Origin of the sequence: Parasphingorhabdus sp., from assembly GCF_039968395.1 — a bacterium.
GTDB lineage: Bacteria > Pseudomonadota > Alphaproteobacteria > Sphingomonadales > Sphingomonadaceae > Parasphingorhabdus.
Genome location: NZ_JBDVPV010000002.1, coordinates 397785 through 513127, shown reverse-complemented (window position 1 = coordinate 513127; position 115343 = coordinate 397785). Strand labels below are relative to the sequence as shown.

Genomic DNA, 115343 nt, shown 5'->3' with positions numbered 1-115343 from the left:
CACCCTCGCCTGTTCCATAGCCCAATGCTCCGGAAATTGTCCGCAGCGGAGCGGGCGTCAAGCCAACGGCAATATCTACTTTCTCCGGGTCTTGGGATATTACGGGCTCTAGTGAAATGGTAGATACCAGCCCGGTCGAAATCAGCGCGCGACGCAGATCTTCGAGGTCCGATTGTCGGTAAAGCTCGCCTTCATTGAATCGCGCGATCAATTGTACATGTTCCGGTCCGAAAAGCTTTTCATCCTCCATGACGACCGATCCAAACTTGTAGCGATTGCCCGGTGAAACATTGACGACGAGATCGCCGTCACGTTCTGCATGATCGATCACCAGCTCTGGCTGACCCGTTTCGGCAAACGGGTATCCGTTCTCCTCCAGAGCAATATCAAGTTCTTTTCGCTGAGCTACCATTTCGTCGCTGTTGATGACATCACCTGCGCGGATATCAAATGCGTCACGCAGCAAAGCAGAATCACCTTCATGCGCCGCGGACAAGCCCGGCAGTGCGATGGTCGCGAATTTATATTGCGGTCCGGGAACCGTGTTTATGGTGATGATGACATCATTTGGATCGACGGTTGCTTCAACCGCCGCAAAGCGGGTGACGACGACTGCGTCATAATAGCCCTCAAACCGAAGAAGCCGGCCAAAGGTTTCCGCATCCGCTTCTGCTCGACGCTTGATCTGCGCAAAATTGGCTTCCTGACCGCGATATTGTTCCAGCGCGGAGACGGTTTCAAAACGGTCGATAAACGCATTGCCCAATTGCGGAGGCAAGCCCGCAAAAACAACAGTATAGCTGCTGTCAGCCAACACATTCTCGGGTTGGAAATTTTCGCTCAGTGCCGGGATCAGATCGTCACCGACAAGGATTGGTTCGCCTTCGATGGCGGAGTTGCCTTCGGCTTGCCCTTCTGAATCTTCAGATTCGACCGCACCCTCGTCGTCGGCGGGATCCACATCTTCCGGTTCCGCGATTTGATCTACGTCTGGCCATTCCACCCCAAAATCCGGAAAATCGGTCAGCGGCTGATCGGGGTCGAGGGGCTGTTCGTCCGGCAATTGTGCAGGAATAGCAGTTTTTGAATCATCTGGTGAGTTATCAAGTGTCTGTGCGAATGAGGCTGTCGAACCGACGACTGGCATCGCCGCGAAACCGGCCACGGCCAGCAACAGAAAAAGGCGGCAACGATACGCAGTCTGGCCCATAGCCCCGTCCTTAGCCGGTCGATCCTTCGGAAGCCAACAAAATTGCAACCGCTTGTTGTCAGGCTCGTTCTCGCTCGCGACAAACCGTGAATATGCAGGAATATGGCAGGTCCATTTGCAGATTTTAACCGCTCGTTAACCAAGTTCATCCATATTTCAAAATCACGTATGAACCGTATTTGATACGGGCAGGATTGAATGGGACACAAGTCATGTCGAACAAGCGTACAGTATTTACCGAAGCCGCACTGGTCGCCGCGGTTTTGACTGTCGGCATATCGGCTGCGGAAGCGGCTCGGGCAGCACCGATCGCCGCCAGCATGCAATCTGCCCCCGATCCGCGGGCAAATATCAAGATTGAAAGCCGAATGCAGGTCGAGCGAACCGAGACCGATGCATCCGGAACAACGATGACAAAACTCTATGCTCCGGCAGATGTAAAAGTCGTTCCCGGCGACAAGTTGATCATCATCAACGCCTATCGCAACACCGGCGCCACTCCTGTGACAGGATTTGTCATCAACAATCCAGTCCATTCAGCCGTGTCATTTACTGAGGTCAGTCAGAAATGGGCGGTCGTTTCCGTCGATAACGGCGTGACGTTCGGACAGTTGGGCAACCTTACGGTTTCAACGCCGGCAGCGGCTGGAACACCGATTTCCCGTCCGGCACTGCCTTCCGATGTTACGCATATCCGCTGGGTATTCACGGATGCGATCGCATCTGGTCAATCCGGTGAACTGAGTTTCCGCGGCACGGTCAAATAGACAGCCAGACTTCGCTGCAACCAGCGCGTTCTAAACTGCCGTCGTTTCGACATGAGCGACCGGCTTGTCCCGTCGGCTGGCCAATATACATCCGGCAACAATCAAAATGGTTCCGGAAATCGTCGCCAGTGTCACGGGCTCGTTAAAGAATATCCAGCCGAATATCGCTGCCCAGATAAACGCGCTATATTCGAGATTGATCAGGTTCTGTGCTTCCGCTCGGGCATATCCCCAGGCGATAAAGACGGCGGACAAAATTGACAAAATCGCAGATCCGCCGATCAATGGTGCAAATTCAGCATCGGGTACAACCGCAAAAAATGGCGCGACCAGAAGGAACGAAACTCCCACAATCAAATTTTGGGAGAAGCTGATTTCAATCGGATTGGCCAGCAAGGCCTGGCGGCGCTGAATGACCAGGTTCCCGGCATAAAGAACAGCCGACAGCAGGATGGCACCAATTCCCAGAGCGGAGTCTTCGGTATATCCCCCTTGCGCCCGTCCCAGAGCGATTATCAAGACACCGCCAAATCCGAGTATCGATGCCCAGATCGCGCTGCGCTGAATGGTCTCTCCCAGAAAAACGGCAGCGAGATAGAGCGCGATAATCGGGGCGATGAACGACAGGGCAATCGCTTCCGCCAGCGGAACACGTGCCAAGCCCCAGAAAAACAGGTAGGACATGAACACCACGATAATCCCGCGTTGGAGATGGATTTTGCGTGCAGCCTTGCCGGGCATTCTGGGCTGCCTTGCAAAATAGATAACCGATACGATCGCCAGGGATGTCAGGACCCGCCAGAGTATCGCGTTATAGGCTCCCAGTTCCATGCTCAGACTCTTCATCGCGACATCCATCATCGAGAATGTCAGCAAGCCAAACAGCACCGATCCCATCGGCATAAGCGGAGCGTTTTGCGGGTTATCGGATGGACGTGTCGACATGAAAGCCGCTATCGCCTGCGGCCTGACTATTGTCCAGCGGGTTCCTTTGAATCCGTCGGGATTGCTATTGATTCCAGCACCGATCGCAAGCTGTCCGGCAAGGGCACTGGTCGCCGGGACTGCCGGTCAACATAGACATGTGTGAAACTTCCCGCAGCAGAAGCCTCCTGCTCTTCTCCCCGAAACAGGCCAACTCCATAGGTGACACTGCTGTTGCCAAGACGATCGACTCTGATGCGCGCCATAACCTCGTCAGGAAAGGCGATCGGAGCGAAATATTCGCAAGCGGTCTGGACAACCAGACCGATGGTTTCACCGCCCGTAATATCCAGAACTTCCTGCTCAACCAGATAGCGGTTTACGGCCGTATCAAACCAGAAATAGAAAATCGCATTATTGACATGGCCATAAGGGTCATTGTCATTCCAGCGCGTTGTAATGGCTGATCCTGCGCGATAATCTGACCGAACCGGAATTGTGCGCGATACACGCTTACCAGGCATCGGCGTAAATCTTCCGGGCATCATCAAGAACGAGTTCGCGGGGATTATTGACCAGCAACCGGGTCTGCAGCATGGCGGCTTCGGCAAGTTCCTCCACGGCATCTTCCGATATCCCGACATCCCGCAATCGCCGCGGCGCGCTCACGGAAACCGCTAGCCCCTCAAGATAATCGATAAAGCTCTGGGCTCGGGCTTCTGCGCTGTTTGAACCCGTGCTGGGAATATCCAGTGCATTCGCCAATTCCGCATAGAGCGCGGCGGAAGCGCCAACATTAAACTGCATGACATGCGGCATCACCAGCGCATTGGATAGACCATGGGGAATGTGATAAATTCCGCCCAGCGGATAAGCCAGAGCGTGGATGGCTCCAACCGGACTATTGGCAAATGCCTGTCCTGCCAGCATCGATCCTCGCAGCATCGCTTCACGGGCAATCATGTTCCCGCCATCAAAACAGGCTGTTTCAATATGCGCCGTGAGAAGTTTTAGCGCTTCAATCGCCAGCATGTCGGACACCGGATTTTTCGCATTTCGGCCGGTATATGCCTCTATCGCATGGACCATGGCGTCAATTCCTGTCGCCGCCGTCACATCGGCGGGCAGGCCTGCGGTCAAGGCAGGATCCAGAAGCGCGACATCCGCAAAAAGATGGGGTGACACGATTCCCGCTTTGGTGGTTTTACCGGTGGTCAAAATGGAAATGGCGGTGACTTCGGAGCCGGTTCCCGACGTGGTCGGGATAAGCACGGTCGGCAATCCCTTGGCCGCGAGTAATCCGACCCCGTAAATGTCGGACAGCGACTGCGCGCCTTCAACCGCGAGCGCAGCGACGACTTTGGCGGTGTCGAGGGAACTTCCCCCGCCCAGGCCAATCACAATGTCGGCTTCGACTTCATGAGCCTTAGCAATGGCTTCTTGCACAATCGACTCCGGGGGATCGGCGATGACAGCGTCAAAGACAGCGGCCTTCAGACCCGCCTCTCCCAGCGCTGCCTCAACCGGCGCAATCAGACCGGCGGAAACAATACCCTTGTCGGTTACGATGAGCGGGCGGCTGGCACGTAGAGCAGCGATCTGGTCCGCCAACAGTGAAAGACAACCCTCGCCAAAATGAAGAATTGGCACGGTCTGGAACGTAAAATTTTTCATGTGCCGGGGTTTTGCACCGTTGCCGACAAATCGCAACCGGCTTGTGAACCGTCACAAAAAAAGGGGCCGGAAAATCCGGCCCCTCCTTGTGGTGACGAAATGCCCCCAAATCTTTGATTGCCCTAGAACTTGCCGCGCAAGGTCAGGCCAAACATGCGTGGTTCCTGAATAAAGGCAGACCGTGATCCAGAACGAAGCACCGTGTTAAATGTAACACCGCGGGTTATCTCGTTGGTGAGATTGGTCACCCAGGCTTCGACACCCCACGCATCATCAATATCACCGATACCGGCGCGCATGTTGATCTTGATGTTACCATCCTGAATATCAAACGGCGTCAATGCGGTTGCCGCAGCTGCAGCCTGAACGCTTCCGGCCGCCGCAATCTGGGCTGCGGATGGAACAGAACTGGCCTGCGTTGAAGTCCGGCGATCACTTTCCATACGGATTTGACCGTTTACGAAGAACTTCAGGCTGTCGCCAAGGTCGCGATCATAGGTTGCGCCCATGATACCTACCCATTTCGGAGCATTGGTCAGCGAATTGCCGCACAGGTTCACAACGTTTGCAGAGGTCTGAGTACCTGCACAATTGCCGGGATATCTGGCATCCGTGTAAGTCAGGCCGCCGTTGATTGTGAAATTGTCGTCCGGACGGATGACAGTTTCCAGTTCAACACCAGTCGATTTCGCGACCGGCACGTTAAACGTCGTAAACTGCGCGCCGGTAAATTCCAGAACCTGGAAGTTCGAGAACTCCTCGTGGAAGCCAGCAACGTTCAATGTCACGGCATTGTCGATGAACTTCGCTTTCAGGCCAACTTCATACGCATCCACTTCTTCCGACAGGAAGCGCGGATCCGCGCCGCCGACAGCGGCGGTTGAATCGAGGTTGAACCCGCCTGACTTGTAGCCGTGGGTGAAGCTTGCATAGACCGTCACCGGTGATGCAAATTCATAGCTCACTTTACCGGTATAGATCAGCTCTTCATCTTCAAAATTGCTGTTGAAGCTGAGCGGCAGCGGAACAACGGCAGCCTGCGGAAGGTCTGCAGGAGCGGTAAATGCGAAACAACCCGTTCCGAACAAACCGGTTCCCAGAGCTGTGCCGATAGGCGGAGCCGGGGGAGCACCTGCTGGCGGGGCGCCAAGCAGATTGCTCAGGATCGCCGGGCAAAGCGCATTGTTGACGGAAGGCTGAGTGAAGCCACCATCTTTGCTTTCATCCGAATAGCGCAATCCCAATGTCAGTTTCAAACCCTGAGCGACTTCGAGCGTATTATGCGTAAACACCGACCAGCTTTTGCTGCTCTGTGTGTAGGCATTGGTTGCGCGCACAGTCGCGGGATCAACACCGCCAGAAAATAGCTGCAGTGGAGCCGGGCCAGCTGCGCCTCCAAACAAAGCACCGACCAAACCGTCATAATCCTGACCAAGGCCAAAATTCACAGTCTGGGAAATATCTTCATCGGAATAATAAGCACCGACCAGCCAGTCGAGAGCACCGTCCAGTGCCTCGCCTTGAACCCGCAATTCGTGCGTCATGGTGTCAATGGAAGTTCCTCCACCGGGAAGAACGTTGAAAACATCAAGACCGGAAAAGTCCGAGTCATAGGATTCCTGAGCGCTGAACTCGCGATAGGAACCGATATAAATGATGTCTGCATTGTCGCCGAGCGGAACTTCCACTTCGGCCGAAATGCCCCATTGGTCATTGGAGTTATCGGAAGGGAAGTTGAAGGTCGAAAGGCGATCGTCAACAGCCTGCTGTGCTGCAACCGTATCAAATGGCGTTTCGGCTGCATTCACACCCGACATACCGCCCCTTGCTCCCAAGCCTACGGCAGCAAACGATCCGTTTAACTCAACCGGCGAACGCAACACTTCCACGGCGCTACAGCAACTTGCAGTGCTCTTGGAATAATCGGCAATCAGACGTCCGCTGATACCACCTTCGGTTTCGAAACCGAGCTGGGCACGAACCAGGTACTGATCAGTCTCGTTCGAACGACCAATGTCATTTCCTGCGCCATCGAGGACGGTTACAAAACCATCGCGCTTGCGATAGGCACCGGTGACGCGAAGAGCCAGCGTATCTTCGATGATCGGCGCATTCACGGCACCCTGAACACTGATGTGATCAAAATTGCCATAAGTTGCGTTTACGAAACCGCCGAATTCATTCAGATCGGGGCGCTTGTTGGTGATGTTCAGCGCACCGGCAGAAGTATTCCGGCCAAACAGTGTGCCCTGGGGGCCGCGCAATACTTCGACACGTTCCACGTCAACAAATTCACCAAGTGCCACACCGGGGCGTGACTGGTAAGCGCCATCTACGAAAATACCGACAGCGGATTCAAAGCCAATATTGTTGGACGTTGTACCGACACCGCGAATACGCAGCACCACCGTACCCGACGCTGTCTGCGCGTTGGATGTCGAAAAGCTGGGGGATACGCTACCGATATTCTGAACGTTCACGACACCCTGTTGCTCGAGTTGAGCAGGGCTAACCGCGGTCACAGCGATAGGAATGTCCTGAACGTCTGCGGCACGGCGGGTTGCGGTCACGATGATGACATTTTCGTCAATCGTTTCTGTCGCACCCTGGTCCTGGGTATCTTGTGCAAAAACCGGTGTGGCCATTGCGGTGCTGCACATTGCAGCCATAACTATTCTATTGAGGGTTTTCATATTCATATTCTCCCGTTGAACGAGAGCCACATCGCTATTTGTCTCTATAAAAGGGGAGAGAAAATAGTCTTTTTTGCGGCCCTAACCCTTGCACAAGTCGTGCAATCAGATCATTAAATCAAGTTGCGAAGCGCAATTGATAACGAATATCTCAAAGCCGTTGTAAAAATGGCACAATTGATTTTCGCCCGAATTCGGGGAGAAACTGATCCGGTGATCAGGAGAGGGATGCAAAAATGATACGCAAATTTATGGGAATCACCACCGCTGCCATACTAATGGCAAGCTGTTCCGGCGCAGTTGGCGACAACGAAAACAAATCGGGTGCAGCCGCTTTGGCGCCAGGCGAAACAGCCGGCGAAGAGGCCAATCCGGATCGCAACGTCTATTTTGGCGATCTCCACATTCACACCCGCAACAGCTTTGATGCCTATATTTTCAACGTGCGCGCGACGCCGGAGGACGCTTATAAATTTGGCCTGGGTGAAACGGTCAGACATCCGGCCGGCTATGATCTGAAACTGGAAGGTCCGGCGCTCGACTTCATGGCTGTGACGGACCATGCGGCCTATCTGGGTCATCTTCCGGCAATGGATACTGAGGGCACTGAACTTTCAAAGCTCGACATTGCCAAGGATATGTTCAGCACCGATCCTGACAAGATCATCAATGCCTTTCAACTGATCGGTGGTGCCGTGCGGGATGGTCGCAAGATGGAGGGAGTGTTTGATCCCAAAATTGTTGGTGATGTCTGGAAGCAGACGATAGCCGCAGCGGACAAATATAATGATCCCGGCAAGTTCACGACATTCACCGCCTATGAATATACGGCGGTCAGAACCACCCGGGGGGCAGATGGCGGCTTTGCCGGCGGAAATCTGCATCGCAATGTCGTATTCCGGAGCAGCGCGCCAGACATGCCATTCGCAACCGTCGATTCAACCAATCCCGAAGACCTGTGGAGCTGGATGGACGAACAGCGCAGTGCAGGTCATGACGTGCTATCCATCCCGCACAACAGCAATGTTTCCGACGGCGAAATGTTCAAGATGGAAACCTATAAGGGCGCACCGCTGACCAAGGCTTATGCGGACAAGCGGATGCGGAACGAACCGATTGTCGAGATCACCCAGGTCAAAGGCACGTCGGAAACACATCCTTCCCTGTCGCCCAATGATGAATGGGCAGATTTCGGGATCTACGAATATCTGCTGTCTTCGGAAGTCAAATCGAAAACCGCAACCGGTGATTATGTCCGGCAGGCTTTTGGCAACGGAATGCTGTTGCAGGACAGCATCAACGCCAATCCCTTCCAGTTCGGACTGATCGGTTCTTCTGACACGCATGTTGTTGGCGGATCATTTGACGAGAAAAATTTCTGGTCGAAAATCGGCGTTGTGGATGGCACACCGGAAGCACGCGGATCCATTCCCCCTGGCGGCAAGAAAAGCTGGGACGGGGTGACGGTTGATCCGCGCGCGGCCAACTGGTTCTCGCGCTGGGGCGCGTCAGGCTATGCAGCCGTCTGGGCCGAAGAAAACACGCGCGAGGCGATTTTTGACGCGATGCGGCGCAAGGAAACCTATGCCACCACCGGAACCCGGATGAAGCTGCGCTTCTTTGGTGGATTCGGTTTTGATGAAACGATGCTCGATGATCCGAACATGGTGCGCAAGGCCTATACCGGCGGTGTGCCGATGGGCGGCGATCTGATCGGCAAGGGAGAAACGCCCGGATTTATCATTTGGGCCATGCGCGATGCGATGAGCGCACCGCTGCAACGCCTTCAGGTGGTGAAAGTCTGGACCAGCGGCGGCAGGGTGAACGAAAAGGTTTTCGACGTCGCCTGCAGCGATGGCGGTGCGGTAGACAGTAATTTCCGCTGCCCGGACAATGGCGCGAAAGTGGATTTGACCGACTGCTCGATTTCAGATGACAAAGGGGCACCGGAACTGAAGACATTCTGGCGCGATCCGGAATTTCAAGCCGGTCAACGGGCGTCTTATTATGTTCGCGTGCTGGAAAATCCGGTATGCCGCTGGTCAACCTGGGACGCATTGCGCGCCGGGGTCACCCCCAATCCGGCATTGCAGAAGACCATACAGGAACGCGCATGGTCTTCGCCAATCTGGTACGTTCCCACGACCTGATCTGACGGAAGCACTTCAGTGAAAATATTCCGTGATCCTGTCGCGCATTTCATCCTGATCGGGCTGATGCTGATTGCCGTCAATCATTTCTGGACGACATGGCAGGGTGAACAGGGGCGAACCATAGAAGTCAGCAGCGAAGAATTGGCACGTCTGGAGAAGCTGTGGGCCAATACCGCTGGCCGGCTGCCGACTGGTGAGGATCGGCAGATGATCATTGACCAGTTCGTTCAGGACGAAGTGCTGATGCGGGAGGCAAAACGCTTGGGACTGGATGACAATGACATAATCATTCACCGGCGCCTTGCCCAGAAAATGGACTTTCTGATTGCCGACAACCTGATTGATGACCCCACGGATGCAGAACTCAAGCTGTGGTTTGACGAGAACCGGGATCAATTCGCTGCCAGCGAACGTCGCAGTTTCCGCCATGTCTATTTCAGCCCCGAACGGCACGGTGATCGCATTGAAAATGTAGCGCGGACCGCACTGGATCAGATGAAGGCAGGTGCCGACTGGAAAGCGATGGGAGATCCTTTCATTCAGAAACGCAGCTATGCCGCTGTTCCGCAAAGTGAAGTGACACGCCTGTTCGGACCTGAATTCGCGGAAAGCATATTCCGGCTTCCCGTCAATGAATGGAGCGCGCCGCTGGGTTCCGCTTATGGCTTGCACCTGGTGCGGATTGAAACCGTGGATGCTGCTGCAGAGGCCGAACTGGAACCTATCAAACTGCAGGTGACGGATGCCTGGCGCGAACAGAAAGCGGCAGCTGCCAAACAGGACGCCGTGCAGAAATTGGTGAGCGGTTATACGGTGATTGTCGAGGGCGAAAACAATTGACTGCGCTTCGCGCTTTCCTGATCGTTTTTCTGGTCGCAACGATTGTTGTGGACCCCCCTGCTCAGGCGCACGAGATTCGTCCGGCAGCTTTGACATTGCGGGAACAGGCGGATGGCCTTGTCCGGGTTGAGTGGAAACAACCCATACTCGATGGCCGGAAACTGAAAATGCGACCCGTCTTGCCCGAACAGTGCCCCGTTGCAAAAACAACCCGGCAGATCCTGTCCGGCAATGCTGTAGTGGAAAGCTGGTCGACGAAATGCGTGCTCGACAAGGGAGCAGTCTCTATCGAGGGACTGGATCAGACGCTCACGGATGTTTTTGTACAGATTCACTATCCGAACGGCACACAGCGAACAGAGATCCTTCGTCCGGCCAGTACTTCGTTCCAGCTCGAACAGACCCAAAGCTCTCCTGCGGCGACATATTTGCGCATTGGTGCAGAGCATATGCTGTTCGGTTGGGATCATTTGCTTTTCGTTCTCGGATTGCTGCTGCTCACTCCGGTTCGTCAGTTGCTCTGGGTCATTACCGCATTCACCCTGGGCCACAGCATCACACTGGCAATAGTTGCACTGGGTTTGTTCACCCTGCCCAGCGGCCCGGTCGAATTGCTCATCGCCCTCTCGATTCTATTTCTTGCCGTAGAGGTTGTGCGCAAGCATCAGGGCAAAACCAGCATCACGATCCGCAAACCCTGGCTCATTTCGCTCGCCTTCGGGCTGCTCCACGGCTTGGGCTTTGCAGGTGCGCTCGCAGAAATCGGATTGCCGGCAGGCTCGGAGATTCTGGCATTGCTGCTGTTCAATCTTGGCGTTGAGCTCGGTCAGATCATATTTGTGGCGATGCTGTTGCTTATCATCTGGTGCCTGCACAAAACATCCCTCGATCAGATGAAATGGGTGGAACGCCCGGCGCTCTATCTGGTCGGCGGGCTCGGTGCCTTCTATACCTTGACCCGGATCCTGCCCTGACAGTTCTCTCTTGGCGGCCTGATCGATCATCGCTAGAGAAACTTCGAAACACTTATACAGGACATATCATGCCCCAACTCATTCTTCTTCGTCACGGACAGTCTCAGTGGAATCTGGAAAATCGCTTCACCGGTTGGTGGGATGTCGATGTGACGGACAAGGGCATTGACGAAGCACGTGCTGCAGGCCGGCTGATGAAAGAAAAAAACATCAGACCAGACCTTTGTTTTACCAGCTTGCAAAGCCGGGCGATCAAGACCCTCAATCTCGCTTTGGAAGAAATGGACCGGCTATGGCTTCCGGTGGAAAAAAACTATCGCCTTAATGAACGTCACTATGGCGGACTTACCGGCCTCAACAAGCAGGAAACCCGGGATCAGCATGGCGACGAACAGGTCCATATCTGGCGACGCAGCTTTGACACGCCGCCTCCCCCCATGGCGGCGGACAGCGAATATCAAATGACGTCCGATCCGCGCTATGCCGGAATAGAAGTCCCTGCAACAGAAAGTCTGAAAGATACGATCGCGCGGGTTCTGCCTTATTGGAAAAGCCGGATTGCCACAGAATTGCAGAATGACAAATGCGTGTTGATATCTGCGCACGGCAATAGTCTGCGCGCGCTGGTCAAGCATCTTTCAAACATTTCGGATGACGAAATCACAGGACTGGAGATACCAACCGGTCAGCCGATCATCTACGAGCTTGACGACAGCCTCGCTGAAATCGAGCGCTATTATCTGTCCGAGAGATAATTTGCCCGGCTAGTCCGCGCCCTTGGTTGCATACATCGCTGCATCGGCGCGCGACAGCAATTCTGTGACCGTGTCTCGCGGTCCGACGAAACAATAACCGATCGCAACGCGAAGCGGGATCTGCTCGCTCTCATGCTGGACATGTGCGCTGGCGAACCGCTCCAGCAGAAAAGCAATCTTGTTTTCCACGTGATCGGCGTCGAGATTGTCCAGCAGCATAGCGAATTCATCTCCGCCAATCCGTGCAGCCAGATCCGATTGCCGGATGTAAGTGCGCAGAAGCTGGGCAAGGTGGGCCAGAATCAAATCACCGGCGCCATGTCCATGCGCATCATTGATTTTCTTTAAATTATTCACATCCAGAAACAGCAGTGCACTGGTGTCTCCATAGCGCAAACACCGGGTAACCCGATTTTCCAGAGCTTTGATAAAATGACGACGGTTGGGCAACCCCGTCAGGACGTCGTGATGCGCCATCTGTTCCATCTCTTGCAAGCGCGATTCAAGATGCCGAATCTCGTTCTGCAATTCCTCGCAATTTTCACACTCTTTCATGGCGCCCTGATGGCGCGACTTGTCATCGCTCACAACGCGTATCCTTTGGATGATACCATTATTTACTTATATATATCGCGACGTATTATTGTTATTCTTGGTCATCTACAGTCAAAAAAATGTAACGCAAGTCCTGTCTACTTTTGTCAATTTGATCTTCATTTGTTTGATCATTTGATTCGACCCGCCAGGTAGCGCAATTAGTGGGCATGATTGCGCATTGCACCCGCTGCAATTCATGGCTAAACAAATTTGCTTCCGGAACACTTTCAGGCAGGCATATGAACGAAGCAAATCCGAAAATCGGGATCATCATGGGCAGTCAGTCCGACTGGGCCACGATGCGTCTCGGATCCGAGATACTCGAATCTCTGAATGTGACTCATGAAGTCAGGATCGTGTCTGCGCACAGAACGCCGGATCGCATGGTGGCCTACGCAAAATCTGCGGCGGAGCGGGGATTGAAAGCGATCATCGCCGGGGCCGGAGGTGCTGCGCATCTGCCAGGGATGGTCGCCGCAATGACACGCGTCCCGGTGCTGGGCGTGCCGATCCAGTCCAAAGCGTTGAGCGGGATGGACAGTCTGCTGTCGATCGCGCAAATGCCCGCGGGCATTCCGGTCGGTACGCTGGCGATTGGCGAAGCCGGCGCAAAAAACGCAGCTTTGCTCGCTGCAGCAATACTGGCGAACCAAGATTCTGATCTTGCGGAGCGGCTTGATGCCTGGCGCGCAGCGCAAAGCGAAGCCGTCGCTGATCAACCGGAATAGAATGCAATCATGACCCCGCTTCCTCCTGGCTCGACCATCGGAATATTAGGCGGCGGACAATTGGGCCGCATGCTCGGCATGGCCGCCGCACAGCTCGGATATCGCTGCCATATTTATGCACCGGATCCCGATAGTGTCGCCGCTGAAGTCGCCGCAGAATTTACGCGCGCGCAGAATAATGACATCTCCGCGCTGACTGCTTTTGCAGATAGCTGCGATGTCCTCACGTTCGAATTTGAAAATGTGCCGGTCGATCCGCTGCATGAGATTGAGGAGCTCGCTCCGCTGCACCCGCCGGTCGGCGCTCTGGATATCGCGCAAAACCGGATTGCGGAGAAAAACTATGCACGCGAATTGGGCGGAAGCACCGCTCCTTTTGCTGAAGTTACCGACCTCGAAACGCTTGCACAGGCAATTGACGAGGTGGGAACGCCGGCCATATTGAAGACCATACGCATGGGCTATGACGGCAAGGGCCAGGCGCGGATCAAGGCGGGTGATGATCTCGGCCAGCATTGGGATATGGTGGATCAGCAGCCTTGCGTCGCAGAAGGCTTTGTCGAGTTTGATCATGAATTTTCGGTCATTCTCGTCCGGGCGCAAGACGGAGAGATCCGATTTTGGGACACGCCATGGAATGTCCATGAGAACGGCATATTGGCGATATCTTCCGCCCCGGCCCCGCCTGAAATACTGGCGCTGCAGGAGACTGCCCAGGCACTGGCGGCCAAAATGGCGGACGCGATGAGTTATGTTGGCGTGCTGACCTGCGAGTTTTTCGCAACCGCCGACGGACCCGTGTTCAATGAAATGGCCCCGCGCGTGCACAATAGCGGGCACTGGACCATCGAAGGCGCCATAACCAGCCAGTTTGAAAACCACATTCGGGCGATTTGCGGACTCCCGCTCGGGGACACAGGTCTGGCGGCAAAAAGAGTAGAGATGCACAATCTGATCGGCAAACAGGCTGACAACTGGCCGGCACTTCTGGCCGATGGTCAAAATCACCTCCATCTCTACGGCAAGGGCGCATCGCGTCCGGGCCGAAAAATGGGCCATGTGACGAAATTGTTCTTTTGATGGACCATCCTGAAATCATCCTGATCCTGGCCCGGGCGGATAACGACGTCATTGGCAAAGATGGGGCATTGCCCTGGCATCTTCCGGCCGATTTGCGCCGGTTTAAATCCCTGAGCCAGGGCAAGCCCATGATCATGGGACGCAAGACATTTGAAAGCTTGCCGGGCATCCTGCCGGGGAGACGGCATATCGTGCTGACTCGCGACAAAAAATGGGAAGCCGACAGTGCCGAAGTCGCACATGATCTCGATAGTGCCATTCGGACCGCCAACGCCCCGCATATTGTTGTCATAGGTGGCGCAGAAATCTATCGTCTGTTTCTGCCGCTCGCGGACCGGATCGAAATAACCGAAGTTCATGCACAGGCAGAGGGGGATACAAAACTGGACGATTTTGATCTGTCGGACTTTGCCGAAATTTTCCGCGAACACCACGTCGCCGACGAGCCGCGGCCTCCCTTTTCATTCGTCACACTCACACGGAACAAGCCATGAAAAAATTCCTGATTTCTGTTGTGGTTTTGCTGGTCGTCGCGGCAGCTGCATTTTTTATATTCTCGCCCGCCATTTTCGAGAAGCAGACCAATATGATCGACGGCGAGCCTTTGCCGGAAATCACCGCAGAGGCTCAAAAACTGCATGACAGCCTGATGATCGTCGACCTTCACAGCGATACGCTATTGTGGAAACGCAAGATTACCGACAGCGTTGATTATGGTCACATGGATCTGGAACGTCTGCAGGCGGGCAATGTTGGCTTGCAAATATTTTCCAGCGTGACGAAAACGCCAAAGGGGCAGAATTACGACAGCAACAGCGCTGAAACCGACAATATCACCACATTGGTTATCGCCCAATTGCAACCCACCCGCACCTGGTTTTCAATATTCGAACGGGGATTGTGGCACGCCGAAAAACTGCGCGTCGCTGTAGCGGATTCCGATGGAGCGCTGGCCGCTGTCAAAGTTCCCGAAAATGTAGATGACCTGCTGCAAGCCCGCTCCGGAACCAACAAGCCGATTGGCGTGCTGTTCTCTGCCGAAGGATTGCAAACGCTGGAAGGCAAACGTGAAAATCTCGAGAAATTTTATAACGCCGGCATGCGAATGGCCGGGCTGGTCCATTTCTTTGACAACGAACTGGCAGGCTCGATGCATGGCGAGAAAAAAGGCGGACTGACCGACTTCGGACGTGAGATAGTGCGCGACATGGAAGAAATGGGGATGATTGTGGACATAGCGCATTCCAGCCATGCGACGGTCGCCGAGGTCCTGAAAATGGCGCGCCGGCCGGTCGTATCGAGCCATGGCGGCGTACAGGCCGTGTGCGGTGTGAATCGCAATCTTACGGATGAAGAAATTCAGGGAGTCGCGGCAACGGGCGGAATCATCGGGCTTGGTTATTGGGATGGGGCCATGTGCAACACCAATCCCGAAACAGTTGCCAAGGCGGTCATTCATGTGCGGGATCTCGTTGGTATCGAACATGCTGCTCTGGGCAGTGATTTCGACGGCGCTGTAACCACTCGCTTTGACACCAGCGGGATTGTGCATGTGACACAGGCATTGATGGAGGCGGGCTTGAGCGAAACGGAAATCCGTGCCGTCATGGGCGGCAACGCCATACGGGTTTTGAAACAGGGATTGATCCCGCTGCGCCAACTTGCTGATTCGGCGGAGGATGACCCGGAACAATCAAAACAAGCGGTTGATCAACCGGACAAATCTGGCCAATAGCCCTTCATGACACGACTGAGCGGAAATGACCGGATAGAAGGCGACCTGCGCGGTGCAATTATTGCACTGGGCAATTTTGACGGCTTTCACAAGGGGCATCAGGCGGTGGCACAAGTGGCAATTGACTGGGCCCGTGCCGAAGGCCGCCCCGAAATCATCGCGACATTCGACCCGCATCCGGTGCGCCATTTTCAGCCCGATGCACCGGCATTTCGCCTGACCACTCTGGATCAGCGCGAGCGGCTGTTTGATGAGGCCGGTGCCAGTGCGATGCTGGTGTTTGAATTTGGAGCCGAGCTGGCCGGCACAACGGCAGAAGATTTTATCGGCAAGTTGCTGGTCGAGCGATTTGGCGCGGCGGGCATCGTGACCGGCGAGGATTTTACCTTTGGCAAGGGCCGCGGCGGCAATGTCGACGTCATGCGCGAGTTGGGCGAACCGCTTGGCCTGTCGACCAAAGCCGTTGGCCCGGTCAGTGATGACAGTGAAGTTATCTCGTCCAGCCGCATCCGCGATGCATTGAAGGCAGGTGACTGCGAAACTGCCAACAGCTTGCTTACGCGGCCTTTTGCGATTGAAGGCACCGTGGTTCATGGCGACAAAAATGGCCGCAAGCTCGGCTATCCCACCGCCAATATCGACATGGACCACTATCTGCGTCCGAAATACGGGATCTATGCTGTCAAAGGCCGTTTGCCGGATGGACGCGTTGTCAAAGGCGCTGCCAATCTGGGCATCCGGCCGACCTTCGATCCGCCCAAGGAATTGCTCGAGCCCTATTTTTTTGATTTTGCCGAAGACCTTTATGGTCAGACCATTGAAGTGGAACTCCATCACTTCCTGCGCGGTGAACAGAAATTCGATGATCTCGACGCGCTCAAGGTGCAGATGGAAAAAGACTGCGCCAAGGCCGCGGACATGCTTGCATGAAGAAAAAACTGTTGTGGGGCATTGGCAGTCTGTGGATGGTGATTGTCATGGTGCTGTTGCTCAACAGTTCACGCTGGGCACCCGATCCGGAGGGGCGCGTCAAGATGATCGCTCATCGCGGTGTCCACCATATCTATGACCCCGCCGGGGTGGGCCGGGATGATTGCACTGCCATCCGCATGCTTCCCGGTCAGGAAGAACGCGAGATTTTTGAAAATACCATCCATTCCATCCGCGCAGCGGTTGGCGCCAAAGCGGATATGGTCGAGGTTGATGTCGCTCCGACCAAAGACGGTAAAATGGTGCTGTTTCATGACTGGACCGTTGACTGCCGGACGGATGGGAAAGGCAATACACGCGACCTGACGCTGGCAGAGTTGCAGGCTCTGGATGTCGGCTATGGATATTCGTCCGACGGCGGAAAGACATTTCCTCTGCGCGGCAAGGGTGTAGGCAAGATCCCGACTGTCGAACAAGCCATTGCTTCGGAAACGTTCAAGCCGTTCCTGTTCAATTTCAAAAACAACAACCCCGATGAGGCCGATCAGCTCTTTGCCATCCTGAAAGCCGCAGGCCGTGATGCTCTGGCCGAAGGCGATGGATTTTACGGTGCGGAGGCGCCGGTGCAGCGAATGAAAGACCTGATCCCCGGCACCTGGGCCTGGTCAAAACCTGGCGTCAAGGCCTGTACCCGGGATTACGCCTGGATGGGCTGGTTCGGGATCACACCTGACAGCTGCAGGAACGGCACGTTGGTGGTGCCCCTCGACAAACAGTGGATATTCTCCGGTTGGCCGAACCGCACCACCGCTCGCATGGAAGCCGTAGGCGCGCGCACGCTGATTATCGGACCAATGAACGACCGCGAATCCACGCGCGGCCTGACCCATGGCAACCAGCTGGCGGACATTCCAAACAGCTTTAACGGCTATGTGATGGTCGAGGATATCAGCAAGGTTGGACCGGCACTTATTCGCTAGCGGATATCACCGGTTTGGCGCGGGCGAAATCGCGCTTGCGCCCGCGCGCTCCCTCGCCTAATCCGCTTCGATTATGACCGATGAAGCTCCAGACTATAAAGATACGGTTTTCCTGCCGAAAACCGATTTCCCGATGAAAGCCGGCCTTGCAAACAAGGAACCGGGCATTTTGGAGCGCTGGCAGAATATTGGGCTGTACGAGAAACTGCGCGCCGCCCGCGACGGGCAGGAAAAGTTCATTTTCCACGACGGCCCGCCTTATGCCAATGGCAATATCCATATCGGTCACAGCCTCAACAAGACGCTGAAGGATCTGGTCGTCCGCTCGCAGAATATGCTGGGCAAGGATGCACCGTTCGTACCCGGCTGGGATTGTCACGGGCTGCCGATCGAATGGAAGATCGAGGAACAATACCGGAAGAAAAAGCGTAACAAGGACGAGGTCCCGGCGAGCGAATTCCGCGCCGAGTGCCGCGAATATGCGGACAATTGGGTCAATGTGCAGCGCGAGGAGTTTAAACGCCTCGGCATTTTGGCGCAGTGGGACAAGCCCTATCTGACGATGGATTATGACGCCGAGGCAGCCATTGTCGCGGAGCTGTTGAAATTCGCCGAAGCAGGGCAGCTCTATCGCGGTGCAAAACCAGTGATGTGGTCGCCGGTGGAAAAGACAGCACTGGCCGAGGCCGAAGTCGAGTATGAGGATATTACGTCCACACAGATTGATGTGGCGTTTGAGATTGTGGATAGTCCAATCCAAGCCCTTGTTGGGGGTGTTTTCGCAGTTATTTGGACAACCACGCCTTGGACAATACCTGTGAACCAAGCGATCGCCTTTGGCGCTGATATTGAATACGAATTAGTTGATCTTCACTGCGCAAGCGGCTCTCATCCGCTCGATTGCGCGAAATTGTTGATCGCAAAAGAGCTGGTTGATCAAGTGCTTGCTCGATTGAAAGTTCAGATTTCTGATGACCTTGAACTCTCGCCAATTGAAACTTTCAAGGGATCAGAACTTGTCGGTACAATAGCCAAACACCCGATGGTGGACAAGTTCCCGGACAGCGAGTTCTATACCAAGCCGCGTCCGTTTCTTGACGGTTCGCACTTCGTCACCACCGAAGCGGGGACTGGACTTGTCCATATGGCGCCCGATCATGGCGAGGATGATTTTGATCTCTGCAAGGCCAATGGCATCAACCCGGTATTCGCAGTCGATGCCGATGGCGTCTATCGCGATGACTGGGACTGGCTGCCGCGCGGCGATGAGCGTGCAGGCGGGGTGATCAACAAGAAATTTGTCAGCAGCGCCGGACCGATTTGCGAAGATTTGCGCGCAGCCGGTGCATTGCTGTCCGCCAGCGATGATTTCCAGCACAGCTATCCGCATAGCTGGCGCTCGAAAGCCAAGATCATCTATCGCTGCACCCCGCAATGGTTTGTGCCGATGGACTCTCCTTTGTCGGCCCCACAAACCGTTCGTGCTGAGCCTTTCGAAGCACAGCTGGCGAACGACCAAGACCCTTCGACAAGCTCAGGGCGAACGGAGTTGGAAATCGGAAGTGCGGTTGGCATCAACGCAACCCTTCGCGAAATCGCGCTCGACGAAATCCGGAACAAAGTGCGCTTTGTTCCGGAACGCGGCCGGCGCCGTCTGGAATCCATGGTCGAGGGACGTCCCGACTGGGTGCTCAGCCGCCAGCGTGCATGGGGCGTACCGATAGCGCTGTATGTCGATCGCAAGACGGGCGAATATCTCAATGACCCGGCGGTCAACGAACGCATCATTGCGGCTTTCAAGACCGGCGGGGCCGATGCCTGGTTCGACGCCGATCATCAGCAATTTCTCGGCAATGACCACAAGCTCGACGACTATGAAGTGATCACCGACATTCTCGACGTCTGGTTCGACAGTGGTTGCACGCACAGCTTCGTGCTCGAAAGCGGCAAATGGCCGGATCATCAGACTCCCGCCGATCTCTATCTCGAAGGCAGCGACCAGCATCGCGGCTGGTTCCAGAGCAGTCTTCTCGAAAGCTGCGGTACCAGAGGCCGGGCGCCCTACAAGGCCGTGCTGACCCACGGCATGACGCTGGACAAAAACGGCAAGAAAATGTCGAAGTCGCTCGGCAACACGCTCGACCCGCAAAAGATTATCAACGTCAATGGTGCAGACATCCTGCGCCTGTGGGCCGCGAGTGTCGACTTTACCGAAGATCACCGGATCGGCGACGAGATCCTCAAAGGCGTCACCGACAGCTATCGCAAATTGCGCAATACCTTCCGCTATATGCTCGGCGGGCTTGGTGATTTTCAGGATAGCGAGCGGGTGGCTGTGGCCGACATGCCCGAGCTGGAGCGCTATATTCTCCACCGCCTGGCCGAAGTCGACGCCGAGCTGAAGCAGCATGTGAACGACTTTGCCTTCGGTCCCTATATCCGGACACTGACGGCTTTCGCGCAGGACGATCTCAGCGCCTTCTTCTTCGATATCCGCAAGGACTGTCTCTATTGCGACGCGCCCGATGATCCCAAGCGCATGGCCTACCGTACGGTGATGGACATCCTTTTCCACGCGCTGACCCGCTATATCGCACCGGTACTGGTCTTCACTGCAGAGGAAATCTGGCAAAGCCGCTTCCCGGACGCGAATGATTCTATTCACTTGAAGGTTTGGCCCGAAGTCGATGGCGGATGGTCGGACGAAGCACTGGCGGCCAAGTGGGCGGACATTCGCACTGCCCGGATCAGCGTCACCGAAGCGATCGAACCATTGCGCCGGGAAAAGACCATCCGTTCCAGTCTCGAGGCGGAAGTCACTTATCCGTTGGCCGATTTGCCAGTCGATGCAGATGAGTTTGCCGAGCTTTGCATTGTCGCCGGTGTCACCGATGGCAACGAGATCAAGGTAACCAAAACAGGCCACCACAAATGCGGTCGCTGCTGGCGCCTGCTGCCCGACGTGGAAGAGGACGGCGCATTATGCGATCGTTGTGACGAGGTATTGAGCGCATGACCAACGCCGTGAAAAAATACCGTATCATCGGTCTGGTTATTGCAGCGCTGATCTTCATTACCGATCAATTCAGCAAATATATGATCATGTTTCCGCTTGATCTGAGGGCCAAGGGTCAAATTGTGCTGCTGCCCTTTTTCAATCTGACATGGGCGGAAAACTACGGCGTATCCATGGGCATGCTCACCGCCTCCAGCGATTTTCAGCGCTGGGCACTGGTGGCCCTGACCGGGCTGATTGCCTGTGCCGTATTGATCTGGATGTTCCGGGAAACCGCGAAATGGGATATCTTGGCACTTTCACTGGTCTTGGGCGGCGCGCTGGGCAATATTGTTGACCGCGCTATGCATGGCTATGTCGTTGATTTCCTGGATTTGCATATCGGGGGTTTTCGCCCGTTTCTGATTTTCAACGTGGCAGATGCCTGTATCAGTATCGGCGTCGTGATCCTGCTTGCGCGCGCACTGTTATTGCGCGACAAGTCGACAGAGGCTAGTGACTAGACAAATGACATTCAGCTTGGTGAAAGTTGAATTATGACAAAGAGCGGTGCAACAAGCTCCGCAAGTTTTTGAGGGAATGGAATATGCGTAAATCAATGATTGGCCTCAGCCTGGTATCGCTGGCCGGACTGTCGGCATGCGGCTCATCTGGCCTGTTTGACCGTGACCGCCCCGATGAATTTGCGGTATCGCGGCAGCCTCCTTTGGTTATTCCGCCCGATTTTTCGCTAACCCCGCCTCAGCCGGGCCAACCTCGTCCCCAAACCGGCGGTATCCAGCAACAAACATTGCAGGCGATGTTTGGCGGAGCGCAGACACGCAGCGTAACCGAAGCCGCGATTGTCGGTCAGGCTGGCGATTCCGATGCGGGTATCCGGTCATCTGTAGGTGATCCGGGAACCTATACAGTCGACAAAGGCAGCGTCACCCGCGACATCATAGCCGCACCCGAAGGCGACGGCCAAAATGCTCAGGCTGCGACGCCGGAATAACCAAGGCGGACGGTTGATACGAAGCTAGTGAAATCAACCTCCGTTGCATTTTGGCTGCGTTATTTTCGCGTCTTCTTTCAGAAATGAAAATTGAATTACCGAACAACCGCCGTCGTCAGCGATTGGCAAGTTAGCGTTATCTTCAAGCCAATAACGATTGCCAGCCTTTTGAGAGAAGATTTTTTTGTAGTCGAGCAAACAATTGGGGTATCGATCTTTGCGATCTGCGCAATAGTCTTCGATTCCGTCCTTAAAATGCTGATAGTCGGCTTCGGAAAGGCTTGGAAGTGTGTAGAGAATTTCGACATCCCCATTACTGTTGTAAGCATAAAATTTCGCATAATCTTCGAGTTTAAACTCACCTTTGGATGGAAGAACTACCTGACCTTCTATGACGTCCATTAAATCACTATGGGGATTGCTACATCCAATCATGAAGATGATTGGAATGAGAACAAGGCGATGCCTTAGACAAAAATTTGCGGCGCGGTTCTTCAAGGCAACGTCCCAATTTTTATCAGGCTACCTGCATTTCAAATTTCGATCAATTTGCAATTCTGTTTTGGTGCCCGCTTCCGCACCCATTGCCGACATTGGTGCGATCGCAACTCAACCGATCCGAACTTTGCTGGCTAGATGCATGCAATAAATTCGCCACATCTATCCTGTCCTAATCCAGTGCAGCCTGGGGCCCACGTTCCAACAAGGTGGTCAGAACGACGTGGCTGCGCGTATTGGTGACATCGCCAAACCCGCGCATCCGGACCAAAAGCTCGTCGAGACCATGGGCGTCTTGGCATCGGGCCTTTACCAAAAGGCAGGAATCTCCGGCGACACTGTGCACTTCTTCAACATCGGCATCTGCATGCAGTCCGGCAAAATTCTCTCTGGCTCTGGCGCCGGTGTAGTTCACATGAATGAAAGCCAGAAACGGGCGTCCGATTTTGGTGCCGTCGACACTGATTGTGCTTTTCCTGATGACACCCGCGGCCTTCATTTTCTTGACCCGTTCATGGACCGCTGGCGCCGACAGATGCACTTTTGCGCCGAGATCGGAATAGGATTGAGACGAATCCGCGGTCAGTGCGGTTAACAATTTTCGGTCCGTATCGTCGAGGACCAGCTCAGATGACCGTTTTTGGTGAATGCTATTCGTATCCTTGTTCATAAGTCAAAATATCCTTTATGATGAATCATGTTAGGCATAGTATATTTTTTGTCAAACAATATTCAGTTGAAAGGATTGTCGATGGAACTGGGAATCTACTTGGTCTTTATGTTTACCACCGCAGTCGTGATTTTTGTTCCAGGCCCCGCGGCCATCGCTATCGCAGCCCAGGGAGCAGGCAATGGCCACAAGCGCGCTACCTTTGGCGTATTTGGCGTGGCAGCGGCCAATGCCGTATATTTTATATTGTCGGCCACCGGCATCGCATCGCTGCTGATCGCATCGTCCTTTATCTTTGGCGTGATTAAATGGGTTGGTGTCGCTTATCTGGTTTATCTCGGTCTATCGGCAATTTTCAGCAAATCCGGCGGTATCCAATTCGCATCTGGCAAACTGCAGTCCGGTCTGTCGCTATTTGGCAAAGGCTTTGTCGTCGAATTTGCGAACCCAAAGGCGCTGTTATATTTCGCGGCAATTCTGCCCCAGTTTCTCGATGTCTCAAAACCGATTATCCCCCAAATTCTGATCATGGGCGGAACGACAGTTGTGCTCGATCTGATCTCGTACAGCATATACGCCTATGCCGGCGACCGGTTGACGAGTGGACGGGTAAAAGAATGGATTGTCCGACTGATCAATCGCATCGCCGGTGGTGCTCTGTTGCTGGCAGGAGCTCGGATGGCGAGTGTCTAGGCGATTATCTGGGGTTTAGACAATTATACAGAGAGCTTGAATCCATATCTCCGGGATTCACTCGTCCAGCGCTCCGTCCAGCATCACAGTCTTGGGTTCAAGATAGGGCAGCAGGCCTTTCAATCCCCCTTCCCGTCCCAGACCGGATTGTTTGAAGCCACCAAATGAAATGGCAAAGCTGGCCTTCATTCCGTTCTGACCGAACGTACCGGTGCGCACTTGCCGCGCGACCTCATATGCTTTGGCGTTGTCATTTGTATAAACCGCTCCCGCCAGACCAAAGGGCGAATCATTGGCAATCCGTATGGCATCTTCTTCCCCATCACACGGGATGACGCATAACACCGGGCCAAAAATTTCCTCCTGGGCGATCGCCATCTTGTTATCGACATTGGCAAAAACCGTCGGTTCAAAATAATATCCCTGTTTCAGGTGCGCGGGTCGTTTCCCGCCGGTCGCCAGTGTCGCGCCTTCCGCAACGCCCGTTGCGATATATCCCTCGATCTTTTCAATCTGGGACTTCATGGTTATCGGACCAAGCCGGGTCTCGGGATCATAAGGATTGCCAACTGTAATGGCTTCGACGGCTGTCACAAGATGCGCCACAAACTCATCGTGACGATCCCGGGATATGATGATTCGGGTAAGCGCCGCGCAGTTTTGGCCATTGAGCACGGTTATGGCTCCAGCGAGATTTTCCGCAGCTGTTTTCAAATCATAATCGTCCAGCACAATAGCCGCTGATTTGCCCCCGAGTTCCAGCGTGACCCGCGCAATGCGATCCGCACAGACGGCGGCTATCCGTTTTCCTGTCGCCACGCTTCCCGTGAAGCTAACCTTGTCGACATGCTGATGGCGAACCAGATGATCAGACGCATCCCGGTCGGCTACAAGCAGGTTTATCACACCTTCGGGAAAGCCCGCTTCATCCGCGCATTCTGCCATCAGGTAAGCCTCAACCGGAGTTTGTGGTGCCGGTTTCATGATCACGGTGCAACCTGCCACCAATGCGGGGCCAATTTTCGTCATCATCGATGCCAGCGGTGCATTCCAGGGCGCAATGGCCGCGACCACGCCGACAGGCTCGTGCACCAGCATATTGCCGCCATTTTCAGGCGGATGCTGCTCGATGAAGGGAAAGGAGCTGGCTTGCTCGATCGATCGATCTATTGTCGACACAGAATATTCCAGCGACTGAGCGGCCATTGAAGGTATCACACCCGTTGTTTCGATCCACGAGGTTGCAAAGTCATCGGAATGTCTACGCAATATTGTCGCAAAGCGTTCCAGAATTCCGGCGCGCTCCAGCGGTGTCATGCGCGGCCACGGTCCGTTCTCGAATGCCTGATGCGCTGCATCGACAGCACAGTCGATATCTTCAATAGCTGCATCCGCGACCTGACATATCGTTTCTTCGGTGATCGGAGATATCACATCCAAAAGACGGTCTGTGGATGGCGTGACCCATTTGCCCCCAATGTAGAATTTACCGAAGTTGGAGCGATTGATCATTTGAGCTCGCGATGTGGGATTCATATCTTATCCTGCAAAAGGGTGACAATCGGAAATTCGCCTGCCTACATGGAAACCTGCCGGACAGATATCAGTGCTGTGGATGCATGATAATCCGGAAATCTATATTTGCTCACTCTTTGGATATTGCCGCAATTTGACGCAGAAAAAACGGCACGCACTTCAAGTTGTTCACTTTTTTGACATTATAACGGCAATTCGCCAAACATGGAACGTCCGGTACCGGACCAGGTTTTGGGGAAATATCTTGCGAAAATTACTTTACGCGATTGTCGCACTGGCTGTTCTGGTTGCGGTTGGCATCTGGCAAAGACACCGGATACTGTTTCCATTATTCACCACAGGTGAGACAGTGCAGCCCCTGACCGAAGCAAACCTGCCGGATGGTGGCGAGCCATTTGGCGAAAGCGGTTATTTTGTCGTGGTGCAGCTGGATGAGAAGACCTTTGCAGTTGCGGAGCCTTATTCCTGGGCGCGCAATGTGAACTATCTGATTTTGGGCACTGAACGCGCGCTGTTGTTTGATGCCGGCGTCGGGCATTATGATATTCGGCCAGTCGTCAAATATCTGACCGATCTGCCGATGACTTTTCTGCCTTCCCATCTGCATTATGACCACACTGGACAGGCAAGCTTTGATCGCATTGCCCTGGTTGATCTGCCACATCTTCGGGAACAGGCGAACGGTGATAGCTTTACCTTTAGCTGGGGTCAGCATCTGGGCGCGGCAGAGGGACTTGAACTGCCGACTTGGGAGATTTCAGACTGGATCAAGCCCGGTGACGAGATTGACCTGGGCAATCGCAAACTGACCCTGATTTACACACCAGGTCATACCGACAATTCGATTTCGCTGCATGACGAAGCCAGCAAGACCATGTTCACCGGTGACTATTATTCGGCCAATAACATGAGCGCCTATTATCCCACGGCCAGCATGGGCGACTATCTCCAGACGGCCAAAAAAATCCTGAAAAGAACAGCCCGGCAACCCGAAACGGTTTTGCGCGGTGCTCATTCATCGGACAGCGGTAAAATTCCCGCTAGATCCCACGACGATGTCCAGACCTTGCACGATGCACTGATCAAAATCCAAAGCGGGGAGTTAAATGGCGAGGGTACTTATCCCGCCATTTATGCCATTGACGAGGGTGTAGTCATGCAGGCGGAACCCGGCTGGCTCCAGAATTGGGACACAACTTATCCTGATCCGGTAGAATAGCTCAACCGCTCCGGTTGCCCCAATCCCTAGTGCCGGAAATGCCGCATGCCGGTGAACAGCATTGCAAGACCGGCTTCATCAGCTGCCGCCACAACTTCGTCATCCCGGATCGAACCGCCCGGCTGAATGACTGCGGTTGCACCGGCCTCGACTGCGGCCATCAAGCCATCGGCAAACGGGAAAAACGCATCCGACGCAACAGCCGATCCGATCGTAAGCGGGGTATCCCAGCCCGCCTTTTCTGCCGCATCCTTGGCTTTCCATGCGGCAATCCGTGCTGATTCCAGCCGGTTCATCTGACCTGCGCCGACACCTGCGGTTGCCCCGCCTTTGGCATAAACAATCGCGTTGGATTTCACATGCTTGGCAACAGTCCAGGCAAACAGACAATCTGCCAGTTCCTGCTCGGACGGCTGACGTTTGGTGACACATTTCAGATCATCCCGAGAAATCTGACCATTGTCTCGCGATTGCAGAAGATAGCCGCCCGCAATGGACTTGAACGCCATCCCGCCGCGCGCTGGATCAGGCAGGTCTCCGGTCAGCAGCAAACGCAAATTTTTCTTTTTGGCGAAGATCGCACGGGCTTCATCATCGGCCGACGGTGCGCAGACGACTTCCGTGAATATGCCGGTCATCGCTTCGGCCGCTGCGCCGTCCAGCGGGCGATTCACTGCGATAATTCCGCCAAAGGCAGACACGCTGTCACAGGCCAGAGCCTGTTTGTAAGCATCCAGAACATTGTCTGCACTGGCTACACCGCAAGGGTTGGCGTGCTTGACAATCACGACTGTTGGCGGTCCATCACGAAATTCACTGACCAGCTCGAGCGCAGCATCTGCGTCATTATAATTATTATAGCTCAACGCCTTGCCTTGCAGCTGCTCCGCTTGTGCAATGCCTGAAGCGGAGGGCCCATTGGGCAGATAAAGCGCCGCCTTCTGGTGCGGGTTTTCACCGTAACGCAATTCCGTCGGCTGGCTCATCGTCAGTGGCAGGGTTTCCGGGAACATCAGGCCCTGATCGGCAAAACCAAACCACTGTGCAATCATGCTGTCATAGCTGGCGGTTGCGGCAAATGCCTTGGCCGCCATCTGTTTGCGAAACGCCAGACTGGTCGCGCCGTCGCCCTGCTTCAGTTCTGAGAGCAATGTACCATAGTCGGAAGGATCGGTGACGATGGTGACAAAATCATGATTCTTGGCAGCGCTGCGTACCATGCTGGGGCCGCCAATATCGATATTCTCGATTATCTCGTCACGCTCCGCACCTTTGGCAACTGTCTGCGCGAACGGATAGAGATTGACGATCACAAGATCGATACCGGCAATGTCATGTTCGTCCATCGATGCGACATGTCCCGCATCGTCGCGCCTGGCGAGCAACCCGCCATGGACTTTCGGGTGCAAGGTCTTGACCCGGCCATCCATCATTTCCGGGAATTGCGTTACATCGGATATATCCGCGACTTCCAGACCCGCGTCGCGCAATGCCTTGGCCGTCCCGCCAGTGGAAATCAACGCGACCCCCATGGCCGCCAGTTCCCTGCCCAGCTCAGGCAGTCCGCTTTTATCCGATACGGACAGCAGGGCCCGCTTGATTGCAATATTATCCGTCATATTATCCATTTTACCCCATATGCTTGAGCAGCCAGCCCGTGGCGCCGCCGCCACTGCTCACTGATCCCGTAATCACCATTTGCATCACCTCATGGGGAATCCCCATGCCATCGACCCAGATACTGTCTTCCAGAGCGATGGTCCCGCCAGTCGAACGGAACTGCCACAAATTTCCGTCTTTCAACCGCAACAAGACACCCTTGCCGTCCGATATGAGATCACTCTCGATATCCGGACCAAGATGGAACCGCAGTGCAAATTCGATATCATCCTTTTTGCGGCGGCGCTTCTTGCCGTCGGGGATAAGCATGTCCTCCCCGCGCAATTCCAGACCGTCGGAACGCAAAAGCAACAACCGCTTGTGGATCAGTCCAAACCGCCGCCCATAGCCATCATGATTGGCCTCGAGCCGGGTTGCATTTTCGACATCGCGCCGGAACAGTTCGACTTCACTGACCCCGCGCCCCAACTTGCCATCGGGCAGGATCGATGTGCTGTTGCTGTTGTCGATACACAATGTGCTGTGGGCCGCCGTGGTTCGCAATCCTCTTGCCAGCGATGCCGGGATGGTGGCGCCGACCAGACCCGCACCGCCGCAATTGCAAATGATCCTGTTGTCGCCATTGGAGAATTCAAACGCCAGTGTCGAGGCGCAGCCTGCAACCGACATCCGCGCAATCGGGGGTGGGGCAGCATCGAGGATCAGAACCGATCGGCCGGAGGATACCCTCTGATATCCCCAGTCCCGCGCCTGCCGCAGTGGCCGCGCGCGAATACCGCTGGCATCAACGACCTGATCCACAATATCTGCAGAAATCGCACCGCTGCCCTGCCAGTTGCCCATGCTGCCGTCATAATGCGCCAGCCCGGTCAACGGCGGGACTGCCAATGCCAGCGCATCTGCAACAAACTCCGGAATCTCTTCGCCTCGTGCCTGATAGACCTGACCGAGCATCGAAAGCAGGATGACGGCATCCATCTGGTTGAGCGGGGAACGGGAGACAGATCCCCCATCAGCATAGAAAAACTCACCCATGGCCTTCTCAAGACCGGCTTCGCCGACAATCTGTCGCACCCGGCCATCGGGAATGAGCAGTGACGAAGCGACAACTCCGCTCCACGCCACCAGTCTGCCCAGACTGGATGTAGCCTTGTCGGCTGTCCGGTCGAGATGTCGCGCGGTCCGTGCGATGTTGTTCAAAACCTTGGAGCGATAGACCAGATCATCTGAAGACAGGATCAGCGGCGCATGGCTCGCCCAGATCAGCAGGCGCCAGCCGCAGTTATCCGGACGCCATGCAGGCTGACGGATTTTCGATCCATTGGCCTCGAGCCATTCTTCCATCAGTTTTTCGGCAACCGGTACTGCCTGATCTCGTGAAGCCGCCGTATCAAGATCGCGCAGCCACTGAAAACGATGAACGTAATCTTCAAATGCCGGCGGCAGTTTCAGCTCGGCGAAATTGATGCCATCGAGATTTTTCTTCAAGCCCCGAAACAAAAAATGCCCGGCGCGCACAGCCATGCCCTGTACCCGATTGCCATCGACAGGATCTACCGGAACCGCCAGCAGTCTGAGCGGCAATTTTCCAGACAGGCGCAACTTGTGCAGTGGCATGCGCCAGGTCATGCGATAATATAGCAAGGCGGCTTGCTCGGCGAGCGACTGGCCCCGGTCGCCGCTGTGGCGCAACGTCAGACTGCGGCCTTCTGGCGCCTCTGTTGCTTCACCGGCATAACGATCCCGTTCGGGACGATTGTCCTTTTCATGTTCCGGATCCTGATCGCGCCAGTCCTGGTTCATTCACCCCTCAAGCCGCTGATATTGGTAGCGTAATGCTCTGCCCCGCCGCGGAAGGTTGCGGTTCCGGCAACCAGCGTATCAGCACCGGCGGCAATCGCGAGAGGTGCGGTTTTCTGATCAATGCCGCCATCCACTTCCAGACGGATATCCTTGCCAGTGGCATCAATGCGATTGCGGATCGCTTCGATTTTCCGCAACTGGCTGTCGATGAAACTCTGGCCGCCAAAACCGGGATTGACACTCATCACCAATATTAGATCGAGGTCTTCAATCAGATAATCCAGACAATCGAGAGAGGTGGCGGGATTGAGCACCAGCCCGGCCTTTTTCTCCAGCGCATGAATTGTTTGTACGGTCCGGTGCGGGTGAGCTCCGGCTTCGGGATGGAAAGAAATCAAGTCTGCACCGGCGGCAGCAAAATCTTCCAGAAACTGATCAACCGGTGCGATCATCAGATGTACGTCAAACGGCTTTTCACTGTGAGGGCGCAATGCTTTTACGACGCCAGGACCAATCGTTATATTGGGCACAAAATGCCCATCCATCACGTCGATATGGATCCAGTCGCAACCGGACTCGTCAATCGCTCGGACTTCTTCTCCAAGACGTGCAAAGTCAGCAGATAAAATGGATGGAGCAATGCGGATCGGGCTGGTCATGGCAGTTCCTTTGTGCGCCCGCGTTTAGGATTTTTAGATCAGCCCTGCAAGCCGCGATTCGGTTCGTATCCCAATGGCCTGTGGACAAAGTGGGGACAGCATTGATTTTTCAGCAAAATCAGCTTTTCCGGCGCATCCGGGCGATAAAAAACCCGTCAAGATACCCCTTTTCGGCCAGCATGTTTGGCAATGTTCGGACACAGCCATTTTCGGTTGGAGCGATACCTGTTGGCAGCTCTTCAGTGGTCACGGCATCCAGCGTAAAATCAACGTGCCGCTCGAGGAACCCGTCTATCTGGTCTTCCCCCTCCTCCGGTTCGAGCGAGCACACTGCATAAAGCAAAATGCCGCCCGGCTTGACCCAGGACGCGGCTTTATCGAGCAGCCTGGATTGCAGATCTTGGCGCTCGGCGATCTGCCGCGCGCCGATGCAGTGGAGCACATCCGGGTGGCGGCGGAATATCCCCGTGGCGCTGCACGGTGCGTCGAGGAGTACCGCATCCGCCGTGCCTTCCGGCTCCCAGTTCAGCGCGTCCGCTATGACAACCTTACCTTCAAGGCCGGTGCGGGACATGTTTTCATGATAGCGCACCATGCGTTTCTCGGAACTGTCGACAGACACCAGGTTCCAGCCGCTCGCCGCAAGCTGCATGGATTTCCCGCCAGGTGCTGCACAAAGATCAAAAATGGTTTTGCCTTCACCGTTCCCCAGCAGGCGGGCAGGGATAGAAGCCGCGAGATCCTGCACCCAGAATGCCCCTTCTTCAAAACCTTCAAGCTGCGTGACCGGGCCGTCTGGTCGCATACGGAGGTGATTGGAGATCAGCGATTCCCCTTCGAGAGCCGGTGCGGTTTCGATTGATTTGAAACTCAAATCTGTCGGCGCCTGACCCGCCCAGGCCCGGCTTGCAGCACCGGCAACCTCTTCTCCCCAGTTATGGGTCCAGCGGTCGAGTGTTTCTCCCGGAATCTCGGGATATTCGGGCAAGGCAAGCTTGCCGGATTCAATACCGCGCATCACGGTGGAAAAGACACCATGTACCAGCCGCCGCGGCCCACCATGAACCAGCGGCAATGCAGTTGAGATCGCAGCATGTTGCGGTGTTTCGAGTATCAACACCTGCACCAGTGCAATGCGCAGGGCCATCCGCGCCTTTGCATCATCAGCCAGCCGGTTGCGCGTCGCGCTGTCAATCATCGCATCCAGAGCGGTCATCCAGCGCAGGACATTGGCGGCAATATTATGCGCCAGCGATTTGTCGGACGGGTTGTTGAGCCGACCGGTCGCAGACGCCATCGCCTGATCCAGAGTTTCCCCGCGCCGACAAACGGCATCAAGTAGTCGCAGGGCTGCCTGGCGTGTGGCCAGACCCGGAATTTTGTGATTTGCTTTTTCCATCGGTTGCGGCCTTAGCCGCTATGAGCATGCAAGCGAAGCGGTTTATCGGGTTAACGTGACCGGGTGGGGTCAAGCGCGCTGCGACGGTTTTTCAACCGGCTCATGTCTCCAATTTCATCCGAACGACTGGACCATCCATCTGCTCCGCCGCTGCCTGCCATGTCCTGAAGCGCGGCAATCCGGTCTTCGGTTGGCGGATGGGTTGAAAACATCTGACGCACGCCCGCGGGAACGATGTATAACTGTGCCGCAGCTGGATTTCGCTCGGCGACAGGGTTCTGGATGCGCTGGGCTTCGCCTGAAATTTTGGCCAGCGCCGAGGCTAATGCCAATGGTTTGCCGCTGATTTCCGCAGCGGACCGATCGGCACCAAACTCACGCGTCCGGCTGATTGCCATTTGCACAATCATCGCCGCAAATGGTGCAATTAATACCGCCATGATACCGGCAATTCCGCGATTGCTTCGAAAGAACATCCCGAAATTGGCGAGCATGGAAACCGCGCCAGCGATAGTCGCAACCATGGTCATGATCAGCGTATCACGGTTCTTCACATGGCCCAGTTCATGTGCCATCACGCCTTCGATTTCATCAAAGCTCAACATATCGAGTAATCCGGTCGTCGCAGCCACTGCCGAATGTTCCGGATCGCGTCCGGTCGCAAATGCATTGGGTTGTGGCTGATCGACAATATAGACTTTTGGCATCGGCAACTGCGCGCGCTGCGCCAGTCGCTCAACCATCGCATAGAATTCCGGATGGCTACCCGCGTCAACCTCCACTGCCTTGTGCATTTTGAGAACAATCTTGTCGGCATTCCAATATGTGAACAGGTTCATGCCCGCAGCTACAATCAGGGCAATAATTGCGCCTCCACTGCCACCCAGAGAATAGCCCATCACCATGAACAGCGCCGTCAGCGCGGCCAGCAGCATTGCGGTTTTCATGAAGTTCATTGGATACACTCGCTTGATTATGAGGTTATTTCCTTCAATATAGGGAGCGAGGCGGGTATTTTCAATTTTAGGAAAGTTTGAAAACATGACCGAAAATCACAGCAAGCCAGACCGGGAACCAGGCCAGCGTCCTGCCCATGTCAAACCGCCTGCCCATCTGTCGAAAAGCCCGCCTGTACCTGAACCCGACCCACTGGATTCAGGTGAAGGCGAAAAGGACAAACACGGGCCGACACGCTACGGTGACTGGGTGGCAAAAGGCATAGCGGTCGATTTTTAAAACGGTGCAAAGGGAAACCAGAGGAGTTCGTCCAAAATGGTGACGGTTAGCGCAGAAGTCGCTGCACTTATTGGCGCAGCTGTGGGTGCTGGCTCATCTCTGTTAACGACTTGGCTGGCGCATAAATTGCGAACCCGCCGTGAAAATTCCCTCGATGAAAAAAGGCGGATGCGGTTGAAGCTGTTGCTGAACGGGAAAAGATATAAATGGCGGGACATTGATACTCTGGCCTCTGCCATTGGCGCGGATGATATCAAGACCAAGGAATTGTTGATCGAAATTGATGCCCGTCAGAGCCTTTCCAATAATAGCAGCTGGGGACTAATCTCGCGCAATCCCTATCCGGAAGACATCCAGCCGACGGAATAAGAGCCCGATCTACGCGGCGGGCACCGCATAAAAATCCCGATAGGATATCAACTGGCCGTCGCGAACCTTGTAAAGGCCTACCCCCTCGACATCGCCATCCGGGCGTTTCCACAGCCAGCGGGACCAGGCCACGCCGCCATCACCGGCTATTTCCAGCACCTCAAAGTGCATTTTTTTGTCGGCCAGTTCCTGCGTGAGATGGCGGAGCAATTTGGTGATCGCTTCCTTGCCTTCAACCCGTCCGATGGCTGGATCTTCGAACACCGCATCGTCAGCAAAGAGCGGAATCAGCTTCGTATAATCATGCCCGTCCTGAATCTCCCAAAAAGTCTCGATGACCTGTTTTGCATCTGTCATTTCCTGGCCTCTTTCTGTTTCTGCAATGCTTTTTCGAAAGCCGCTTCCAGCCGGCCCATCATCGCCGGAAAGCCCTCGCGATCGACAAAGGCCAGCGGATCACCGGCAATCTGCTTGTCACGCTTTTCCGCCATGCCGAAAAACTCGGCGTGATTGGACAGGAAAACATCCGGTTTCCAGTCTCTGGTGGTGGCAAATGTCTGGCGGTAATCGGCCACAATGCCTTCATATTGAGGCGGCCCCACCAATCGGTTGGCAGCAACCGACGCCGAGCAAAAGAACAGGGTTTCGTAACTCTCGCCGCCTTGATCGACATCCATCATCCAGGATGTGCATCCGCGTGTGTGCCCCGGTGTGATATGTGCTGTAAGCTTGGCTGCGCCCAGCGTCACGGTCTCGCCATCCGCAATCACCCGGTCGACTGTAACCGGCGGTGCATTCAGATATTCAACATCTTCTGATCCCAGATAGAAACCCCCTTCCAGCGCCGACTTGTCACCCGCACTCGCAAAAAGCCTCGCCCCGGTGATTTCCTTCAATTCCGCAAGGCCGCCGCTATGGTCGATATGGGCATGGCTGTTCAGCAAGATTTTAACTTCCTTGGGGTCAAAGCCAAGCCTGGTTATCGAATCTGCGATCCACTGTCCCTGACCCGGCATCGCACCGTCGATAACAATATGTCCCTCGCTGGTCGGGATGAATAACGCGCCAAGTCCCTTGTTTCCGACATAATAAACAGCGCTGCCTTCACCGCCGATAATCCGGAAAGGTTCCTGTTTCTGAAACCATGAAGGGAAGTTTTTCTGCCAGTCAAAGCCCGGAACTTGCTTTGTCTCCGCGAGTTTGCTGATGGTTGAAAGCGTGTCTGTCTCGCCGGCAGTTTCGGCAGATGGAGCTGAAACACATGCAGTGGCAACCAGAATCGGCAGTGCCATGCAGAATTTTGATAAAGCCATCTATCCCTCCTCGTTAAATGCTTAGATGATGGGCACGCTTCCTGCCAGCAGCTATCTTTCAAAAAACTGAATGGTGTCCTCATCCATCGGGAACATTAGTTCGATACGGGTTTCTCCGGCTCGGGTATCCTGTACCGTTCCGAATTGTGCAATGGTGGAAAAGACGGACAAGCGTGTTTCACCCACACGCAAAATAGTGGGTATGACTGCCTGATTCAGGTTGATTTTCGACATGTCGGCATTTTTGACGCGTTCCATCGCGGAAAGACGCTGCGTCAGAGCAGAAAGTTTCTCGTCCCCCCCCAATTCCAGTATCTCGGTACGCAAGCGCGCCAGCGACAATAACGCCACTTCCTCCCAATTTTCGAGAATACCCGTTCCGGCGCTGTTGATCAGCACATCCATCATGTTCGCCTGACCATTGGTACTGGCGAGAGCCAGAAGAAGCTGGGCGCCCTGATTGGATTTTACGACATTCCAGTGCCGGTCAACCGCGATACCCGGATAGGGATCATGCCTTTCCAGCATCGAATCAATGGCCTGGTTGACCGGCGCCAATTCCGGCGCATCCTCTGGCAGGCTCGGGTAAACCGGGGCAAAGCCGGCCGCATGCAGTGCCTGATTGGCGGCCGGACGGGGAAGCTGCAAAGCCTCGGAAAGCCGCATGACCATCTCCCGGCTGGGATTGGACCGTCCCGATTCCAGAAAACTGAGGTGGCGTGCCGACATTTCGGCTTCGAGCGAGAGATCAAGCTGGCTGAACCGGCGCACCTTTCGCCAGTCTTTGAGGATTGCTCCAAATTCGTTCTGCATCTTCACCTCCTGCAACAGCTGTCTCAATACATGCCATCCAAGCACCGGTCATGCACTTACTTGTGAGGTAATTGTTTTCGCTATCCAATGATGATCTAACGGCTCCAACGATTAGAGGAGAAACATAATGTCACCCCAAAAAACGGCAGGACTGATGCGGATCATCGGCTGGATATCAATTGTGACGGCCGCTCTGTTTGCATGGGGCAGCGTCTATGATCCGGGTGGAGCCAATGACCTTTTCATTTCATATGCTTCCTCCGGCGATGCAGGCATTGCAGGCATTGCGACACAGGAAGCCAAGCTGGCACTTGCGATTGCCGGCGGCGTGTTCGGCGGCCTGAGCGCCTTTTACCTGTTCATCTCTGCTCCCGGGATTGAACAAGGCAATGCGCTGATCAAGCGCGGAACCATATACGCGTTCCTGACATGGTTCGTCATCGACAGCAGTGCATCAATGGGCACGGGCAATGGATTTAATGTTGTGATCAACATTGCAATATTGGCCATTTATCTGGCCCCGGTTTTGCTGGTCCGCGATGAACCATCTGTGCAAACCGCCTAGCTTCGCCCGTTCACATCCTTAACCCAGGGACCAAATGGCGAGTTTCCGAGCATCGCCACCTGGGTCTGGGCACTCACGTCATTGATCGCAGTCTGCGGTATACGGCTGGGATGAACCGGAAGTCTTAGCGGACGTTTCCCGGGAGCCATCGCAATCACGCCGGCAATGGCGCGCGGAACATCTTTGGGATCGGTAGATCCGCCGCCGCTGCGCAAGGCTGCAGCAACCAGCTCGGGATAGGCTTCCTTGCGCTCGTCATCCGCCCGATCCAGCATTTTTGCGCTGAGTTTATTTCCATTATCCCAGATCTTTGTCGGAAATCCGCCCGGCTGGACTATGGTCACGTCAACGCCATGCGGGACCAGTTCATAGGCCATTTGCTCACACATTGATTCCACCGCAAATTTGGTGGAAGAGTAAAGTCCCATGCCCGGCACCATCACCCGGCCGAGCTGCGATGACACATTCATGATCAGGCCGGATTTTGCGGCACGCATTTTCGGCAATGCCGCGCGCGCGACGCGCTGATACCCAATGACATTGGTTTCAAACAGGTGCTGCATCATGGCGATATCCTGCAGCTCAACCGGCGCGCCTGTGCCAATCCCGGCATTGTTGATTACAACATCGAGCGCCCCGCCATTCAGACGTTCGGCCTCGGCAACCGCTTTCGCTACGGATTCGTCGGACAAGACGTCCAGTTCGAGCACCGTGACATCCGTATCTCCGGCCTCAGTCTTTAACGCACCGGCTTCTGGCCGGGACAGATTGCGCATTGTTGCAAAGACTTTCGCACCCAGTTCGGCATAATGGAGCGCGCCAAGATAACCAAAGCCCGAAGAACATCCGCTAATCAAAACGGATTTGCCTTTCAAACTGGCTCCTTCGCCAGCTGCAGCGGAAGACTGGCATGCTGTTAAAGCAACCCCGGTTGCAGCTGTGGCAGCAAGCATCTGGCGCCTGTTGATCGTTTTATCACTCATCCTGACTCTCCTGAAATTTTTCTGCGATCCCATTATCACAAAAATGGGATATAGACCTACGGGATAATAAGAATCGGACAGACAAAAAGGCAGAGGGCATATGGAAATTTCAAAAGCAAGCGATGCAGTGGGTGCAGAGGTGACGGATGTCAATCTCAGCCAGATCGGCGACGATCAATTTGCGGAAATCCGGTTGGCATTCCACGATCATGGAGCCCTGTTCTTCCGAGATCAGGATTTGTCTCCGGAGCAACATATCGAGTTTGCCGAACGCTGGGGCGATATTGATATCAATCGATTCTTTACCCCCGTGGAAGGCTATCCGCAGATTGCCAAGGTGCTCAAGGAAGCGGATCAGGAGATGAACATTGGCGGTGGATGGCATACCGACCACAGCTATGACCACGTTCCAGCCATGGGCAGCGTGCTCTATGCCCTGGAGATCCCACCCGCCGGCGGAGATACTTTATTCGCTGGCATGCAGGCCGCCTATGCGGCTCTGGATGATGAGATGAAGGCGCGTCTCGAAGGCTTGAATGCCCGACACGGCAACGCCCATATCTTTGGCAGGGACAGCGACTATCAGAAAAAATTCGGCGGGCGGTTCGGCAATACGGAATCGGCGGTGCAGGAAGCTGTTCATCCGGTTGTGCTTGCACATCCCGACACCGGCGTGAAAGGCTTGTACGTCAATCCCGGCTTCACGCTGGCGATTGAAGGCATGGAACCAGAAGAGAGCAACGCTCTGCTGGCAGAACTTTACGCCCATATCATGCAGCCCAAATTTCATTTTCGCTATAAATGGAGTAAAGGTGCGCTGGCAATGTGGGACAATCGTTCTACTTGGCATTATGCGCTAAATGATTATCAGGGGCATCGACGCTATCTCAACCGGATCACGGTTGCAGGCGTGCCGCTTCACTAAGCTCAAAGGATATCAGGCAACAATGGATTTGGTCGGCCCGGCTTCACACAGCTATTTTTCTCAGCGGCTCCGGCTGCATTATGCGGACTGGGGAAATGCCGGCAAACCACCGTTGATTCTGCTTCATGGTGGCAAGGATCATTGCCGCAACTGGGACTGGGTCGCACAGGAACTACGCGGCGACTGGCACATCATTGCGCCCGATGTCCGGGGTCATGGCGACAGCCAGTGGAGCACAGACGGAAATTACACAACCATGGCCATGGTGACAGATCTGGCGCAACTGATCCACCAGCTAGACCTGTCTCCGGTGACCATTGTGGCGCACAGCATGGGCGGCAATATCGCTCTGCGCTATACGGGATTATACCCGGAAACAGTCCGCAAACTGGTCGCAATTGAAGGTCTGGGGCCCTCACCTGAAATGCTCGCCGAGCGTGATAAAACGGGTCCGCTTCAGCGCGTCCGCAACAGTATCGAAGAAAAACGGAACGCTGCCGGCCGCCAGGTCAAACGCTACGAGACGTTCGAGACCGCACTGAAACGGATGCAGGATGCCAACGGTCATTTGTCTGATGAACAGGCCCGTCATCTTACAACCCATGCGGTGATCCGCAACGAAGACGGCAGTTACAGCTGGAAATTTGACCCCTATGTCCAGCACTGGGACAGCATCGATCTGCAACAGTCCGCCATCCATGAACTCTGGGGAAATATTACTTGCCCCACTCAGCTACACTACGGAGACGACAGCTGGGCCAGCAATCCTGAAAAGGATGGTCGGATGCAGTATTTCGGAGACAATGTTGCGGTGAAGAGTTTCGCCAATGCCGGGCATTGGCTGCACCATGATCAGTTTGATCAGTTTGTCGGAGAGCTCAGGGCCTTTTTGTGACCATCATGACAATGATGTTTCGAACAGGCACAAAACGTTTAGCTATCGATCTTGTCGGTCTGGTCCAGGCCCGATGCCATCGCATTAATCTGTTCCAGCGCTTCACTGATCTTGATCGCCGGCATTCGTAGTCTTAGCCTGTCTGCAATTTCCAGACATTCTTCCAGATCACGCTGCAATTGAACGATCACGTCCTTCTGGTCATTCACGGTGGTTACCTTCAGAAGAGTTCGGACATTATTACCGTTATTCTGATGCACGCGATTGTGGCTTAACGTCTTCTCAAAAGTTTGAATTTCCCGTTTTTGGGAAAATGAGAAGTGTTTTAGCCGGTTCAGGCAGTCTGGCGCGTGGCGATCTGACGATCCCGATATTCCGTGGGCGCCACTCCAAATTCCGCTTTGAAGACCCGGTTGAACGACGGAATTGAATTGAACCCGGAATCAAACGCAATGGTTGTGATGGGCGCAGCATCAAACATCGGGTCGGACAATGCGGATTGCACTTCCTTCAAGCGATAGGAATTCAAAAACTCGCGAAAGTTCCGATAGCCCATGGACTGGTTTATCAACGACCTGAGCTGATATTCATGTATTCCGGATTTGTCCGCGAGCGTGCTTACGTCCAGATCATGTTCGCGGTGAATGTTGGTTTCCATGATGCTTTTAAGTCTTGCGATTTTTTCTTCATCTGAAACCTCGGTCTTTTTGGTACCAGCCTTGTTTGGTGTCCTCGAGTTTTCGCGCACGTAGTCCATGCCGAATACCGCGATCATCGAGATCGCGAGCAGCAGCGCAGCCAGCGCCAGAATGACGTTCAAACTCAAATAGTAGATGGAGTTTCGATAATCCGAATTCAGCAATTCGCCTTCAAACGCCAGAACGGTGAAGGGCCGGACCAGAAACTGCAAAGCCATCAACCCAAACACGATGAACAGCAAATATTCCAGCGGGTGATGATGCCTGCTGTGCCAAAGCCTGGCAGCACCCATGAACAGGATCACGGCATAGGCGGCATTGGCCAATATGATGCGCATGTTTGCAAGGCCGCTTATCGAATGGATCCAGATCAAGATCGGGGCAACGCCAGCAAGAACGGCTATGGAAAATAGTTTGTCGACTTCCTGACCGGCTCTTTTGCACACGGACCAGACCAGAGCAAAGCAGGCCATGGAATAAAACACATGCGTGCCCAGCACATGCCACGCACTTTGTGTGGTTATGGCGATGTTGGATATGAAAATGCCGCAGGCAAATGCGAGATATGCGGCAGATACGCCCAGAACATGGGTTTTATCTTTCTGAACAAGCCAGAACCCAAAAAACGAAATGCTGAATATCAATGCAAACAGCGGATTCAATAAACCGGTGATCTGTTGGCCCATAAATTGGAGTCCAATAATCTAAATTTATGTTGCCCGCCACTTGGTACCTAATTGGAAAAGGGTGTTTGGACAAGCTACTTTAGAGAGCAATGCGTCAATTTGGCCCCGCCAATCCGGCCAGTTTACCGCGTCCAATCACATCCTATCACATTTGATGTGATATTCGGGCTGGACGTATCACATTACAGTGTGATAATGAGTCCGCACAGTTATTGGAAAGGGCGAGCCCATGAGCAAAATATTGATAGAGCAACTGATCGAACTGATCGATTCCGGCGAAGAAACCCGCGCCGGGCTGGCCCGGGCAGCTGGTCTTCATGCCAACAGCCTGCGGGCACTGGGACAACCGGACTGGAACCCGACGGCCGAAACATTAGGCAAACTGGAAACTTATCTGGCGCGTGGCGGCAGTGGTGTGATGGCAACAGCAGAAGAAATCATCAACGAAGCGCGCAATGGACGCATGTATATTCTCGTGGATGACGAAGATCGTGAAAATGAGGGTGACCTGATTATCCCGGCGCAGATGGCGACACCGGATGCGATCAACTTCATGGCCAAATATGGCCGCGGTCTGATTTGTCTCGCGCTCGACAAGGATCGGGTCGAGGAACTGGGTCTCGACATGATGAGCCAGAATAACCGCACCGCTCATGAAACGGCCTTCACGATCTCGATCGAAGCCCGTGACGGTGTCACAACTGGTATCAGCGCGGCCGATCGTGCACGGACAGTCGCGGTGGCGATTGACGGGACCAAAGGCAAGGAAGAGATTGTGACGCCGGGCCATGTCTTTCCGCTGCAGGCGCGCAATGGCGGCGTACTGGTTCGGGCAGGCCATACAGAAGCTGCGGTCGACGTCTCACGTCTCGCTGGTCTCAATCCATCCGGCGTGATCTGTGAGATCATGAAAGACGATGGCGAAATGGCACGGCTCGATGATCTTATCGAATTTGCCCAGCATCATGGCATGAAGATCGGGACAATCCGGGACCTTATCGCCTATCGCCTGCGCAACGATCATCTGGCAGCACGGCGGACAGAGGCGACTTTCGAAAGCGAATGGGGCGGCGAATGGAAAGCAATTACCTACTATAATACCGCCACGGAAACCGAACAGATTGTCTTGCAGAAAGGCCATGTTGATCCGGACAGTCCGACGTTGGTGCGGATGCATGCTATGACAATTTTCAATGACATATTCGGTGCCACCGGGCCAAGCGGTAAAATGCTGTCCGAATGCATGAAGATTATTGGCGAAGAAGGTGCCGGATTGATTGTTTTCATCACGCAGCAAAGTCCCCAATTTCTGTCCAATCAGGTCCGCAAACTCGCCGGCGAAAAAGGCCCCGGCATGGATCAAATCCGGGACTATGGCGTAGGCGCGCAAATTCTTACCGAGCTGGGGGTCAGCGACATGGAATTGCTGTCGAACACCAGCCATGATCTGGTTGGTCTCGATGCATACGGCCTGCGCATTGTCGGCCAGCGCGAGGTGCCGACTGGCGACACCGACATATCCACAAAAGAACTGGAGACCGCATAATGGCGAAATTCCTGATCGTTGAAGCCCGCTTCTATGACCATCTCAACGACATGCTGCTCGACGGCGCTCGCAGCACATTGAAAGCAGCGGGCCATGACCATGAGACGATTACGGTTCCCGGAGCTCTCGAAATACCGGGCGCGATTTCACTCGCCATCGATAGCGGCGAATATGACGGCTATGTCGCAATCGGCGTTGTGATCCGGGGGGAAACCTATCATTTTGAAATCGTCGCCGGTGAAAGTGCGCGCGGGATTATGGCGCTGACCATGGACGGAGCCGCCATTGGCAATGGCATTATCACAACCGAAGATGAGGAACAGGCGCTGGCCCGTGCCGACAAGACCCGGAAGAACAAGGGCGGTGAGGCCGCACAGGCAGCGATCGCCATGCACGAACTGGCTCTCAAGCTTGGTCAGTAGCTTGTGCGGAAAGTGGCCGTTAGCGGAACAGAAGGTTATGCTGAACAAGCAAGGTCACTTCTCGCGCCCTATGAAAATTGCAGAACCGAAGAGGTTCACGCGGATTTTCTGCCCCATTTCCCCACCCTTCCTTCGCAGATCATCGATATAGGATCGGGGACCGGGCGCGATGCAGCCTGGTTTGCGGGTAATGGGCACAAGGTGCTGGCAGTTGAACCCACAGCAGAACTGCGTGAAACGGCCGCACGACTGCATCCATCGCAGCGAATAGACTGGTTGGATGATAGCCTTCCAGAGCTGGCTATCGTTCGCAAATTGAAGCGGAATTTTGACCTGGTGATGATGAGCGCGGTCTGGATGCATCTGAACGAAAGTGCACGCCGATTAGCCATGGTTCACATCACTTCGATCATGGCACCGAGCGCAAAGCTGTTCATAACGTTGCGCCACGGTCCAGTCCCGGAAGACCGGATCATGTACAATGTGTCAGCAGAAGAAACCATCAATCTCGCATCGCAAAATGGCCTGGAGCTATTGCTCAACACCCACGGCAATTCGATCCAGCCACAGAACAAGGCGCGCGGGGTCACATGGAACCGTCTCGCGTTTCAAAACAGACCCGATTCCGCGGGTCAGTAGCGCGATGTCTGGAGCGGATTGCCCGCTTGTTTCCACGCCTCGACAAAACGGGCATTAATAGCCGTTGCAACCGCAGCATTGCCTTGTGCGGAAAGGCTCTGTTTCAATCCAAACAGGGCATAGCCATTTTCCGGGTTACGCCGCAAATCTTCCCAATAGACGGTTTCTGCTTCTGCTGGCTGACCTGCTTCGAGCAGGACTGCCCCAAGAGAATGGCGCGCGGGAATATACCAGTCCGTAGGCTCATTGTAGCGCAGGCTATCCTCTAACCGGACAGCGCGTTCGAGATGCGCGATCGCCGCGGGATAGTCTTTTTCCTTCGCGAGCAGCTCGCCCTGCAGCAATTCTTCAGCAATGGTCAGTAGACCGCCAGCCACGCCAAATCCGGCATAATATTCCGTGTCTGTTTCTGCCATTTTTCGGAATTCCACCAACCGAACGAGTTCCTGCCTGGCTTCCTCGATTTGACCTTTGTGCACAAATGCCAGTCCGCGTCCGTAATGCCAGGCACCATTCATGAAACGCATTCTTTCAATCGGACGGGGTTCCGCCAGCATTGCATCCCACTGGCCAAAACGCATCATCACGAACATTGGCTGGGACCGGAACAGTTCGTTGAGCGCCCAGGTATCATCCTTAAGATCGACGGGTATCTTGTCTTTGACCTGACGTGCGGCAGCCATGGCAGCGTCGCTGCGTCCCTGGAACATCGCGGACCAGACCATGAAATGAATATTGTGCGGATAATAAGCCAGCGGATAAAGCCCCTGCGCCCGGCACTGGACGATATAGGCATTGTCGGCATTGGCCGCACGCGCATTGGCATCATAGGAATCGGCATAGCGCCCCACACGCATGTAGATATGCGACGGCATATGCACCAGATGACCGGCTCCGGGCATTAAACCGCCCAGCTGATCAGCGCTGGCGACACCCAGCTCGGGGCGAAAGGCTTCAACTGCATGGATCAGATAGTGATGGGCACCGGCATGTCTCGGATGTTTTTCAACCACCGCCTGGAGTGTCGTCAAAATTGTTTTGGTCGATTCTTTGGGAGTTCCGTCCCGATACCAATAGTCCCAGGGATTTGTGTTCATAATCGCGGCGGCATATAATGTCGCTGCATCCGGATCGTCAGGATAGCGCTTGCTCAGATCTGCCATCGCATCCACATAAGCAGCATCCAGAGCCGCGCGATCGGCCTTCGGATCATCCGAGTAGCGGACAGCGAGTGCTTCGATAAACGCCCGCTCCTTCTCGGAAACATTGCCTTTCAGGGCGACTGCCTTTTGCATGGCCTGATAGGCAGAGGCGACGACATTTTCCTGCATCGGCAAATTGAGATTCGGCCCCAGTACCAGCGCCCAGCCCCAATAGGCCATTGCGTTATCCGGATCGAGGCGCACTGCTTCCTTGAAGGAGCGCAAAGCCTCGCTGTGATTGAAGCCCAGTGTCAGCCGAAACCCCTGGTCGAAAAAATACTGAGAGTCTGGATTACTGGTCGTAACCGTAATGTGATGATCTCCCAGACCGGCAAGCCGGGGCGCAATCGCACTGGTTGCGGTTGCAGGATCCGCAGACAAGGCATTGGGATCATGAATCTGGGCGAGAGCCGGTGATGCCAAAAGCATGGCTATGGCAGCGCATATGTATCGAGTCGTCATTTTGGGGCCTCCACTCCTGATGACTTCGTAGCGGAAAACCGGATATTTGTCACATGGCAGAGATCAGGCTGCGGCGCTTTCGAAGATATTTGCCATGCCCTTTTGATCGCGCGAAATGTCGGCCAGCGTGAACTTGTCCAGATGTCCCAGAAACGCATCGACTGCATCGCCAAGAACATGTTTCAGCCCGCATACGGGCGTGATGATACAGTTATTCGCGGAACCCATCTGACATTCGACAAATTGGCCGGTGTCTTCCATCACCCGGACAACTGCACCCACGTTAATTTCCCGCGGAGGATGCGCGAGCGTCAGACCGCCACCCCGCCCGCGCTGGCTGTGCACGAACCCGCCACCCACCAGTCGCTGTGTCACCTTCATCAGATGGTTTTTGGAAATTCCGTAAACATGGGCGATATCGTCGATTTTCTGACTGCCTTCCCGGGTCGCCAGAAACATCAGCATACGCAGCGCATAATCGGTCTGTGTCGTTAATCTCATTAAACATGCATATTATATATTGCTTTTAGTTTCAAGCTTCGTATAAGAGGTATATTAAATACATGTTTAAGCGAGTCGTACCATGGCCCACCCCGATACAATTGCCGCCCGAGAGGACAAGGCTGTCCAGGCCGCCGCTCTCGGAATTACCGAACAGCGGATTTCCGATCTGGTCGAGGCCTTTTATGCGCGCATCCGCAGCGACGATATGCTCGGCCCGATCTTCAATGAAAAAATTACCGACTGGCCGCCCCATCTCGCCCGGATGAAAGCATTCTGGACTTCGATCGCAATTGAGTCCGGCCGCTTTCGGGGTAATCCGATGGTCAAGCATATGGCGATTCCGGATATTGACCAGACGCACTTCACGCGCTGGCTGATGCTGTTCGATCACATATTGCCTGAAATAATGCCCGATCCTGCCGCGTGCCGGTTTTTCTCGGAACGCGCGGCACGAATTGCCGACAGCCTGCTGACCGGCATCTCCATCCACCGTGATGGCCTGCCCTCTATTCCGCAAAACAGGGAGAAACATGATGTTGCTCGATGAACATAATATGGCCGTTCAAAGCGATGAATTCTATAGCGAAGCCGCCTTCCAGAAGGACCGCATACAATCACCCGTACAACCGGAAGCCCGCACTTTTGGTATTCCGCCGATTATCTGGGGCAGCATGGCCGCCAGCTACCTTCTGTTTTTCGGCGGCCTGATTCTGGGCACTGGTCATGACGGGCGAGCGTTGTTCATGATTGCCATCAGTATCCTCTACACACTGATGTATTTCGGTACCGCTTATGCGCTCAACAGTCTTGGCCGCGGGCGCTTGCGTCAGAAAAGCCAATGGGTCAATGGCCGGTTCGATACGCATACGGGATGGATGAGCTTTGGCTCCGTCTATGGCCAGATGCTGGTCGTCCCGATCATGTTTGCGTTCTTCGGGATAGCGATCGCAATCATCCGTTTGATCGTGATGTGAACATGATGCCCAAAAAAGCAGAACCCTATTCATCGACACCCATATTCAACGAAACCAGTCTGCCAAAAGCCTTGCAAAATGCACATAATACCAAGGCAGGAACTTGGGGTTTGCTGGACCTGATTGCCGGAGAACTGGTCTATGTAATCGAGGATTCGGGCAATCGCCGACCCATGGTTGCCGGTGATCGTCAGTTGATCGAACCGGAACAATTGCATCATGTCGAACTGTCCGGACCAATGCAGATGCAGGTCCATTTCTATCGAGACAAACCGGACCTGAAATAACGCGGGGGCTAAAGTTTCGCTTTGATCTCTGCCATTTCGGTCCGCAATCCCCGGATCTCATCAAGTATCTCGTCGCGCTGGGCGGTCTGTTCTTCATCTGCCTCTTCATGCATCGCATTGACGATAATCGCGATAAACAGGTTAAGCACAACAAAGGACGTCACCAGTACAAAGGGCACAAAGAATATCCAGGCCCAGGAATAAACTTCCATGATCGGCCGGACGATTCCCATTGACCAGCTTTCCAGCGTCATGATCTGGAACAGCGAGTAAAGCGACTTGCCGATGGATCCGAACCATTGCGGAAATTCTGCACCGAACAGTTTGGTTGCCATGACGGCGGCGATATAGAAGACCAGTCCAAGCAGCAGGATGACGGTGCCCATGGACGGAATGGCCGCGAATAGCCCCTGCACCACCTTGCGCATTTTCGGCATGGCCGAAACCAGCCGCAAGGCACGTAATATCCGAAGCGCACGCAAGACCGACAACGCGCCGCCAGTTGGGGCCAGCGCGACCGCGACAATCACAAAGTCAAAAATATTCCAGCCATTTTTGAAGAATGCCAGCCGATAGACCAGCAGCTTGAGCAGGATCTCGATCACAAAAATGACAATCGCAATCTGGTCCAGAGCAATAAGTACGGGACCGAACTGCGCCATCAGCGCGGGCGATGTCTCCATCCCGATGATGATCGCATTGAGCACAATCACTGCCATGATCGCATTTTGAAAGCGTGATGATTCGATGAATTTTCGGACGGTTTCAATCACAATTATGGCTCCAGACAGGCAATCAGGCCCATTTGGATGCTTGGCTGACGGTTATCAAGCCATGTCAGGGATTTATCTGCTCAACAACTCATTCCGGTTTTGTCAGTTTGAGCACAAAGCGGTCCGTCTTGCCGCGCAGGTCCGGCCCAAACACATTCCCGGTATGATCGTCCGCCGGATTGGCTAGCATGATGCCTTGCTCCACGGTGAAACCGGCTGATTCGGCTGCTTTCACTGCCAGAGCCGTTTCCATGCGGTGGAGCGCGTTATTATCTCCATCCGGATTACCGACATGATCGATCACGCCAAACACACCGCCAGGCTTCAAAGTGGCTTTGACCGCTGTCAAAAAGCCAATCGCCGCCTGCTCACCATAGCTGTTGTAGATATCGTGCAAGTTGAGCCCGGTTATCGCAACATCCACACTACCAGGCGCGATCGACAAGGCGGTGATTTCTTCGTCCAGCCGAACCACATTGGCGAGACGATTATCTGCCAGTCTTGCAGTCAGCGCCTTGTCATTCGCGCCCTCGCGCAATTGCAAGAGAATTGCCGGGTTCTGTGCATAGACCTTGCCTTTTGGCCCCACTGCAATCGACAAGGCCTCGGTGTACCAGCCGCCCGAAGCCAGAACATCAAAGGCAGTGTCGCCTGATTTCAACCCCAGAAAGTTGAGAATTTCAGCCGGCTTCCGTCCGGCATCGCGCGCCTTGTCAGCATCGGAACGACCGGGTGCCTCGGTCAGGGCCGCCCGAGTTGCAGCCACATCAACCACCTTCGCCGGAGACCCGGCATGATGATTGGCTTGTGCCTGTATCGGCAATAGCGCCGTCGTTACCAGACAAAAAACAGAAATTTTGAGCAGTGATTTTTTCATCGATTCTCTCCCATGACAGGCAATCTCGGTCAGAGTTTACAGATGGTCAAGCGCTATTCGACGAGCGTCTTGCACGGGGTGACTTGACCAAAGCGGTATGTTCTTTACACTGGAACAAACCATGAACATTATCGATTCGAATTCGGGGTGGCCCACACAGTCACAGCCCGTCAGACATTCTGCTGCTGCAGTAGAGCCCTCTGCCTTGAAGGCGCGGCTGGCCAAGATCCTGTCTGCGTCAGGCGTAAAGACGTCCGAGGATGAAGATGCACCCTCGCATTTCACTTTTGGCGTAGACCATCTCGATCAAGCCTTGCGCGGCAATGCTCTGCAGCAAGGTTTGCCTCGTGCTGCCCTGCATGAAATTCACGGCGCTGAAAAACCGGATACAACAAGTGCAGCGGCCATGGCGCTGCTGCTGGCCGAACGTTGCCGCACAATCGCGCCAAAAGACCAGCAGGATCGTGCGCTTCTGTGGATATCTGAAACCGGACAGGCCCGCAGACAAGGCAAGCTTTATCCGCCGGGACTGGCCGAACTGGGAATCGATCCGGCCCGCATCATCCATGTCGATGCGCCGAATAGCATTGCGGTATTGCGCGCCGCCGCCGACGGTGTGCGTTCTCCGGCCATGGCTGCCGTCATCGTCGAACTGGCCGGCCAAAAACCCAAAGGGCTGGACCTGACTGCAACCCGCCGCCTGTCACTGTCGGCACAAAAATCCGGTGTGCTGACCTTGCTGCTGCGCTCTGGCGGCGACGTCTCTGACAACCCGATGCCGACCGCAGCATTTAGCCGGTGGTCCGTGACCGCTGCGCCCTCGACCCCGCTGGAAGCCAATGCGTCAGGGCAACCGGCTTTTGACATGACTCTGCTGCGACATCGCAGTGGGCTTTATGGGCTGAAGGCCCGAGTGGAGTGGAACCGTGACGACCGAAATTTCCGAGACATTACCCCCGAAGATTCCCGTGACCATTCCGGCGAGCAAAGAACCGGAGCGCGTGCGCCGGACACTGGCGCTGTTTCTGCCTTACCTGCCGTCCGAGAGGTTGATCCGGACATATGGGCAGCCTGAAACGCCTTTTGTTCTGACTGAAAAACAGCGCGGTGCGATGGTGATTGTCGCGGCCGATCGGCAGGCCCTGTCACTTGGTCTTGGTCCCGGCATGAAACTCGCCGATGCACGGGCACGGGTGCCGGAACTGCTGGCCTTTGATCATGATCCGCTGGGCGATGCGGCTTTGCTGGGCCGGCTGGCAGAAGCCTGCGAACGCTACACACCGATGGTCGCGATTGATCCGCCTTATGCGCTGATCCTCGACATTGGCGGTGCGGCGCATTTCTTTGAAAGTGAAGAGGCTCTCGCACAGGATGTCGAAGACCGACTGGATGAGGCCGGCTATCGCGCGCTTTGGGCACTGGCCGGAACACCCGATGCAGCACTGGCGCTCGCTCGCCATGGCCTGAAGGAAGGCGCAGAAGAGCAATTGCCCGTGTCCGCGGTCGATATGGACGACAAAACCCATCAGGCGCTCGAACGGGCCGGGCTCTATCATATTGGCGATCTTGCCGAACGACCGCGTCCGGGACTGGCCGCACGTTTTGGCATGGAACTGACACTGCGTCTGGACAGGTTGCTGGGCGTTGAAGACCGCCCGATTGATCCGATCCGCGCGGTCGGAAACATCCTCACCGAACGCCGCTTTCCCGAACCGCTAACCCATATTGATGCCGCGCTATCCTGTCTGGAAGAGCTGTTTGTTGAAGCCAGCGTCAGGCTGGAAGAACGCGGGCAAGGTGCCCGAATGATCCGGATGATGCTGTTCCGCTGTGACGGCGATGTTGCCCGGCTGGGGGTGGAGACCGGAGCACCAACAAGGGACGCAGCACTGTTCAAACGCTTGCTGCGCGAACGGATCGGAGCGTTGAATGATGAACTTAATCCCGGCTTTGGCTATGATTTGATCCGGCTCAGCATTGTCGCGGCGGAATCGCTGGCCTCCCGACAATTGCACCTCGAAGGGGGCGAAGACCAGCAAGGCGATCAGACTGCTTTGGTCAGCCAGCTCAGCACCCGGCTGGGCCGCGAACGGGTGACCTGTTTTCAGCCTGCCGACAGCCATATCCCTGAACAGGGCCTGCTTGCCCTGCCCATACTGGATGCCCCCGCGCCCATCCCATGGGCTTTCTCTCCGCCGGGTAATCCGCCGATGCGGCCCCTGCATCTATTTGATCCCCCGCAACATGTGCAGGTGATTGCTGAAGTCCCCGATGGCCCGCCGCACCGCTTCACCTGGCGGCGCAAGACCCACCGGGTAATCCGCTATGAAGGCCCCGAGCGGATCGCATCGGAATGGTGGACCCGCAAAGACGGACAGGAGGTCGGCAAGGGCGGCCTGACCCGTGACTATTACCGGGTCGAAGATGTGAACGGACGGCGGTACTGGATGTTCCGGCATGGGCTTTACGGTGACGAAAAAGCCAATCCTGACTGGTATATCCACGGACTGTTCGCGTGACACAATTTGCCGAACTTGCAGCTGCAACCCATTACAGTTTTCTGCGCGGTGCATCCTCTCCGGCGGCTATGGTCTCGGAAGCGATGGCCCTGGGCATGACTGGTATCGGTATTGCCGATCGCAACAGCGTCGCCGGTGTTGTGCGGGCACATGCCGCCTTGCGAACAGCGCGCGAGGAAGCCGAAGAAGAAGGCATGGTATTGTCCGACTTCAAACTGATCGTGGGATCGCGGCTGGTCTTTGCGGACGGGACCCCGGACATTATCGCCTATCCGGTTAACCGATATGGCTGGGGACGACTGACGCGATTACTGTCGACAGGAAATCTGCGGGTCGAGAAAGGTAACTGCCATCTCACGCTGCCTGACCTGATGACCTTTCATCAAGATCTGTTGTTGATCGCCATGGCACAGCCGCAAGAAATAGCAGACCTGGCCAGTCTGTCCGAACTGGTCGGGAACCGTCTGTGGGTGGGAGCAGTCATGCCGCGATCCGGTCCGGACAAGCGGCTGCTGAATCGATTGCAGACCGCGGCCATGCAGTGGGACATCCCGTTGATCGCCACCAATGACCCGCTCTACGCCTCGCCAGAGCAACGCCCGCTCCATGATGTCCTGACCTGTATCGCGGAAAAGACAACCATCACCAAAGCAGGTCGCCTGCTTGCCGCCAATGCAGAACGCCATCTCAAAAGCCCGACGGAAATGGCGCGGCTGTTCCAGGACTGTCCGGAAGCCATTGGAGAGACACAAAAGCTGCTGGACCGGATAGATTTTTCGCTTGATGAACTCAGCTATCATTATCCTGATGAACCCGTACCTGCAGGCTGGACACCGCAGGACTGGCTCGAACATCTGGCCTGGTCCACCGCACATGAAAAACATGGTGAGACCCTGCCCGAACGCTTGCGGTCAAAGGTCGAAGACGAGCTGCGTCTCATTCAGAAACTGGACTATGCGCCCTATTTCCTCACCGTCCATGACATCGTGAAATATGCGCGCGGCGAAGGTATCCTCTGTCAGGGGCGGGGCAGTGCGGCCAATAGCGCGGTCTGCTATCTGCTTGGCATCACCTCGGTTGATCCGATGGAACATGACCTGCTCTTCTCGCGATTTATCTCGGAGGAACGCAAGGAACCCCCGGATATCGATGTCGATTTCGAGCATGAACGGCGCGAGGAGGTCATCCAGTATATTTACGACCGCTATGGTCGTCATCGTGCGGGGATTGCCGCGACGGTTGTCCACTATCGCTCGCGCAGCGCCATCCGCGAGGTCGGCAAAGCGCTGGGCCTGTCCGAAGATATTACCAGCCGCCTCTCCAGCACTGTCTGGGGCAGCTATTCTGACAAGCCGCCTGATGGTCGTTTTCAGGAAACGGGGCTCGATCCGGCTAATCCCGAAATCAAAAGGGTCGGCGACCTTGTCCGGCAGATTCTCCAGTATCCGCGTCACCTGTCACAGCATGTCGGCGGGTTTGTGCTGACCCAGGATCGACTCGATGAAACCGTACCCATTCACAATGCTGCGATGGACGACCGCACATTTATCGAGTGGGACAAGGATGATATTGATGCATTGGGCCTGATGAAGGTTGATGTGCTGGCACTGGGGATGCTGACCTGCATTCGCAAGGCTTTTGACATGATGCGCGATATTGGAGCAGGTGATTATGATCTGCAGAATATCCCGCATGAGGACGCGGCCACTTATGACATGCTCTGCAAGGGCGATAGCGTTGGCGTGTTTCAGGTCGAAAGTCGCGCCCAGATCAACATGCTGCCGCGCCTGCGTCCACGCATATTCTATGACCTGGTGATTCAGGTGGCGATTGTCCGGCCCGGTCCGATCGAAGGCGACATGGTTCATCCCTATCTGCGCCGGCGTACCGGAATCGAGAAAGTGACCCTGCCATCGCCTGCCCCGCCGCATGATCCGGACGAGCTAAAATCGGTGCTCGGCAAAACATTCGGCGTGCCGCTCTTTCAGGAACAGGCGATGAAACTGGCCATTGTCGCCGCCGATTTTACGCCCGGCGACGCCAACAAGCTCCGCCGTGCCATGGCAACATTCCGCAATGTCGGGACCATCCATCATTTTGAGGAAAAGATGATCGGAGGCATGGTCGCCAAAGGCTATGAGCGCGACTTTGCCGAGCGCTGCTACAAGCAGATCCAGGGGTTTGGCAGCTATGGTTTTCCGGAAAGCCATGCGATCAGCTTTGCCCGTCTGGTCTATGTGTCGAGCTGGATCAAATGCCATCACCCGGATGTTTTTGCAGCTGCTCTGCTCAACTCTCAACCTATGGGTTTTTACGCCCCTGCGCAGATTGTTCGTGACGCACGCGAGCATGATGTCGAGGTGCGGGAAGTGGATGTGAATCACAGCGACTGGGACAACCGGGTGAAGAAAATCCTCCCTGAAGTTTTAGCTTTGGGGAGGGAGACCGCCGAAGGCCGTGGAGGGGTCGACGGTGCAACCGCCGCGATGCGGCGGCCCCTCCACCATCCTGCGAATGGTCCTCCTCCCCATATTACGCATGGGGAGGATAAAACGATCTTACGTATCGGGTTTCGCCAGATAGACGGTTTTCGCGAAGCCTGGGCCGAGCAACTCGCCGCTGCCCGGCCGTTCCGCACTGTCGAACAACTCGCACATAAAGCAAAGCTCCCCGCTCGCGCGCTGCGCCTGCTTGCCGATGCCGATGCCTGTCGCTCGCTGGGTCTCGACCGGCGGCAGGCCTTGTGGGAAGTGCGCCGAACACCGGTGAATACACTGCCCCTGTTTGAGGCCGCACAAGCGAAGGAACTGGGCACGGAAGAAGACGCCCGTTTGCCCGCCATGGCCAAAGGCGAACATGTTGTAGCTGATTATCAGAGCCTGCGGCTGTCTCTCAAAGGCCATCCGATGGAGTTTTTGCGCGAACGGTTCCGATCGATGGGCGTACTCAGCTGCGAAGATATCTCCAGGGCGAAAAACGGATCGCAGGCACAGGTCGCCGGGGTTGTCCTGATCCGTCAGCGCCCCGGCAAGGGCAACGCGATTTTCATCACGCTGGAAGATGAAACCGGCGTCTCCAATCTGTTGCTGTGGGCCAGACGGTTCGAGAAAATGCGCCGCCCGGTCATGGCCGCCCGGCTGATGCTCGCCACCGGTGAAGTCCAGCGCAGCGTAGAAGGCGTCACCCATCTGATGACGTCGCGGGTGGAGGACTACACCCATATGCTGGAAGAGATAACCGATCGGGAGAAGCTACCAATACCCATGGCCCGCGCCGATGAGGTCAATCGCCCGGTGTATCGCAACGAAGACCGGCAGGCAGCTCTTCACGAGAAACCCTCACCGATACCGCTGCATCGTCCACATCACCCGGCAACATCCAACGGCGGACATCCCCGCAATGTCCGGATATTGCCGAAGTCGCGTGATTTTCATTGAACGATGCCAATGGACACGCGGATCGGCTTCAATCTTTTCTCTTTGGAGCAGGAATGTATAAACAATTTGACTCATATTCAACTTTTGTCATATATATTCCATAAGTGGAGTATAAAGGATGTGGGATGGCACTTGGATTTGCAATATTGGTTTCCCTGTCCGAGGGACCAAAATCGGGCTATGATGTTGCCAAGCAGTTCGACGAAAGCATCGGCTTTTTCTGGCGAGCACGGCACTCGCAGATCTATCGTGAATTGGGCAAGCTTAAGGAAAACGGTCTGGCCATTGCCGAAGAGGTTCCTCAGTCCGGCAAGCCCAATCGCATTGTCTTCACAATCACCGATGCCGGACGGGAGGCTTTACTGCAATGGTCACGAGAGCCATCCGAACCTCCGGAAATGAAAGATCATTTTTTGGTTCAACTCTACGGAATTGAATCGGTTGATGTCGACGGTGTACGTCAAAATCTGTTGCGGCGAATTGAACGTCATCAGGATCGGCATGCGGAATATGTAATGAAACACAAATTGCTGGAGAACAGCAATTCATTGGCCGATCTCGGAAAACAACTCGCCCTGGAAGTGGGCATGCGATGGGAATGGGAGTGGGTCGACTGGTGTACGAAGGCGCTCGAGCGATTGGCGCCGGAAGCTATCAAAGCCATGACCAACGTCGTTCCGTTCAAACCGGGGGAGAAAAAACATGTTAAGTGACAGGAGACGGGCATTGCTCGTGCTAAATGGCGTGGGCTTGTTGATTTCATCCGCATTCAGCGGCTGGCTCTATTTCTTTTTCCTGCTCGGTGCGCTGGACCTGTGGCCATTATTTACCGACATACCTGTTGAAATTGGGGGTGACCGGCGCGCCTGGAATATGGCGCATCTGGAAGGTATCACGAATGGATTGATCCTGATCGCGTTGGCAGCTGCAGCTCCATTTGTAAAACTTGGGATCAAAGGCCAGGCTTGGCTATTCTGGTCATCACTCACCTATGCATGGTTGTTCACGCTCCCCGCAATTGCCAATGCGATATTCAGCACACGCGGTCTTGAATTTGGCGGTGGCCCGTTTTCGGGCGATGTGACGATCAACAATATCATCTATCTGTTTGGCTGGCCGCCAATCATTGCCGTTCACATCGGGTTTGGACTGTTTGGATGGGGCGCGTGGAAAAAATATAAATCACTGGAGTCAGAAACATGAGCGCGCATGAAAAGACGCTGCACCCTGAAACGGGCGGAATTGTTGTTCGCGCCATTCCGTTTTCCTTTGATGAGAAAATCAATCCGGTCTGGTATCCCGGACGCCCCGAATGGAGTCACATGGCCAATGGCGCCTCACTGACCATGCCCTATCTCGAGCCCTTTCTGATCAAAACGGTTCGCGAAGCGCTAAAAAAAGCCAGCAACCAGCAACTGAAAGAAGATGTCCACGGTTTCATGGCCCAGGAAGGCAACCATTTCCAAAATCACCGCCGCTATAACGAGATATTGAAATGCCATTATCCGAAACTCGCCGATGTGGAAGAAGAAATGGCTGCAGAGTACAAGAATTTTCAGGCGAAAAGCCTGCGCTGGCGGCTTGCCTATACGGCGGGATTTGAAACCATGACCATGGGCATGACGGAATGGTTGATCGAAGCGCGTCGCGATCTTTTCGGAAATGCGGATCCATCCGTTTCATCCCTGATCCTGTGGCATATGGTCGAAGAGACCGAGCACAAGAATGTCGCATATGATCTCTATGAGGATTTATATGGCAGCTACTGGCCCCGGACATGGGGTTTGATTTATGGTAGTTTCCACGTCGCATGGGCCAGTCGCAAGGGCTATAAACGGATGCTCGAGGGGGATCGTCTGTGGAACAAGTTAACCAGCCGGTTGCGGTTATGGCGCATGGTTACGCAATTCCTGATCAAGGTATCGCCGGCCATGTTACGGTCGCTTGCGCCTGGTTATCATCCCAGCAAGGTCAAGGACCCTGCCTGGGTGTCCCGCTGGACGGATGCCTATACGGATCTACCCGAAAATATCATCCCACTACTGGATACCAGCCACCCAGATATTCCGGCACAGTTCGTGCGCTAGAATGGGATATTTTGCGTCCGGGCAAAATCAAGGTCACAGAATAAATCTTAAGCAGGCGCACCTTCCACCCGGGAGACGGCATCCGAAAACTGCCGTTCGCCGCTCCCGAAAAGCAGATAGAATATCAGGCCAAAGGCACTCACAGCCGCAGCGACCTGAAAGACCAGCGTCCATGAGCCTGTGGTATCCAGTATCCAGCCGCTCACCAGCACACCGATAATGCCTGGAATGGTTCCGGCTGTATTTGTGATACCCATTAATGTCCCCGCATGTTCGGGTGCGATATCCATGTGGTTGACGAAAAAACCGCTGACCGCAAAACCGCCCAGCGCGCTGCCGACTGTCATGATCGCAATGGCCGTCACGGCACTTTGTGCCTGACCGACAAGCAGCAGTGCAATGATGCTGCTACCGCTGCCGATCAACATCATGAGCTTGCGAACTCTGGTGATCGACATGCCGCTGCCAATCAGCCGGTCCGCAACCACACCTGCAATATTGATAAAGAAAAACAGTGCGATATGTGGCATCATCGCAAACAGGCCGACCGAGGCATAGTCTACGCCCAGCCCCTTGGTAACAAATGTCGGCAACCACGCCAGCAGCACATAAAACCACCAGTTATTGCAAAAATGGGCGACAATGATCGCCCACACCGACATATTACCCATCAACGCGCCCCAGGGTGTTGCTGCGGCGGGAGTATCGGCAATCGTATCGGCTGCGATCAGGTCCAGTTCGGCCTGGCTGATCCCGGACTGCTGACGCGGATTCGGTGCGATGATAAAATACCAGATGGCACACCAGATAAATCCTGTCGCACCGAAAATGTAGAATACCCATTCCCAGCCCCATTGAGCGACAATGACCGGTGTAGCCAGCAGGGCAAACACCGTTCCGAGCGGGATGCCGCTATTGGAAAACCCCGCAGACCGGGACCGTTCCCTGACCGGTATCCAGCGCGCATAAAGCGCGTAAATGGCGGGAAAGGTGACCGCCTCACCCATGCCCATTAAAATGCGGGCGATAATCAGCACCGTGATACCCAGGGCCGCAGCCGGTGGAGCTACCAGTGTGAAAAGTGACCAGATAAAGACACCGAACCCCAGCACAATCTTGCCACCAAAACGATCCGCCAATTTGCCGCCGACAATCTGGGTCAACAAATATCCTATGAAAAAACTTGAAAGAACAAGGCCTTGTGTGGATAAATCCCAACCATAAGTTTCGACCATGGGAATGATCGCAACCGAAATTGCGACTCTGTCCATATAACAAATAAAAATGGCCAGAAATGCCATGAGCACCAATTGATGGCGTTTTTGCACCGTCATTCTCCCCCGATATTGCGCCCGGTTATATTGGTGTGTTTCGGGCTGTTATTTACTTGCATATCAGGACCGAATCCCCTATAGTTTCATTTGTAACTATATTGCGCTGCACGTAAAGGAAATCACACATGGCTGATCTTTTCGAAAACCCTGCCGGACTCGACGGATTTGAGTTTGTCGAGTTTTGCGCGCCGGAACGCGGTGTTCTCGAACCGGTATTTTCGGTCATGGGTTTCACGAAAATTGCTCAGCATCGCAGCAAGGATGTCCATTTGTGGCGGCAAGGTCAGATCAATCTGATCATCAACTACGAGCCCAAATCTGCGGCCTGGTATTTTGCGCGCGAGCATGGACCGTCCGCTTGCGGCATGGCTTTCCGGGTCAAAGACGCCCGCAAGGCTTATGATCATCTGCTCGCAAACGGGGCCGAGCCAGTACATGTCGAAACCGGGCCGATGGAACTGCATATTCCTGCCATTCGCGGCATTGGCGGGGCAATACTGTATCTCGTTGATCGCTATGACGGCGGCGAACGCGGCGAATCGCTGAGCATTTATGATATCGATTTTGAATATCTGCCGGACGTGGATCGTCACCCCGTCGGCGCCGGCTTTGATATTATCGATCATCTGACCCACAATGTTTATGGCGGACGCATGAAATATTGGGCGGATTATTACGAGACGCTATTCAATTTTCGCGAAATTCGCTTCTTCGACATCAAGGGCGAATATACCGGCCTGACTTCCAAAGCGCTGACTGCGCCAGACGGCAAGATCCGGATTCCACTCAATGAAGAAGGCGAAGGCGGCAAAGGCCAGATCGAGGAATTCCTGCGCGAGTTTAACGGTGAAGGCATTCAGCATATTGCCCTCATCTGCGATGATCTTGTGACCTGCTGGGACCGACTCAAAGAGCTTGGCGTGCCATTCATGACCGCGCCACCAAACACATATTACGAGATGCTCGATGGACGTCTGCCTGGCCATGGCGAGGATGTGAACGCGCTTCAAACCAGGGGTATTTTGCTGGACGGCACGACCGAAGGCGGCGAACCGCGCCTGCTCCTTCAGATTTTTGCAGAAGCACAGGTTGGCCCGGTCTTCTTCGAGTTTATCCAGCGCAAAGGCGACGATGGATTTGGCGAAGGCAATTTTAAAGCCCTGTTTGAAAGCATCGAACGAGATCAGGTTGCGCGTGGTGTCCTTGATGTGAAAGAACCGGCAGAATGACGTCTGCACCCAATCTTTCCGGCATCCATCATGTCGCCTATCGCTGCAGGGATGCGAAAGAGACGACGGAATTCTATCAACGCGTAATGGGTATGGATTTCGACCTTGCTTTTGCCGAAAATGAAGTGCCGTCGACCGGTGAACATGATCCCTACATGCACATTTTTCTCGATGCTGGTGGCGGCAACATTCTGGCTTTTTTCGAATTGCCGGAGCAGCCGGACATGGGCAAGGATCCCAATACACCGGAATGGGTGCAGCATATTGCCTTCAAGGTGAACACGCTCGATGAACTGCTTGCCGCCAAGGCCAATGCAGAAGCCGAGGGGCTGGAAGTGCTGGGCCCAACCCACCACGGCATTTTCAAATCCATCTATTTCTTTGATCCCAATGGGCACCGGCTGGAGATCGCCTGTGATATCGGTACGGACGAGGAAATGAAGGAACTGCGGCGCGTCGCACCGGATATGCTGGAAGAGTGGAGCCGCACCAAAAAGGCGCCGCAACATGCTGCATGGCTCCATGAAAAGGCCCGCGACGAACATTAAACGCACATGTTGATTATTGCCGCTTTCCGGCCCACTGTTGTGGTTCAGCAATTGATCGGAGAATCATGAAACTCGCCACCCTGAAAAATAACGCGCGCGATGGCCGGCTGGTTGTCGTTTCGAAAGATCTGACCCGCTGTTGCGAGGCCAGTAACATTGCACCGACATTACAGGCCGCACTGGATGACTGGGACAACTGCGCACCGAAGCTCGAAGCGCTTTACCGGGACGTCGAACATCAGGCCGTGCCGTGCGAACGGTTTCACGAACGCGAAGCCCACTCTCCCTTGCCCCGCGCCTATCAATGGGCAGACGGCAGCGCCTATATCAATCATGTTGAACTGGTTCGCAAAGCCCGCGGCGCAGAAGTGCCGGAAAGTTTTTACAGTGATCCGCTGATGTATCAGGGCGGCTCTGACGCATTTTTGGGCCCGCGCGATGATATCCCGCTCGGCGACCCCGCCTGGGGATGTGACATGGAAGGCGAAGTAGCGGTCGTTACTGGCGACGTCCCGATGGGTGTCAGCGCGGATGATGCTGCCGGTCACATCAAGTTGATCATGCTGTGCAACGACGTATCCCTGCGCGGCTTGATCCCTGGCGAACTGGCCAAAGGCTTTGGGTTTTTCCAGTCCAAACCCCCGTCCGCCTTTTCACCGGTGGCGGTTACGCCTGATGAACTGGGTGATGCATGGAAAGGCCAGGTGATCCATCTGCCGCTTCACGTCGATTATAATCGCGAGCCCTTTGGCCGTGCAAATGCCGGTGTAGACGCGACCTTCAATCTGGCTCAACTCGTGGCCCATGCCGCCAGGACACGCCCGCTATGTGCAGGCTCGATCATCGGATCCGGCACGGTGTCCAATCAGGATGCCGACGGTGGTCCAGGCAAGCCAGTTGCTGATGGCGGACTGGGCTACAGCTGCATTGCGGAAATCCGGATGATCGAAACGATCAACGACGGCGAAGCCAAAACACCGTTTATGAGCGCCGGCGACACGGTGAAAATCCAGATGCTGGATGAAGACGGTCACTCGATATTTGGAGCGATCAGGCAGGATGTGGTTGCCGTATAGGTTTTTGAGATGAATCCTTTTTAAACCGGCACCGCGGTCTCATATTTGATCCGCTCCATTGCGAAGCTGGCCGATACGTCCGACAGTGGCACGGCCTTGATCAGTTTCTTGTACACTCTGTCATAGTCCGCCACATCGCGAACCAGCAATTTCAACATGTAATCAACTTCGCCAGCCATGCGATAAAACTCGACAACCTCATCCAGTCCTGAAGCTGCCGCAGCGAATTTTTCCAGCCATTTATCACTGTGATCATTGGTCCGTACTGCAACAAATGCAGTCATGCCCAGACCAACCGCTTCCGGTTCCACAATCGCAACACGTCGAGCAATAATCCCGTCCGCTTCCATGCGTTTGATCCGTCGCCAGCAGGCATTGGTCGACAGACTCAGCTGCGCTGCCAGATTCTCCAGAGACAGGCTTGCATCACGTTGCAAAGCTTTCAGGATATTGCGGTCATTGTCATCAATATCTTTTATATTTTTGGCCATAGGCAGAAAATATCATCGTTTGAGACAAGTTTCCAGTGATATATTCCCTGATTCTACCGTAAAGCCATCAAGCCAACACCGCCAGATTTCGATTGTCTTGTGTTGTTACGGTGACTTGCAATCCAATCAGATCCGTATTCTCTGGCGCGTCGGCCAATATGCCAATAGCGGGCAAGCCATTTTCATCTTCCAGCCAGAGACTCGCCGCGCCGCGACTGTTTTTCCCGTAAGGCATGGCATAGCTTTTGATGACGGCTTCGCCATTGAAGAAATGATCAGATTTCACATGCGCAGGTCTGGCTATCCGCACCGGTTCGGCAATCCGGTCAGGAGACCATCCGCCCGCCACCGGCTGCGCTGCATAAATACCTACGGATTCCTTGTTGATCACACCGCCATTGGCAGAGATCATGCCCGGCTTGCTGCCATCTTTGCGCAACGCCTGAACCAGAGCCACGATACCATGATTGCTGTAACTGTTGCCGGGCCCCCCGAAGAAACTCAGTCCCCCGGTCAGTGTGTAGGATGACAGCGGTCGATCGGGTTGACCAAGCGCGTCCATCGCCAGCGAAACTGCAACCGGGAAGCAGCTATATATATCAATCGGGCCCAGCGCATCTGCTCTCATCTGGGCCAGCTCCAGAGCCTTGGGGAAAGCCGATTCCATCGCCGGAGAAACAGACAGGTCCGCCTGTTCGCTGATCAGCGGCACACTCGCATCGGCACCGCTATGCAGGTAGATCATCTTGTCTTCCGAGATCCCCAGTTCGGCCGCATGTGCAGCGGTGGTCATGATAACTGCCGCGCCCAACTCTACCGCATCCTGTGCCACCATCCAGCGCCGATAGGGATCGTTCAGACGGTAGTTGCCATCATCTTCTGCAAGCAATTCATCCGCGGTCCACGACCGCGCAAAATTTGCATGTTCCCGGGTCTCGGAAACACTGGAAAAAGCAGACCACAGCTCCGCCATATCCCGGGCATAGCTATCGCGGTCCATGCCCAGCCTGGCGCGCCGGGCGTTCTCGACGATACCGTAGGACATCGGCATGCTGATCAACCCTTGCCGCCATTCATAAGCCGTCAGTATCTTGTCTTCATCGGTCCGCAGATCGGTCATGACGCGATCCGATTTTTGCGTCCAATCCAGCGCGTGCCCGCTCCGCCGCGCGCGTTTTACGGTGCCGGTATTTTCCGCACTGGAAATCACAACTGCCTTGTGTTCGCCTGCATGGACCTGCCTCGCCAGCTGGTTGATATGCTTTTGCGGACTTTGTCCCCCGACATCACCATAGAGCAAGGTCGCCGGATCCAGGTTCGAAGCTGTGGCGACCGCATCCGGATGATTATCAGGTGATCCGAAATCATGCGGCAAACCGCTGTCATGAAAAAGCCGGATCGAGAGCAGGCAATCAATAGAGGCAGCCAGTTTTCCGGCTGCACCGCTATCTGCGAGCGCTGCGGTTACAGCTGCAGATGCCAGATCGACCGTCGATGGCCACTCCTCTCCCGATGCCGCCTTCAAACTCTTTCCGCTTGCTTCACCAACGCCAACCAGCACCGGTGCATGTGGATCCGTAATCGCCAAGGTTTCATCCCCCAAATAAACAGTTCATCAATCGATTAAAGCTGATAACAGACAGCTATATTCATGCACCTGTTAAATTGAGGATATTGTTGATGAGCGGATGGCCGGAACTGAAATGGGACAAGGAACCAACCGGGCCGCTAAAGGGTCTGAAAATAGTGGACATGTCCACCGTGGTTCTGGGGCCGTTTGCAACAGTTAATTTTGCAGACATGGGCGCAGATGTCATTAAGGTCGAAAATGATCAGGGCAAATTCCCGGGCGACATGATGCGCCACGCCGGTGACAGCCCGACCGGCGATCTCGGCCCTATTTTCACCTCACTCAACCGCAACAAGAAATCAATCACGCTCAACGGTAAAGACGAAGCAGACAAGGCCGTTATCCTCGAATTGCTCAAACACGCGGATGTGTTTTTTCACAACGTCCGCCTTGCCGGGATGGAACGGCTTGGTCTGGACTATGAAAGCGTGAAGGCAGTCAATCCGGGCATTGTATACGTCCACTGCGCCGGATTTGGCCAGGGCGGAGACTATTCGCACCGTCAGGCCTATGATGATCTGATCCAGTGCTCGTCCGGCTTTGCATCACTGTTCGAGATGCGGGGGGATAGCGGTCGACCGCTTTATATGCCGTCGCTGGTGGCTGACAAGACCATCGGACTTTTTGCAGTCAATGCCACGCTCGCTGCCATGTATCACAAGGAGAAAACCGGCGAGGGGCAGTTTGTTCAGGTCCCGATGTTTGAAGCTTTTACCTGGTTCAACATGGTCGAAAACCTTTGGGGCGAGACCTTCATTCCGGGCAACGGACGGCTGGCCTATACGCGTTCGGTCAACCCCAATCGCAAGCCTTATCCAACCAAGGACGGCTATATCGGTCTAGTTCCCTATAGCGATCAGCAATGGGAAACTTTCTTCGAGCTGGGTGGAAAACCGGGCGTGTTCCAAGAACCCCGTTTCGCGACCTATTCCGAGCGCACCAAGAATATCACCGCGCTTTACGCCCTCATCGAGGAAATCGCATCCACCAAAACCACCGACGAGTGGCTGGAACTGCTCGACGAAAACAATATCCCCGCCATGCGCTATAACCAGATCGCAGATGTGCTCCAAGACCCCCATCTCGAGCAGGTCGGCTTCTGGCAAGAGCGCGAAGGCGAGAAAATGGGGAAATATCGCACCATCAGCCACCCGGTCCATTATTCTGCCAGTCCGGCCAATATCTATGCCGATCCACCCACACTGGGTGCGGACAATGATGAAATCCGAAACGCAATTGGGATGGCGAAGAACGATAATTGATTTCAGCAACAGGCATTTGAAAAGGAACAAACCCCATGTCTGATAAGCCTCCGGTCCATGTCATGGCCAATTTCACTGTCCACGATGCCGAGGAATATCGCATCTATGAAAAGGGTTTCTTCCCCATTCTGAAAAAGCATGGCGGTCAATTCATCACCTTTGACGATGCATCGACGACATTTGAAGGCAGCACGCCACCCGAAGGCCGCGTGGTGCTGTTCAAATTTCCCAGCGAAGAAGCGGCGACGGCCTGGTATAACGACCCGGATTATCAGGCATTGTCCGAGCATCGCCGCGCCGGAACGGAGCTCAAATTTCTGACGATGCTGCATCCGATTCCCGCCAGAGGCTGAATCCGGCATGGTTGCACTCTATGACAAGATCGGTGTCGGTTACTCGAATTTACGCAAGCCGGACCCACGTATTGCCAATCTGATTCACACAGCTCTTGGTGACGCAGAAACCGTGTTGAATGTTGGAGCCGGCACAGGTTCCTATGAACCCGCAGAGCGGCAAGTGACCGCGCTGGAACCTTCCGCCGAAATGATCCGGCAACGCCCTGCGGGTTCGGCCAAGGCCTATCAGGGTTTCGCGGAAGATCTTCCATTTGCGGATGATGCGTTTGACGCTGCCATGGCCGTTTTGACGGTACATCACTGGGCGGATCTTGAAAAAGGGCTGCGTGAAATGCGCCGCGTTGCAAAATACCGGTTGGTCATACTGACTTTCGACCCGGAAGCACATTATTTCTGGCTGGCTGACTATATTCCGGAAATTGTCGAGCTGGATCAACCGATCATGCCGAAAATGATGGAATATGGAAGAATTCTCGGTGATGTGAGAATCGAGGATATCCCTGTGCCACATGACTGCACCGATGGATTTCTGGGTGCTTACTGGCGCCGGCCGCACGCTTATCTGGAAGCAAAAGTCAGGGCATCCATTTCAACCTTCGCCAAACTGGACAATGCGCCCGACCAACTGACCAGGCTGGCTCAGGATCTGGATTCCGGCGCCTGGAACAGGCGCTATGGGCATTTAATGGAAGAAAACAGTCTGGATGCCGGATACCGGCTGGTGGTCGCAGACTAGTCTCGCATCAAACTGGCGTAAACGCGGCTCATGAAGCTCGGCAACATCATTGCGTTGGCCTGAAATTCCTCATCAAATTCAGCCGTTGGTTTCGCGGCTATGATGTCTTCGAGGCTCTTGCCCTCGTCAATCATCGCCCGCACACGGTCGCGGATTACGCTCAGCACCTCGATGTATCGCGCGAGTTTGGCGCGATCCGTCACAGGACCATGGCCGGGTACCACCTTTGTCTCGTCATCAATCGCATCATGAACCGCCTGACAAAAGGCAATCATTCCATCGAGGTCACCGCCATTGTCGGCATCGATGAACGGATAGCCGGCGTTGTTGAACACATCACCCATGTGCACCGCATTCACACCGCGAAATATAACCGCCGCATCGCCAGTTGTATGCGCCGGGCCAACATGGAGCAGTTCTATCTTCTGGTCGTTGATGTGAAACTGCATCGTGTTGTCAAAAGTAATGTCGGATAAAGCGTGCTTGGGATAGGCCTTTTGTTCGGTTGCAAACGGGCCAAAATTGACAACGTGATCATTCAGCATCATCGCCCGGCTATTTGATTGCGAAACAATCCAGCTGCCTTCCTTGCCAAGTGTCAGGTTTCCATCGGCATGATCAAAATGCCAATGGGTGTTGATCACGAAATCCACCTTGTCGCTGCCCAACTCAGCCAGCGCAGCCTTGATCTTCGGCATGAGTTGCGGAAACTGATCATCTACAATCAACGTGCCGTCCTCGCCCACCGAGACCGCGATATTGCCGCCCAATCCAAACAGGACGTAAAAGCCGTCATCCAGCTTCTGCGTGGTGATTTCGGTTTTTTCAAAATCCCAGCCGAACATCTGCACCAACTGATCCATCGGCGTCACCTGAACAGTCGGGGTGGTCTTGGCGTGATGATCTTCCACGCCATGCGCAAATGCGACATGGCTCGCTGTCAATGTCACAATCGCAGCAGCATATCCGGCCAGCCTGTGCATCATCATTCCCTTGAACATATTATTTCGCCAAAATCCCTGCCATCACGAGATCAACCGTCTGGTCCCGATAGGCATCGCGCATGCGTTCGTCGAAATCGGTACGACCATAGCAATATTTCCACACCAGCTTTCCGGTGAAAAAGCGATCCGCAGCGCCGGTAACGGCCGAATAAAACAGATCAGGGTCCAGATCGCGAAACACGCCGGACTTGATGCCTTCACCGACAAAGATGTTATACGCCTCGGACAGGGGTTTGAGATATTTGTCCGCAATCTCGCGAGCACCTTCCGGCGGAAGATCACGGATTAACCGCATCGTCAGCCGGTGAATATAGGGAAATTCGTAATAGGTATCGATGACCGCGCCAATATGGTGGCGCAACTTGTCTTCCGGCGGCATGTTCTTTTTGATCAGCAGTCCGACATCTTCCACGATCTTGGTCATGTCACGTTCGAGGATTGCCTCAAGCAGACCATCCTTGTTGCCGAAATAATATTTGACCAGCGCACTGTTGAGGCCCGAGCGAACGGACAGTTCGCTAAACGAAATATCGATGGTGTCGCCTTCACGCATGATCATGCTCGCGGTCTCGATCAGTTTTGCGCGTGCGCCTTCCTCACCATCTTTGGCATCATTGGACTTTGGCACCAGTTTTTCGACGCTCATTATCTTCCCCTGCTCTGGTTCGATTTACTTATAGACAGGTTCTTCCCACCAGGGAAAGGTGTCTGGCATGTCTGTAGACACTTTATTGGGATAGGCCGGCGCCCGTTTTTGCAGGAAGCTCGCAACGCCTTCTGCCGCGTCCGCGGATTTCGCCAGATTATAGATAAGCCGGCTGTCAATCTTGTGCGCTTCCATGGGATGATCGGCATTGGGAATCTGCCACAACATCTGCCGGGTCAGGGCAATGGAAACCGGAGCTGTATTGTCGACAATTTCCTTTGCCAGGGCATAAGCTGCAGGCAGCAGATCCTCCGGCTTGTGCAGCGATCGCACCAATCCGCCGGCGAGCGCTTCCTGTGCGTCAAAGACGCGGCCCGTCATACACCATTCCAGCGCCAGTGGTCGGCCGACGATGTGCGGAAGGAACCAGCTTGCCGCACCATCAGGAGCGATGCCCCGGCGCGCAAATACAAAACCGAAACGCGCAGTCTCGCTGGCCAGACGAATATCCATGGGCAATTGCATGGTCGCACCGACACCGACGGCAACACCGTTGATCGCTCCGATAACCGGCTTGAGACATTGAAAGATACGCAGCGTCAGTAGTCCGCCGCCATCCCGCACGCGCGGATCGGAATAATCTTCGACCGGGTCTTCGCTGGCAAAAGGCTTCTTGCCATCTTCCGGTGTCAGATCCGCTCCTGCGCAAAAGGCGCGTTCGCCGGCTCCCGTCACGACCACCGCGCGGACATCATCATCGGCATCGATCCGGTCGAACGCATCGATCATTTCCTTGAGCATCTTCCCGGTAAATGCGTTCATTTTCTCGGGACGATTGATTGTGATCGTCGCGACATTGTCGGCAACGTCATAGAGGATCTGGGTATAGTCGGTCATGCACGTCTCCTGTGGATACAAAAAGGGCCGCGAGTTTCTCGCAGCCCTCATTGTTGTCTGTTAGCGCGGTGCCATCCGGATGCCCCCATCGAGGCGGACATCTTCACCGTTGAAATACCCGGTTTCGATCATGCACAATGCGAGCTTTGCATATTCGTCCGGAACACCCAGTCGCGGCGGATGGGGAACCATCGCGCCCAGGGCATCGCGCACCTGTGGCGGCGCACCGGCCAGCAGCGGAGTATCGAAAATTCCGGGCAAAATGGTGTTTACGCGAATACCGTCGCGGGAAAGATCGCGAGCGATCGGCAGGGTCATCCCGACCACGCCGCCCTTGGATGCTGAATAGGCAGCCTGACCGATCTGACCATCTTCTGCGGCCACGGAGGCGGTATTGACCATTGCGCCGCGATCACCGTCAGCGAGTGGATCAAGCGTCAGCATCCCGGCTGCCGATTTGGCAATACAGCGAAAGGTGCCGACCAGATTGACCTGAATGACGAAGTTAAACGCATCCATCGGGAAATGCTTGATCGATCCGTCTTCCTTGGATCGGCTGGCCGTCTTGATCGCATTGCCGATACCAGCGCAGTTCACAAGGATGCGCTCCTGGCCATTGGCGGCCCGAGCTTTTTCAAACCCGGAATCAACGCTGTCATCCTCGGTCACATTGACCTTGCAGAACACACCGCCCAGTTCGGAAGCGAGCGCTTCGCCTTTTTCTTCGTTGAGATCAAAGAGCGCAACTTTTACGCCCTTTTCGGCAAGACGCCGAGCGGTTGCCGCACCCAGGCCGGATGCACCGCCGGTAATGACGGCTGAGATTGTATCATTCAGTTCCATTTTGGTTTCCTGTATTTTCTGATTCTAGTTCAAACGTTCGATGATTGTGACGTTCGCTTGTCCGCCACCTTCACACATGGTTTGCAATCCGGTTTTTGCGCCCTTTTGTTCCATGGCGTTCAGCAGGGTCGCCATCAATTTGGTGCCCGAAGCGCCCAGCGGATGACCCAGTGCAATGGCTCCGCCATGCACATTGATCTTGCTGCGGTCCGCACCGGTGTGCTTGAGCCAGGCCAGCGGCACAGGTGCAAAAGCTTCGTTCACTTCATAGAGATCAATATCATCAATCTTCATGCCTGCGCGCTGCAAGGCACGATCTGTGGCAAACAGGGGCTCCTCCAGCATGATCACCGGATCCCCTGCGGTCACAGTGAGGTTAATGATTTTGGCACGCGGTGTCAGGCCATGATCTTTCAGAGCCTGTTCCGAGCAAACCAGAACCGCGCTGGAACCATCACATATCTGGCTGGCGTTAGCCGCCGTGATCGCACCACCTTCCTGCAGAACTTTCACGCCGCCAATGCTTTCCATCGACGCGTCAAAACGGATGCCTTCATCAACCTTGTGCATGGCATCGCCTTCAGGTGTCTCGACTTTCACGGCGACAATTTCATTGTCAAAAGCGCCGGACTCGGTCGCGGCAATGGCTTTCTGATGGCTTTCAAGAGCAAAGGCATCGAGATCCCCACGGTCAAACCCATGTTTTTTCACCAGCATTTCGGCACCCATGAACTGGCTGAACTGAACACCCGGATAAGCTTCTTCCAGACGTTCGCTCTTGTTGGTGCCGAGACCAGCATCCTTGAACAGCTTGAACGTTGAACCCATTGGCACGCGGGTCATGCTTTCAATGCCGTGCGCCAGAACCATGTCCTGGGTACCGGACATAACGCCCTGGGCTGCAAACTGGATGGACTGCTGGGAAGAACCACATTGCCGGTCAATCGAAACAGACGGGATGCTGTCAGGCAGTTTCGAAGCGAGAACGGCATTGCGGCCGACATCGCCCGACTGTTCGCCGCCCTGCATCACACAACCGGTGATAACGTCTTCAATCGCTGCAGGATCGAAATCATTGCGATCAGCAATAGCATCCAGTGTAGCGGCACCCAAATCTACGGCGTGGGTTCCCGCCAAACGTCCACCACGACGACCACCTGCGGTCCGAACTGCGTCTACAATATAGGCTTCTGCCATATTCCTGTTCCTTCTGTTTTCCAAGAGAATCTCTGATTTAACTGATCGATTAAACTGGCACTGCCGCTACGTCAATATAGCCGCCAAATAAAAAGCCGGTTATCACGGATGCGATAACCGGCTTCCTGAATTTCAATCTACTGTGCAATTAAGCAGGTACATTGTCTTTCTTGACCGTAATCACCTGCGGATAGGTGAACTCGAGCAGGCCTTCCTTGCCATATTCTGCACCGAAACCGGACTGCTTGTGACCACCAAAGGGCGCGAATGGCGACAGGTGCAGGAATTCGTTGACCCACACGGTGCCGGTTTCCATCTGCTCGGCAATTTCGACGCCCTTGTCCGGATCCGCAGTCCAGACTGCACCGGCCAGACCATATTCACTGGCATTGGCCCGGGAAATAGCTTCGTCCTCTGTGCTGAACTTCATCAGCGGCATAACCGGACCAAATTGTTCCTCGGCCACAATCCGTGCGTCTTCCGGTGGATTGTCGAGAATGGTGATCGGCATGTAGTATCCCGGGATATCCGGGTCATGGTCGCCGCCGACGAGGAAGTTATAGCCGTTGTCCTTGGCGTCCTGAACCAGTTCGATAACGCGATCATATTGTTTCTTGTTCTGGATGGGGCCGACTGCCGTGCCTTGCTGTGCCCCGTCGCCGACAGTCACGTTTTTCGCATATTCCGCGATCGCCGCGCTCAGCTCGTCATAAATATCTTCGTGGATATAGATGCGTTTGGCCGCCACACAGATTTGACCGGCATTGGTGAAGCTGGACCAGAAAAGCTGTTCGGCCACTTTTTCGACATTGGCATCGGGCAGGACGATGGAGGCATCATTGCCGCCCAATTCCAGCGTAATGCGTTTGAGGTCCTTGGATGCGCCTTCCATGATTTTTTTACCGGTAGCCGTCGATCCGGTGAATGTGATCTTGTCGATATCCGGGTGGTTGGTGATGAGCGGCCCGAGGCTGTCTTCACCCGTGATTATATTGACAACACCCGGAGGTGCTGTGTCCTTGATCAGCTCTGCCAGACGCAATGTCGTCAGCGGCGTGAACGGCGAGGGTTTGAGCACGATCGTGCAACCCGACAGCAATGCCGGAGCAATTTTCTGCACCGCCATCATGACCGGGAAATTCCACGGGACAATGCCGCCGACAACACCGACGGGTACCCGGCGGGTTCGGCTCAGACGCTCGTCTGTATCTTCGTTGATTTCATCATCGAGATCGAGTGTCGATTGCGCCCCGGCCATCATCGAGGCACCCATGATTTCGCCCTGAGCCTGTGCATGGGGCTTGCCCTGCTCAGCAGTCAGAAGCCGGAACAGTTCATCGAGATTATCCTTGATCGTTGCCGAGATGGCCTGGACCACCGCGCGCCGTTCTTCGATGGGTTTTTTGCGCCATGCCGGAAAGGCAGCGCGCGCAGCCGCGACAGCACTGTTCAGTTCCGCTTCACCGCATGACGGGACCTGCCCGATCACTTCTTCATTGGCTGGGTTGACGACATCCAGCATCTCGGACGTGCCGATCATCTCGCCATTGATCAAATTCTTATATTGGGTCACCATTTTTCTCTCCTTTGGAATTTTTGCCATATTTCTTTTTCTATTTGAGTCGTTTGTATCGCATTACAAGGTCCGCTGCGCCTCTCATTTTGATAGAGTGTATCTGATTGGCAGAGTCTTCAATCCTCCGACGAAGGTCGATTTTGCGCGCTTGGGATCACCCGCCAGTTCGAGCGTCTCAATGCGGTCGAGCAGCTCGTTGAACAGGATCCGCATTTCCAGCCGCGCGAGATGCAGGCCCAGACATTGATGCGCCCCCGCACCGAACGCCAGATGACGATTGGGAGAACGCGATGCATCAAATCTGCGCGGGTTTTCAAACTGCGCCGGATCATGATTGGCGGCAACATAGTTGATCATCAACCAGTCATTCTTGGCGATTTTCTGACCGCCAATCTCCGTATCTTCTGCCGCGGTGCGCATGAAATGCTGAACCGGACTGGTCCAGCGAATGGCTTCCTCGACAATGCCCGGCAGCAAGCTGCGGTCAGCCTTGACCCGGGCAAACTGTTCGGGATCCTGCGCCAGCGCCATCATCGCTCCGGCGGTGGATGCCGATGTGGTGTCATGGCCGGCACTGGCGACAATGATATAGTAACCCGCCATGTCCCGATCATTCAGCGGCTCGCCATCGACCATTGCGTTGGCAATGACGCTCGCCACATCATCGGTTGGATTCGCGCGTTTCTCAGCGGCCAGCTTGGCGAAATAGGCTTCGAAATCTGCCACGGCTCCTGCGACGACCTGCGTGATCTGTTCGGGTGTCATGTCCTTCATGCCGGTACCGGAAAGGTCTTCATCCTGACCTCCGAACATTTGCTGGGTGAGGAAAAGCATGCGCTGTTCGTCAGCCTCGGGCACTCCCAATATCTGCATGACAACATGCAACGGATAGGGCGCGGATACCAGGGGCACAAAATCTGCTTCCGTGCCTGCCTCGACCAGCCGATCGACGGTTGATTTGGCCAGTGATTCTATTTCCGCCTCGAGGACACGCAGGTTTTTCGGCATGAACCAGTCCTGGGTCAGGCGTCGGTATTTGGGATGGACCGGTGCATCGAACACAACCAGCGAATCGACAAGCATCTTGCTGCCTGTGACTTTCAGCGAAAATTCAATCGCTTCCCTGGCAGACAGCACGACAGGGCGGGGGTTGTTAAGGAAGGTCGCATTGTCCTTTGAAATGCGCATCACGTCTTCGTAACGCGTGACCAGCCAGAAGGGATCGAAGCCATCCCCCGGAATCTCGACTTTGGCAACCGGCATATTTTCACGCAGCCAGTCAAAGGTATCGAGCAGCCCGTCCCATTCCGCATAGACATTCGGATCAACGACCTTCGTCGCCATTTCAGGCGAAAGGGTCGGGATGTTTTCCAATTCTGACATATTGCTCATTTCAGACTTCTCCAAATTTCCGGGCGCCCGCTTCAAACCCTTCGGTCGGCAAGGCGCTCATGTAGATCACGATCTTTTCAATCTGTCCGGCGACTGTGCAATGGAAGAAATTGCAGTTGCGCAAGCTGGTCTGTGTACCATCGGCGGCGCTGGTCAGCTGGATATGAAAACGGACCGCCACCGTCCCGTTTTCGGGATCAGCCGTCGATTCGAATTCATCTATGGAGATGCCGGAATAGCTATCGAGAAATTCCACAAAATGCCGATGGACTGCGGGCTTGCCGTCAAAACTGATGCCCAGCGGCGGAATGACCATGATCGCATTTGAGGCGAGGTTATCCATCAAGCCATCCATATCCCTCTCGACCACTTTGCCAAAATATCCATCCACAGCCAAACCGCGAAGGTCATCGGAGGATAGTCCGCCTTCCATCAGACAATCTTGCTGCCTGTCTTGCCCCAATATTCATCGCGGAGCAGCCGCTTGTAGAGTTTCCCCGTCGCCTCACGCGGCAGTTCTGAACGAAAATCAATCTGGCGCGGGACCTTCACGCCCGACAGTGTTTGCCGCAAATGCGCCTCCAGCTCTTGCGCAAATTCGGGCGTGGCATTGGCCATGTCCATCGGCTGCACCACTGCAACCACCTTTTCGCCCATATCTTCGTCCGGAGCGCCGATTACGGCAGCATCCGCCACTTTGTCATGCGTGACGAGCAGATTCTCGATCTCCTGCGGGTAAATATTCACGCCGCCAGAAATGATCATGAAGCTTTTGCGGTCAGTCAAATACAGAAAACCGTCTTCATCAACTTTTCCGACATCGCCAAGAGATGTCCAGCCATGGCTGTTGGAAGCCGCCTTCGTTTTTTCTGGATCATTGTGATAGGAAAACGGACTTCCGCCCTCAAAATAGATCTGCCCTTCTTCACCGGCTGCGACTTCATTGTCATCCTCGTCACAGATGCGAACAGTACCCAAAAGTGCTTTGCCGACAGAGCCTTTGTGCGCGAGCCAGTCCGGCGCACTGATATAGGTAAAGCCGTTGCCCTCCGATCCGGCATAATATTCCATGATCACCGGTCCCCACCAGTCGATCATCTTCTCCTTCACGGGAACCGGGCAAGGTGCCGCGGCATGAACCGCGCTTTTGAGGCTCGATACGTCATATTTTGCGCGAACCTCTTCCGGCAGTTTTAACATCCGGTTGAAATGGGTGGGCACCCACTGACTGACATTCACCTGATATTTTTCGATCAGGCCCAGCGCCTGTTCCGGATCGAATTTCTCCATGATGATCGTCGTGCCGCCAAGCTTGTGCACCGTCATGCACCAGCGCAGTGGTGCCGCATGATAGAGCGGCGCGGGCGACAAATAAGTGCAGCCCGGCGTAAACCCGAATGCGCCCTGGGCAATCGCGACCAGGGCATTGGGCTGGCCAATATCCTCATTCTCGGGAAAAGGAATTCGCACACCCTTGGGGCGTCCGGTCGTTCCCGACGAATAAAGCATGTCTGTCCCGTGGCGCTGATCGGCAATCGGGGTGTCGGACATCGCAGCAAGAGCCGGCTCCAGAGCGCGGTCATCATCCGCCCCGTATACATATTGTGTTACATCGGGATTTAAATTCAGCAATTCATCCAGAACCGCCAGTTTGGTATCGGAACTAATCACCATGGTGGCGCCGCTGTCCGACAAAATGTAGCTGGCCTCTGCGGCGGTTAGCCGGCTCGGGATGGCGACATAATAGAGCCCCGACCGCTGTGCGCCCCAAATGATGTCAAAAAAGCCAGGATGGTTGTCCAGGAAAACCGCCACGGTGTCGCCAATTTGCAATCCCTCGCTGCGGTACAAATGCGCAAAGCGATTGCTCGCCTGATCCAGCTCGGCAAAGGTTTCAACTTCACCCGTTCCCGCCATGATGATAGCGGGTTTGTCCGGATTTTCCTGGGCATGCAGATAGGGATGCATGGGTGGTAACTCTCCATTTTTATTGATCGCATAAACCAGCGATTCGCGTTCTGTACATCTTGATTTAATCGCGCGCTTAAATCAATTGATATATGCGCTGCAACCTGCACCGGGCATTCTGTTCTTTAACTGCCGATCAGGAGGTGGTAGCTGTGCCTTGTGCGCGACTGGCGAGTTAAGGTGGGTCACCACCGGGGAGCGGACAGATTTTCACCGCCGTTCGCCTGGGCATTTTCTGCAGCAAGGAGACATGCTCATGACCGACACACCCAAACCCTTTCATATCGTATTCCTGCTTTTTGATGACATCACCCAGCTGGACTTCACTGGTCCGGCGCAAGTGCTTGCACGCATCCCGGGTGCGGTCATGCACACGGCTGCCAAAGCGATGGAACCGATCCAGACAGATTGCGGATTCGCAATGTTGCCGTCCGTCAATTTTGTTGATTGCCCGCAAGCAGACCTGCTTTGCGTCCCCGGCGGCTTCGGCACAAAAGGAGTCTTGCAGGATGAAGCCACATTGCAGTTTTTGCGCGATCAGGCCGCCGGCGCGCAATATGTCACGTCCATCTGCACAGGTTCGCTGGCATTGGGAGCGGCAGGGTTGCTCGAAGGCAAACGGGCGACGACCCATTGGGCCTATACTGCGCTGCTCCAGAAATTCGGTGCCACCTACGAGAAGGGGCGCGTGGTTAAACATGGCAATGTCATCACTGCTGGCGGGGTGACATCGGGGATTGATTTTGCGCTGACGATTGTCGCTGAACTTGGGGGCGAAAATCTGGCGCAGGCCATTCAACTTGCTCTGGAATATGATCCGGATCCCCCGTTCAAAAGTGGTCATCCCGATCGGGCAGATCCCAAGCTCGTCGCGATGCTGCATGAGCGGGTCTATGACAGCACATTGCAAGGTCTCGAGGAGATTATCGACGCTAGTTAAAAAAACAGACGACTCGGGCCGAGGAATTCGGCATGGCCACGATCTCCTGACAAACGAAAGCCCCAAATCTGTCTGACGCGAATATCTCGACGAAAACAACGCCGCGCCGGATCAGCGAAGTGAAGCTGTTTCTGTTTTCTGCGGCCTGTGCTGTTACGGTCGCAAATGGATATTATTTTCATCCGCTGATCGCGCCTATCGGGGATGAGTTTGGTGCCGACGGCGCTCTGCTCGGACTGGTGCCCGCATTCAATCAGCTCGCCCTTGCGCTGGGTATATTGTTGCTTTTGCCGCTGGGTGACAGAGTCAATAATCGCAAGCTCGTGACACTGTTCATTGCCGGACAATTTCTGGCGATGCTGGCCATGTCCCTGTCTCAAAACTTTGCGTTGTTTATCGCCGCTTCTTCGATGCTCGGCCTGGCGACAATAGCGCCCTATTTGCTGCCAGCTTATGTCACCAAACGCGTCCGGCCGGATCGTATCGGCCATGTCACCGGCATCATGACCGCGGGGATCACCGTCGGTTTGCTCGGAAGCCGGGCCGGTGGCGGCGTGCTCGGGCATTATTTCGGCTGGCGGTCCGCCTATTGGGTGGGAACCGCCCTCACCTTCCTGTTGCTCGTCATCCTCCCGCTGATCATGGAAAAGGATGAGAAACTGCGCGACGATGACGAAGCGGTGCAAAGCTACGGGGCATTGATTGCGTCCCTTTGGCCGATCGTCAAAACTATGCCCGACGTGCTGCTGGCAGGATTGCTGCAGGCCCTGTCCTTCGGCTTTTTCATAGCTCTCTGGCTGGGAATTGGCCTCTATCTCACCAGTTCTTCAATGGGATATGGCGTCGACATCGTAGGCTATCTGGCGCTGCTTGCTGTCACCAACGTATTCATCGCTCCCTGGTCGGGTAGGCTGGCAGACCGGATCGGGCCGGAAAAAGTGCGCGTGTTGTTCGCCATGGTCCAATGGCTGGGTGCTGCGCTGCTATTTGTGGCCAGCGACAATATCTGGCTGCTCATCCTGCCGATCATGCTCAGCAATTTTGGCGGTGCGTCAATGGACGTCGCCAACCGTACCATCATGTTTGGCCGCGATCCGGAAATCCGGACAAGGTTGATGACGATATATATCGTGATCATGTTTATCGGCGGGGGATTGTCCAGCTGGCTGGGCACCGCGGCTTATGCTTGGAGTGGATGGAATGCCATCGCCACGGTCTCCATAATTTTTGCCACGCTTATCCTGATACTGGCGATCTGGGGTCAGCGGATCCGCAAGGCTTAGGACGCGATACGGACCAGAACCTTTCCGATATTTCCGCCGGTGAACAGCTTGTCATAGGCGACAAGAACATTCTCAATCCCGTCCGTCACATCGAAGGGAGTATCGATCAGGCCATCATCCATCCATTGCGCAAGCTGCACCGTGAGGCGCTCTCCCTGATCCATGAAATCAGGCGAGAAAAAACCTTCGATGCGCAGGCGTTTCATCAATATCTGATCAAAATGAACTGGCCCCTTCCCCCGGCCGTCGCCTTGATATTGAGCCATTAATCCGCAAAGTGCGATCCGTCCGTACATCGCCATATTGGGCAAGACCGCATCCAGCAATGGCCCGCCGACATTGTCGAAATAGGCGTCTATTCCGTCAACAACCTTTGCCAGCTCCGCAAAAACATCATCATTTTTATAGTCGATGGCTTTGGTGATGCCGAGTTCATTTTCCAGCCACGCACATTTATCCGGACCGCCGGCAAGGCCGTAGACATTGGCTCCCAATATCTTTGCAACCTGACAGGCAAGCACACCGGTCGAACCCGCTGCCGCTGACACGAGTACATTATCGCCTGCCTTGACCGCAGCCGTTTCCTGTATGCCCCACAAAGCGGTCCAGCCATTAAAACCCAATACACCGAAATGCTGCTTGATATCGGCAATCGTGTCATCGACTTTAACCAACCCGGCCAGCTCCGGCTGTACAGCGGCATATTCCGCCCATTGGCCAAACCCCCGCACAAGATCTCCTTTGGTGAAGTTGGGGTTTTTGGACTGCACCACGTGTCCCAGAACCAGACCAACCATCTTGGTCCCCAATTCCAGCGGAGGCTGGTAGGAATCTTCTCGTTCCGTCATCCACATCCGGGTTCCGGCATCCATCGACAGCCAGGCCGTTTTGACCAGAACTTCTCCCTCGGCAATGTCGGGCACGGATTCAGACTCGAGTGACAGCGCACTGGTGACATCATCGTCTATGGGTCGGCTGTTCAATTGCCAGAAGCGGTTGGTTTCCATGTGCATTCTCCGATCACTGGCAAAGCAATCTAGAGAAGTTCATCCTGTTCGATACTATTCTTATTGGCGGGAAGCGAGAACAGCATCCCGTCCTTGCCCAACACTACCGGTCCATCATAGGCATCAGATACCCCCTTGAGATAATAGGCCTCCAGATAACCGATCGGCACAGCGGGAACGATGTGCGAGAAAACAAGCATCTTCGCTCCAGCCGCTTTCGCTGTTTCGGCAACTTCCACCGGTGTCGCATGATAGCCCGGAATGTCGGACATGATTTTCGCAAGCCGGTCACGACCGGCATCCCGGAGTGCCTTTTCCGTCTTGCCAACCATCTGGGCATTCAACACTTCATGAACCAGCAGATCGCAGTCGTTACACGCCTTCTCCACCGCTTCGCTTTTGGCAGTATCGCCGCTGAAAACGACCGAGCGGTCTTTATATTCAAACCGGTAACCAACCGCAGGTGTCACTGGTTCGTGATCCACCATGAACATGGTGATCACTATCCCGTCGCTGTCAAAAATCACCTGTTCGGCCTGACCCTCAGCAAAACCAAAAGCGCGCGGGACACCGCCTTCTCCCGAGGGCGGCATGATATCCGCCCCGTGATGGGCAATGCGATATGATGCATCTGCTGCATAGGCAGCATTGATTCCCTCGACAATCGGGACAATGCCTTCCGGAGCAAAGACTGGCAGCGGTGCATCCCGTCCTCCACCGGTCCAGCGCTGAAACAGCAGTTCGCCCAAACCATCAATATGATCACTGTGAAAATGGGTGAGCAAAACCGCTTCGACCAGTCCGGCATTCAAGCCCATCCGGCCCAGGTTGCGTACAGCGCCTCCGCCCGCATCTACAATGAACATCTTGCCATCAATGATGACCGCCGAACAGGGTCCCTCTCGGGTTGGGTCCGGAAAAGGCGAACCGGAACCGCACAGGACGACATGCATGCCGTCCGGCAAATCGCCAATCACATCGCGAGCGATTGCATTCTCCACCGCCTGCGCGAACAGCCGCTCTCCAATTTGAGGACGGAATATCCAGGCAACAAACACCAATCCAAGCATCAGACCGACCAGCCCAATCCCAATCCGTTTGCGCATCATCCCGAAATTCCCCCCTGTTTTCAGGGACGGCTTAGCATTCCACCAGATTAACCGCCAGACCGCCTTGTGATGTTTCCTTGTATCGCTCTGACATGTCTAGCCCGGTTTTGCGCATCGTTTCGATCACTTCATCAAGGCTGACCCGGTGGGTGCCGTCGCCTAATATGGACAGTCGCGCCGCTTCGATCGCCTTGACCGCACCGACCGCATTGCGTTCGATACAAGGCACCTGCACCAGTCCGGCGACCGGATCACAGGTCAGTCCCAGATTATGTTCCATCCCGATCTCTGCCGCATTTTCGACTTGCAGCGGGGTACCGCCCCAGGCCGCGGTCAGACCGGCAGCGGCCATGGAACAGGCTACGCCAACTTCGCCCTGACAGCCAACTTCTGCGCCAGAGATCGAGGCATTTTCTTTAAACAGTGAACCAATGGCCGCGGCCGTCAGAAGGAATGTTTCGACGCCTTTTGCATCTGCCTTGGGTGCAAATCGTTCGTAAAACCGCAGCACGGACGGCACGATTCCAGCTGCACCATTGGTCGGCGCTGTAACCACTTTGCCGCCTGCTGCATTTTCTTCATTCACTGCCAGAGCCCAGAGATTGACCCAGTCCAAAATGGTGAGCGGATCAGACAGACTGCGTTCCTGACGTTCCATCAGGCGCGCATGGATTAGCGGTGCACGGCGCTTGACCTTCAGGCCACCGGGAAGAACACCGCCCTGCTGGATACCACGATCTATGCAGGCCGACATCGCACCGGCAATCGCCCGAACATCAGCGCTGATCTCATCATCGCTTTTTCCGGTCCGTTCATTGTTGCGCATGATATCAGCGATGGAGAGGCCTTTTTCGTCGGCAATCTTCAGCAAATCGGCGCCCGAACAGAAAGGATGCGGTACATCCCAAAGCCCGGTTTCCGGATTGTTGCTGCCGATCTGGGTCTCGTCCAGCACAGCACCTCCGCCAACCGAATAATAAACGCAGGTATCAGCGAGATCATCTCCTGCAAACGCGTTGAACCGCATTGCATTGCTGTGAAAATCCAGTCGCTTCTTTTGATCGAAGACAACATCGGCATCCTCGTCAAATGCGATTTCATGAACGTCAGCCAGCTTTATCCGCGAACGAGAACGGATACTTTCAACCAGCTGATCCGCTTCATCCGGTTCGATTTTTTCGGGCTTCTGGCCAGACAGACCCAGCAACACGGCACGATCTGTCGCATGTCCTTTTCCGGTCAGAGCCAATGATCCAAATAATCTGGTCTCCAGCCGTGTGACCTGATTGATGCGGCCCGCCGAGTGCAACCGTTCAACAAACAAGGCCGCCGCCAGCATCGGCCCCATGGTATGCGAACTTGATGGGCCAACGCCAATCTTGAACAATTCGAATGTACTGGCGACCATTACGTCTCTTTCCTCTTCATAACCGAAAGTGACTTTACCCTGTTACCTTCCGTCCGAGCCAATGAAAAAAACACAACAAGTTGCGGGCAAAGCAGATCAGGACGCCTTCATTTTGGCAACCCACTGATCGACCATGATCTCCAATATGTTCAGCGGCACCGAACCACCTCCCAAAACGGTGTCATGAAATCCTCTGATGTCAAAATCATCGCCGAGCTCTTTTTCCGCATTGGCGCGCAGTTCCTGAATTTTCATCATGCCAATTTTATAGCTGGTCGCCTGTCCCGGCATCACCAGATAGCGACGCACCTCACTGCGTACGGCAGTCTCGGGTATCGGACTGTTGGCGAGGAAATAGGCAACCGCTTCTTCTTCAGACCAGCCCTTGGCATGCAAACCGGTATCAACCACCAGCCGGATCGCGCGCCATATCTCGGTCGTCAGCCGGCCGAAGTCAGAATAGGGGTTTTCATAGGCGCCCATTTCCTTGGCGAGCAACTCGGAATATAGCGCCCAACCCTCGCCATAGGCAACCGCGCGGCTGCCTTGCGTCCGGAACTTTGGAATTCCCGTCAACTCGCGCGCGATGCTGTTCTGCATGTGATGGCCAGGATTACCTTCATGATAGGCAATAACCTCCAGGCTGTGGATTGGCATCGCCCGCATGTCGGACAGATGGGCATAATATGTTCCCGGCCGACTGCCATCGATTGTCCCGGGGCGATAATGTTGGGCGGCTCCATCCTGCTCGCGAAAAGGTTCCACCCGCTTCACGACCAGATCAGCTTTGGGCAATATCCCGAAAAACTCCGGCAGCCGTTTCTTTATGGACGCCAGATGCTTTTCGGCCGCGTCTATGTAATCCTGCGCACCTTTGTCATCATTGGAAAAATAAAACTGATCATCTTCGCGCAGGAAGGTGAAAAAGGCCGGCAAGTCACCCTTGAAATCAACACTGTCCTTGATCGCTTCCATCTCGGTACGAATGCGCGCGACTTCGCTGAGGCCGATATTGTGAATTTCATCTGCGGTAAGCGGGGTCGTTGTCTGGTTGGCGAGGCGATAGTCATAATATGCCTTGCCATTGGGGAGAGCAGAAACACCGCGTGGCTCCGCATCGGTATTGGCGAGGTCAGCCTTGAACCAGGTAATGATGCGCTGATAAGCGGGTTGCACGGTGCCGGTCAAAACGGTTCGCGCTTGTTGTTTCAGTTCATCGGAACGCGCCTCGGTGAGGGAGCCATCCTTGACCAAAGCTGCGAGCTTGGCTTCCGTGGCTTCCCAAAGCGCAGAAGCTTTGCCTTCTCCAAAGGGCGCGCCGGTTGTGATTTTTTCGGACTGCTCGATCACGCCTTCATAGGCAAATCGCGGCGGTCTTGTTCCGGCCTTTGCATTGGCATGCGCGCGCACCAGCAATTGATCCAATGCTCGCGCACTGCCTTTGAGCCGCTCGATAAACGCCACCATATCGGCTTCGCTGGCAACCCGGTGCTGATTGATCAGGAAGGTTGGGAAGAAGGATTGCTGGCCATTAAACTGGTGCAACACGTAATCATTCCGGCGATAGGGAACGCCGGCTTCGGCTTTCTCCAGATTATACAGCCACATCGCCCATGAAATTTTTGCATCATCAGAAAGCTTGTCATAATCAAAAGACCGCTTCATCTCCGCCGTAGCTTCCTGCATCCATTTCAGCTGACGATCTGCCGCAGCTTCTGAAAAATCATCAATTTTGTCATAGCTGGTTTTCCGACCCAAAAAGGTTTGGGTGATTGGACTGAGGGTCAGCTGTTCTTCAAATTTTGCATCAAACCATGTGTTCAGCCGGTCGCTCTCTGTCTCGGCAACTGCCTCCCCGACCTTTTCTTGCCCGGCCTCTGCTGCCTGAACCGGGGCGGGAGCGATCGCCAAAGTTGTGGATGCCAATAGCAGAGTAAGAAATTTGGTCATATTTGCGAGTCCTTGCCAATTTGGTTTCGTTGGCAACTGCATGGCATAGCTGAAGTGGTTTGGAAACGCCCGAGGAGTTACTGGCACAAAAAAGGGCCGGAAGTTTCCTTCCAGCCCTTCTTGTTTGTTTCAGCGCAAGCCGAGCGTATGGATTTAGAAACCCATTCCGCCGCCCATGCCGCCCATGCCGCCCATGTCAGGCATTGCAGGAGCGCCGCCGCCAGCGCTGTCGTCCGGTGCATCGGAAACAGCAGCTTCGGTGGTGATCAGCAAACCGGCAACCGAGCTGGCATCCTGCAGAGCAGCGCGCACAACTTTGGTTGGGTCGATCACGCCAGCTTTGACGAGATCTTCGTATTTGTCGCTAAACGCGTTAAATCCGAAATTCTTGTCTTTCTGGTCGAGCAATTTGCCAGCGACAACCGCGCCGTCAAAACCAGCATTTTCAGCAATTTGACGGACCGGAGCCTGCAGCGATTTACGAACGATGTCGATACCGCGGGTCTGGTCATCATTGGCGCCTTCAAGACCTTTCAGAGAAGCAGTGGCATAGAGAAGCGCGGTTCCGCCGCCTGAGACGATACCTTCTTCGACTGCGGCGCGCGTTGCATGCAATGCATCGTCGACACGGTCCTTCTTCTCTTTCACTTCAACTTCGGTTGCACCACCGACTTTGATCACCGCGACACCGCCAGCGAGTTTCGCCAGACGTTCTTGCAGTTTTTCCTTGTCATAGTCGGATGTGGTGTTTTCGATCTGTGCACGGATCGCTTCGACACGAGCCTTGATGTCTTTCGACTTGCCAGCACCGTCCACGATGGTGGTGTTGTCTTTGTCGATCGTGACGTTCTTGGCTTCACCGAGCATGCCCAGCGTAACGCTTTCCAGCTTGATGCCAAGATCTTCGGAGATCATTTCACCTTTGGTGAGGATGGCGATATCTTCGAGCATCGCTTTGCGGCGATCACCGAAGCCCGGTGCTTTCACGGCTGCGATTTTCAGACCGCCGCGCAACTTGTTCACAACCAGTGTTGCAAGCGCTTCGCCTTCAATATCTTCGGCAATGATCAGCAAAGGACGTCCTGCTTGCACAACAGCTTCCAATATTGGGAGCATCGGCTGCAAGTTGGTCAGCTTTTTCTCATGGATCAGGATGTACGGGTTTTCGAGGTCCGCAATCATCTTGTCCGGGTTGGTGATGAAGTAAGGAGACAGGTAACCGCGGTCAAACTGCATGCCTTCAACAACGTCGAGTTCAAAGTCGAGACCTTTGGCTTCTTCAACCGTGATAACGCCTTCTTTGCCGACTTTTTCCATCGCTTCAGCGATTTTCTGGCCAACTTCAACGTCGCCATTCGCAGAAATGATACCAACCTGAGAGATTTCCGCGCTGCCTTTTACGTTCTTCGAACGCTTCTGCAGATCAGCGACAACCTTTTCAACAGCCTGATCAATGCCGCGCTTCAGATCCATTGGGTTCATGCCGGCAGATACCGATTTCATGCCTTCGCGAACAATCGCCTGGGCCAATACGGTTGCGGTGGTCGTGCCGTCGCCAGCAACATCATTGGTTTTCGAAGCCACTTCACGGAGCATCTGTGCGCCCATGTTTTCGAACTTGTCTTTCAGTTCGATTTCCTTGGCAACCGATACACCGTCCTTGGTGATGCGCGGTGCGCCGAAGCTTTTGTCGAGAACCACGTTACGGCCTTTTGGACCGAGGGTTACTTTTACAGCGTCCGCAAGAATGTCGACACCGTTCAGAATGCGTTCGCGTGCGTCGCGACCAAATTTTACGTCTTTAGCAGCCATGTTATTTTCCTCTGCTTTTGAGAATTAAGTGATTGGTAGAATGAAATGCGGTTACTCGATGATACCGAGAATATCGCTTTCCTTCATGATGATCAGGTCTTTGCCTTCAACGGTAACTTCCGTGCCGGACCATTTGCCGAACAGGATCTTGTCGCCTTTTTTGACGTCGAGCGGCGTCGATTTGCCGTTGTCGTCTTTCAAGCCATTTCCAACGGCAACAACTTTGCCTTCCGAAGGTTTTTCCTGCGCGCTGTCAGGAATGATGATGCCGCCGGCGGTTTTCGTATCCGCGTCAACGCGGCTAACCAATACACGGTCATGTAGTGGACGAAATTTCATATGTTTGCCTTTCTTGTCCTAACCTGCATTTCAGCGACCAGCTCCTTTGCTTGGGCCATCAGAAACGCCTGTGATGAGAATTAGCACTCATAAGAGTCGAGTGCTAACGAGGTCCATATGGGCGCTTGAGCGACAGGGTCAAGATTAAATGGACTCTTTTTTGGATCTTTTTTTGACGGATTTGCAAGGGTTGGAGCCCGACTGTCTTCGGAGACAGAAATTTTCTGTAACCGGAATCGGACTCTCTGCGAATGACAGGATGAGCCAGCACAGGCTGGTTCAGCAATATTCCCCCAATCTCCAAGAGAGGAAAATTTTATGTCCAATTCACTCGTAAAGGCAACCGCTGCAGCAGCAGCTCTGGCCGCAGCCGCAACAATCGCGATTTCTCCAACCACCGCTGTCGCAGCGGGCGCGAAGGAAAAATGTTTCGGTATTGCGCTGAAAGGCAAGAATGACTGTGCGGCAGGACCGGGCACCAGCTGCGCCGGAACTTCCACAGTCAACTATCAGGGCAATGCTTGGAAATATGTCGCCAAAGGCGCATGTGTGAAAGCCGGCGGCTCGCTCACAGCCAAAAAAGGTAACAAGAAGCCAGTTGCACAACGCAGCTAAACCACCTTCAAAACTATAGCGCAAAACCCGGTTTTGCGTTAGGTTTTGCGGATGTTGCCCAAATCCCAACCTCAAATTTCGGTTCGTTTGCTATGTTAGCACCTCTGTCGCCCTCCCTCCCTCCATCAGGTGGCATTGGTCTGAAATCGGTACATTTTAATGATGTGCTAAATGACGACGATGAAACGAAGCGCCCTGGATGGGTCGAAGTGCATCCGCAAAATTACTTCGGGGATGGCGGTCCGCTGCATCGTTGGCTGACCGCCATCGCCGGGGTTTATCCCTTGAGCTTTCACAGCGTCGGGCTTTCGCTGGGATCTGCCGACGGGTTAAACCAGCATGACCTCGACAAGATTGCAGACCTTTGTGATCGCTATCAGCCAGCCATGGTATCAGACCATCTGAGCTGGAGCGGCAATGCCCATGACCGCTATCCTGATTTACTCCCTGTTCCCTATACACAGGAAGCACTGGATCATTTCTCCACCCAAATCTCAAAGGTGCAGGATCGACTTCGACGTGCGATTCTGATTGAAAACCCCTCGCGCTATCTCAGCTATTGCGATGATGAGATGAGCGAGACAGACTTTATTTCCGCGCTTTGCAAACAGGCCGGCTGCGGTCTGTTGTTCGACATAAACAATGTCGAGGTGACAGCCACCAATGTCGGTCTGGATATGGAAGCTTATATTGATGCCATTGATCCGGACATTGTCGGTGAAATGCATCTGGCCGGACATGCCCGTGAAGACCATGAATCCGGACCTCTGCTGATCGATGATCACGGATCAATCGTCAGCAATGTCACATGGCGGCTGTATCAGCGCTTCATTCAGCGTGCAGGAGCCAAGCCAACGCTGATTGAATGGGACACGGATATCCCCGAATATGAAGTGTTGATGGCCGAAGTCGGCAAAGCCGAAGCCATATTATCGAGCGATTTTGAAGAGCGAGCGCCCCATGCCCTCTCTGGCTGACGGACAATCCCGCTTCATCGCCTGCCTCCAGCAAGGCCCGGATCATTTCCCGGCAGAGCTGTTTTCCGAAACCGACGAACGGGCGCTGCTCGGATTGAAAGCCCATGCCAATACCGTTTCACATGCCCGGTTGGTCGCCCTGGAAAATGCCTATCCAAAATTGCATGCGCATATGGGGCACGAACCCTTTCACGCCATTTCCCGGGAATATATCGAGCAAGACCATATTCTGACTTGCGACATGAACAATATTGCGCAGGAATTCGGCAGTTTTCTGGCTACCCGGAATCTGACGGCCACCGAAGTCGATCTGGCGCGGGTCGAATGGGCCTGGATAGAAAGCTACAATAGCAGCGAAGCATCGCCGCTGGAACTGGCGGAGATCGCTACACTCGACGAGGCGCAACTGCTGGCTTTTCCGATTGGAGCCCATCCCGCCATGCGCCTGATCAAATTGAGGGGAGACCTGTCCCCCGAATTGTCCGAACTGGGAACCGATACGCCGGACGGGCTTCTTATCGCGCGTCCGGAAGCAGATGTCCTGTTTCACCCGGTCGACGCGGTCAGCCATGATATTACGGAAAAAATTGCAAATATTTCAACGATGGGTAACCTTTTGACGATCGCCATCGAACTGGGTGATGAAACCACCGCCATGGATCGGATCGTCAATCTGATCAGAGCAGGCATAATGATAAATAATAATTAGAATATTCAAGGGGTTAAGATAATGATGAACTTGATAAAAAAGGCAATCAATCTGGTGAGCGGAGCCATTCCCGAAGCTATTGTGCTACTCGTCACCCGCGTCGCACTGGCCGGAATATTCTGGCGCTCGGCACGTACCAAGGTGGAAGAAGGAACCTGGCTACAGATGAGCGATACAACAGTTTTCCTCTTTCAGGAGGAATATGGCATGCCATTCCCTGAAATTACCGGACTGATCGCGACCTACGCGGAACATTTTCTGCCGATACTGGTCGTGCTCGGCCTGTTTACACGCGTCGGTGCGGCCGGATTGCTCGTGATGACACTGGTCATTCAGTTTTTCGTCTATCCCGAAGCCTGGTGGCAGACACATATTATCTGGGTCGCGCTGGCCGGAATCCTGGTTGTCCGTGGTGGCGGCATGTTCTCGATCGACCGGCTGCTTGGCCACAAGTTCGGATAATCACGTGAAGCATATCCGGACCAGGAGAGCATGAATGATCGCCAATGAAGAAACATTGCGCCATTTGATGGTGAAAGCCCAGGGCGGCGACAAGCAATGCTATTCCAGCCTGTTGATGGAATGCGAGAAATGGCTGCGTCGCTATTTCGCGCGGAAGATCAATCCGGCGGCAATTGATGATCTGGTCCAGGAAACGCTGATCTCGCTGCACCGCAAGCGGTCCAGCTATGATCCGACCAAGGCGTTTCTGCCCTGGCTGGCGGCGATAGGCCGTTATCGCTGGATTGATAGCCTGCGCAAGATTTACCGCCACGAACATGGCGAATTGAACGAAGAGCTGGTCGCCGATCCGCAGGAAGAAAGCGTGACTGCCAAGGTTAGTCTGGAACGTCTGCTCGGCATGATACCGGACAAGCAGGCCGATGTAATTGCATTGGTCAAAATCGAAGGCCTCAGCATTGCCGAAGCTGCAGCACAAACCGGCCAGTCGGAATCACTGGTAAAAGTAAATATCCATCGGGGGCTCAAAAAGATGAGTTCCCTCATCGAGAGTGAATAGAATGAGTGAAGTAGCAAATAGTCTGATTGATGATCTGGTTGACGATCTGTCTCCGGTGCGCTCCCTGAAACCATCCGGTGGAATGGCCGTTGCAGGCTTGCTGACCATTTTTGCCGGTGTCTCGGTCGCGTGGTTTCTGGGTATTCGCAATGATCTGGCGATGGGTATGGCAGACGAAATGTTCTTCCTGCGCAGTGGTGTTCTGCTGATGCTTGGAGTGGCGACGGCCTATTCTGCGGTCAATCTCGCACGCCCGGGCGTCGGCAATCTCAACCGCGGCTGGATCTGGGCGCTGGTGACCGCAGCCCTGTTCCCGCTGACGGCAGCAATCATGAGTGCGATCAACATGCCGCCGGTTGAAGCCTTGCGTCCGTCCGAAGGCCTGCGCTGCCTGACCGTGAGTGGCATGTCGGCATTTGTGATCGGCAGCGGATTGACCATGTGGCTCCGCCAGGGAGCGCCAACCTCTCCGGAACGGGCTGGCTGGCTGGTCGGCATTGCTTCCGGTGCTCTGGGCGCCGCAGCCTATAATATATTCTGCCCGTTTAATGACATTTATTATATCGGGCTTTGGTTCACGCTTCCGGTCCTGGCAAGCGCCATTGTGGGACGCTTTTTCGTTCCGCGGCTTATCCGCTGGTAATTTCGGGCGACAATATCCATATTGAATGCGGTGGGTTCGCTAGAGCCCGCCGCATTTTTTGTGGAGAGTGACGACAATGCAATTTGCCAAGGGTGCATGGAAATTTCTGGTCGCAATCAAGGACGGTCTGGTTCTGATTGCAATGCTGCTGTTTTTTGCCGCGCTTTATGGTGTGTTGTCGGCCCGCCCGAACGTCGCGGCGATCCATGAAGGCGCGCTGTTGCTGGATTTGAACGGGGTGATCGTGGAAGAGCTGGCCCAGCCAGATCTGGCCAGTATCCTGACTGGTGGCAATCAGAATAATGTTGCAGAATATCGATTGCGCGATGTCGTTGGTGCAATTGACGCATCTGTCGCTGATGACCGCGTAAAAGCCATTGTTCTGGATCTCAGTTTCTTTCTCGGCGGAGGCCAGACCAGCCTGAGCAGCATCGGTGAGGCATTGGCCCGGGCCAAAACCGCTGGCAAGCCGATCTATGCTTTTGCGAATTTCTATAGTGACGATGCCTATCAGCTGGCGGCCCATGCCAATGAAATCTGGATGGATCCAATGGGCGGCATTGTGTTCGCTGGTCCCGGGGGAAGCCGACTTTATTACAAGAACCTGATCGATCAGCTTGGCATAACCGCGCATGTTTACCGTGTCGGCACATATAAAAGCGCGGTAGAACCTTATTTGCGCGCGGATCAGTCTCCCGAAGCAAAAGAGGCTTCGGAGGCGCTTTATGCGGTATTGTGGGACAGCTGGCTGACGGAAATAAAGAAAGCCCGGCCGGACGCAAATATTGAAGCCTTTGCTAAAAACCCCGCCGCGATGGTCTCTGCCGCCGAAGGTGATTACAAGCAGATCGCCAAGGCCCAGAACCTGGTGGACACCATCGGTGATCGCGTGGCTTTTGGTCGCCATGTTGCCGAGAAGGTCGGGACAGATGAAACGCCTTCACCCGATAGTTTCAAAACCATCGCCTACAAGGATTATGTCGCAGCCAACCCGCCCTCCAGCAGCGGATCTGCGATCGGTGTTGTCACTGTTGCTGGCGAAATTGTCAGCGGCGAGGCCGGGCCCGGTATCGCTGCCAGCGGGCGCATATCGGAGCAGATATACAAGGCACTGGAAGCAGAGGAGATCAAGGCACTAGTTGTCCGGGTCAATTCTCCGGGCGGTTCCGCTTTCGCCAGCGAGGAAATCCGTCTGGCACTGGCAGATGTCAAAAAGGCAGACATACCGATTGTCATTTCCATGGGTGATGTAGCCGCCAGTGGCGGTTACTGGGTCGCGGCGGCTGGCGATCATATCATGGCAGAGCCAGATACAATTACCGGTTCTATCGGCGTTTTTGCGGTGTTGCCGAGTTTTGAAAAAGCGTTGGGCAAATGGGGCGTCACTGCCGATGGCGTGCAGACTACGCCGCTGTCCGGCGAACCGGATTTTGTCGGCGGTTTCAGCGATGATCTCAACACCGTGCTGCAATCGGGTGTCGAGAACAGCTATCAGGATTTTCTCACGCTGGTTGCCAGCGCGCGGGGCAAAACCCCCACAGAAGTGGATACGATCGGACAAGGCCGTGTCTGGGATGGCGGAACTGCGCGCCAGCTTGGACTGGTAGACAGTTTTGGCGGTGTTGATGATGCCTTGAAAGAAGCCGCAAAACGTGCGGAACTTGAAGAGGGCAGCTACCATGCCAAATATCTCGAAGCGGACGCTTCATTTGGTTGGGGAATGCTCGAAAGTCTCCCATTCGCAAAATCCGACACCGCTCCGGTAACGGGCATATTCAGCTGGGTTGCACGCGAACAAAAGTTGATGTTCAGCCAGGCGTTGGCGACAGCCCAGGGCCTTATGGCCCGACAAGATGTACAGGCGCTGTGTCTGGAATGCGGATCGATGACCAGCGCATCGGGATATGACGTCAATCTTGACCTGTTTGATCTGCTGAAATCTTACGCATCGTCCCCGGCACCGCGATAGATCGGGAGCGACAATCCCTTTACGATCGCCAACGCACGGAGCGCAAAGCCAGCAACAAAAGCGATGACTGCAGCAACAATGCCGGACATTCCGGTCTGCGCGAGCGCAACGAAAGCAAAGGCAGACAGGGCCCCGGCGGTCACGTAAATTTCCGGACGGATGATGATCGACGGTTCACCCGCCAGCAGGTCCCGGATCACACCCCCGACGCTGGCCGTAATAACCCCCATGATCGCTGCGGGTACAGGGTCGATCCCAAGTTGCAATGCCTTGGCTGCTCCGAATACCGAATAGGCCGCGAGCCCGATGGCATCAAACCAGTCGACCGCGCCTGCTTTCCAAATGCGCACCGGCGTCATCCAAACCACCAGTGCAATGGCGAGACAGAGAATGGGAACGCGGCTGTCCTGCACCCAGAAGACCGGAGCCCCGATCAGCAAGTCGCGAACGGTCCCGCCACCGACACCGGTCACCAGTGCGAAAAAGGCAAACGTCACCAAAGTCTGGCCGTTGCGCGCCGCCACCAGCGCGCCGGACACCGCGAAAACCGCTATGCCGAACAAGTCGAGCCAGCCGAGGGCGCTAAAAAGCAGCGCGCTATTCACGGGAGCATCCCGGTCGCGGCTGACTGTTTGCGGCGGCGGCGTGTGAACAGCATAACGAAACCGAGGATCGATCCCAATAGCGCCAACGCGGCAGAGCCGATAAGAACAGAATGGCTGGTATCCTCGCGCGTTTGCAAGTCCATGATATGCAGACCCCACATAAAATCAAAAGCGCGCCAGAACCGGGTTCGAACAGCGAGCGTTTCGCCGGTTGCGGCATTGATATAGACATTGGTGCCATCAGCAAAATGCACCTGCCAGGCCGCCGTTTCCCTTCGCAGATCAGAAGGTGATTTGTCAGCCGGAAACAAACGCGTGGACAAGACAGCCTCTTCTGGAAGATAAACCGCTTCGGCAGCTATTCTCGCCATGTCCCTTGTCATTTCCGGAACCGACCTGCCCGTTGCAGCAGAGTAGCGAACGACCTCGCCATTTTCATAAGTGACAATCCATATGGACAGGCTATCCTGCTGAATAAGCCGTGCTCCGCTGACCGCACCGCCATTGTCCGCGAACAGGGCAATATTCTTGTACGCTATCGCCGTGCTTTCCGATTCTGCGCGCAGATGGGTGCCGCGCACTTCCTCTATTGGCCTTGCGACCATGAACAGCCCGCTAGCGGTCCACAATATGATTGGTACGCCGATCAGCCAGCCGAGCCAGATATGCCATTTGAAGAAATCACGATGCCCGATTGCCATAAGACCAGCCTTTTCTCAGTGAGCTCAGCCGCCCAATAACGCCCCGATCTGCCGCGCGCCATCGATTGTTTGATAATCCTGATAGCGATCTCCAATGACCTGCATGCCAACCGGGAGGCCATCAACCGTTCCAATCGGCAAGACCGTCGATGGCAGGCCGGGGAAAGTAACCATTCCGGCCCACGCAAGTTGAGGTGCCGCAGGCTGATCAACACCGTCAATGGCGATATCACCCTGGAATATCTGTTGCTCGCTATGCGGAAAAGCCGGTGTCGCGCTGACCGGCGCCAGGACAAAATCATAGTCCTCGAACAGCGTCCGCCATTGCCATTGGTTTCGCGTTTGAAAATCCAGCAGATCAAACCAGTCGCGTACCGTGGCCTGCGTGCCATCCGGAGCGGGCAAGCCTCCCGCCATCGCGATATTGAGCATCTTGAGATAGGCCTCGTGCTGGACGGCAAGGTCAGGAACCAGTTCGCTGCGCCGATCCACCCGTCCGCCGCCATCTTCGATCAATCCGGCGACGCGATCGAGCTCCGCGCGATAGGCAGAAGCACATCCAATCATCGGCTGCTCGTCAATGAGCAAGAAACTTGCGCCTTTCAGTGAAACTTCACGGCGCGGCAACGGACGATTGAGAGTCACGTCCAACAGAGTTGCAAGATCGTCTGCGGAACGCGCCAATGGGCCGCACACCGACAAGGCAGCGCGCGGAACATCCGTGCCGGGATAAACATGCCCTTCCAGAGTGATAATATCGAATGTCGGCTTGTGCCCCCAGATGCCGCAATAATGAGCTGGCACGCGAATCGATCCGCCTATATCGCTGCCAAATTCGCACGGCACAATGCCGGCCGCGACCGCTGCCGCGCCGCCACCGGATGATCCCCCGGGAGAGCAGGCTAGATCATGCGGATTATTGGTGCGGCCATAAACCGGATTGTTCGATTGCCAGTCGGCGAGATCCGGCGGGACGTTGGTCTTGCCGATGATCACGGCACCGGCGCGTTTCAGCCGCTGCACAACCACGGCATCGGACTGCGCGATATTGTTGCGTGCATGTTCCAGTCCCCAGGTGGAGGCTGTACCGGCCAGATTAAAGCTTTCCTTTACCGTCATCGGCACCCCAAACAGGGGTTGGTCTGCACCTGGTCCCGCGTCATCGAGTTGGCTTGCTCTTGCCCGGGCGTTCTCAAAATCGCGCACGACTACAGCGTTTATCGGTGCATTCAGCGCTTCAATGCGCGCGATAGCGGCTTCGGTCGCATCCCGGACAGTCATTTGACCGGCGCGGATTTGCGCTGCAATCCCTGTGGCTGTAGCTTCTTCCGTCGGCTGCATCATCACATATCCCCATTTTTCTGTATTGTTTTCGTTGCTAATCAGCTTCCTTTATAGGGCGGTAAACGGAGATTGAAATGGATGGCTGCGCCGCGAAGTCCCAACCCGACGATCGCCCCGATCAGACCGGCCAGCGACAGCGGTACACCGGCAATGGTCAGGATGACGAACGAGGCAGATGCAAGAAATGCGGCGGAAATATAGATATTCTCTCCCATGACGAGCGCGGTTTCCCCGACAATGATATCGCGCAAAATGCCGCCCGCCACGGCAGCGATACAGCCAATCAGAACTGCGGGCGCCGGATTGACGCCAAATTCCAGTGCCTTGGCAGCTCCGTAGACCGAATAGGCCGCCAGGCCCACCGCATCAAACCAGTCAATCATGTTTTCCCGCCACCAATTCGCGGGCACAAACCACACCAGTATCGAAGCGAGAATAGCAATGATCGGCAGCGCATTGGAATGTATCCAGAATAACGGTGCGTCGATCATGATGTCTCGCACCGTTCCCCCGCCCATTCCAACTACCAGGCCTAGAAAAACAAACGTCACGATCGTCTGATTTTTTCGCGCCGCTGCCAGAGCGCCGGTTGCCGCAAAAAAAGCAATGGCGATGTAGTTCAGGGCGCCGAGCACCGGCTCAATGGACAGATCGACGGTCATAGCAGCATCCGGCAATCCCAACTTGTCAAATATGGATCGGCTTGCCCTGCACTGCCATCGCCGCTTCCTTCACCGCTTCCGAATGGGTCGGGTGAGCGTGGCACGTATAGGCAATGTCTTCGCTGGTCGTTCCGAACTCCATGGCCTGGGTCACCTGGGCAATCATCGTGCCGGCGAGCGAGGAAATAATATGCGCGCCCAATACGCGGTCGGTTTCAGCGTCGGCAATCACCTTCACATAACCATCGGTATCGCGATTGGTCTTGGCCCGACTGTTGCCGGCGAAAGGAAATTTTCCGACTTTATAAGCGACGCCGCTCTCTTTCACCTCTTCTTCCGTTATACCGATACTGGCAATTTCGGGATGGGTGTAGACGACGCCCGGAATCAGGTCGTGGTTCACAATGCCCTGCTGACCAGCGATAAACTCCGCTGCTGCAATGCCTTCATCTTCCGCCTTGTGGGCCAGCATCGGTCCGGGCGTCACATCGCCAATCGCGTACACGCCGGGAACGGATGTCTGGAAATCATGGCCAACTTCAATCTGGCCGCGATCGTTGGTGACAAGACCAGCCTTGTCGAGCGCCAGACCCTCGGTATTGGGCTTGCGGCCAATGGCGACGAGAACAACATCCGCGTCAATGGTTTCCGCATCACCGCCCTTGGCGGGTTCAATCGTCAATGTGGCTTTCTTGCCTTTGACCGTGGCCCCGGTGACCTTGGTGGAGGTCTTGATATCAAAGCCCTGCTTCTTGAAAATGCGCGCGCTGTCCTTGCGAATATCGCCATCCATGCCGGGCAGAATCTTGTCGAGATATTCGACAACCGTAACCTTGGCTCCGAGCCGCAACCAGACAGAGCCCAATTCCAGCCCGATAACGCCGCCGCCGATCACAACCATGTGCCCGGGTACTTTCGGCAATTCGAGCGCGCCCGTACTGTCGACGATGACATGCTTGCTGTTGTCGATGTCGACCCCGGGCAGCGGCGTGACCGATGATCCCGTGGCGATCATAATGTTTTTGGCAGTGACAGTCTTGTCGCCCACCTTCACCGTGTTCGCACTTTCGAAGGATCCGTGCCCTTTGATCCAGTCGACCTTGTTTTTCTTGAACAGAAACGCAATCCCGCCGGTCAGTTCTTCGACCGCCTTGGATTTCTCCGCATGCATCTGCTTCAAATCCAGCTTGGTACCGCTCAGTTTCACTCCGAATTTCTCGAGCGCTCCGGATGCCGCCTCGTGATAGACTTCGGACGCATGCAGCATCGCCTTGGATGGTATGCAGCCGACATTTAGGCAGGTCCCGCCCAGCGTCTCGCGGCTTTCCACACAAGCGGTTTTCAGGCCCAGCTGTGCCGCACGAATAGCGGCGACATAGCCACCGGGGCCGGAGCCGATTACGAGAAGATCATAGTCAAATTTATCGGTCATATTACACCTTTGGCATCGTCACCCTGAACCCGTGTCAGCGGCGCGCTTGAATCACAAATCAATCAGCAGTCGTGTCGGATCTTCGATTGCTTCCTTGATCCGCACGAGGAAGGTTACCGCTTCGCGGCCGTCGATCAGGCGATGATCGTAGCTGAGCGCGAGATACATCATCGGACGTGCTTCGATCGAACCGTCTGGCATCACGACCGGACGTTGTTCAATCCGGTGCAGCCCCAGCACAGCTGACTGCGGCGGGTTGATAATCGGCGTCGACATCAGCGATCCGAACACACCGCCGTTGGAAATGGTGAAGGTCCCGCCCTTCATGTCCGCCATGGTCAGTGTGCCGTCTTTGGCGCGCTTGCCAAAATCGCCAATCGTATTTTCCACATCGGCAAAGCTCATCGCTTCGGCGTTGCGGATCACGGGAACCACCAGACCATTGGGCGCGCTAACAGCGACCGAGATATCGACATAATCATGATAGACAATTTCATCGCCATCTATCTGCGCATTGACCGAAGGCACGTCCTTCAGCGCCAGACAGGCAGCCTTGGCAAAGAAGCCCATGAAGCCAAGCTTCACGCCGTGTTTTTTCGCGAACAGCTCTTTATATTTGCTGCGTGTTTCCATCACCGCCGTCATGTCGACATCGTTAAATGTCGTGAGCAACGCCGCCGTGTCCTGCGCTTCCTTCAGGCGCTTGGCGACGGTTTGACGCAGGCGGGTCATCCGCACGCGTTCTTCGCCGCGCGTCCCGCCAGCCGCCGGAGCGGCAGCCGGAACTTCCGCACCCGTCGCGGTACCTTTTTCCGCCAGCGGGGCCGCAGCACCGGATTTCACATATTTCTCGACATCATCCTTGGTCAGACGGCCATCCTTGCCGGTTCCACTAATCTTGCTGGGGTCCACACCATGTTCCAGCACGAGGCGGCGCACTGCCGGAGACAGCGTGATGGAAGAAGCGGAATCATCCGTCGATGCAGGAGCTGGAGCCGATTCTGCAGCCGCTGCCGGTGCGGCCTTCGCAGCCGCACCGCTACCCGCTTCGATCGTTGTGATCACTGCACCAACTTCGACAGTGTCGCCCACCTGAACTTTCAATTCCCCCAGAACACCTGCTTCCGGTGCCGGAACTTCCAGCGCAACCTTGTCAGTTTCCAGACTCGCAATCGGTTCATCAGCATCCACCGCGTCGCCGGGCTGTTTCAGCCATTCGCCGACCGTTGCTTCGGTGATCGATTCACCCAGTACCGGGACTTTTACATCTGTTGCCATAATCTCATGCTCACTTTCTCTGGCGGCTTAAACCACCCAAAATCATTTTCCGGCTTTGTGCCCCAACGCGTCGGCAACCAATTGTGCTTGCTGTTCCTTGTGGCGCGATGCCAGTCCGGTCGCCGGGGATGCACAGGCCACCCGGCCTGCATAATTCAGTGCAATGGACCCCTTCCCGGCCTGTTCCATGCAATCTTCGAGATAGGGCCGGACAAAATGCCAGCTGCCATTGTTGCGCGGTTCTTCCTGTGCCCAGACAACGGACTCGAGATTTTTCATCCGTTTCAGCCGGACAACCAAAGGCTCGGAAGGGAAGGGATAAAGCTGCTCGATCCGCACGATCGACGTGTTCTTGTCTTTCGCTGCATCACGCGCTTCAATCAGATCATAGGCCACCTTGCCGGAACAAAGCACCAGACGTTTCACATCCTTGTCTGCGGGCGGACTGGTGTCGGACTTGATCCGCATGAAGTGGTGGTCACCCTGAAATTCCTCTGCGCCGGAGACCGCCATCTTGTGGCGGAGCAGCGACTTGGGTGTCATGATCACCAAGGGCTTGCGGAAACTGCGCAACATCTGGCGGCGCAGCACATGGAAATAATTGGCCGGTGTCGTGATATTGGCCACCTGGATATTATCCTGCGCACATAGCTGCAGGAAGCGTTCGAGCCGCGCGGAACTATGCTCCGGACCTTGCCCTTCATAACCATGTGGCAGCAGCATCACGAGGCCATTGGCACGCAGCCACTTCGCCTCTCCGGATGCGATGAACTGATCAATCATGATCTGCGCGCCATTGGCGAAATCGCCAAATTGGGCTTCCCACAAGACCAGTGTTTTCGGGTCGGCTCCGGCATAACCATATTCAAAACCCAGCACGCCATATTCCGAGAGCGGACTGTCGAGAACCTCAAACCGGCCATGCGGTACTGTGCTGAGCGGAATATATTTTTCTTCCGTTTTCTGATCGACCCAGACGGCATGGCGCTGCGAAAATGTTCCGCGGCCGCTGTCCTGTCCGGACAGGCGTACATTATAACCTTCCGAAGCCAGTGATCCATAAGCCAGCGCCTCGCCGGTCGCCCAGTCGAAATTTGCGCCGCTTTCGAACATCTTTTTCTTGGCATCCAGAACCCGGCCCAGCGTTTTGTGGATCGTATGGCCCTCCGGCACCGTGGTCAGCGTCCGGCCCAGACTGTCGAACAGCTTTTTATCGATGGCGGTATCGACATTGCGCCGCGCGGTTTCCGGATCAGCCGGAATATGCAATCCCTGCCAGCGTCCGCCAAACCAGTCGGCCTTGTCCGCCTTGTAATCTGCCGCTGCCTTGAATTCTGTTTCGAGATGACCGGCAAAACTTTTGCGCGTACTGGTCGCCCACTCTTCGTCAATCACGCCTTCTGCAACCAGTCGTTCGCTGTAAATCGCGCTGACCTTGGGATGCTTTTTGATCGCCGCATACATGAGCGGCTGGGTAAAGCCGGGTTCGTCGCCTTCATTGTGGCCAAAGCGGCGATAGCACCACATGTCGATCACGATATCCCGGCCAAAGCGCTGGCGGAACTCGATCGCGATCTTGCAGGCGAACGTCACGGCTTCCGGATCATCTCCGTTCACATGGAAAATCGGAGCTTGCACGCCCTTGGCCACATCCGACGGATAAGGCGAGCTGCGCGCAAATTGCGGACTGGTCGTAAAGCCAATCTGGTTGTTGATGACGAAATGGATACAGCCGCCGGTATTGTAACCGCGGATACCCGAGAATCCGAGGCATTCCCAAACGATACCCTGCCCTGCAAAGGCTGCATCGCCGTGGATCAGCACGGGCAACACCTGATCATGATTTTCAAGGTCATCCCGCGCGACCTGCTGCGCGCGCACTTTGCCAAGTACCACCGGATCAACCGCCTCAAGATGAGAGGGATTGGGGACGAGCGACATGTGAACATTGATCCCGTCAAATTCCCGGTCGCTGGATGTTCCGAGATGATATTTCACATCACCCGAACCGCCAACATCTTCGGGGCTGGCCGAGCCACCGTGAAATTCGTGGAAAATAACCTTGTAAGGCTTGGCCATCACATTCGCGAGAATGTTCAGACGGCCGCGATGGGCCATGCCATAAACAATATCCCGCACGCCGGACTGGCCGCCATATTTGATGACATTTTCCAGCGCCGGCAGCATTGATTCCCCGCCGTCGAGACCGAAACGTTTTGTGCCGACATATTTGCGGCCGAGAAACGCTTCATATTCTTCACCCTCAATCACCTTGTTGAGGATCGCCTTCTTGCCTTCGGGTGTGAACTGGATTGCGGCGTCCTTGCCTTCCATCCGGTCCTGCAGAAAACGGCGTTCTTCGGTATCGGCAATATGCATATATTCCAGACCGACCGACCCGCAATAATTGGCGCGCAACACTGCCTCAATCTCGCGAACCGTGGCATGTTGAAACCCCAGGACACCGCCCAGATAGACCGGCATATCCATTTCATCGGCCTTGAAACCGTGAAATTCCGGAGTCAGGTCAGCAGGTTCTTCGAGCTTGGACAGACCGAGCGGATCGAGATTGGCACCGAGATGACCGCGCACGCGGTAGGTGCGGATCAGCATCATGGCGCGGATCGATTTCTCTGCCGCCAGAGCCACCTCGGCATCCGACATGGATTTGCCCGATTTGGCTGCGGCCGCCTTGATCTCGACGCCCATTTGCGTGGGATCGAGCGCGCTGTTCAGTTCATCTGCGTCATCAATCGGCCAATGCTTTTTCTTCCAGCTTGGGCCCGGCTCTTTTTCAGACTCTAGAAATTCTTGACCTTCTAAACCCATGATCGATTCCTTGGGGAGGGAGTAAGGGGTGTCTCAGACCGTTTCTTTAAGCACCGCATCCAGTGTCGTGCCGAGTTCGGACGGGCTTGGTGAAACGCGAATGCCCGCTGCTTCCATGGCCGCAATCTTGTCTTCTGCGCCGCCTTGTCCGCCAGACACAATGGCGCCCGCGTGGCCCATGCGGCGTCCTGGAGGCGCTGTCAGACCTGCGATGAATCCAACCATCGGCTTGCTACGGCCTTTTTTGGCTTCGTCGGCAATAAACTGCGCGGCTTCTTCTTCTGCGCTACCGCCAATTTCACCGATCATGATGATTGACTTGGTCTCGTCATCGGCAAGGAACAGCTCGAGCACGTCGATAAAGTTGGTGCCGTTGACCGGATCTCCGCCAATGCCAACCGCTGTCGTCTGGCCGAGGCCAACCGCTGTGGTCTGATGCACTGCTTCATAGGTCAGCGTACCCGAACGCGAGACAACACCGACAGAGCCTTTCTGGAAAATGCTGCCAGGCATGATGCCGATCTTGCATTCGTCAGGGGTCAAAACGCCGGGACAGTTGGGGCCGATCAGGCGCGACTTGCTACCTTGTAGCGCGCGCTTCACACGAACCATGTCGAGCACGGGAACACCTTCGGTAATCGCGACGATCAGCTCGATCTCTGCGTCAATCGCTTCAAGGATTGAGTCCGCTGCAAATGGCGGCGGCACATACACGACAGAAGCCGTTGCACCCGTTGCGTCTTTGGCTTCCGCAACGGTATCAAAATTCGGCAAACCGATATGGGTCGTGCCGCCCTTACCCGGTGTTACACCCGCAACCATTTGCGTGCCATAAGCCAGCGCCTGTTCGGTGTGGAACGTCCCGGTATTGCCGGTCATGCCCTGGGTGATCACCTTGGTGTTCTTGTCGATTAAGATACTCATTGTTCCGTTTCTCCAACAAAATCTGCTTTCAATGCGAGCCCGTGAAACTGGGTCAGCGCAATAATCGGACTTCCTTCTGGTACATAGAAAATTTCAAAACTGTCATGACCTTCTGCATAGCCGGGTGTCCAGTTGGTCATAAAGATTTCTTCCCGGCCCACGCTTCTGTCCGGCTCCCGGCCGATCCATGTTTGCGCATCGGACGTTTCGATTTTCCGGGCTTCGTTGACGTCATACATCCGGCAACCATTCACAAATCGTCCGCTGGATTGCACACTCGACAATATGATGTCTAGCCGTTCGCCTTCGATGGTTTTCGTGAACACCACCGTGTCTGAAATCCTGTCATCGGGGTCATCCAGAATCTCGGCGGCTCCTGCACGGCCCACTGCGAGCAGCTTGCCCAGCGGACTGTCATCCGCCGGAGTTTCTGCTGTCCAGTCCTGCTCCACCAAATCTGCTTCCACCTGCTTCAGATCCTGCACATTCCGGCAAGCCTCGCCAAAGGCCTCGAGCACGGCAGCAGCAGGATAGGGTGCAACGGCCGGACTTGTTGCGGCCTGAGCAAGGAGGAGGAGCGAGAGGCTCACGCCAGGCTCGAATCCAACCCCTTACACGCCACCAGCAATTCCTTCACCGCATCAACCGACACGTTGAAATTGCCCTGGGCTTCTTCGCTCAGTTCAATCTCGATAATTTTCTCGACACCGTTTTTGCCGATGATCACCGGCACGCCGACGTAGAGATCATCCACGCCATATTGGCCGGTCAGATGGGCCGCTGCGGGAAGCACGCGGCGTTTGTCCTTGAGATAGCTTTCAGCCATCATGATCGCGCTGGTCGCAGGGGCATAATAAGCCGAACCATTGCCGAGCAGGCCGACAATCTCGCCGCCACCTTTACGGGTGCGGTCAACAATCGCGTCAATCTTGTCCTGCGTGGTCCAGCCCATTTTGATGAGATCAGGGATCGGGATGCCGGCCACCGTCGAGTAAGCCGGGACCGGAACCATCGTATCGCCGTGTCCGCCCAGAACGAATGCGGTGACGTCTTCGACCGACACTTCAAATTCATCAGCAAGGAAGTGACGGAAGCGTGCGCTGTCCAGCACGCCTGCCATGCCAACCACCTTGTTGTGCGGCAGGCCGGAAAATTCACGCAATGCCCAGACCATCGCGTCGAGCGGATTGGTGATGCAGATGACAAATGCATCCGGTGCGTTGGCCGCAATGCCTTCGCCCACGGCCTTCATCACTTTCAGATTGATACCAATCAGATCATCCCGGCTCATGCCAGGCTTGCGCGCAACACCCGCGGTTACGATGATAACATCAGAACCGGCGATATCGGCATAATCATTCGTGCCTTTCAGATTGCTGTCAAATCCGTCCACTGGTGCAGCCTGCGACAGATCAAGCGCTTTGCCTGCTGGCATGCCCTCGGCAATATCAAACAGGACGACGTCGCCCATTTCCTTGGAAGCTGCGAGGTGGGCGAGCGTGCCGCCAATCATGCCTGCGCCGATCAGCGCAATTTTGTTACGGGCCATGTGGGAAATTCTCCTGAATATAGAGTCGCTAAAACTTTCCTTGCCGGATTAGGCTTATCCACAGGCAAATTCAACCGCAGAAAGCACCATTTTACAGCCTATCTTTGCTAATAGTTTGCAATAGCGATAATGTGATTTCCCAAGACCCCGAAACTGTGTCCAGTCTGTCCAATCTTTTGCTTTGCATTGGCTTTTCATAAGGGCATGATGCCTCAAACGTGAAAACACGAGAGGATTTTGAAATGCCGGATGTGAGATGCTGACCGCGGGCGACGAATATCCGTTGCACCAGACCCCCGAACCGATGGCGGTATCCGGCGGCAACCGAAATTTCTACGACCGCTATTTCTTCAATGGCTACAGCGCCGACGGCGGTATCTTCTTCGCCGCTGCGCTGGGCGTTTATCCGCAACTGGATATTATGGACGCCGCCTTTTGTGTTTCAGTGGATGGCAAGCAGCATAATCTGCGGGCGTCCAAACGCATGTCCAGCGAGCGGCTGGATCTGCAAGTCGGGCCGATTACAATCGAAATTGTCGAACCGTTGCAACAAATCCGGATTGTGATTGGCGATAATGATGGTCCGGTCACCGCGGATATCACGCTAACCACGCGCCATAATCCGATCGAAGAGCCCCGGTTCATCCGCCGCGAAGGACCGCGCCTGATGATGGATTATACCCGGTTGACGCAGAACGGAAACTGGTCCGGGATGATAAAGCTGGACGGGCAGGAAATCGATGTGGCGGGCTGCCGTGGAACACGCGATCGAAGCTGGGGCATAAGGCCGATCGGCGCACCCGAATCACAACCACCGCCAGCTGGCCCGTTCCCGCAATTCTGGTGGCTTTGGACACCGCTCAATTTCGACAGTCATTGCTGCTTTTTTCACAGCAATGATGATGGTGACGGGGAACCCTGGAACCGGCGAGGTGTGGTTGATGCAATTGATGCCAGCACGCTGGAATTTGATCCCAAGGCCATTGATCTGAGCTATCATAATGGCTCACGCCGCATCAAACAGGTTCGCATGGAAACCGGCAGCGGTTCGCTGTTGATAACCCCGCGCACAGGTGATGCAAAGCGGACCTTCTACATGTCCGGCCTTGGTTATCTCCACCCGGAATGGAATCACGGCATGGATCATGGTGATCTGGAAGTGGCTCATGATGTGATCACTCTCGATCCGGAACCCGCGATAGATATGACGACCATCCACATTCAGGCGCTCAGCGATGCAGTGCTCACGGTCGACGGTCAGGAGCATCACGGGCTCGGAGTCGTCGAGCAGCTCTTTATCGGGCCGCACGAAACCAGTGGCTTGAGCGGCATCATGGACCCCGCGTCATGAGCATACAATTTCCCGTCCGCCCGGAAGAGTTCGAAAAGGGTTTTGTCGAACAGGTGTTCAAGGCACCTTCCGGATCGCTGCAGTATCTGACCCACGAGCCGGTCGGAACCGGGCAGGTCTGCGACAGCTATCGCTTCACTTGTGACTGGAAAAATCAGGAAGGACCGGCGACGTTTATTGCCAAATGTCCAAGCGCCGATGCCAAGAGCCGGGCAGCGGCAGCCATGTTCCACCTCTATGACATGGAAGTGGGCTGGTATCGGGACCTTGCGACCAGCAGCGGAGTGCATTGCCCCACGCCCTTCCATGCCGCCATTGCCGAAAACAAGACGGATTTCGTGCTGCTGTTAAGCGACATGGCACCGGCTATCCAGGGCGATCAGCTCGCCGGAGGCAGCCTGACCCAGGTCCGCGCTGCAATCAAGCAGGCGGCAAAGCTACATGCCTTTCAACCCGAAACTGCGCTACAAAACATCAGTTGGCTGGGTCATGGAGAGGGGAATGGCAATTTGCTACGCGGCGCTCTACCCTCTCTGTTCGAACAGTTCCGGCCGCGGTTTGAACACCGCCTTGGACCTGCCATCATGGACATGGGATCTGAACTCATGGCCAGAATCCCGGCCTATATGGATTATCAACCAGCATTTGAATGCATCGCCCACGCCGACATGCGGCTGGACAATATCCTGTTTGATCAGGATGGCGCGCTGGCCTGCCTTGTCGACTGGCAAACCGTACAGATCGGAACCGGCGCAGGCGATATTGCCTATCTCATCGGTACCAGTTTTGCAGACCCTGCCGAACGCGCCCGCGAAGAGAAAAACCTGCTGCACTATTATGTGGATGAGCTGGCCAGCCACGGAAGGTCTCTCGATTTTGATGCGTTGTGGCAGGATTATCGTCATTATGCCTTTGCCGGGCTGATCATGGCCATAAACGCGTCCATCTATGTCGAACAGACGGAGCGCGGGGATGAAATGTTCGCGGTCATGGCAGAACGTCCTGCGCAAATGGCACTGGATCTGGATAGTCTGAACCTGCTTTAGTCAAAGCGCAGTTTCGCCGTGCCCCAATGCCAGATATTCATCGGATTGCATCTCGATCAAACGTGATGCCGTACGTTCAAATTCAAAACTGCCGTCCCCTTCGGGATATAGAACATCCGGCTGGGCATCCGCGCTCGCCAGCAGCTTGACCTTATATTCATACAGCGCATCAATCAGCGTCACAAACCGCGCAGCCTCATTGCGGTTTTCCTTTGTAAGGACCGGAATACCAACAATGATAACGCTGTGATAATGGCGCGCGATCGACAGATAGTCGGGCGCGCCGCGTGCTTCTGCGCACAGCCGTTTAAACGAAAAGACGGCCACGCCCTTCAGCGATTTGGGGACATGCATGGTGCGGCCGCCCTGCACCGCCAGCTCTTCGGATGGCACGTGCGCGCGGTCCTCCGGCGGGTAATCGGTCAACCGAAAAAACGCCTCGCTTAACGCTTTGGTTGCGCCCTCGCCATTGGGCACATGCCACAGATCGACACCCCCGAGACGTTCGCGCCGATAGTCGGTCGGGCCGTTCAGGGATATGACATCCAGGCGGTTCTGCAGCAAATCAATAAAGGGTAAAAAATGCTCGCGGTTCAGGCCATCTTTGTACAGATCCACAGGGGGCCGGTTTGACGTGGCTATTAAAGTCACTCCAGCCTCAACCAGACCTGTGAACAATCGCGACATGATCATCGCATCGGCCGAGTTATTGACCACCATTTCATCAAAGGCGAACAGCCTCGCCTCGCCCGCGAGCGCCGCCGCCACAGGAAGGACCGGATCGCCCAGTTCCTTTTTGCGTTCGATGTTCAGACGCGCATGAACATCCAGCATGAACTCGTGAAAATGCGCCCGTTTTTTACGATTGATTTCAAGGCTTTCGTAGAACAGGTCCATCAGCATCGACTTGCCGCGTCCGACCCCGCCCCACATGTAGATCCCGCGCGGTGATTCCGGCTTTTTCTGGAATGCACGCCATAATATGCTGCCCTTTGGAGGCACGGCTTCCAATTCCTCCTGCAGCTGCGCCAGCCGTTTTGCGCAGCTATCCTGGTCTTCGTCAGGCTTGAGTTCACCTTGCGCAATCAGCGCCTGATAGCGCTGATAGAAGCTGCTCATTTGGACGCCTGTCCCTTTTTCACGATCGCGGTAAATGAGGCGACATTGCTGCCCTCTTCCTGCACGACCAGCCCGCGCATAAATAAAAAACGCCTTGTCGCGCGCGCAATCTCGACCTGCGCTTCAAGATGCTCGTCCATATTCGCTGCGCCAATGAAGTGCGTTTGCAATTCCATGGTCACCGCAGGACCCGACGGTCCCAAATCGAGCACACGCATCGCGGCAAAAAGCGCACAATCAATAAAGCCCATCATCGTACCGCCGTGCACGACATCACCGAGATTGCGATGTCGCCGTTCGGGAAACATCCGCACCCTGGCAATATCATCGCCCACGTCATCGCCGCCACGCCGGACAATCATCTTGCCCAGAAAACCATTATAGCTATCGGGATCGCGAATGACCCAGTCATTCCAGCCCGGATGATCCGGATCAGGATTGCTGGTGACAAATTCGGGTTCGGCGTCAGACATGGATAGGTGCCTGTTCGCGAATCAGATTTCGCGAGCTGCGGTCATTTTCTTGATCTCGGCAATCGCTTTTGCGGGCGACAAACCTTTGGGACACGCATTCGCGCAATTCATGATCGTGTGACAGCGATAAAGACGAAACGGATCTTCCAGTTCGTCCAGACGCTCTCCGGTCATTTCATCCCGGCTATCAGCAAGCCAGCGATAGGCCTGCAGCAAAATAGCCGGGCCGAGGAACTTGTCGCTGTTCCACCAGTAACTGGGACAACTGGTCTGGCAACAGGCGCACAATATGCACTCATAGAGACCGTCAAGTTTCGCGCGGTCTTCCGGCGACTGCAGTCGTTCCTTGCCAGCCGGTGTCGGCGTAACCGTCTTCAGCCAGGGTTGGATCGACGCATATTGCGCATAGAAATGTGTGAAGTCGGGGACAAGATCCTTGACCACTTCCATATGCGGCAGAGGTGTGATTTTGACATTGTTACCGCAATCTTCAATTGCCGTGGTGCAGGCAAGGCCATTTTTCCCATCGATGTTCATCGCGCAGGAACCGCAAATCCCTTCCCTGCAGGATCGGCGGAATGTCAGGGTAGCATCCTGCTCCCCCTTCATCTTTATCAGTGCATCCAGAACCATCGGACCGCAATCATCGGTGTCGATCTTGAACGTGTCATAGCGGGGGTTTTCACCGCTGTCGGGATCGTAACGATAGACTTTGAATGACTTTGACGTGCCGCTGGTCAGCGCTTCATGGACTTCGCCAGTCTTGCGAATCTTGCTGTTTTTCGGGAGCGTGAAAGTTGCCATGGTATTCGGTCTCTTGATCTTGGCGAATGAACAGGTGTCGCGTTGTTAAATGGGTATATGCTGCTGTCATAGCCAGTTTCAAGGTGATTTCAATGCCTGAATTCACTAGTTATTCAGGCTATGACTGCGAATAGCATGGCAAGAAACGGACAAATTTTAAGCACAATTCATCCTCACTAGTGGCATCGGAATCAAAATCGGTTAAGGCCGCTCAATCGATCGATGGAAAGACAATCTATGCTAACCAAAAACGGCATCTCGCTGTTGCTCTTCGGAGAAAATGATACGCTAATCTGGGGCATGCCCAACGCCGAACGCGTCAATCGGCTAGCGCAAAAACTGGAAGGTGAAGTCGCTGGCACGTTATGGGTTAATCTGGCTTATGTGTTCGATCCTCAATGGATGCAGCACATTCGGAAGAATCCGGATATGGTGCTGGCAGTTGGAGGAACCCCTGTTCTGGCACTTTTGAGCCACGATAGCGATGCGTCCGCATTGGAAGTATCGAACATTCCCGAAAGTCTGGAAGTTATCGAGTATGAACAAGCACCACTGATCCATAATCAGGGTTTGCGCAAACTGGAAACACCCTTCGTTCGGAGGCTCACCCCATCGACTGTCAAAGACATAGAACGCCTCAGCTATTTCGGCGCCTACAAGGGGGTCACCGATCTGTTGACCAAATATCTGTGGCCAGAACTGGCGCTGGTCATCACCCGCATTGCGGCGCGCGCAGGTATTACACCCAACATGGTCACCGGTGTCGGCGCAATGGGATGCATTGCTGCAACTTTCCTGTTTTACTACGGCTATTTCTGGACCGGCATGGCAGCCGGTTTTGTGTTCATGGTGTTCGACACCGTGGATGGCAAACTGGCGCGCTGCACGATCACCTCTTCTTTTTGGGGCAACGTGTTCGATCACGGCATTGACCTGATACACCCGCCTTTCTGGTGGGTGGCCTGGGCGCTGGGACTCGGCACCATGGGATTGGCCCTGCCATCTGGTCAGTTTCAACTCGTGATGATCGTCATACTGGGCGGCTATGTCCTTCAGCGCCTTATCGAAGGAATTTTCATTCGTGCTTTTGATCAGCACATCCATGTCTGGCGTCCGGTTGATTCCTGGTTCCGTCTGATCACTGCCCGCCGCAACCCGAATATGGTATTATTGTTCATATCCATGATGTTCAACCGCCCGGATCTCGGGATTCTCGCTGTTGCATGGTGGACACTAATCTCGCTGGCCGTCCATATGATTCAGCTATTACAAGCTGCATTGATAAAAATGCGTGGCGGGAAAATCATTTCCTGGCTTGAATCGGAGGAAGGGTAAAAATGATCAACAGCACAATCAATAAATTTGGCTATCCGGCGACGTTGATCCGGGAGTATGATAATTGGGTTGTTCTGCTACGTCCGGCGCAAGTCACTTTGGGATCGTTGATCGTGGCTGCCAAATCAGTTGAAACCGATTTTGGAGACTTGCCTGCAGAGCATTTTTCGGAGTTAAAAATTGTCACGGCTGATATATCCAGGGTGCTGGGTGCCCTGATCAACCATGCCAAGCTTAACTGGCTGATGTTGATGATGGTGGATCCCCACGTGCACTTCCACCTCATCCCGCGCTACGATGGCAAACGGGACTATGATGGGCTTTCATTGCCGGACACGGCATGGCCCGGACCGCCCAATCTGGGAGACGCGGTTGCCTTGTCAGAGGAGCAAATCTCGAAGCTTGGCCGTTGGTTGGGGGCGGAGTTTGAATCCTGAGATCTTGTTCATGAAACCATTGATCGGTTAAGATCTATGCCGCTTCGACAGTGATGAGAAAGGCAAAAGACGATTGCCCTGACTTTGTTCCGCCGTCAGCTTTCCAGTTTACCCGGCAATCACACTTTTCAGGCTTTCTGCTGTCAAATGTGAAAGCCGGGATCCTCAATCGGCGCTGAGAGTTATTACTTTGTCGATCATATTGGCATCTGGCGTTTATCGCGATAGGGACGGAAAAGGAGACACTTAGAACGATGCCTGCAAAAGCTATATCCTGCTTTCATATCGCACGAATGCCCAAACTGTGACTGGGGAATCGGCATCGCAGTATCGCGACGGTCAAAAACAGGTCACCGGTATCAGACGGATCCTGATCAATACCGGATGGTTGCTCGGCGGCAAGGGATTCGGCGGCATACTCAGCCTCTTTTACCTCGCCATTCTCACGCGCACGTTAGGTGTGGCAGGTTTCGGACAATTCGCACTGATCACGGGAACGGCCCAGGCAATTGCACTCATCGTGACATTCCAGACGTGGCAGGTCGTGATCCGCTTTGGCGCGGCCCATGTACAGGAAAACGGTACTCGAGATGCGTTTGGTCGTCTGGTCGGTCTTTGCACTTTGCTTGACATCGCCGGGGCGCTGGCGGGATGCGTTCTGGCCTGGTTCACCGTGGGCTGGCTCGCACCATTTTTTGGCTGGGATGCGGAACTCTCGGAAAGTGCGTTGATTTTTGCGATCATCATGTTGCTCTGCATTAAATCCACTCCCACCGGCATATTGCGCGTGGAAAACCGTTTTGATCTCGCAACTTATGCGGAGGCCATTATTCCTATCACGCGCCTGATCGGTACTCTTATCGTATGGTTCACCAACCCCACATTGTTCAATTTTCTGATCGTTTGGGCAATCTCTGAAATACTTAATGCAGTCGGCTATTGGGGATTGGCGCTATGGCAAAGTCGCGACATATTGTTACCGAAATATCTGGGCGGCGCCCGCCCGTGCATCCGCGAAAACGAAGGAATCGGCGAGTTTATTCTGGTTTCCAATCTGGGTTCCACTCTCGCCGGGATTTCGCAAAACACGGCTTTGCTGGTCGTCGGTTATTTTGTAGGCCCCGCGGGTGCGGGTCTGTTTCGGTTAGCCAGTCAGCTGAGCGTAGCAATGACAAAGATATCAACATTGCTGTCACGCGCGATTTTCGCGGAAGTCAATCTCATCCGTGCCCATGAAGGTACGGAGGCCATGCGAAAATTGTTTCGCAAAGCAAACCGGATGCTTTTCATCACGGGTGGAACAGTCATTGTTATCGTCTTGTTACTGGGCAAGCCCGCCCTCTTTTTGATGTCCGGCCCAGATTTTCTGCCGGCCTATCCCCTCTTGATCCTGCTCGCCGCCGCCGCGTCAATCGACCTGGCTGGCGCTATCTATGAGCCGACATTATTGTCCGGAAGCGGAGCAAGAACGGCACTAATCTTGCAAGCTGTTATTGCTGTCATTTTTGTCGCACTTCTGTTTCTCGGTTTGCATTTCCATGGCGCCCTCGGCGCGGCAGCGGCAATGGCAGTTACCGCTGTAATTCGCTTGATCTTTTTCGGTTCCGCTGCCCGGCGCAATCTCTCGAACAGCTAAGTGCCTGCCTGGGCAGACCGCTCTCTCAGAATTTTTTCAGCAAGACCAAGATCATCTTCCTTGTCTACGTCGATGCAGGCTTCAGCTTGTGTCATGCGAACGACTCTGATTGTCAGCCCGAGTTTCTTGCCAATTCTGGTGGCGAGTTGGTCTACGGTCAGGATTCGGGTGATCGCCAGAAAAAGAAGCATCGGACCGAATATGGTCAAGAGTTTCCAGCCCTTCTTTCGATCTTGCTCTACCTCAGCCCAATAACCGAGCAATTCGCGCGCCCGGACTGAACCAAAACAGAAAAGATTGGCACCGGAAAAATGCCCGCCACGTAATTTAAGCCAGGTGCGTTTTGATTCCGGATAGCGGCGGAGCAGAACCGATTTCTCCACAACCGCAATTGCGATATCCGTTCCACGCGCTGCTTCGACAAAATCACTGATCATGCTGGCATCCAGCAGCACATTGTCAGCGGTGGTGATCAGCATTGGATAGGTTGTGGCTTCGTTCTGCAGCACCCGGTCGATGGAGAGCGCTATCGTGGCCGCACTTTCTACGAATTCAATCGTGTCATCTTCTGCCAGTGGCGCCGTATCGGGATGGCGTCGAAACGGTTTGAAATCCTGCGCCAATATCCTGATTTTGCTGATCGCTCTGTGCGATCCAAGCGCCTGCGCAACCCGTGCCAGCATGGCTTTGCCCGCGACCGGGACCAACGCTTTCACCGTCACTGCATAGCGAGTAGCCAGCGCATCGGCCTCCGGTCTGCTGCCGGCCAAAATAATCGCATCTACAGACTTGTCGGCTTGTGAAGTCATTTGCGGCTTTCGAAAAAGGCCACCATGTCGTCCAGAACCGGGCCTTTGTACCGAAATGGTTTTGCCACCGCCATCATGATTTCAAGATGCCCCATGTCAGGATATTCCGCATACTCGGCATCGCCTCCTGCTTCGAGAATTTTCATATGCAATAACTTGCTGTTGCGCGGACGTACCTGCGTATCATCCACTCCGGTTGACAGCCACAGTGGCGGCGCATCGGGACGCACAAAATTAACCGGTTGGGTCATTTTTGGATCATGATATGAACCAAAACTGTTCTTTGTTGAGTCAGAATCGAAAGGATAAAAATCATAGGGACCAGCCAGAGCTGCAACACCCTTGATCAGATCCGGTGATTTCCCCAGCCGTCCCAGCCACTGCCGATCCAGAGCCAGCATCATGACATTATAGGCACCCGCAGACTGGCCGGACAGAAATATGCTCTCCGGGTCGCCTCCTGATTTGGCGATATTGTCGTGGACCCAGGCAACCGCCTTGGCACTATCCTCCAGAAAACCCGGAAAACGGGCCTCTGGATAGAGTCGATAATCAGCCAGAACGGTCATGTAGCCGCGATGGGCCAATGCCCGGCCGGCAAAGGCATATTCGTCCTTGGAACCTGCCCGCCAGCCTCCGCCATAGATAAAAACCACAACGGGCAAGGGCTTTTCGGACGCAGCTTTTGGAGCCCAGATATTCAACCCCAATCCCGATGTCTCGTCATATATCTGATTGTGGACAATCATTTCCGCATCATTGTCCCCGGGGAAGACATTGTTTGCCATGTCCAGTTGTCTCGGTCCCGGCTGCGCAAGAAACCAGTAAAGAAAACCGCCCACAGCGAGCGCAAGAATTGCCAAGGTTAGCATCCATTTCATCCTGCTGGCTCTACCCGGCGCTTCAGGCGCTGGCAATGGCGCTCCAGTCAATCTCGGCATGGCGGTCGAGTGTATCATCGGCTGGCGGCATGGGATATTTCAATCCATTGCCGCAGTTGAAAAGGATGGCGCGATCAGTCGGAGATATCATGCCTTCGGCCAGCGCCTTGCTATAAGCTGCAGCCGTTGCGGCACCTTCGGGGCAGAGCAGAACACCATCCTGTTGACCGATTTTTTGCTGGATCGCGTTGATTGCTTCATCGTCCACTGCCATCGCAAAGCCACCCGATTCGCGAACCGCCTGAAGGATCAGAAAGTCACCAATGGCGACGGGAACACGAATTCCGGCAGCCACAGTATGGGCATTTTCCCAAAGCGGTGCATGGTCCAGACCTTCTTCCCAGGCCTTTACGATCGGAGCGCAGCCCGTCGCCTGAACCGCGACCATCCGCGGTCGTTCCGACCCAATGAAGCCTATCGCCTCCAGTTCGTCAAAGGCCTTCCACATCCCGATCAGACCGGTTCCGCCGCCAGTGGGATAAAAAATCACATCTGGCATCTGCCAATCCAGTTGTTCGGCCAGTTCCAATCCCATCGTTTTCTTGCCTTCGATCCGATAGGGCTCTTTCAGCGTGGAGAGGTTGAACCAGCCCATCGCCTGTTCGCCATCGGCGACAATCTTTCCGCAGTCATTGATCAAGCCGTTGACGCGCCACACCTTGCCGCCCTGCAACGCGATCTCCCGGATGTTGATTTCGGGGGTGTCATCCGGACAGAAAACAAAGGATTCCATTTTCGCTTGGCTGGCATAAGCCGCCATTGCCGCACCGGCATTGCCATTGGTTGGCATAGCCAGCCGGGTCAAACCCAGCTCTTTCGCCATGGTCACAGCCATGACCAGCCCGCGTGCTTTGAACGAACCGGTCGGCAGACGCCCCTCATCCTTGACCAGTACTTCCGATCCGAGAGTATTATGCAGAGGAATCAGCGGAGTCATTTCCTCACCCAGCGACACAATGCTGGACGTTTGCGCAAATGGCAAAAGCTCCCGGTACCGCCAGAGATTGGCAGCTCGCGTTTTCAGTGCCTCTTTCGTCAGCTTCTTTTTAACCGCATCCAGGTCGTAACGCACAAGGATCGGGGCACCTTGCACAGAGAGATTCTGCACAGTTCCTGCAGGAATTTTCTCGCCGCTCCGGGAACATTCCAGATGAGTCACGAAGCAAGATGACAAGTCGGGCATAAGGCATTTTCCTGTGGTTGCTCCGGACGGGCTAGTCCGGGTTCGACGCCTGATAGGAAGCTATGGTGCCAACGTCAATTTGATCGCCCGGGTTTACCGGAACGACGGTTCGTCCGAACCAGACCTGTCTTTTGGAAGGCTGCATCAATCGGTGGTCATATGTCTTTTCTGCATAATCTGCCGAATATCCCATCCAGACAATGCTCGTGGGAAAAATCTGGCTCGCACTTCTTGGTCCGTCCGTCATTGCAGCGAATAGTGGACGGCGACTTTCGGGCAGGAACGCGAACAGGGGTATTTCAAATTCCTGCCGAACGGGATTGGCGCTGCAATGCGGGACAACCCCCGGTTTGACGTTCTGGCCATGATCCGACGTGTAAATGATCGCCACATTTTGCCGGTCAACGCCGTCAAGCACCCGTTCAAGCACGTCTTTTTTGGAAAAGCGCACCGCCTTTTCATATTGGTAGATCGGCGGCTTGCTTTTGTCAGATATCCCATCCGGATAGTGATCGGTATATTGAAAATGCACACCCCGCAGCACGGCCACAACAAACTCCTTGTCCGGCGCCTTCAGCTTCGCGTTGATCACATCTGCCATTTTTCGGTCGGTATGCAATCCATCTGCCATGCTTTTGTACTGATCAATCAACCCGCGCTCTGGTGGCAGCATCATGTTTTGGGGAGGACCGCTGACCTGCCCGTCCAGCAGAACGGTCTGATATCCCGCTTTGCGCGCATATTGCCATATGGACGGCGTCGCTCTGAGATCCGTTTTGGCGTTTACCTTGAGCACATTCACGCCGGATCGCAGCGCGATATTGCTGGGTGTACTACAATTGCCGAGCGAAGTTGCGGGGCCAAAATCAATGGCCTGATGATCCCGAATATCCGGCTTGATCAATCGATCGAACGCGTCATGGGAAATGCTTTCATCCACTAACCACACAATTTTGCGGATCTGGCGGGAAGGATCCGCCTCGACGATAACTGGCCCTCTATCCGGCGGGGGCTTTGCATTGAGCAAAGCCGTGCCAAAAACATAGAGGTTGCGTTCGCTGGAGACCGGTCCGAACCAGGGGATATGGGAAAGCAGAAACATTGCTGTCAGCCCTGCCATCACAAAAAAACGAAGTGTCGGAGCCATCGACAGATTTTGCAGAGTTGGCAAAATGGTACGGCGCAGCAGCTGGCGACTGAGGCAGAGCAATATGATCCCGGCAAGGACTTTCCCGGCTGCCAGGGCAAACTCAGCCCCAAATTGTCCGATGGCATTGGATGATTGTCGTGCTTCGGCGAGCATCCAGGCTATTTTTGAAGGATCAAGCACTTCTCCCAAAATGCCGGAATAAGTGACGTTGATGATCGCCGAGACCGCGACAAGCATCAGCAAAATCCCCAACCACTTGCGCGGCAGGAAAATCAGAAGGAGAAGGAGAAGCAGGGCTTGGACGGCCATCGACAGAAAGGCAGAAACGGCGGACGCATGATCGCTCGCCGCCGCCCGATAAAGAACAGACTGGATCAACAGTTCGGCATTGAACAGCAGAAAGGCCGCCGCAAACAGCACAAGGCCCCCGAGCCAGGCAAGTATTAAATTCGTCCGCAAGACATCGGCCTCCGCAATCAGAATCACCGGAATTGCTGCGAAATTGCCAGCAACTGCGACTTGCCGGGTTTAGCGTTGTATTCTTAAAATCTGTTTATCGACCTCGGATCGCGATATCCGACATAAAAAAGGCGGTCCAAAGACCGCCTTTTTCCAACTTCTTGAAGGATAAAACCTAGCGTTTCGAGAACTGGAAGCTCTTGCGCGCTTTCGCTTTACCGTATTTCTTGCGTTCGACCTTCCGGCTGTCACGGGTCAGGAAGCCTGCCGCTTTCACCGTTGCGCGAAGTGCTGGCTCATATTTGGTCAGAGCCTGCGAAATTCCATGCTTCACAGCACCGGCCTGACCGGACAAACCGCCACCTTTCACGGTGACGACAACATCATACTGACCTTCACGCTCGGTAATCGCAAACACCTGGTTCAAAACCAGACGCAGCGTTGGACGTGCAAAATAGGTTTCCTGATCGCGGCCGTTGACCGTGATCTTACCTTTGCCTGGCTGAAGCCAGACCCGGGCGACAGCATCTTTGCGGCGACCGGTTGCATAGGCGCGGCCCTGCTTGTCCAGCTCCTGCTCGCGCAGTGGCATGGTCGAAACGGGGGGCTCGACAGTTTCAGTTGCTTGGTCTTCGGCAGCAGGTGCGTCCACGACGGCGTCACCAGCAATTTCCTTAAGGTCGGCGAGATCGGTTTTTACGTCAGACATTATGCGCTCACCTTGTTTTTGCGGTTCATGGAAGCCACGTCGAGCGGCTGTGGATTCTGGCCATCATAGGGATGCTCGGTACCATTGAAGAGGTGCAGGTTGCGCATCTGAGCAAAACCCAGCGGGCCTTTTGGAATCATGCGTTCAACTGCTTTTTCCAGAACACGCTCTGGAAATGGTCCTTCGAGCACTTTTTCAGCAGTCCGTTCTTTCAGACCACCGGGATAACCCGTGTGCTTGT

General features: G+C 54.8%; 114 protein-coding genes and 1 riboswitch (2 of these 115 cut by a window edge). Of the genes, 53 read left to right on the top strand and 61 right to left on the bottom strand.

Going from position 1 to position 115343, the window contains the following annotated elements; all coding sequences use genetic code 11:
* Window positions 1-1210, bottom strand: partial view of a BamA/TamA family outer membrane protein gene (locus ABJI30_RS06645; protein ID WP_348016400.1) — the 5' portion only. The gene continues 929 nt to the left of window position 1, outside the view; only the first 1210 of its 2139 coding nucleotides appear in the window; its start codon is at window positions 1208-1210; its stop codon lies off the left edge, out of view.
* Window positions 1211-1422: 212 nt separating this feature from the next.
* Between ABJI30_RS06645 and ABJI30_RS06640 the strand changes: the two genes are divergently transcribed.
* Window positions 1423-1977 carry a hypothetical protein gene (locus ABJI30_RS06640; RefSeq protein WP_348016399.1) on the top strand — a complete coding sequence of 185 codons (555 nt, stop codon included), beginning with the start codon at window positions 1423-1425 and terminating at the stop codon, window positions 1975-1977.
* Between the two features lie 30 nt (window positions 1978-2007).
* On the opposite strand, the gene ABJI30_RS06635 is transcribed toward ABJI30_RS06640, so the two are convergent.
* The 4 genes from ABJI30_RS06635 to ABJI30_RS06620 form a co-directional block, all read right to left on the bottom strand.
* Complete coding sequence (locus tag ABJI30_RS06635; RefSeq protein WP_348016398.1) at window positions 2008-2922, bottom strand: DMT family transporter; 915 nt, start codon at window positions 2920-2922, stop codon at window positions 2008-2010.
* Between the two features lie 26 nt (window positions 2923-2948).
* Window positions 2949-3425, bottom strand: a complete 477-nt coding sequence (locus ABJI30_RS06630) for a thioesterase family protein (protein WP_348016397.1) — start codon at window positions 3423-3425, stop codon at window positions 2949-2951.
* Window positions 3415-4575, bottom strand: coding sequence for an iron-containing alcohol dehydrogenase (locus ABJI30_RS06625; RefSeq protein WP_348016396.1), 1161 nt, complete (start codon window positions 4573-4575; stop codon window positions 3415-3417). Before ABJI30_RS06625 ends, ABJI30_RS06630 begins: the two co-directional genes overlap by 11 nt.
* Window positions 4576-4697: 122 nt before the next feature.
* Window positions 4698-7268, bottom strand: coding sequence for a TonB-dependent receptor (locus ABJI30_RS06620; protein ID WP_348016395.1), 2571 nt, complete (start codon window positions 7266-7268; stop codon window positions 4698-4700).
* Window positions 7269-7504: 236 nt separating this feature from the next.
* Here ABJI30_RS06620 and ABJI30_RS06615 point away from each other — a divergent pair, with 236 nt between their 5' ends.
* The 4 genes from ABJI30_RS06615 to gpmA all read left to right on the top strand — a co-directional run bounded on the left by ABJI30_RS06615 (window position 7505) and on the right by gpmA (window position 11990).
* The gene (locus ABJI30_RS06615; RefSeq protein ID WP_348016394.1) at window positions 7505-9418 is read left to right on the top strand and encodes a DUF3604 domain-containing protein; all 1914 of its coding nucleotides are present in this window, start codon (window positions 7505-7507) and stop codon (window positions 9416-9418) included.
* A gap of 18 nt (window positions 9419-9436) precedes the next feature.
* Entirely contained in the window at window positions 9437-10261 is an 825-nt protein-coding gene (locus ABJI30_RS06610) for a peptidylprolyl isomerase (RefSeq protein WP_348016393.1), read from the top strand.
* On the top strand, window positions 10258-11235 hold the full coding sequence (locus ABJI30_RS06605; protein ID WP_348016392.1) for a HupE/UreJ family protein: 978 nt from the start codon (window positions 10258-10260) through the stop codon (window positions 11233-11235). The genes ABJI30_RS06610 and ABJI30_RS06605 overlap by 4 nt, the downstream gene beginning before the upstream one ends.
* A 68-nt stretch (window positions 11236-11303) precedes the next feature.
* Window positions 11304-11990, top strand: a complete 687-nt coding sequence (gene gpmA, locus ABJI30_RS06600; RefSeq protein ID WP_348016391.1) for a 2,3-diphosphoglycerate-dependent phosphoglycerate mutase — start codon at window positions 11304-11306, stop codon at window positions 11988-11990.
* A 9-nt stretch (window positions 11991-11999) separates the two neighbouring features.
* On the opposite strand, the gene ABJI30_RS06595 is transcribed toward gpmA, so the two are convergent.
* Window positions 12000-12578 carry a GGDEF domain-containing protein gene (locus tag ABJI30_RS06595; protein WP_348016390.1) on the bottom strand — a complete coding sequence of 193 codons (579 nt, stop codon included), beginning with the start codon at window positions 12576-12578 and terminating at the stop codon, window positions 12000-12002.
* A 248-nt stretch (window positions 12579-12826) separates the two neighbouring features.
* On the opposite strand from ABJI30_RS06595, the gene purE reads away from it, so the two are divergent.
* The 9 genes from purE to ABJI30_RS06550 all read left to right on the top strand — a co-directional run bounded on the left by purE (window position 12827) and on the right by ABJI30_RS06550 (window position 22050).
* Window positions 12827-13315 (top strand): 5-(carboxyamino)imidazole ribonucleotide mutase, encoded by a 489-nt coding sequence (purE, locus tag ABJI30_RS06590; RefSeq protein WP_348016389.1) that lies wholly within the window; start codon window positions 12827-12829, stop codon window positions 13313-13315.
* 9 nt (window positions 13316-13324) lie between these two features.
* Window positions 13325-14395 carry a 5-(carboxyamino)imidazole ribonucleotide synthase gene (locus ABJI30_RS06585; protein ID WP_348016388.1) on the top strand — a complete coding sequence of 357 codons (1071 nt, stop codon included), beginning with the start codon at window positions 13325-13327 and terminating at the stop codon, window positions 14393-14395.
* A complete protein-coding gene (locus ABJI30_RS06580; RefSeq protein WP_348016387.1) occupies window positions 14395-14889 on the top strand; it encodes a dihydrofolate reductase in 495 nt (164 codons plus the stop codon). Before ABJI30_RS06585 ends, ABJI30_RS06580 begins: the two co-directional genes overlap by 1 nt.
* Window positions 14886-16130, top strand: coding sequence for a dipeptidase (locus tag ABJI30_RS06575; protein WP_348016386.1), 1245 nt, complete (start codon window positions 14886-14888; stop codon window positions 16128-16130). Before ABJI30_RS06580 ends, ABJI30_RS06575 begins: the two co-directional genes overlap by 4 nt.
* Before the next feature lie 6 nt (window positions 16131-16136).
* Window positions 16137-17060 (top strand): bifunctional riboflavin kinase/FAD synthetase, encoded by a 924-nt coding sequence (locus tag ABJI30_RS06570; RefSeq protein ID WP_348016385.1) that lies wholly within the window; start codon window positions 16137-16139, stop codon window positions 17058-17060.
* Window positions 17057-18040 (top strand): glycerophosphodiester phosphodiesterase family protein, encoded by a 984-nt coding sequence (locus ABJI30_RS06565; RefSeq protein ID WP_348016384.1) that lies wholly within the window; start codon window positions 17057-17059, stop codon window positions 18038-18040. Before ABJI30_RS06570 ends, ABJI30_RS06565 begins: the two co-directional genes overlap by 4 nt.
* A 73-nt stretch (window positions 18041-18113) precedes the next feature.
* A complete protein-coding gene (ileS, locus tag ABJI30_RS06560) occupies window positions 18114-21056 on the top strand; it encodes an isoleucine--tRNA ligase (RefSeq protein WP_348016383.1) in 2943 nt (980 codons plus the stop codon).
* The gene (lspA, locus tag ABJI30_RS06555) at window positions 21053-21559 is read left to right on the top strand and encodes a signal peptidase II (RefSeq protein ID WP_348016382.1); all 507 of its coding nucleotides are present in this window, start codon (window positions 21053-21055) and stop codon (window positions 21557-21559) included. The genes ileS and lspA overlap by 4 nt, the downstream gene beginning before the upstream one ends.
* An 83-nt stretch (window positions 21560-21642) precedes the next feature.
* Window positions 21643-22050, top strand: coding sequence for a DUF3035 domain-containing protein (locus ABJI30_RS06550; RefSeq protein WP_348016381.1), 408 nt, complete (start codon window positions 21643-21645; stop codon window positions 22048-22050).
* A 33-nt stretch (window positions 22051-22083) separates the two neighbouring features.
* On the opposite strand, the gene ABJI30_RS06545 is transcribed toward ABJI30_RS06550, so the two are convergent.
* Window positions 22084-22548: a hypothetical protein gene (locus ABJI30_RS06545; RefSeq protein WP_348016380.1), complete on the bottom strand. Its 465-nt coding sequence runs from the start codon at window positions 22546-22548 to the stop codon at window positions 22084-22086.
* 172 nt (window positions 22549-22720) lie between these two features.
* Window positions 22721-23218: an Lrp/AsnC family transcriptional regulator gene (locus ABJI30_RS06540; RefSeq protein ID WP_348016379.1), complete on the bottom strand. Its 498-nt coding sequence runs from the start codon at window positions 23216-23218 to the stop codon at window positions 22721-22723.
* Between the two features lie 108 nt (window positions 23219-23326).
* Between ABJI30_RS06540 and ABJI30_RS06535 the strand changes: the two genes are divergently transcribed.
* Complete coding sequence (locus tag ABJI30_RS06535) at window positions 23327-23911, top strand: LysE family translocator (protein WP_348016378.1); 585 nt, start codon at window positions 23327-23329, stop codon at window positions 23909-23911.
* 57 nt (window positions 23912-23968) lie between these two features.
* Here ABJI30_RS06535 and ABJI30_RS06530 read toward each other — a convergent pair whose 3' ends face one another.
* On the bottom strand, window positions 23969-25447 hold the full coding sequence (locus tag ABJI30_RS06530; protein WP_348025410.1) for an aldehyde dehydrogenase: 1479 nt from the start codon (window positions 25445-25447) through the stop codon (window positions 23969-23971).
* 244 nt (window positions 25448-25691) lie between these two features.
* Here ABJI30_RS06530 and ABJI30_RS06525 point away from each other — a divergent pair, with 244 nt between their 5' ends.
* A complete protein-coding gene (locus ABJI30_RS06525; protein ID WP_348016376.1) occupies window positions 25692-26666 on the top strand; it encodes an MBL fold metallo-hydrolase in 975 nt (324 codons plus the stop codon).
* A 26-nt stretch (window positions 26667-26692) separates the two neighbouring features.
* Here ABJI30_RS06525 and purH read toward each other — a convergent pair whose 3' ends face one another.
* From purH to htpX, 5 genes are all read right to left on the bottom strand, one after another.
* Entirely contained in the window at window positions 26693-28285 is a 1593-nt protein-coding gene (purH, locus tag ABJI30_RS06520) for a bifunctional phosphoribosylaminoimidazolecarboxamide formyltransferase/IMP cyclohydrolase (protein WP_348016375.1), read from the bottom strand.
* Window positions 28286-28295: 10 nt separating this feature from the next.
* Window positions 28296-30089: a heparinase II/III family protein gene (locus ABJI30_RS06515; RefSeq protein ID WP_348016374.1), complete on the bottom strand. Its 1794-nt coding sequence runs from the start codon at window positions 30087-30089 to the stop codon at window positions 28296-28298.
* A complete protein-coding gene (rpe, locus tag ABJI30_RS06510; protein ID WP_348016373.1) occupies window positions 30086-30748 on the bottom strand; it encodes a ribulose-phosphate 3-epimerase in 663 nt (220 codons plus the stop codon). Before rpe ends, ABJI30_RS06515 begins: the two co-directional genes overlap by 4 nt.
* Window positions 30749-30866: 118 nt before the next feature.
* On the bottom strand, window positions 30867-32147 hold the full coding sequence (locus tag ABJI30_RS06505) for an RsmB/NOP family class I SAM-dependent RNA methyltransferase (RefSeq protein WP_348016372.1): 1281 nt from the start codon (window positions 32145-32147) through the stop codon (window positions 30867-30869).
* A gap of 50 nt (window positions 32148-32197) precedes the next feature.
* The gene (gene htpX / locus ABJI30_RS06500) at window positions 32198-33103 is read right to left on the bottom strand and encodes a zinc metalloprotease HtpX (RefSeq protein ID WP_348016371.1); all 906 of its coding nucleotides are present in this window, start codon (window positions 33101-33103) and stop codon (window positions 32198-32200) included.
* Between the two features lie 85 nt (window positions 33104-33188).
* On the opposite strand from htpX, the gene ABJI30_RS06495 reads away from it, so the two are divergent.
* Together ABJI30_RS06495 and ABJI30_RS06490 are read left to right on the top strand one after the other, a co-directional pair.
* Window positions 33189-33383, top strand: a complete 195-nt coding sequence (locus tag ABJI30_RS06495; RefSeq protein ID WP_348016370.1) for a DUF1674 domain-containing protein — start codon at window positions 33189-33191, stop codon at window positions 33381-33383.
* A gap of 36 nt (window positions 33384-33419) precedes the next feature.
* Window positions 33420-33752, top strand: coding sequence for a hypothetical protein (locus ABJI30_RS06490; RefSeq protein ID WP_348016369.1), 333 nt, complete (start codon window positions 33420-33422; stop codon window positions 33750-33752).
* A gap of 9 nt (window positions 33753-33761) precedes the next feature.
* Here the strand turns inward: ABJI30_RS06490 and ABJI30_RS06485 are convergent, their stop codons facing one another.
* From ABJI30_RS06485 to ABJI30_RS06475, 3 genes are read right to left on the bottom strand one after another with little or no spacing between them, the layout of a single operon-like run.
* Window positions 33762-34109, bottom strand: a complete 348-nt coding sequence (locus tag ABJI30_RS06485) for a nuclear transport factor 2 family protein (RefSeq protein WP_348016368.1) — start codon at window positions 34107-34109, stop codon at window positions 33762-33764.
* Window positions 34106-35065 (bottom strand): subclass B3 metallo-beta-lactamase, encoded by a 960-nt coding sequence (gene bla / locus ABJI30_RS06480; RefSeq protein WP_348016367.1) that lies wholly within the window; start codon window positions 35063-35065, stop codon window positions 34106-34108. The genes ABJI30_RS06485 and bla overlap by 4 nt, the downstream gene beginning before the upstream one ends.
* Window positions 35066-35116: 51 nt before the next feature.
* A complete protein-coding gene (locus ABJI30_RS06475) occupies window positions 35117-35878 on the bottom strand; it encodes a helix-turn-helix domain-containing protein (RefSeq protein WP_348016366.1) in 762 nt (253 codons plus the stop codon).
* 127 nt (window positions 35879-36005) lie between these two features.
* On the opposite strand from ABJI30_RS06475, the gene ABJI30_RS06470 reads away from it, so the two are divergent.
* Window positions 36006-36443: a hypothetical protein gene (locus tag ABJI30_RS06470; RefSeq protein WP_348016365.1), complete on the top strand. Its 438-nt coding sequence runs from the start codon at window positions 36006-36008 to the stop codon at window positions 36441-36443.
* Here ABJI30_RS06470 and ABJI30_RS06465 read toward each other — a convergent pair.
* Window positions 36440-37426 carry an SDR family oxidoreductase gene (locus ABJI30_RS06465; protein ID WP_348016364.1) on the bottom strand — a complete coding sequence of 329 codons (987 nt, stop codon included), beginning with the start codon at window positions 37424-37426 and terminating at the stop codon, window positions 36440-36442. The genes ABJI30_RS06470 and ABJI30_RS06465 overlap by 4 nt on opposite strands.
* 100 nt (window positions 37427-37526) lie before the next feature.
* Here ABJI30_RS06465 and ABJI30_RS06460 point away from each other — a divergent pair, with 100 nt between their 5' ends.
* Both ABJI30_RS06460 and ABJI30_RS06455 read left to right on the top strand, forming a co-directional pair.
* On the top strand, window positions 37527-38351 hold the full coding sequence (locus ABJI30_RS06460; RefSeq protein WP_348016363.1) for a TauD/TfdA family dioxygenase: 825 nt from the start codon (window positions 37527-37529) through the stop codon (window positions 38349-38351).
* Between the two features lie 22 nt (window positions 38352-38373).
* On the top strand, window positions 38374-39246 hold the full coding sequence (locus tag ABJI30_RS06455) for an alpha/beta hydrolase (protein ID WP_348016362.1): 873 nt from the start codon (window positions 38374-38376) through the stop codon (window positions 39244-39246).
* 38 nt (window positions 39247-39284) lie between these two features.
* Here the strand turns inward: ABJI30_RS06455 and ABJI30_RS06450 are convergent, their stop codons facing one another.
* Together ABJI30_RS06450 and ABJI30_RS06445 are read right to left on the bottom strand one after the other, a co-directional pair.
* Window positions 39285-39455, bottom strand: a complete 171-nt coding sequence (locus ABJI30_RS06450; RefSeq protein WP_348025303.1) for a hypothetical protein — start codon at window positions 39453-39455, stop codon at window positions 39285-39287.
* Between the two features lie 125 nt (window positions 39456-39580).
* Entirely contained in the window at window positions 39581-40630 is a 1050-nt protein-coding gene (locus ABJI30_RS06445) for an AraC family transcriptional regulator (RefSeq protein WP_348016360.1), read from the bottom strand.
* A 229-nt stretch (window positions 40631-40859) separates the two neighbouring features.
* Between ABJI30_RS06445 and ribB the strand changes: the two genes are divergently transcribed.
* The 3 genes from ribB to ABJI30_RS06430 are packed head-to-tail and all read left to right on the top strand — an operon-like array spanning window position 40860 to window position 43237.
* Window positions 40860-42176, top strand: coding sequence for a 3,4-dihydroxy-2-butanone-4-phosphate synthase (gene ribB / locus ABJI30_RS06440; protein ID WP_348016359.1), 1317 nt, complete (start codon window positions 40860-40862; stop codon window positions 42174-42176).
* Entirely contained in the window at window positions 42176-42598 is a 423-nt protein-coding gene (gene ribH, locus ABJI30_RS06435) for a 6,7-dimethyl-8-ribityllumazine synthase (RefSeq protein WP_348016358.1), read from the top strand. Before ribB ends, ribH begins: the two co-directional genes overlap by 1 nt.
* Before the next feature lie 12 nt (window positions 42599-42610).
* Window positions 42611-43237: a class I SAM-dependent methyltransferase gene (locus tag ABJI30_RS06430; RefSeq protein ID WP_348016357.1), complete on the top strand. Its 627-nt coding sequence runs from the start codon at window positions 42611-42613 to the stop codon at window positions 43235-43237.
* Here ABJI30_RS06430 and ABJI30_RS06425 read toward each other — a convergent pair.
* Window positions 43231-44901: a hypothetical protein gene (locus ABJI30_RS06425; protein ID WP_348016356.1), complete on the bottom strand. Its 1671-nt coding sequence runs from the start codon at window positions 44899-44901 to the stop codon at window positions 43231-43233. The two genes, ABJI30_RS06430 and ABJI30_RS06425, sit on opposite strands and share 7 nt — an antisense overlap.
* A 63-nt stretch (window positions 44902-44964) precedes the next feature.
* On the bottom strand, window positions 44965-45402 hold the full coding sequence (locus ABJI30_RS06420) for an Rrf2 family transcriptional regulator (protein ID WP_348016355.1): 438 nt from the start codon (window positions 45400-45402) through the stop codon (window positions 44965-44967).
* Between the two features lie 82 nt (window positions 45403-45484).
* Between ABJI30_RS06420 and ABJI30_RS06415 the strand changes: the two genes are divergently transcribed.
* From ABJI30_RS06415 to ABJI30_RS06405, 3 genes are read left to right on the top strand one after another with little or no spacing between them, the layout of a single operon-like run.
* Window positions 45485-45952, top strand: a complete 468-nt coding sequence (locus ABJI30_RS06415) for a group III truncated hemoglobin (RefSeq protein ID WP_348016354.1) — start codon at window positions 45485-45487, stop codon at window positions 45950-45952.
* Window positions 45936-46379 carry a hypothetical protein gene (locus ABJI30_RS06410; RefSeq protein WP_348016353.1) on the top strand — a complete coding sequence of 148 codons (444 nt, stop codon included), beginning with the start codon at window positions 45936-45938 and terminating at the stop codon, window positions 46377-46379. The genes ABJI30_RS06415 and ABJI30_RS06410 overlap by 17 nt, the downstream gene beginning before the upstream one ends.
* Window positions 46380-46381: 2 nt before the next feature.
* Window positions 46382-46666 carry a DUF1971 domain-containing protein gene (locus tag ABJI30_RS06405; protein WP_348016352.1) on the top strand — a complete coding sequence of 95 codons (285 nt, stop codon included), beginning with the start codon at window positions 46382-46384 and terminating at the stop codon, window positions 46664-46666.
* 8 nt (window positions 46667-46674) lie between these two features.
* Here the strand turns inward: ABJI30_RS06405 and ABJI30_RS06400 are convergent, their stop codons facing one another.
* Window positions 46675-47439 (bottom strand): ion transporter, encoded by a 765-nt coding sequence (locus tag ABJI30_RS06400; protein ID WP_348025302.1) that lies wholly within the window; start codon window positions 47437-47439, stop codon window positions 46675-46677.
* 88 nt (window positions 47440-47527) lie between these two features.
* A complete protein-coding gene (locus ABJI30_RS06395) occupies window positions 47528-48316 on the bottom strand; it encodes a methyltransferase (RefSeq protein WP_348016350.1) in 789 nt (262 codons plus the stop codon).
* Window positions 48317-48437: 121 nt separating this feature from the next.
* On the opposite strand from ABJI30_RS06395, the gene ABJI30_RS06390 reads away from it, so the two are divergent.
* The 6 genes from ABJI30_RS06390 to ABJI30_RS06365 all read left to right on the top strand — a co-directional run bounded on the left by ABJI30_RS06390 (window position 48438) and on the right by ABJI30_RS06365 (window position 56359).
* Window positions 48438-49391: a hypothetical protein gene (locus ABJI30_RS06390; RefSeq protein WP_348016349.1), complete on the top strand. Its 954-nt coding sequence runs from the start codon at window positions 48438-48440 to the stop codon at window positions 49389-49391.
* The gene (locus ABJI30_RS06385) at window positions 49285-50835 is read left to right on the top strand and encodes a DNA polymerase Y family protein (protein WP_348016666.1); all 1551 of its coding nucleotides are present in this window, start codon (window positions 49285-49287) and stop codon (window positions 50833-50835) included. The genes ABJI30_RS06390 and ABJI30_RS06385 overlap by 107 nt, the downstream gene beginning before the upstream one ends.
* Window positions 50832-54272 (top strand): error-prone DNA polymerase, encoded by a 3441-nt coding sequence (locus ABJI30_RS06380; RefSeq protein ID WP_348016348.1) that lies wholly within the window; start codon window positions 50832-50834, stop codon window positions 54270-54272. The genes ABJI30_RS06385 and ABJI30_RS06380 overlap by 4 nt, the downstream gene beginning before the upstream one ends.
* A 125-nt stretch (window positions 54273-54397) precedes the next feature.
* On the top strand, window positions 54398-54985 hold the full coding sequence (locus tag ABJI30_RS06375) for a PadR family transcriptional regulator (protein ID WP_348016347.1): 588 nt from the start codon (window positions 54398-54400) through the stop codon (window positions 54983-54985).
* Window positions 54975-55475, top strand: a complete 501-nt coding sequence (locus tag ABJI30_RS06370) for a hypothetical protein (RefSeq protein ID WP_348016346.1) — start codon at window positions 54975-54977, stop codon at window positions 55473-55475. Before ABJI30_RS06375 ends, ABJI30_RS06370 begins: the two co-directional genes overlap by 11 nt.
* Window positions 55472-56359, top strand: a complete 888-nt coding sequence (locus ABJI30_RS06365) for a metal-dependent hydrolase (RefSeq protein ID WP_348016345.1) — start codon at window positions 55472-55474, stop codon at window positions 56357-56359. Before ABJI30_RS06370 ends, ABJI30_RS06365 begins: the two co-directional genes overlap by 4 nt.
* A 47-nt stretch (window positions 56360-56406) precedes the next feature.
* Here the strand turns inward: ABJI30_RS06365 and ABJI30_RS06360 are convergent, their stop codons facing one another.
* Window positions 56407-57693, bottom strand: a complete 1287-nt coding sequence (locus ABJI30_RS06360) for an ACS family MFS transporter (protein WP_348016344.1) — start codon at window positions 57691-57693, stop codon at window positions 56407-56409.
* A gap of 125 nt (window positions 57694-57818) precedes the next feature.
* Between ABJI30_RS06360 and hppD the strand changes: the two genes are divergently transcribed.
* The 3 genes from hppD to ABJI30_RS06345 all read left to right on the top strand — a co-directional run bounded on the left by hppD (window position 57819) and on the right by ABJI30_RS06345 (window position 60546).
* Entirely contained in the window at window positions 57819-58922 is a 1104-nt protein-coding gene (gene hppD, locus ABJI30_RS06355) for a 4-hydroxyphenylpyruvate dioxygenase (RefSeq protein WP_348016343.1), read from the top strand.
* Entirely contained in the window at window positions 58919-59470 is a 552-nt protein-coding gene (locus ABJI30_RS06350; protein WP_348016342.1) for a VOC family protein, read from the top strand. Before hppD ends, ABJI30_RS06350 begins: the two co-directional genes overlap by 4 nt.
* A 65-nt stretch (window positions 59471-59535) precedes the next feature.
* Window positions 59536-60546 (top strand): fumarylacetoacetate hydrolase family protein, encoded by a 1011-nt coding sequence (locus ABJI30_RS06345; RefSeq protein ID WP_348016341.1) that lies wholly within the window; start codon window positions 59536-59538, stop codon window positions 60544-60546.
* 20 nt (window positions 60547-60566) lie between these two features.
* Here ABJI30_RS06345 and ABJI30_RS06340 read toward each other — a convergent pair whose 3' ends face one another.
* The gene (locus tag ABJI30_RS06340) at window positions 60567-61037 is read right to left on the bottom strand and encodes an Lrp/AsnC family transcriptional regulator (protein ID WP_348016340.1); all 471 of its coding nucleotides are present in this window, start codon (window positions 61035-61037) and stop codon (window positions 60567-60569) included.
* A gap of 67 nt (window positions 61038-61104) precedes the next feature.
* Window positions 61105-62625, bottom strand: coding sequence for a hypothetical protein (locus ABJI30_RS06335; protein ID WP_348016339.1), 1521 nt, complete (start codon window positions 62623-62625; stop codon window positions 61105-61107).
* 92 nt (window positions 62626-62717) lie between these two features.
* Between ABJI30_RS06335 and ABJI30_RS06330 the strand changes: the two genes are divergently transcribed.
* From ABJI30_RS06330 to ABJI30_RS06320, 3 genes are read left to right on the top strand one after another with little or no spacing between them, the layout of a single operon-like run.
* Complete coding sequence (locus tag ABJI30_RS06330; protein ID WP_348016338.1) at window positions 62718-63929, top strand: CoA transferase; 1212 nt, start codon at window positions 62718-62720, stop codon at window positions 63927-63929.
* A 35-nt stretch (window positions 63930-63964) separates the two neighbouring features.
* Window positions 63965-64282 carry a DUF1330 domain-containing protein gene (locus ABJI30_RS06325; protein ID WP_348016337.1) on the top strand — a complete coding sequence of 106 codons (318 nt, stop codon included), beginning with the start codon at window positions 63965-63967 and terminating at the stop codon, window positions 64280-64282.
* A 7-nt stretch (window positions 64283-64289) separates the two neighbouring features.
* Window positions 64290-65021, top strand: coding sequence for a class I SAM-dependent methyltransferase (locus ABJI30_RS06320; RefSeq protein ID WP_348016336.1), 732 nt, complete (start codon window positions 64290-64292; stop codon window positions 65019-65021).
* Here ABJI30_RS06320 and ABJI30_RS06315 read toward each other — a convergent pair.
* The 9 genes from ABJI30_RS06315 to ABJI30_RS06275 all read right to left on the bottom strand — a co-directional run bounded on the left by ABJI30_RS06315 (window position 65018) and on the right by ABJI30_RS06275 (window position 74544).
* Window positions 65018-66022, bottom strand: coding sequence for an MBL fold metallo-hydrolase (locus tag ABJI30_RS06315; RefSeq protein WP_348016335.1), 1005 nt, complete (start codon window positions 66020-66022; stop codon window positions 65018-65020). The two genes, ABJI30_RS06320 and ABJI30_RS06315, sit on opposite strands and share 4 nt — an antisense overlap.
* Window position 66023: 1 nt before the next feature.
* Entirely contained in the window at window positions 66024-66671 is a 648-nt protein-coding gene (locus tag ABJI30_RS06310; protein ID WP_348016334.1) for a TetR family transcriptional regulator, read from the bottom strand.
* 24 nt (window positions 66672-66695) lie between these two features.
* Entirely contained in the window at window positions 66696-67568 is an 873-nt protein-coding gene (locus tag ABJI30_RS06305) for a crotonase/enoyl-CoA hydratase family protein (RefSeq protein WP_348016333.1), read from the bottom strand.
* 60 nt (window positions 67569-67628) lie between these two features.
* Entirely contained in the window at window positions 67629-68411 is a 783-nt protein-coding gene (locus ABJI30_RS06300) for an SDR family NAD(P)-dependent oxidoreductase (protein ID WP_348016332.1), read from the bottom strand.
* Window positions 68412-68435: 24 nt separating this feature from the next.
* Window positions 68436-69608 (bottom strand): acetyl-CoA C-acetyltransferase, encoded by a 1173-nt coding sequence (locus ABJI30_RS06295; protein ID WP_348016331.1) that lies wholly within the window; start codon window positions 69606-69608, stop codon window positions 68436-68438.
* A 148-nt stretch (window positions 69609-69756) separates the two neighbouring features.
* The gene (locus ABJI30_RS06290) at window positions 69757-71184 is read right to left on the bottom strand and encodes an aldehyde dehydrogenase family protein (RefSeq protein WP_348016330.1); all 1428 of its coding nucleotides are present in this window, start codon (window positions 71182-71184) and stop codon (window positions 69757-69759) included.
* An 81-nt stretch (window positions 71185-71265) separates the two neighbouring features.
* Window positions 71266-72576, bottom strand: coding sequence for a cytochrome P450 (locus ABJI30_RS06285; RefSeq protein WP_348016329.1), 1311 nt, complete (start codon window positions 72574-72576; stop codon window positions 71266-71268).
* Window position 72577: 1 nt separating this feature from the next.
* A complete protein-coding gene (locus ABJI30_RS06280) occupies window positions 72578-73009 on the bottom strand; it encodes a nuclear transport factor 2 family protein (RefSeq protein WP_348016328.1) in 432 nt (143 codons plus the stop codon).
* Window positions 73009-74544: an acyl-CoA synthetase gene (locus ABJI30_RS06275; RefSeq protein WP_348016327.1), complete on the bottom strand. Its 1536-nt coding sequence runs from the start codon at window positions 74542-74544 to the stop codon at window positions 73009-73011. Before ABJI30_RS06275 ends, ABJI30_RS06280 begins: the two co-directional genes overlap by 1 nt.
* Window positions 74545-74697: 153 nt before the next feature.
* Window positions 74698-74781, top strand: a riboswitch (ZMP/ZTP riboswitch).
* Window positions 74782-74800: 19 nt separating this feature from the next.
* Between ABJI30_RS06275 and ABJI30_RS06270 the strand changes: the two genes are divergently transcribed.
* Together ABJI30_RS06270 and ABJI30_RS06265 are read left to right on the top strand one after the other, a co-directional pair.
* The gene (locus ABJI30_RS06270; RefSeq protein WP_348016326.1) at window positions 74801-75484 is read left to right on the top strand and encodes a DJ-1/PfpI family protein; all 684 of its coding nucleotides are present in this window, start codon (window positions 74801-74803) and stop codon (window positions 75482-75484) included.
* Between the two features lie 119 nt (window positions 75485-75603).
* Window positions 75604-76767: an MFS transporter gene (locus ABJI30_RS06265; protein WP_348016325.1), complete on the top strand. Its 1164-nt coding sequence runs from the start codon at window positions 75604-75606 to the stop codon at window positions 76765-76767.
* Here the strand turns inward: ABJI30_RS06265 and ABJI30_RS06260 are convergent.
* The 6 genes from ABJI30_RS06260 to groES all read right to left on the bottom strand — a co-directional run bounded on the left by ABJI30_RS06260 (window position 76764) and on the right by groES (window position 84392).
* Window positions 76764-77774, bottom strand: coding sequence for an NADP-dependent oxidoreductase (locus ABJI30_RS06260; protein ID WP_348016324.1), 1011 nt, complete (start codon window positions 77772-77774; stop codon window positions 76764-76766). The two genes, ABJI30_RS06265 and ABJI30_RS06260, sit on opposite strands and share 4 nt — an antisense overlap.
* 29 nt (window positions 77775-77803) lie before the next feature.
* Window positions 77804-78883 (bottom strand): MBL fold metallo-hydrolase, encoded by a 1080-nt coding sequence (locus ABJI30_RS06255; RefSeq protein ID WP_348016323.1) that lies wholly within the window; start codon window positions 78881-78883, stop codon window positions 77804-77806.
* 31 nt (window positions 78884-78914) lie between these two features.
* Complete coding sequence (locus ABJI30_RS06250; RefSeq protein WP_348016322.1) at window positions 78915-80291, bottom strand: L-serine ammonia-lyase; 1377 nt, start codon at window positions 80289-80291, stop codon at window positions 78915-78917.
* Between the two features lie 96 nt (window positions 80292-80387).
* Complete coding sequence (locus ABJI30_RS06245; protein WP_348016321.1) at window positions 80388-82241, bottom strand: DUF885 domain-containing protein; 1854 nt, start codon at window positions 82239-82241, stop codon at window positions 80388-80390.
* 153 nt (window positions 82242-82394) lie between these two features.
* The gene (gene groL, locus ABJI30_RS06240; protein WP_348016320.1) at window positions 82395-84053 is read right to left on the bottom strand and encodes a chaperonin GroEL; all 1659 of its coding nucleotides are present in this window, start codon (window positions 84051-84053) and stop codon (window positions 82395-82397) included.
* Window positions 84054-84104: 51 nt separating this feature from the next.
* The gene (gene groES, locus ABJI30_RS06235) at window positions 84105-84392 is read right to left on the bottom strand and encodes a co-chaperone GroES (RefSeq protein WP_109355504.1); all 288 of its coding nucleotides are present in this window, start codon (window positions 84390-84392) and stop codon (window positions 84105-84107) included.
* 318 nt (window positions 84393-84710) lie between these two features.
* Between groES and ABJI30_RS06230 the strand changes: the two genes are divergently transcribed.
* From ABJI30_RS06230 to sppA, 7 genes are all read left to right on the top strand, one after another.
* Window positions 84711-85007, top strand: coding sequence for a DUF2282 domain-containing protein (locus tag ABJI30_RS06230; protein WP_348016319.1), 297 nt, complete (start codon window positions 84711-84713; stop codon window positions 85005-85007).
* Window positions 85008-85099: 92 nt separating this feature from the next.
* Complete coding sequence (locus ABJI30_RS06225; protein ID WP_348016318.1) at window positions 85100-85984, top strand: DUF692 domain-containing protein; 885 nt, start codon at window positions 85100-85102, stop codon at window positions 85982-85984.
* A complete protein-coding gene (locus ABJI30_RS06220; protein ID WP_348016317.1) occupies window positions 85968-86693 on the top strand; it encodes a putative DNA-binding domain-containing protein in 726 nt (241 codons plus the stop codon). Before ABJI30_RS06225 ends, ABJI30_RS06220 begins: the two co-directional genes overlap by 17 nt.
* 21 nt (window positions 86694-86714) lie before the next feature.
* The gene (locus tag ABJI30_RS06215) at window positions 86715-87155 is read left to right on the top strand and encodes a DoxX family protein (protein ID WP_348016316.1); all 441 of its coding nucleotides are present in this window, start codon (window positions 86715-86717) and stop codon (window positions 87153-87155) included.
* A 34-nt stretch (window positions 87156-87189) separates the two neighbouring features.
* The gene (locus ABJI30_RS06210) at window positions 87190-87714 is read left to right on the top strand and encodes a sigma-70 family RNA polymerase sigma factor (protein ID WP_348016315.1); all 525 of its coding nucleotides are present in this window, start codon (window positions 87190-87192) and stop codon (window positions 87712-87714) included.
* A 1-nt stretch (window position 87715) separates the two neighbouring features.
* The gene (locus tag ABJI30_RS06205; RefSeq protein ID WP_348016314.1) at window positions 87716-88357 is read left to right on the top strand and encodes a DUF1109 domain-containing protein; all 642 of its coding nucleotides are present in this window, start codon (window positions 87716-87718) and stop codon (window positions 88355-88357) included.
* A 76-nt stretch (window positions 88358-88433) separates the two neighbouring features.
* Window positions 88434-90326 (top strand): signal peptide peptidase SppA, encoded by a 1893-nt coding sequence (sppA, locus tag ABJI30_RS06200; RefSeq protein WP_348016313.1) that lies wholly within the window; start codon window positions 88434-88436, stop codon window positions 90324-90326.
* Here sppA and ABJI30_RS06195 read toward each other — a convergent pair.
* The 10 genes from ABJI30_RS06195 to mdh are packed head-to-tail and all read right to left on the bottom strand — an operon-like array spanning window position 90299 to window position 101650.
* The gene (locus ABJI30_RS06195) at window positions 90299-90931 is read right to left on the bottom strand and encodes a trimeric intracellular cation channel family protein (RefSeq protein ID WP_348016312.1); all 633 of its coding nucleotides are present in this window, start codon (window positions 90929-90931) and stop codon (window positions 90299-90301) included. The two genes, sppA and ABJI30_RS06195, sit on opposite strands and share 28 nt — an antisense overlap.
* Window positions 90928-91632, bottom strand: a complete 705-nt coding sequence (locus tag ABJI30_RS06190) for a PepSY domain-containing protein (RefSeq protein WP_348016311.1) — start codon at window positions 91630-91632, stop codon at window positions 90928-90930. The genes ABJI30_RS06195 and ABJI30_RS06190 overlap by 4 nt, the downstream gene beginning before the upstream one ends.
* 24 nt (window positions 91633-91656) lie before the next feature.
* Window positions 91657-92976 (bottom strand): amidase family protein, encoded by a 1320-nt coding sequence (locus ABJI30_RS06185; protein ID WP_348016310.1) that lies wholly within the window; start codon window positions 92974-92976, stop codon window positions 91657-91659.
* Window positions 92977-93014: 38 nt separating this feature from the next.
* Entirely contained in the window at window positions 93015-93638 is a 624-nt protein-coding gene (locus ABJI30_RS06180; protein WP_348016309.1) for a TRIC cation channel family protein, read from the bottom strand.
* A 25-nt stretch (window positions 93639-93663) separates the two neighbouring features.
* The gene (gene lpdA, locus ABJI30_RS06175; RefSeq protein WP_348016308.1) at window positions 93664-95070 is read right to left on the bottom strand and encodes a dihydrolipoyl dehydrogenase; all 1407 of its coding nucleotides are present in this window, start codon (window positions 95068-95070) and stop codon (window positions 93664-93666) included.
* A 51-nt stretch (window positions 95071-95121) separates the two neighbouring features.
* A complete protein-coding gene (odhB, locus tag ABJI30_RS06170; protein ID WP_348016307.1) occupies window positions 95122-96348 on the bottom strand; it encodes a 2-oxoglutarate dehydrogenase complex dihydrolipoyllysine-residue succinyltransferase in 1227 nt (408 codons plus the stop codon).
* 42 nt (window positions 96349-96390) lie between these two features.
* Window positions 96391-99177, bottom strand: a complete 2787-nt coding sequence (locus tag ABJI30_RS06165) for a 2-oxoglutarate dehydrogenase E1 component (protein ID WP_348016306.1) — start codon at window positions 99175-99177, stop codon at window positions 96391-96393.
* 33 nt (window positions 99178-99210) lie between these two features.
* The gene (gene sucD / locus ABJI30_RS06160) at window positions 99211-100101 is read right to left on the bottom strand and encodes a succinate--CoA ligase subunit alpha (protein WP_348016305.1); all 891 of its coding nucleotides are present in this window, start codon (window positions 100099-100101) and stop codon (window positions 99211-99213) included.
* Window positions 100098-100691, bottom strand: coding sequence for a hypothetical protein (locus ABJI30_RS06155; RefSeq protein WP_348016304.1), 594 nt, complete (start codon window positions 100689-100691; stop codon window positions 100098-100100). Before ABJI30_RS06155 ends, sucD begins: the two co-directional genes overlap by 4 nt.
* The gene (gene mdh, locus ABJI30_RS06150) at window positions 100688-101650 is read right to left on the bottom strand and encodes a malate dehydrogenase (RefSeq protein ID WP_348016303.1); all 963 of its coding nucleotides are present in this window, start codon (window positions 101648-101650) and stop codon (window positions 100688-100690) included. Before mdh ends, ABJI30_RS06155 begins: the two co-directional genes overlap by 4 nt.
* Window positions 101651-101906: 256 nt before the next feature.
* Between mdh and ABJI30_RS06145 the strand changes: the two genes are divergently transcribed.
* Together ABJI30_RS06145 and ABJI30_RS06140 are read left to right on the top strand one after the other, a co-directional pair.
* Window positions 101907-103001: a hypothetical protein gene (locus ABJI30_RS06145; protein ID WP_348016302.1), complete on the top strand. Its 1095-nt coding sequence runs from the start codon at window positions 101907-101909 to the stop codon at window positions 102999-103001.
* Window positions 102998-104047 carry an aminoglycoside phosphotransferase family protein gene (locus ABJI30_RS06140; RefSeq protein WP_348016301.1) on the top strand — a complete coding sequence of 350 codons (1050 nt, stop codon included), beginning with the start codon at window positions 102998-103000 and terminating at the stop codon, window positions 104045-104047. Before ABJI30_RS06145 ends, ABJI30_RS06140 begins: the two co-directional genes overlap by 4 nt.
* On the opposite strand, the gene zapE is transcribed toward ABJI30_RS06140, so the two are convergent.
* The 3 genes from zapE to ABJI30_RS06125 are packed head-to-tail and all read right to left on the bottom strand — an operon-like array spanning window position 104048 to window position 106443.
* Window positions 104048-105166, bottom strand: coding sequence for a cell division protein ZapE (gene zapE / locus ABJI30_RS06135; RefSeq protein WP_348016300.1), 1119 nt, complete (start codon window positions 105164-105166; stop codon window positions 104048-104050).
* Entirely contained in the window at window positions 105163-105639 is a 477-nt protein-coding gene (locus ABJI30_RS06130; protein ID WP_348016299.1) for a PaaI family thioesterase, read from the bottom strand. Before ABJI30_RS06130 ends, zapE begins: the two co-directional genes overlap by 4 nt.
* 21 nt (window positions 105640-105660) lie before the next feature.
* Window positions 105661-106443 carry a succinate dehydrogenase iron-sulfur subunit gene (locus ABJI30_RS06125; RefSeq protein ID WP_348016298.1) on the bottom strand — a complete coding sequence of 261 codons (783 nt, stop codon included), beginning with the start codon at window positions 106441-106443 and terminating at the stop codon, window positions 105661-105663.
* 237 nt (window positions 106444-106680) lie between these two features.
* On the opposite strand from ABJI30_RS06125, the gene ABJI30_RS06120 reads away from it, so the two are divergent.
* The 3 genes from ABJI30_RS06120 to ABJI30_RS06110 all read left to right on the top strand — a co-directional run bounded on the left by ABJI30_RS06120 (window position 106681) and on the right by ABJI30_RS06110 (window position 109851).
* Window positions 106681-107778 (top strand): CDP-alcohol phosphatidyltransferase family protein, encoded by a 1098-nt coding sequence (locus ABJI30_RS06120; RefSeq protein WP_348025301.1) that lies wholly within the window; start codon window positions 106681-106683, stop codon window positions 107776-107778.
* Window positions 107779-107783: 5 nt separating this feature from the next.
* On the top strand, window positions 107784-108215 hold the full coding sequence (locus tag ABJI30_RS06115) for an HIT family protein (protein WP_348016665.1): 432 nt from the start codon (window positions 107784-107786) through the stop codon (window positions 108213-108215).
* Window positions 108216-108519: 304 nt separating this feature from the next.
* A complete protein-coding gene (locus ABJI30_RS06110; protein ID WP_348016296.1) occupies window positions 108520-109851 on the top strand; it encodes an oligosaccharide flippase family protein in 1332 nt (443 codons plus the stop codon).
* On the opposite strand, the gene ABJI30_RS06105 is transcribed toward ABJI30_RS06110, so the two are convergent.
* The 6 genes from ABJI30_RS06105 to rplM form a co-directional block, all read right to left on the bottom strand.
* Entirely contained in the window at window positions 109848-110660 is an 813-nt protein-coding gene (locus tag ABJI30_RS06105; RefSeq protein ID WP_348016295.1) for an NTP transferase domain-containing protein, read from the bottom strand. The genes ABJI30_RS06110 and ABJI30_RS06105 overlap by 4 nt on opposite strands.
* Window positions 110657-111532 carry an alpha/beta hydrolase gene (locus tag ABJI30_RS06100; RefSeq protein ID WP_348025409.1) on the bottom strand — a complete coding sequence of 292 codons (876 nt, stop codon included), beginning with the start codon at window positions 111530-111532 and terminating at the stop codon, window positions 110657-110659. The genes ABJI30_RS06105 and ABJI30_RS06100 overlap by 4 nt, the downstream gene beginning before the upstream one ends.
* A gap of 31 nt (window positions 111533-111563) precedes the next feature.
* Window positions 111564-112784: a threonine synthase gene (locus ABJI30_RS06095; protein ID WP_348016293.1), complete on the bottom strand. Its 1221-nt coding sequence runs from the start codon at window positions 112782-112784 to the stop codon at window positions 111564-111566.
* Between the two features lie 31 nt (window positions 112785-112815).
* Complete coding sequence (locus tag ABJI30_RS06090; protein WP_348016292.1) at window positions 112816-114393, bottom strand: sulfatase-like hydrolase/transferase; 1578 nt, start codon at window positions 114391-114393, stop codon at window positions 112816-112818.
* Window positions 114394-114568: 175 nt separating this feature from the next.
* On the bottom strand, window positions 114569-115102 hold the full coding sequence (rpsI, locus tag ABJI30_RS06085) for a 30S ribosomal protein S9 (protein ID WP_348016291.1): 534 nt from the start codon (window positions 115100-115102) through the stop codon (window positions 114569-114571).
* On the bottom strand, window positions 115102-115343 hold the 3' portion of the coding sequence (gene rplM, locus ABJI30_RS06080; protein ID WP_348016290.1) for a 50S ribosomal protein L13. The gene runs 238 nt beyond the window's last position; only the last 242 of its 480 coding nucleotides appear in the window; the start codon falls outside the window, past its right edge; the stop codon is at window positions 115102-115104. Before rplM ends, rpsI begins: the two co-directional genes overlap by 1 nt.

Excerpts from the sequence above, each read along its gene's own strand:
- ABJI30_RS06390 (WP_348016349.1), top strand. The coding sequence starts at position 48,438 with ATGAACATTATCGATTCGAATTCGGGGTGGCCCACACAGTCACAGCCC.
- ABJI30_RS06140 (WP_348016301.1), top strand. The coding sequence starts at position 102,998 with ATGAGCATACAATTTCCCGTCCGCCCGGAAGAGTTCGAAAAGGGTTTT.
- ABJI30_RS06320 (WP_348016336.1), top strand. The coding sequence starts at position 64,290 with ATGGTTGCACTCTATGACAAGATCGGTGTCGGTTACTCGAATTTACGC.
- ABJI30_RS06215 (WP_348016316.1), top strand. The coding sequence starts at position 86,715 with ATGATGAACTTGATAAAAAAGGCAATCAATCTGGTGAGCGGAGCCATT.
- ABJI30_RS06495 (WP_348016370.1), top strand. The coding sequence starts at position 33,189 with ATGACCGAAAATCACAGCAAGCCAGACCGGGAACCAGGCCAGCGTCCT.
- ABJI30_RS06470 (WP_348016365.1), top strand. The coding sequence starts at position 36,006 with ATGTCACCCCAAAAAACGGCAGGACTGATGCGGATCATCGGCTGGATA.
- ABJI30_RS06505 (WP_348016372.1), bottom strand. The coding sequence starts at position 32,147 with ATGGAAAAAGCAAATCACAAAATTCCGGGTCTGGCCACACGCCAGGCA.
- ABJI30_RS06640 (WP_348016399.1), top strand. The coding sequence starts at position 1,423 with ATGTCGAACAAGCGTACAGTATTTACCGAAGCCGCACTGGTCGCCGCG.
- ABJI30_RS06375 (WP_348016347.1), top strand. The coding sequence starts at position 54,398 with ATGGCACTTGGATTTGCAATATTGGTTTCCCTGTCCGAGGGACCAAAA.
- ABJI30_RS06225 (WP_348016318.1), top strand. The coding sequence starts at position 85,100 with ATGTTAGCACCTCTGTCGCCCTCCCTCCCTCCATCAGGTGGCATTGGT.
- ABJI30_RS06485 (WP_348016368.1), bottom strand. The coding sequence starts at position 34,109 with ATGACAGATGCAAAACAGGTCATCGAGACTTTTTGGGAGATTCAGGAC.
- ABJI30_RS06190 (WP_348016311.1), bottom strand. The coding sequence starts at position 91,632 with ATGGCAATCGGGCATCGTGATTTCTTCAAATGGCATATCTGGCTCGGC.
- ABJI30_RS06410 (WP_348016353.1), top strand. The coding sequence starts at position 45,936 with ATGATGTTGCTCGATGAACATAATATGGCCGTTCAAAGCGATGAATTC.
- lpdA (WP_348016308.1), bottom strand. The coding sequence starts at position 95,070 with ATGACCGATAAATTTGACTATGATCTTCTCGTAATCGGCTCCGGCCCC.
- ABJI30_RS06145 (WP_348016302.1), top strand. The coding sequence starts at position 101,907 with ATGCTGACCGCGGGCGACGAATATCCGTTGCACCAGACCCCCGAACCG.
- ABJI30_RS06580 (WP_348016387.1), top strand. The coding sequence starts at position 14,395 with ATGGACCATCCTGAAATCATCCTGATCCTGGCCCGGGCGGATAACGAC.
- lspA (WP_348016382.1), top strand. The coding sequence starts at position 21,053 with ATGACCAACGCCGTGAAAAAATACCGTATCATCGGTCTGGTTATTGCA.
- ABJI30_RS06415 (WP_348016354.1), top strand. The coding sequence starts at position 45,485 with ATGGCCCACCCCGATACAATTGCCGCCCGAGAGGACAAGGCTGTCCAG.
- zapE (WP_348016300.1), bottom strand. The coding sequence starts at position 105,166 with ATGAGCAGCTTCTATCAGCGCTATCAGGCGCTGATTGCGCAAGGTGAA.
- ABJI30_RS06220 (WP_348016317.1), top strand. The coding sequence starts at position 85,968 with ATGCCCTCTCTGGCTGACGGACAATCCCGCTTCATCGCCTGCCTCCAG.
- ABJI30_RS06620 (WP_348016395.1), bottom strand. The coding sequence starts at position 7,268 with ATGAAAACCCTCAATAGAATAGTTATGGCTGCAATGTGCAGCACCGCA.
- ABJI30_RS06575 (WP_348016386.1), top strand. The coding sequence starts at position 14,886 with ATGAAAAAATTCCTGATTTCTGTTGTGGTTTTGCTGGTCGTCGCGGCA.
- purH (WP_348016375.1), bottom strand. The coding sequence starts at position 28,285 with ATGACGGATAATATTGCAATCAAGCGGGCCCTGCTGTCCGTATCGGAT.
- rpsI (WP_348016291.1), bottom strand. The coding sequence starts at position 115,102 with ATGTCTGACGTAAAAACCGATCTCGCCGACCTTAAGGAAATTGCTGGT.
- ABJI30_RS06465 (WP_348016364.1), bottom strand. The coding sequence starts at position 37,426 with ATGAGTGATAAAACGATCAACAGGCGCCAGATGCTTGCTGCCACAGCT.
- ABJI30_RS06315 (WP_348016335.1), bottom strand. The coding sequence starts at position 66,022 with ATGTTCAAGGGAATGATGATGCACAGGCTGGCCGGATATGCTGCTGCG.
- ABJI30_RS06125 (WP_348016298.1), bottom strand. The coding sequence starts at position 106,443 with ATGGCAACTTTCACGCTCCCGAAAAACAGCAAGATTCGCAAGACTGGC.
- ABJI30_RS06285 (WP_348016329.1), bottom strand. The coding sequence starts at position 72,576 with ATGAGCAATATGTCAGAATTGGAAAACATCCCGACCCTTTCGCCTGAA.
- ABJI30_RS06460 (WP_348016363.1), top strand. The coding sequence starts at position 37,527 with ATGGAAATTTCAAAAGCAAGCGATGCAGTGGGTGCAGAGGTGACGGAT.
- ABJI30_RS06360 (WP_348016344.1), bottom strand. The coding sequence starts at position 57,693 with ATGACGGTGCAAAAACGCCATCAATTGGTGCTCATGGCATTTCTGGCC.
- ribH (WP_348016358.1), top strand. The coding sequence starts at position 42,176 with ATGGCGAAATTCCTGATCGTTGAAGCCCGCTTCTATGACCATCTCAAC.
- gpmA (WP_348016391.1), top strand. The coding sequence starts at position 11,304 with ATGCCCCAACTCATTCTTCTTCGTCACGGACAGTCTCAGTGGAATCTG.
- bla (WP_348016367.1), bottom strand. The coding sequence starts at position 35,065 with ATGGCTTTATCAAAATTCTGCATGGCACTGCCGATTCTGGTTGCCACT.
- sppA (WP_348016313.1), top strand. The coding sequence starts at position 88,434 with ATGCAATTTGCCAAGGGTGCATGGAAATTTCTGGTCGCAATCAAGGAC.
- ABJI30_RS06395 (WP_348016350.1), bottom strand. The coding sequence starts at position 48,316 with ATGAAAAAATCACTGCTCAAAATTTCTGTTTTTTGTCTGGTAACGACG.
- ABJI30_RS06445 (WP_348016360.1), bottom strand. The coding sequence starts at position 40,630 with ATGGGCCAACAGATCACCGGTTTATTGAATCCGCTGTTTGCATTGATA.
- ABJI30_RS06535 (WP_348016378.1), top strand. The coding sequence starts at position 23,327 with ATGTTTACCACCGCAGTCGTGATTTTTGTTCCAGGCCCCGCGGCCATC.
- ABJI30_RS06565 (WP_348016384.1), top strand. The coding sequence starts at position 17,057 with ATGAAGAAAAAACTGTTGTGGGGCATTGGCAGTCTGTGGATGGTGATT.
- ABJI30_RS06635 (WP_348016398.1), bottom strand. The coding sequence starts at position 2,922 with ATGTCGACACGTCCATCCGATAACCCGCAAAACGCTCCGCTTATGCCG.
- ABJI30_RS06475 (WP_348016366.1), bottom strand. The coding sequence starts at position 35,878 with ATGCAGAACGAATTTGGAGCAATCCTCAAAGACTGGCGAAAGGTGCGC.
- ABJI30_RS06570 (WP_348016385.1), top strand. The coding sequence starts at position 16,137 with ATGACACGACTGAGCGGAAATGACCGGATAGAAGGCGACCTGCGCGGT.
- ABJI30_RS06295 (WP_348016331.1), bottom strand. The coding sequence starts at position 69,608 with ATGGCAGAAGCCTATATTGTAGACGCAGTTCGGACCGCAGGTGGTCGT.
- ABJI30_RS06100 (WP_348025409.1), bottom strand. The coding sequence starts at position 111,532 with ATGCTAACCTTGGCAATTCTTGCGCTCGCTGTGGGCGGTTTTCTTTAC.
- ABJI30_RS06245 (WP_348016321.1), bottom strand. The coding sequence starts at position 82,241 with ATGACCAAATTTCTTACTCTGCTATTGGCATCCACAACTTTGGCGATC.
- ABJI30_RS06365 (WP_348016345.1), top strand. The coding sequence starts at position 55,472 with ATGAGCGCGCATGAAAAGACGCTGCACCCTGAAACGGGCGGAATTGTT.
- ABJI30_RS06530 (WP_348025410.1), bottom strand. The coding sequence starts at position 25,447 with ATGAATCCCACATCGCGAGCTCAAATGATCAATCGCTCCAACTTCGGT.
- ABJI30_RS06230 (WP_348016319.1), top strand. The coding sequence starts at position 84,711 with ATGTCCAATTCACTCGTAAAGGCAACCGCTGCAGCAGCAGCTCTGGCC.
- mdh (WP_348016303.1), bottom strand. The coding sequence starts at position 101,650 with ATGGCCCGTAACAAAATTGCGCTGATCGGCGCAGGCATGATTGGCGGC.
- ABJI30_RS06185 (WP_348016310.1), bottom strand. The coding sequence starts at position 92,976 with ATGATGCAGCCGACGGAAGAAGCTACAGCCACAGGGATTGCAGCGCAA.
- hppD (WP_348016343.1), top strand. The coding sequence starts at position 57,819 with ATGGCTGATCTTTTCGAAAACCCTGCCGGACTCGACGGATTTGAGTTT.
- ABJI30_RS06105 (WP_348016295.1), bottom strand. The coding sequence starts at position 110,660 with ATGACTTCACAAGCCGACAAGTCTGTAGATGCGATTATTTTGGCCGGC.
- ABJI30_RS06275 (WP_348016327.1), bottom strand. The coding sequence starts at position 74,544 with ATGCATCCCTATCTGCATGCCCAGGAAAATCCGGACAAACCCGCTATC.
- ABJI30_RS06340 (WP_348016340.1), bottom strand. The coding sequence starts at position 61,037 with ATGGCCAAAAATATAAAAGATATTGATGACAATGACCGCAATATCCTG.
- ABJI30_RS06550 (WP_348016381.1), top strand. The coding sequence starts at position 21,643 with ATGCGTAAATCAATGATTGGCCTCAGCCTGGTATCGCTGGCCGGACTG.
- ileS (WP_348016383.1), top strand. The coding sequence starts at position 18,114 with ATGACCGATGAAGCTCCAGACTATAAAGATACGGTTTTCCTGCCGAAA.
- ABJI30_RS06180 (WP_348016309.1), bottom strand. The coding sequence starts at position 93,638 with ATGACCGTCGATCTGTCCATTGAGCCGGTGCTCGGCGCCCTGAACTAC.
- ABJI30_RS06095 (WP_348016293.1), bottom strand. The coding sequence starts at position 112,784 with ATGCCCGACTTGTCATCTTGCTTCGTGACTCATCTGGAATGTTCCCGG.
- ABJI30_RS06255 (WP_348016323.1), bottom strand. The coding sequence starts at position 78,883 with ATGATGCGCAAACGGATTGGGATTGGGCTGGTCGGTCTGATGCTTGGA.
- ABJI30_RS06300 (WP_348016332.1), bottom strand. The coding sequence starts at position 68,411 with ATGGAACTGAATGATACAATCTCAGCCGTCATTACCGGCGGTGCATCC.
- ABJI30_RS06270 (WP_348016326.1), top strand. The coding sequence starts at position 74,801 with ATGACCGACACACCCAAACCCTTTCATATCGTATTCCTGCTTTTTGAT.
- groL (WP_348016320.1), bottom strand. The coding sequence starts at position 84,053 with ATGGCTGCTAAAGACGTAAAATTTGGTCGCGACGCACGCGAACGCATT.
- htpX (WP_348016371.1), bottom strand. The coding sequence starts at position 33,103 with ATGAACTTCATGAAAACCGCAATGCTGCTGGCCGCGCTGACGGCGCTG.
- odhB (WP_348016307.1), bottom strand. The coding sequence starts at position 96,348 with ATGGCAACAGATGTAAAAGTCCCGGTACTGGGTGAATCGATCACCGAA.
- ABJI30_RS06210 (WP_348016315.1), top strand. The coding sequence starts at position 87,190 with ATGATCGCCAATGAAGAAACATTGCGCCATTTGATGGTGAAAGCCCAG.
- groES (WP_109355504.1), bottom strand. The coding sequence starts at position 84,392 with ATGAAATTTCGTCCACTACATGACCGTGTATTGGTTAGCCGCGTTGAC.
- ABJI30_RS06490 (WP_348016369.1), top strand. The coding sequence starts at position 33,420 with ATGGTGACGGTTAGCGCAGAAGTCGCTGCACTTATTGGCGCAGCTGTG.
- ABJI30_RS06250 (WP_348016322.1), bottom strand. The coding sequence starts at position 80,291 with ATGGTCGCCAGTACATTCGAATTGTTCAAGATTGGCGTTGGCCCATCA.
- ABJI30_RS06630 (WP_348016397.1), bottom strand. The coding sequence starts at position 3,425 with ATGCCTGGTAAGCGTGTATCGCGCACAATTCCGGTTCGGTCAGATTAT.
- ABJI30_RS06585 (WP_348016388.1), top strand. The coding sequence starts at position 13,325 with ATGACCCCGCTTCCTCCTGGCTCGACCATCGGAATATTAGGCGGCGGA.
- purE (WP_348016389.1), top strand. The coding sequence starts at position 12,827 with ATGAACGAAGCAAATCCGAAAATCGGGATCATCATGGGCAGTCAGTCC.
- ABJI30_RS06305 (WP_348016333.1), bottom strand. The coding sequence starts at position 67,568 with ATGACCGACTATACCCAGATCCTCTATGACGTTGCCGACAATGTCGCG.
- ABJI30_RS06325 (WP_348016337.1), top strand. The coding sequence starts at position 63,965 with ATGTCTGATAAGCCTCCGGTCCATGTCATGGCCAATTTCACTGTCCAC.
- ABJI30_RS06290 (WP_348016330.1), bottom strand. The coding sequence starts at position 71,184 with ATGGTGACCCAATATAAGAATTTGATCAATGGCGAGATGATCGGCACG.
- ABJI30_RS06370 (WP_348016346.1), top strand. The coding sequence starts at position 54,975 with ATGTTAAGTGACAGGAGACGGGCATTGCTCGTGCTAAATGGCGTGGGC.
- ABJI30_RS06625 (WP_348016396.1), bottom strand. The coding sequence starts at position 4,575 with ATGAAAAATTTTACGTTCCAGACCGTGCCAATTCTTCATTTTGGCGAG.
- ABJI30_RS06310 (WP_348016334.1), bottom strand. The coding sequence starts at position 66,671 with ATGAGCGTCGAAAAACTGGTGCCAAAGTCCAATGATGCCAAAGATGGT.
- sucD (WP_348016305.1), bottom strand. The coding sequence starts at position 100,101 with ATGAGTATCTTAATCGACAAGAACACCAAGGTGATCACCCAGGGCATG.
- ABJI30_RS06455 (WP_348016362.1), top strand. The coding sequence starts at position 38,374 with ATGGATTTGGTCGGCCCGGCTTCACACAGCTATTTTTCTCAGCGGCTC.
- rpe (WP_348016373.1), bottom strand. The coding sequence starts at position 30,748 with ATGACCAGCCCGATCCGCATTGCTCCATCCATTTTATCTGCTGACTTT.
- ribB (WP_348016359.1), top strand. The coding sequence starts at position 40,860 with ATGAGCAAAATATTGATAGAGCAACTGATCGAACTGATCGATTCCGGC.
- ABJI30_RS06615 (WP_348016394.1), top strand. The coding sequence starts at position 7,505 with ATGATACGCAAATTTATGGGAATCACCACCGCTGCCATACTAATGGCA.
- ABJI30_RS06345 (WP_348016341.1), top strand. The coding sequence starts at position 59,536 with ATGAAACTCGCCACCCTGAAAAATAACGCGCGCGATGGCCGGCTGGTT.
- ABJI30_RS06350 (WP_348016342.1), top strand. The coding sequence starts at position 58,919 with ATGACGTCTGCACCCAATCTTTCCGGCATCCATCATGTCGCCTATCGC.
- ABJI30_RS06260 (WP_348016324.1), bottom strand. The coding sequence starts at position 77,774 with ATGGAAACCAACCGCTTCTGGCAATTGAACAGCCGACCCATAGACGAT.
- ABJI30_RS06205 (WP_348016314.1), top strand. The coding sequence starts at position 87,716 with ATGAGTGAAGTAGCAAATAGTCTGATTGATGATCTGGTTGACGATCTG.
- ABJI30_RS06120 (WP_348025301.1), top strand. The coding sequence starts at position 106,681 with ATGCTAACCAAAAACGGCATCTCGCTGTTGCTCTTCGGAGAAAATGAT.
- ABJI30_RS06425 (WP_348016356.1), bottom strand. The coding sequence starts at position 44,901 with ATGACGACTCGATACATATGCGCTGCCATAGCCATGCTTTTGGCATCA.
- ABJI30_RS06540 (WP_348016379.1), bottom strand. The coding sequence starts at position 23,218 with ATGAACAAGGATACGAATAGCATTCACCAAAAACGGTCATCTGAGCTG.
- ABJI30_RS06280 (WP_348016328.1), bottom strand. The coding sequence starts at position 73,009 with ATGGAAGGCGGACTATCCTCCGATGACCTTCGCGGTTTGGCTGTGGAT.
- ABJI30_RS06165 (WP_348016306.1), bottom strand. The coding sequence starts at position 99,177 with ATGGGTTTAGAAGGTCAAGAATTTCTAGAGTCTGAAAAAGAGCCGGGC.
- ABJI30_RS06405 (WP_348016352.1), top strand. The coding sequence starts at position 46,382 with ATGATGCCCAAAAAAGCAGAACCCTATTCATCGACACCCATATTCAAC.
- ABJI30_RS06515 (WP_348016374.1), bottom strand. The coding sequence starts at position 30,089 with ATGAACCAGGACTGGCGCGATCAGGATCCGGAACATGAAAAGGACAAT.
- ABJI30_RS06330 (WP_348016338.1), top strand. The coding sequence starts at position 62,718 with ATGAGCGGATGGCCGGAACTGAAATGGGACAAGGAACCAACCGGGCCG.
- ABJI30_RS06130 (WP_348016299.1), bottom strand. The coding sequence starts at position 105,639 with ATGTCTGACGCCGAACCCGAATTTGTCACCAGCAATCCTGATCCGGAT.
- ABJI30_RS06420 (WP_348016355.1), bottom strand. The coding sequence starts at position 45,402 with ATGAGATTAACGACACAGACCGATTATGCGCTGCGTATGCTGATGTTT.